This window comes from Aliiglaciecola litoralis (assembly GCF_039523355.1).
Taxonomy (GTDB): Bacteria; Pseudomonadota; Gammaproteobacteria; order Enterobacterales; family Alteromonadaceae; genus Aliiglaciecola; species Aliiglaciecola litoralis.
The window spans coordinates 1-100,275 of the sequence record NZ_BAAAFD010000012.1; the positions used below are offsets into that span (position 1 = coordinate 1).

Annotated in this window: 88 protein-coding genes, 1 tRNA gene and 1 pseudogene; 39 read left to right on the plus strand and 51 right to left on the minus strand. The window is 43.9% G+C overall.

Annotation, left to right across the window (positions count from 1 at the left end):
- The 10 genes from ABD036_RS16650 to rplK all read right to left on the minus strand — a co-directional run.
- A partial coding sequence (locus tag ABD036_RS16650) for a GTP-binding protein (protein ID WP_343861971.1) occupies positions 1 to 259 on the minus strand: 259 nt, incomplete at its 3' end.
- A 63-nt stretch (positions 260 to 322) separates the two neighbouring features.
- A complete protein-coding gene (gene fusA, locus ABD036_RS16655) occupies positions 323 to 2,425 on the minus strand; it encodes an elongation factor G (RefSeq protein ID WP_343861973.1) in 2,103 nt (700 codons plus the stop codon).
- A 24-nt stretch (positions 2,426 to 2,449) separates the two neighbouring features.
- A complete protein-coding gene (gene rpsG / locus ABD036_RS16660; RefSeq protein WP_343861974.1) occupies positions 2,450 to 2,920 on the minus strand; it encodes a 30S ribosomal protein S7 in 471 nt (156 codons plus the stop codon).
- 75 nt (positions 2,921 to 2,995) lie between these two features.
- On the minus strand, positions 2,996 to 3,370 hold the full coding sequence (gene rpsL, locus ABD036_RS16665; protein ID WP_343861975.1) for a 30S ribosomal protein S12: 375 nt from the start codon (positions 3,368 to 3,370) through the stop codon (positions 2,996 to 2,998).
- Between the two features lie 188 nt (positions 3,371 to 3,558).
- On the minus strand, positions 3,559 to 7,749 hold the full coding sequence (gene rpoC / locus ABD036_RS16670) for a DNA-directed RNA polymerase subunit beta' (protein ID WP_343861977.1): 4,191 nt from the start codon (positions 7,747 to 7,749) through the stop codon (positions 3,559 to 3,561).
- 83 nt (positions 7,750 to 7,832) lie between these two features.
- Positions 7,833 to 11,867 carry a DNA-directed RNA polymerase subunit beta gene (gene rpoB / locus ABD036_RS16675; protein WP_343861978.1) on the minus strand — a complete coding sequence of 1,345 codons (4,035 nt, stop codon included), beginning with the start codon at positions 11,865 to 11,867 and terminating at the stop codon, positions 7,833 to 7,835.
- Between the two features lie 297 nt (positions 11,868 to 12,164).
- A complete protein-coding gene (gene rplL / locus ABD036_RS16680) occupies positions 12,165 to 12,536 on the minus strand; it encodes a 50S ribosomal protein L7/L12 (protein ID WP_343861979.1) in 372 nt (123 codons plus the stop codon).
- 57 nt (positions 12,537 to 12,593) lie between these two features.
- On the minus strand, positions 12,594 to 13,112 hold the full coding sequence (gene rplJ, locus ABD036_RS16685) for a 50S ribosomal protein L10 (RefSeq protein WP_343861981.1): 519 nt from the start codon (positions 13,110 to 13,112) through the stop codon (positions 12,594 to 12,596).
- A gap of 354 nt (positions 13,113 to 13,466) precedes the next feature.
- Positions 13,467 to 14,165 (minus strand): 50S ribosomal protein L1, encoded by a 699-nt coding sequence (rplA, locus tag ABD036_RS16690; RefSeq protein WP_343861983.1) that lies wholly within the window; start codon positions 14,163 to 14,165, stop codon positions 13,467 to 13,469.
- A 3-nt stretch (positions 14,166 to 14,168) separates the two neighbouring features.
- Positions 14,169 to 14,597: a 50S ribosomal protein L11 gene (gene rplK / locus ABD036_RS16695; RefSeq protein WP_343861985.1), complete on the minus strand. Its 429-nt coding sequence runs from the start codon at positions 14,595 to 14,597 to the stop codon at positions 14,169 to 14,171.
- A 370-nt stretch (positions 14,598 to 14,967) separates the two neighbouring features.
- On the opposite strand from rplK, the gene dkgB reads away from it, so the two are divergent.
- Positions 14,968 to 15,774, plus strand: a complete 807-nt coding sequence (gene dkgB, locus ABD036_RS16700) for a 2,5-didehydrogluconate reductase DkgB (protein WP_343861987.1) — start codon at positions 14,968 to 14,970, stop codon at positions 15,772 to 15,774.
- Positions 15,775 to 16,211: 437 nt separating this feature from the next.
- On the opposite strand, the gene nusG is transcribed toward dkgB, so the two are convergent.
- The 6 genes from nusG to ABD036_RS16730 form a co-directional block, all read right to left on the minus strand.
- A complete protein-coding gene (nusG, locus tag ABD036_RS16705) occupies positions 16,212 to 16,748 on the minus strand; it encodes a transcription termination/antitermination protein NusG (protein WP_343861988.1) in 537 nt (178 codons plus the stop codon).
- A 3-nt stretch (positions 16,749 to 16,751) separates the two neighbouring features.
- Complete coding sequence (gene secE / locus ABD036_RS16710; protein ID WP_343861990.1) at positions 16,752 to 17,129, minus strand: preprotein translocase subunit SecE; 378 nt, start codon at positions 17,127 to 17,129, stop codon at positions 16,752 to 16,754.
- A 77-nt stretch (positions 17,130 to 17,206) separates the two neighbouring features.
- Positions 17,207 to 17,283 (minus strand) — tRNA-Trp (locus ABD036_RS16715).
- 265 nt (positions 17,284 to 17,548) lie between these two features.
- Positions 17,549 to 19,390 (minus strand): ABC transporter ATP-binding protein, encoded by a 1,842-nt coding sequence (locus ABD036_RS16720; protein WP_343861992.1) that lies wholly within the window; start codon positions 19,388 to 19,390, stop codon positions 17,549 to 17,551.
- A 68-nt stretch (positions 19,391 to 19,458) separates the two neighbouring features.
- Positions 19,459 to 20,070, minus strand: a complete 612-nt coding sequence (locus tag ABD036_RS16725) for an RraA family protein (protein WP_343861994.1) — start codon at positions 20,068 to 20,070, stop codon at positions 19,459 to 19,461.
- Between the two features lie 38 nt (positions 20,071 to 20,108).
- Positions 20,109 to 20,525, minus strand: a complete 417-nt coding sequence (locus tag ABD036_RS16730; RefSeq protein ID WP_343861996.1) for an MAPEG family protein — start codon at positions 20,523 to 20,525, stop codon at positions 20,109 to 20,111.
- Between the two features lie 548 nt (positions 20,526 to 21,073).
- Between ABD036_RS16730 and ABD036_RS16735 the strand changes: the two genes are divergently transcribed.
- The gene (locus tag ABD036_RS16735; protein WP_343862129.1) at positions 21,074 to 23,128 is read left to right on the plus strand and encodes a M13 family metallopeptidase; all 2,055 of its coding nucleotides are present in this window, start codon (positions 21,074 to 21,076) and stop codon (positions 23,126 to 23,128) included.
- Between the two features lie 81 nt (positions 23,129 to 23,209).
- Here the strand turns inward: ABD036_RS16735 and dbpA are convergent, their stop codons facing one another.
- From dbpA to pyrC, 5 genes are read right to left on the minus strand one after another with little or no spacing between them, the layout of a single operon-like run.
- Complete coding sequence (gene dbpA, locus ABD036_RS16740; protein WP_343861998.1) at positions 23,210 to 24,586, minus strand: ATP-dependent RNA helicase DbpA; 1,377 nt, start codon at positions 24,584 to 24,586, stop codon at positions 23,210 to 23,212.
- A 45-nt stretch (positions 24,587 to 24,631) separates the two neighbouring features.
- Positions 24,632 to 25,321 carry a crotonase/enoyl-CoA hydratase family protein gene (locus ABD036_RS16745; protein ID WP_343862000.1) on the minus strand — a complete coding sequence of 230 codons (690 nt, stop codon included), beginning with the start codon at positions 25,319 to 25,321 and terminating at the stop codon, positions 24,632 to 24,634.
- A 12-nt stretch (positions 25,322 to 25,333) separates the two neighbouring features.
- Positions 25,334 to 26,152, minus strand: coding sequence for a substrate-binding periplasmic protein (locus tag ABD036_RS16750; RefSeq protein ID WP_343862002.1), 819 nt, complete (start codon positions 26,150 to 26,152; stop codon positions 25,334 to 25,336).
- A complete protein-coding gene (locus ABD036_RS16755; protein WP_343862003.1) occupies positions 26,139 to 26,366 on the minus strand; it encodes a hypothetical protein in 228 nt (75 codons plus the stop codon). Before ABD036_RS16755 ends, ABD036_RS16750 begins: the two co-directional genes overlap by 14 nt.
- A 1-nt stretch (position 26,367) precedes the next feature.
- Positions 26,368 to 27,402, minus strand: coding sequence for a dihydroorotase (gene pyrC, locus ABD036_RS16760; RefSeq protein WP_343862004.1), 1,035 nt, complete (start codon positions 27,400 to 27,402; stop codon positions 26,368 to 26,370).
- Between the two features lie 232 nt (positions 27,403 to 27,634).
- Here pyrC and ABD036_RS16765 point away from each other — a divergent pair, with 232 nt between their 5' ends.
- The 6 genes from ABD036_RS16765 (at position 27,635) to ABD036_RS16790 (ending at position 32,389) form a co-directional block, all read left to right on the plus strand.
- Positions 27,635 to 29,386: a bifunctional lysophospholipid acyltransferase family protein/GNAT family N-acetyltransferase gene (locus ABD036_RS16765; protein WP_343862006.1), complete on the plus strand. Its 1,752-nt coding sequence runs from the start codon at positions 27,635 to 27,637 to the stop codon at positions 29,384 to 29,386.
- A gap of 148 nt (positions 29,387 to 29,534) precedes the next feature.
- Positions 29,535 to 29,867, plus strand: coding sequence for a metalloregulator ArsR/SmtB family transcription factor (locus tag ABD036_RS16770; RefSeq protein WP_343862008.1), 333 nt, complete (start codon positions 29,535 to 29,537; stop codon positions 29,865 to 29,867).
- A 15-nt stretch (positions 29,868 to 29,882) separates the two neighbouring features.
- Complete coding sequence (locus ABD036_RS16775) at positions 29,883 to 30,353, plus strand: arsenate reductase ArsC (protein WP_343862009.1); 471 nt, start codon at positions 29,883 to 29,885, stop codon at positions 30,351 to 30,353.
- Positions 30,353 to 31,066, plus strand: coding sequence for an arsenical resistance protein ArsH (gene arsH / locus ABD036_RS16780; protein WP_343862010.1), 714 nt, complete (start codon positions 30,353 to 30,355; stop codon positions 31,064 to 31,066). Before ABD036_RS16775 ends, arsH begins: the two co-directional genes overlap by 1 nt.
- 16 nt (positions 31,067 to 31,082) lie before the next feature.
- Positions 31,083 to 32,099 (plus strand): ACR3 family arsenite efflux transporter, encoded by a 1,017-nt coding sequence (gene arsB, locus ABD036_RS16785; RefSeq protein WP_343862012.1) that lies wholly within the window; start codon positions 31,083 to 31,085, stop codon positions 32,097 to 32,099.
- A 74-nt stretch (positions 32,100 to 32,173) separates the two neighbouring features.
- Positions 32,174 to 32,389 (plus strand): GDCCVxC domain-containing (seleno)protein, encoded by a 216-nt coding sequence (locus ABD036_RS16790; RefSeq protein ID WP_343862014.1) that lies wholly within the window; start codon positions 32,174 to 32,176, stop codon positions 32,387 to 32,389.
- Positions 32,390 to 32,419: 30 nt separating this feature from the next.
- Here the strand turns inward: ABD036_RS16790 and ABD036_RS16795 are convergent, their stop codons facing one another.
- Both ABD036_RS16795 and ABD036_RS16800 read right to left on the minus strand, forming a co-directional pair.
- Positions 32,420 to 36,331, minus strand: coding sequence for a hybrid sensor histidine kinase/response regulator (locus tag ABD036_RS16795; protein ID WP_343862016.1), 3,912 nt, complete (start codon positions 36,329 to 36,331; stop codon positions 32,420 to 32,422).
- A gap of 157 nt (positions 36,332 to 36,488) precedes the next feature.
- Positions 36,489 to 39,614 carry a TonB-dependent receptor gene (locus ABD036_RS16800; RefSeq protein ID WP_343862017.1) on the minus strand — a complete coding sequence of 1,042 codons (3,126 nt, stop codon included), beginning with the start codon at positions 39,612 to 39,614 and terminating at the stop codon, positions 36,489 to 36,491.
- 640 nt (positions 39,615 to 40,254) lie between these two features.
- On the opposite strand from ABD036_RS16800, the gene ABD036_RS16805 reads away from it, so the two are divergent.
- From ABD036_RS16805 to ABD036_RS16825, 5 genes are all read left to right on the plus strand, one after another.
- Positions 40,255 to 40,767, plus strand: coding sequence for a lipocalin family protein (locus ABD036_RS16805; RefSeq protein ID WP_343862019.1), 513 nt, complete (start codon positions 40,255 to 40,257; stop codon positions 40,765 to 40,767).
- Positions 40,768 to 40,866: 99 nt separating this feature from the next.
- The gene (locus ABD036_RS16810; protein ID WP_343862021.1) at positions 40,867 to 41,370 is read left to right on the plus strand and encodes a hypothetical protein; all 504 of its coding nucleotides are present in this window, start codon (positions 40,867 to 40,869) and stop codon (positions 41,368 to 41,370) included.
- A 100-nt stretch (positions 41,371 to 41,470) separates the two neighbouring features.
- On the plus strand, positions 41,471 to 42,034 hold the full coding sequence (locus ABD036_RS16815) for a PhnA domain-containing protein (RefSeq protein WP_343862131.1): 564 nt from the start codon (positions 41,471 to 41,473) through the stop codon (positions 42,032 to 42,034).
- A gap of 119 nt (positions 42,035 to 42,153) precedes the next feature.
- Entirely contained in the window at positions 42,154 to 42,795 is a 642-nt protein-coding gene (locus ABD036_RS16820) for a DUF6174 domain-containing protein (RefSeq protein ID WP_343862022.1), read from the plus strand.
- 86 nt (positions 42,796 to 42,881) lie between these two features.
- Complete coding sequence (locus tag ABD036_RS16825) at positions 42,882 to 43,319, plus strand: nuclear transport factor 2 family protein (RefSeq protein ID WP_343862024.1); 438 nt, start codon at positions 42,882 to 42,884, stop codon at positions 43,317 to 43,319.
- 56 nt (positions 43,320 to 43,375) lie between these two features.
- On the opposite strand, the gene hutG is transcribed toward ABD036_RS16825, so the two are convergent.
- Together hutG and hutI are read right to left on the minus strand one after the other, a co-directional pair.
- Entirely contained in the window at positions 43,376 to 44,329 is a 954-nt protein-coding gene (hutG, locus tag ABD036_RS16830) for a formimidoylglutamase (RefSeq protein ID WP_343862026.1), read from the minus strand.
- Positions 44,319 to 45,533 (minus strand): imidazolonepropionase, encoded by a 1,215-nt coding sequence (hutI, locus tag ABD036_RS16835; RefSeq protein WP_343862028.1) that lies wholly within the window; start codon positions 45,531 to 45,533, stop codon positions 44,319 to 44,321. The genes hutG and hutI overlap by 11 nt, the downstream gene beginning before the upstream one ends.
- A 102-nt stretch (positions 45,534 to 45,635) precedes the next feature.
- On the opposite strand from hutI, the gene hutC reads away from it, so the two are divergent.
- From hutC to hutH, 3 genes are read left to right on the plus strand one after another with little or no spacing between them, the layout of a single operon-like run.
- The gene (gene hutC / locus ABD036_RS16840) at positions 45,636 to 46,373 is read left to right on the plus strand and encodes a histidine utilization transcriptional repressor HutC (RefSeq protein ID WP_343862030.1); all 738 of its coding nucleotides are present in this window, start codon (positions 45,636 to 45,638) and stop codon (positions 46,371 to 46,373) included.
- Position 46,374: 1 nt separating this feature from the next.
- Positions 46,375 to 48,048: a urocanate hydratase gene (gene hutU, locus ABD036_RS16845; protein WP_343862133.1), complete on the plus strand. Its 1,674-nt coding sequence runs from the start codon at positions 46,375 to 46,377 to the stop codon at positions 48,046 to 48,048.
- Position 48,049: 1 nt separating this feature from the next.
- On the plus strand, positions 48,050 to 49,570 hold the full coding sequence (gene hutH, locus ABD036_RS16850) for a histidine ammonia-lyase (RefSeq protein ID WP_343862032.1): 1,521 nt from the start codon (positions 48,050 to 48,052) through the stop codon (positions 49,568 to 49,570).
- A gap of 102 nt (positions 49,571 to 49,672) precedes the next feature.
- Here the strand turns inward: hutH and ABD036_RS16855 are convergent, their stop codons facing one another.
- The 3 genes from ABD036_RS16855 to ABD036_RS16865 form a co-directional block, all read right to left on the minus strand.
- Entirely contained in the window at positions 49,673 to 50,038 is a 366-nt protein-coding gene (locus ABD036_RS16855; protein ID WP_343862034.1) for a SpoIIAA family protein, read from the minus strand.
- Between the two features lie 72 nt (positions 50,039 to 50,110).
- The gene (ybaK, locus tag ABD036_RS16860) at positions 50,111 to 50,578 is read right to left on the minus strand and encodes a Cys-tRNA(Pro) deacylase (RefSeq protein WP_343862036.1); all 468 of its coding nucleotides are present in this window, start codon (positions 50,576 to 50,578) and stop codon (positions 50,111 to 50,113) included.
- A 67-nt stretch (positions 50,579 to 50,645) separates the two neighbouring features.
- Positions 50,646 to 50,786, minus strand: coding sequence for a hypothetical protein (locus ABD036_RS16865; RefSeq protein ID WP_343862038.1), 141 nt, complete (start codon positions 50,784 to 50,786; stop codon positions 50,646 to 50,648).
- 199 nt (positions 50,787 to 50,985) lie between these two features.
- Between ABD036_RS16865 and ABD036_RS16870 the strand changes: the two genes are divergently transcribed.
- Complete coding sequence (locus ABD036_RS16870) at positions 50,986 to 52,029, plus strand: NAD(P)-dependent alcohol dehydrogenase (RefSeq protein ID WP_343862040.1); 1,044 nt, start codon at positions 50,986 to 50,988, stop codon at positions 52,027 to 52,029.
- Between the two features lie 170 nt (positions 52,030 to 52,199).
- Here ABD036_RS16870 and ABD036_RS16875 read toward each other — a convergent pair whose 3' ends face one another.
- Positions 52,200 to 52,448, minus strand: a complete 249-nt coding sequence (locus tag ABD036_RS16875) for a DUF6868 family protein (RefSeq protein WP_343862042.1) — start codon at positions 52,446 to 52,448, stop codon at positions 52,200 to 52,202.
- Between the two features lie 260 nt (positions 52,449 to 52,708).
- Here ABD036_RS16875 and ABD036_RS16880 point away from each other — a divergent pair, with 260 nt between their 5' ends.
- From ABD036_RS16880 to cydB, 3 genes are all read left to right on the plus strand, one after another.
- Positions 52,709 to 53,254: a GbsR/MarR family transcriptional regulator gene (locus ABD036_RS16880; protein ID WP_343862044.1), complete on the plus strand. Its 546-nt coding sequence runs from the start codon at positions 52,709 to 52,711 to the stop codon at positions 53,252 to 53,254.
- A gap of 111 nt (positions 53,255 to 53,365) precedes the next feature.
- Positions 53,366 to 54,730, plus strand: coding sequence for a cytochrome ubiquinol oxidase subunit I (locus ABD036_RS16885; protein WP_343862046.1), 1,365 nt, complete (start codon positions 53,366 to 53,368; stop codon positions 54,728 to 54,730).
- Positions 54,727 to 55,725, plus strand: coding sequence for a cytochrome d ubiquinol oxidase subunit II (cydB, locus tag ABD036_RS16890; RefSeq protein ID WP_343862048.1), 999 nt, complete (start codon positions 54,727 to 54,729; stop codon positions 55,723 to 55,725). The genes ABD036_RS16885 and cydB overlap by 4 nt, the downstream gene beginning before the upstream one ends.
- Positions 55,726 to 55,747: 22 nt before the next feature.
- Here the strand turns inward: cydB and ABD036_RS16895 are convergent, their stop codons facing one another.
- The gene (locus ABD036_RS16895) at positions 55,748 to 57,136 is read right to left on the minus strand and encodes an MFS transporter (RefSeq protein WP_343862050.1); all 1,389 of its coding nucleotides are present in this window, start codon (positions 57,134 to 57,136) and stop codon (positions 55,748 to 55,750) included.
- Between the two features lie 217 nt (positions 57,137 to 57,353).
- On the opposite strand from ABD036_RS16895, the gene ABD036_RS16900 reads away from it, so the two are divergent.
- The 4 genes from ABD036_RS16900 to ABD036_RS16915 are packed head-to-tail and all read left to right on the plus strand — an operon-like array spanning position 57,354 to position 61,566.
- The gene (locus ABD036_RS16900; RefSeq protein ID WP_343862052.1) at positions 57,354 to 58,325 is read left to right on the plus strand and encodes an aldo/keto reductase; all 972 of its coding nucleotides are present in this window, start codon (positions 57,354 to 57,356) and stop codon (positions 58,323 to 58,325) included.
- 19 nt (positions 58,326 to 58,344) lie between these two features.
- The gene (locus ABD036_RS16905) at positions 58,345 to 60,444 is read left to right on the plus strand and encodes an alpha-amylase family glycosyl hydrolase (RefSeq protein WP_343862054.1); all 2,100 of its coding nucleotides are present in this window, start codon (positions 58,345 to 58,347) and stop codon (positions 60,442 to 60,444) included.
- A 33-nt stretch (positions 60,445 to 60,477) separates the two neighbouring features.
- A complete protein-coding gene (gene gloA2, locus ABD036_RS16910; protein WP_343862056.1) occupies positions 60,478 to 60,867 on the plus strand; it encodes an SMU1112c/YaeR family gloxylase I-like metalloprotein in 390 nt (129 codons plus the stop codon).
- Positions 60,868 to 61,566, plus strand: coding sequence for an SGNH/GDSL hydrolase family protein (locus ABD036_RS16915; protein WP_343862058.1), 699 nt, complete (start codon positions 60,868 to 60,870; stop codon positions 61,564 to 61,566). It begins immediately after the preceding gene.
- On the opposite strand, the gene ABD036_RS16920 is transcribed toward ABD036_RS16915, so the two are convergent.
- The 3 genes from ABD036_RS16920 to ABD036_RS16930 all read right to left on the minus strand — a co-directional run bounded on the left by ABD036_RS16920 (position 61,560) and on the right by ABD036_RS16930 (position 64,499).
- On the minus strand, positions 61,560 to 62,660 hold the full coding sequence (locus ABD036_RS16920; protein ID WP_343862061.1) for a fatty acid desaturase family protein: 1,101 nt from the start codon (positions 62,658 to 62,660) through the stop codon (positions 61,560 to 61,562). The two genes, ABD036_RS16915 and ABD036_RS16920, sit on opposite strands and share 7 nt — an antisense overlap.
- An 18-nt stretch (positions 62,661 to 62,678) precedes the next feature.
- Positions 62,679 to 63,818 (minus strand): flavin reductase family protein, encoded by a 1,140-nt coding sequence (locus tag ABD036_RS16925; RefSeq protein WP_343862063.1) that lies wholly within the window; start codon positions 63,816 to 63,818, stop codon positions 62,679 to 62,681.
- A gap of 255 nt (positions 63,819 to 64,073) precedes the next feature.
- Positions 64,074 to 64,499: a VOC family protein gene (locus tag ABD036_RS16930; protein ID WP_343862065.1), complete on the minus strand. Its 426-nt coding sequence runs from the start codon at positions 64,497 to 64,499 to the stop codon at positions 64,074 to 64,076.
- 369 nt (positions 64,500 to 64,868) lie between these two features.
- Between ABD036_RS16930 and soxR the strand changes: the two genes are divergently transcribed.
- On the plus strand, positions 64,869 to 65,306 hold the full coding sequence (gene soxR / locus ABD036_RS16935) for a redox-sensitive transcriptional activator SoxR (RefSeq protein ID WP_343862067.1): 438 nt from the start codon (positions 64,869 to 64,871) through the stop codon (positions 65,304 to 65,306).
- A 192-nt stretch (positions 65,307 to 65,498) separates the two neighbouring features.
- Complete coding sequence (locus ABD036_RS16940; RefSeq protein ID WP_343862069.1) at positions 65,499 to 66,791, plus strand: NAD(P)/FAD-dependent oxidoreductase; 1,293 nt, start codon at positions 65,499 to 65,501, stop codon at positions 66,789 to 66,791.
- Positions 66,792 to 66,836: 45 nt separating this feature from the next.
- On the opposite strand, the gene ABD036_RS16945 is transcribed toward ABD036_RS16940, so the two are convergent.
- Together ABD036_RS16945 and ABD036_RS16950 are read right to left on the minus strand one after the other, a co-directional pair.
- The gene (locus ABD036_RS16945) at positions 66,837 to 67,178 is read right to left on the minus strand and encodes a hypothetical protein (protein ID WP_343862071.1); all 342 of its coding nucleotides are present in this window, start codon (positions 67,176 to 67,178) and stop codon (positions 66,837 to 66,839) included.
- 76 nt (positions 67,179 to 67,254) lie between these two features.
- A complete protein-coding gene (locus tag ABD036_RS16950; protein ID WP_343862135.1) occupies positions 67,255 to 67,890 on the minus strand; it encodes a LysE family translocator in 636 nt (211 codons plus the stop codon).
- Between the two features lie 212 nt (positions 67,891 to 68,102).
- Here ABD036_RS16950 and ABD036_RS16955 point away from each other — a divergent pair, with 212 nt between their 5' ends.
- Both ABD036_RS16955 and ABD036_RS16960 read left to right on the plus strand, forming a co-directional pair.
- On the plus strand, positions 68,103 to 68,288 hold the full coding sequence (locus ABD036_RS16955) for a hypothetical protein (protein ID WP_343862073.1): 186 nt from the start codon (positions 68,103 to 68,105) through the stop codon (positions 68,286 to 68,288).
- A gap of 40 nt (positions 68,289 to 68,328) precedes the next feature.
- Positions 68,329 to 68,685, plus strand: coding sequence for a hypothetical protein (locus ABD036_RS16960; RefSeq protein WP_343862075.1), 357 nt, complete (start codon positions 68,329 to 68,331; stop codon positions 68,683 to 68,685).
- A 36-nt stretch (positions 68,686 to 68,721) separates the two neighbouring features.
- On the opposite strand, the gene ABD036_RS16965 is transcribed toward ABD036_RS16960, so the two are convergent.
- The 3 genes from ABD036_RS16965 to folE form a co-directional block, all read right to left on the minus strand.
- Positions 68,722 to 69,918 carry a hypothetical protein gene (locus tag ABD036_RS16965; RefSeq protein ID WP_343862077.1) on the minus strand — a complete coding sequence of 399 codons (1,197 nt, stop codon included), beginning with the start codon at positions 69,916 to 69,918 and terminating at the stop codon, positions 68,722 to 68,724.
- Positions 69,919 to 69,948: 30 nt separating this feature from the next.
- Positions 69,949 to 70,698, minus strand: coding sequence for a ferredoxin--NADP reductase (locus ABD036_RS16970; protein WP_343862079.1), 750 nt, complete (start codon positions 70,696 to 70,698; stop codon positions 69,949 to 69,951).
- A gap of 315 nt (positions 70,699 to 71,013) precedes the next feature.
- Positions 71,014 to 71,688: a GTP cyclohydrolase I FolE gene (gene folE, locus ABD036_RS16975; RefSeq protein WP_343862081.1), complete on the minus strand. Its 675-nt coding sequence runs from the start codon at positions 71,686 to 71,688 to the stop codon at positions 71,014 to 71,016.
- Between the two features lie 195 nt (positions 71,689 to 71,883).
- Here folE and ABD036_RS16980 point away from each other — a divergent pair, with 195 nt between their 5' ends.
- From ABD036_RS16980 to ABD036_RS16995, 4 genes are all read left to right on the plus strand, one after another.
- Positions 71,884 to 73,905 carry a TonB-dependent receptor gene (locus tag ABD036_RS16980; protein WP_343862083.1) on the plus strand — a complete coding sequence of 674 codons (2,022 nt, stop codon included), beginning with the start codon at positions 71,884 to 71,886 and terminating at the stop codon, positions 73,903 to 73,905.
- A 58-nt stretch (positions 73,906 to 73,963) separates the two neighbouring features.
- Positions 73,964 to 75,019 (plus strand): agmatine deiminase family protein, encoded by a 1,056-nt coding sequence (locus ABD036_RS16985; protein WP_343862084.1) that lies wholly within the window; start codon positions 73,964 to 73,966, stop codon positions 75,017 to 75,019.
- A 9-nt stretch (positions 75,020 to 75,028) separates the two neighbouring features.
- Positions 75,029 to 75,922 (plus strand): carbon-nitrogen hydrolase, encoded by an 894-nt coding sequence (locus ABD036_RS16990; protein ID WP_343862086.1) that lies wholly within the window; start codon positions 75,029 to 75,031, stop codon positions 75,920 to 75,922.
- A gap of 67 nt (positions 75,923 to 75,989) precedes the next feature.
- On the plus strand, positions 75,990 to 76,925 hold the full coding sequence (locus ABD036_RS16995; RefSeq protein WP_343862088.1) for a type 2 periplasmic-binding domain-containing protein: 936 nt from the start codon (positions 75,990 to 75,992) through the stop codon (positions 76,923 to 76,925).
- Between the two features lie 50 nt (positions 76,926 to 76,975).
- Here the strand turns inward: ABD036_RS16995 and ABD036_RS17000 are convergent, their stop codons facing one another.
- Positions 76,976 to 77,584, minus strand: a complete 609-nt coding sequence (locus ABD036_RS17000; RefSeq protein ID WP_343862090.1) for a glutathione S-transferase family protein — start codon at positions 77,582 to 77,584, stop codon at positions 76,976 to 76,978.
- A 99-nt stretch (positions 77,585 to 77,683) separates the two neighbouring features.
- The gene (gene ubiG / locus ABD036_RS17005) at positions 77,684 to 78,424 is read right to left on the minus strand and encodes a bifunctional 2-polyprenyl-6-hydroxyphenol methylase/3-demethylubiquinol 3-O-methyltransferase UbiG (RefSeq protein WP_343862092.1); all 741 of its coding nucleotides are present in this window, start codon (positions 78,422 to 78,424) and stop codon (positions 77,684 to 77,686) included.
- A gap of 142 nt (positions 78,425 to 78,566) precedes the next feature.
- On the opposite strand from ubiG, the gene ABD036_RS17010 reads away from it, so the two are divergent.
- A complete protein-coding gene (locus ABD036_RS17010) occupies positions 78,567 to 78,926 on the plus strand; it encodes a DUF2237 family protein (RefSeq protein WP_343862094.1) in 360 nt (119 codons plus the stop codon).
- Positions 78,927 to 78,935: 9 nt separating this feature from the next.
- On the opposite strand, the gene ABD036_RS17015 is transcribed toward ABD036_RS17010, so the two are convergent.
- From ABD036_RS17015 to ABD036_RS17025, 3 genes are all read right to left on the minus strand, one after another.
- A complete protein-coding gene (locus tag ABD036_RS17015; protein WP_343862096.1) occupies positions 78,936 to 79,370 on the minus strand; it encodes a DUF4112 domain-containing protein in 435 nt (144 codons plus the stop codon).
- Positions 79,367 to 80,446, minus strand: coding sequence for a ferrochelatase (gene hemH / locus ABD036_RS17020; protein ID WP_343862098.1), 1,080 nt, complete (start codon positions 80,444 to 80,446; stop codon positions 79,367 to 79,369). Before hemH ends, ABD036_RS17015 begins: the two co-directional genes overlap by 4 nt.
- Before the next feature lie 111 nt (positions 80,447 to 80,557).
- Positions 80,558 to 82,153 (minus strand): AbgT family transporter, encoded by a 1,596-nt coding sequence (locus ABD036_RS17025; RefSeq protein WP_343862100.1) that lies wholly within the window; start codon positions 82,151 to 82,153, stop codon positions 80,558 to 80,560.
- 502 nt (positions 82,154 to 82,655) lie between these two features.
- Between ABD036_RS17025 and ABD036_RS17030 the strand changes: the two genes are divergently transcribed.
- The 4 genes from ABD036_RS17030 to ABD036_RS17045 are packed head-to-tail and all read left to right on the plus strand — an operon-like array spanning position 82,656 to position 87,631.
- Positions 82,656 to 83,192 (plus strand): hypothetical protein, encoded by a 537-nt coding sequence (locus ABD036_RS17030; RefSeq protein ID WP_343862102.1) that lies wholly within the window; start codon positions 82,656 to 82,658, stop codon positions 83,190 to 83,192.
- 10 nt (positions 83,193 to 83,202) lie between these two features.
- Positions 83,203 to 84,972 carry an OmpA family protein gene (locus ABD036_RS17035; RefSeq protein WP_343862104.1) on the plus strand — a complete coding sequence of 590 codons (1,770 nt, stop codon included), beginning with the start codon at positions 83,203 to 83,205 and terminating at the stop codon, positions 84,970 to 84,972.
- 20 nt (positions 84,973 to 84,992) lie between these two features.
- Entirely contained in the window at positions 84,993 to 85,484 is a 492-nt protein-coding gene (locus tag ABD036_RS17040) for a Rab family GTPase (protein WP_343862106.1), read from the plus strand.
- Between the two features lie 14 nt (positions 85,485 to 85,498).
- Complete coding sequence (locus ABD036_RS17045; RefSeq protein ID WP_343862108.1) at positions 85,499 to 87,631, plus strand: putative bifunctional diguanylate cyclase/phosphodiesterase; 2,133 nt, start codon at positions 85,499 to 85,501, stop codon at positions 87,629 to 87,631.
- Here ABD036_RS17045 and ABD036_RS17050 read toward each other — a convergent pair.
- From ABD036_RS17050 to ABD036_RS17080, 7 genes are all read right to left on the minus strand, one after another.
- Complete coding sequence (locus ABD036_RS17050; protein ID WP_343862111.1) at positions 87,628 to 89,859, minus strand: thiamine pyrophosphate-dependent enzyme; 2,232 nt, start codon at positions 89,857 to 89,859, stop codon at positions 87,628 to 87,630. The two genes, ABD036_RS17045 and ABD036_RS17050, sit on opposite strands and share 4 nt — an antisense overlap.
- A 48-nt stretch (positions 89,860 to 89,907) precedes the next feature.
- Positions 89,908 to 91,089 (minus strand): acyl-CoA dehydrogenase, encoded by a 1,182-nt coding sequence (locus ABD036_RS17055; protein ID WP_343862113.1) that lies wholly within the window; start codon positions 91,087 to 91,089, stop codon positions 89,908 to 89,910.
- 264 nt (positions 91,090 to 91,353) lie between these two features.
- Complete coding sequence (locus tag ABD036_RS17060) at positions 91,354 to 94,242, minus strand: TIR domain-containing protein (RefSeq protein ID WP_343862115.1); 2,889 nt, start codon at positions 94,240 to 94,242, stop codon at positions 91,354 to 91,356.
- 40 nt (positions 94,243 to 94,282) lie between these two features.
- Complete coding sequence (locus ABD036_RS17065) at positions 94,283 to 94,714, minus strand: type 2 periplasmic-binding domain-containing protein (RefSeq protein WP_343862117.1); 432 nt, start codon at positions 94,712 to 94,714, stop codon at positions 94,283 to 94,285.
- A 13-nt stretch (positions 94,715 to 94,727) separates the two neighbouring features.
- Entirely contained in the window at positions 94,728 to 95,954 is a 1,227-nt protein-coding gene (locus ABD036_RS17070) for a porin (RefSeq protein ID WP_343862119.1), read from the minus strand.
- Between the two features lie 852 nt (positions 95,955 to 96,806).
- On the minus strand, positions 96,807 to 97,244 hold the full coding sequence (locus tag ABD036_RS17075) for a hypothetical protein (protein ID WP_343862121.1): 438 nt from the start codon (positions 97,242 to 97,244) through the stop codon (positions 96,807 to 96,809).
- A gap of 9 nt (positions 97,245 to 97,253) precedes the next feature.
- Positions 97,254 to 98,384 carry a hypothetical protein gene (locus tag ABD036_RS17080; protein ID WP_343862123.1) on the minus strand — a complete coding sequence of 377 codons (1,131 nt, stop codon included), beginning with the start codon at positions 98,382 to 98,384 and terminating at the stop codon, positions 97,254 to 97,256.
- 208 nt (positions 98,385 to 98,592) lie between these two features.
- On the opposite strand from ABD036_RS17080, the gene ABD036_RS17085 reads away from it, so the two are divergent.
- Together ABD036_RS17085 and ABD036_RS17090 are read left to right on the plus strand one after the other, a co-directional pair.
- Complete coding sequence (locus tag ABD036_RS17085; protein ID WP_343862125.1) at positions 98,593 to 99,285, plus strand: hypothetical protein; 693 nt, start codon at positions 98,593 to 98,595, stop codon at positions 99,283 to 99,285.
- 383 nt (positions 99,286 to 99,668) lie between these two features.
- Positions 99,669 to 99,854, plus strand: a complete 186-nt coding sequence (locus ABD036_RS17090; protein ID WP_343862127.1) for a phage integrase N-terminal SAM-like domain-containing protein — start codon at positions 99,669 to 99,671, stop codon at positions 99,852 to 99,854.
- 209 nt (positions 99,855 to 100,063) lie between these two features.
- Here the strand turns inward: ABD036_RS17090 and ABD036_RS17095 are convergent.
- A pseudogene (locus tag ABD036_RS17095) lies at positions 100,064 to 100,275 on the minus strand (transposase); the annotation flags it as partial.

Consider the following 100,275-nt stretch of genomic DNA (forward strand, 5'->3'; position numbering starts at 1 on the left):
CGGCGTGTCCAGGACAATCTACGTGTGCGTAGTGACGGTTAGGTGTGTCATATTCAACGTGAGACGTTGAAATTGTGATACCACGCTCACGCTCTTCTGGAGCGTTATCGATTTGGTCAAACGCTGACGCAGAACCACCGTAGGTTTTTGCAAGAACAGTGGTGATTGCCGCTGTTAGCGTTGTTTTACCGTGGTCAACGTGGCCGATTGTACCGACGTTGACGTGGGTTTTAGTACGTTCAAACTTTTCTTTTGCCATTTTTCTCGTTTCCTAATTTAAAAGTCCGACCCAATGAAAGACCGGACCGAACCTTCATTTAGATTAATTTCTAGACTCAACTATCGCTTGCGTCACATTACTGGGCGCTTCGGAATAGTTAAAGAATTCCATTGAATATGAAGCTCGCCCCTGCGTTGCACTGCGCAAAGCGGTAGCATAGCCAAACATTTCAGAAAGCGGAACCTTCGCACGTACAATTTTAATACCCGCGACTCCTTCTTCCATACCATCTATTACGCCGCGACGACGGTTGAGGTCGCCAACGACATCACCCATCCAATCTTCTGGAGTGGTGACTTCGACTTTCATAGTCGGTTCGAGCAGCACTGGATTAGCCATCTCAGCACCGTTTCTAAAGCCCATTGAACCGGCTATCTTAAACGCCATTTCAGAAGAGTCAACATCATGGTATGACCCATCAAACAAAGTGACTTTAACATCCAGTACTGGGTAGCCAGCTAACACACCATTTTGGGTCTGTTCCTGAATACCTTTATCTACCGCAGGAATGAATTCTTTGGGAACTGTGCCCCCAACGATCTCATTCACAAACTCGTAGCCAGCACCTTCTTCATTAGGCTCTATTCTCAACCAGACATGACCATATTGACCACGACCGCCTGACTGACGCACAAACTTGCCTTCCACTTCCACAGATTTACGAATGGTTTCGCGGTATGCAACTTGCGGTTTACCCACGTTACATTCCACTTTGAATTCGCGCTTCATACGTTCAACCAGAATATCTAAATGCAACTCGCCCATTCCTGAGATAATTGTCTGTCCAGATTCTTCATCGGTCTTGACGCGGAAAGACGGATCTTCAGCAGCCAGTTTACCTAATGCGATGGCCATCTTATCTTGGTCAGCTTTGGAACGAGGCTCAACCGCAATAGAGATAACCGGTTCCGGAAACTCCATACGTTCAAGCGTGATCACATGATTCGGATCACACAAAGTGTCACCGGTAGTGACATCTTTCATTCCAATCGCCGCCGCAATATCGCCAGCGCGCACTTCTTTTAACTCTTCGCGGTCTTTAGCGTGCATTTGCACGATCCGACCAAAGCGTTCTTTTTTACCTTTTACTGCGTTATACACAGCATCACCCGTATTGACGACACCGGAATAACAGCGGAAGAAAGTCAATGTACCAACGAAAGGGTCTGTCGCAATCTTAAATGCCAGTGCAGAGAACGGTTCGCTGTCATCAGCATGACGTTCCGCTTCACTTTCATTTTTATCGCTAAGTACACCTTTAATAGCAGGGACATCACAAGGCGCGGGCAGATAATCTATGACAGAGTCAAGAACCGCTTGCACACCTTTGTTTTTAAATGCTGAACCACAAGTTGCGATAACAATCTCATTGCTGAGTGTGCGCGTTCTTAGGCCTGATTTAATTTCTTCCTCGGAAAGTTCTTCACCTTCCAGATATTTGTTCATCAGCTCATCAGAGGCTTCCGCTGCCGCTTCTACCATCTCGTTGCGCAATTCAGTTGCACGGTCGAGAAGATCTGCGGGAACGTCTTCGTAGGTAAAGGTCATTCCTTGATCAGCATCATTCCAGTTAATGGCTTTCATTTTGATCAGATCAATGACACCTTCGAAGGTCTCTTCAGCACCAATGTTCAATTGAATAGGCACACAAGTGGCACCTAAACGATTGCGGATTTGATTGACTACACGGTCGAAGTCAGCTCCTGCGCGGTCCATTTTGTTGACAAATACCATGCGCGGAACACGGTACTTGTCAGCTTGACGCCACACAGTTTCAGATTGAGGTTCGACACCCGATGAGCCACAAAACACCACTACGGCACCGTCGAGTACGCGCAGAGAACGCTCTACTTCAATAGTGAAGTCAACGTGTCCAGGCGTATCGATAATGTTGATTCTGTGCTGCTCATGCTGTTGTTGCATGCCAGACCAGAAACACGTGGTTGCCGCGGAAGTGATTGTAATACCACGTTCCTGCTCTTGTTCCATCCAGTCCATGGTGGCAGCGCCATCATGGACTTCACCGATCTTGTGAGACAAGCCGGTATAGAATAAAACACGCTCAGTCGTGGTCGTTTTACCCGCATCAACGTGTGCAACGATTCCAATGTTACGATAGCGATCGATTGGATGCTTACGAGCCATCTGTCCCTCTCAAAGAAGCTTTGACTACCAGCGGTAGTGTGCGAATGCTTTGTTCGCTTCAGCCATACGGTGAACGTCTTCACGTTTCTTAACCGCAGAACCTCTGTTTTCAGATGCATCAAGCATCTCGGCAGCTAAACGTTGTGCCATTGATTTCTCACCACGCTTACGCGCAGCATCAACCATCCAACGCATACCTAGCGCATTACGACGAATAGGACGAACTTCTACAGGAACTTGGTATGTAGAACCACCAACACGACGAGATTTAACCTCGACTGTAGGGCGGATGTTGTCCAATGCTTCTTCGAACACATCTAAGTGAGCTTTGCCAGTTTTTTCAGCAACGATTTCTAACGCACCGTATACGATTTTTTCAGCAGTAGATTTTTTACCATCCAACATGACAACGTTCATGAATTTGGCAAGTAATTGTGATCCGAACTTAGGATCTGGTAGGATTTTACGTTGACCTACGACTCGTCTTCTTGGCATCTTATTTCTCCGTGGGATTCAGGAATAACCCAAAACTCTAAAATTATTTAGTTTGGCCTTACTAACGGAGAACCGTTAAGACTTAGGCCTTTTAGCGCCGTACTTAGAACGGGCTTGTCTACGGTCGCTAACGCCTGAGCAGTCCAATGTACCGCGAACAGTGTGATAACGAACACCTGGTAAATCTTTAACACGACCACCACGAATAAGAACAACACTGTGCTCTTGTAAGTTGTGACCTTCACCACCGATATATGAAGAAACTTCAAAACCGTTGGTTAAACGAACACGGCATACTTTACGTAATGCTGAGTTCGGCTTCTTTGGCGTGGTGGTATATACACGTGTACATACTCCACGTTTTTGTGGGCAAGCCTGTAAGGCAGCGACGTTGCTTTTTTCAACGGGCTTCTTACGAGGAGAGCGCACTAACTGGTTAACTGTTGCCATTAACTAGCTCCTGGTTAATAAAAAAACTACTGTTGCCCGATTATTCGGGCGCTGAAAGCGAAAAATCCGCGAGCCGAAACTGGTATTACCAAATTTCGGGTCGCGGAATTCTATAGATCAATTATCAAACTGTCAAGAAATGTCTTAGGCTGCCAAGTAACAGCCTAAGTGGGTATTTCTTGTTGTTGCTACTCGTCAGCGGCAGAACTATTACCGGCTTCAGCATTCAATGCTTCAGTCAGTGCAAGTTCAGCATCAGAAGCAGAAACTGACGTTTCTTCTACCAATGCAGCTGCTTGAGCTTGTTTCATTTTCGCTCGATTCTGGTGGTATGAGAAACCGGTACCAGCTGGGATCAAACGTCCCACGATAACGTTTTCTTTCAAGCCACGTAACTCATCTTCTTTACCTTGCACTGCTGCTTCGGTAAGTACGCGAGTGGTTTCTTGGAAAGACGCCGCCGAGATGAATGATTCAGTTGATAGCGATGCTTTGGTGATACCAAGTAATTGCGTTTCATACTGAGCAGGGATTTTGCCCTGTTTTTCTTTCTCACGGTTAGCAACTCTCACGTTTGCCACTTCAACTTGCTCACCTTCAAGGAACTGCGTATCACCTGGATGAGTAATCAAACACTTACGCAACATCTGGCGGATTACCACTTCGATGTGCTTATCGTTAATTTTAACCCCTTGTAGGCGATAAACTTCCTGTACTTCGTTAACAATGTAGTTTGCTACTGCACTGATACCACGAAGGCGCAAGATGTCATGTGGAGACTCTGGTCCATCAGCGATAACTTCGCCTTTTTCAACAGATTCACCTTCAAACACGTTAAGTTGACGCCACTTAGGAATCATCTCTTCGTAATGATCACCTTCTTTAGGAGTGATGATCAAACGCTTCTTACCTTTGGTTTCTTTACCGAAACCAATGGTTCCTGAAACTTCCGCTAAGATAGCTGGCTCTTTTGGCTTACGTGCTTCGAACAAGTCAGCAACACGCGGTAGACCACCGGTGATGTCACGAGTTTTCGAACTTTCTTGAGGTATACGTGCTAACACGTCACCTTCACGAGCCATTTTGCCATCGGCTGCTTCGATAGTGGTAAAGCTTGGCAGGCGAATTTCTTGCAAGCCCACTTCGTCACTTTCTAGAATTAACTTAGGCTCTTTAGCATTCGCTTTAGTTAAATCTTTAACAACGATACGGGTCAAGCCAGTTAATTCGTCTTGTTGCATTTCGGTGTTCGAATCATCTACGTCAGCAAAGCTGATTTTCGCAGCGCGCTCAGTGATAATTGGATGCGAATGCGGATCCCAGTTAGCCACAACATCGCCAGCTTTAATAGCGGCGTTGTTGTCAACTGTTAGGATGGCACCGTAAGGCACTTTATAACGCTCTTTCTCACGACCTTGATCATCGATGATGGTCAGTTCGGTTGAACGTGAAACGATAACGACTTTGTCGTCAGCGTTGCGTACATATTTAGCATTATGGAACTTCAATGTACCGTTGGTTTTCACCTGAACGCTGTTTTCAGCTGATGCTCTAGATGCCGCACCACCGATGTGGAAGGTACGCATGGTAAGCTGTGTACCTGGCTCACCAATTGATTGAGCAGCGATAACACCCACTGACTCACCGTAACCAACCATGTGGCCACGAGCAAGGTCACGACCATAACATCTTGCACAAACACCAAAGTCATTATCACAAGTGATAACAGAGCGAACCAGCATTTGATCAACAGAGTTGGCTTCCAACATGTCTACCAAAGCTTCATCTAGTAACGTATTACGCTCAACTAGAATTTCATCCGTACCTGGCTTAACCACGTCTTCTGCAACAACACGTCCAAGTACACGTTCACGCAACGGTTCAACAACATCGCCACCTTCGATTAGCGGTGTCATTTTCACCCCTTCGAATGTGCCGCAATCTTCGTTATTGATAACCAAATCTTGTGCTACGTCTACCAAACGACGAGTCAAGTAACCCGAGTTTGCTGTTTTAAGTGCGGTATCGGCCAAACCTTTACGCGCTCCGTGAGTTGAGATGAAGTACTGAAGTACGTTCAAACCTTCACGGAAGTTAGCGGTAATTGGTGTCTCGATGATTGAACCATCTGGTTTCGCCATCAGACCACGCATACCTGCTAGCTGACGGATCTGCGCGGCACTACCACGAGCTCCAGAGTCAGCCATCATGAACACTGAGTTGAATGAGTCTTGCTCTTCCATCTCACCGTCACGATTTAACACGCTTTCTTTAGATAAGTTAGTCATCATCGCTTTAGCAACGTCTTCGTTAGCACGTGACCAAATATCGATAACTTTGTTGTAACGCTCACCCGCAGTAACCAAACCTGATTGGAACTGTTCTTGAATTTCGAACACTTCTTCTTCAGCAGCTTCAATGATGTCTTTCTTCGCGTCTGGAATAACCATGTCGTCGATACCAACAGAGGCACCAGCGATCATCGCGTAATGGAAACCAGAATACATGATTTGGTCAGCAGCGATTACGGTGTCTTTCAAACCAAGCACACGGTAGCAAGTGTTAAGCAACTTCGAAATTTGCTTCTTACCCATAGGCTGGTTAATGATTTCGAAAGGCAATCCTTTAGGCAAAATAAGTGAGAAAATAGCGCGACCAACAGTGGTGTCGGTTAGAGTTACTTTTTCAGTTTTGTTGCCATCAGCGTCAACATCGTATTCAGTAATACGTACTTTCACGCGAGCATGAAGTTCTGCATTACCCGTACGGTAAGCTTTTTCCGCTTCGTTAGGGCTGGTAAATACCATACCTTCACCTAGACCATTTACACGATCACGGGTTAGGTAATAAAGACCCAATACAACGTCCTGTGAAGGAACAATGATAGGCTCACCGTTCGCAGGAGAAAGGATGTTGTTAGTTGACATCATCAAAGAGCGAGCTTCAAGCTGTGCTTCGATGGTCAATGGAACGTGAACCGCCATTTGGTCACCATCGAAGTCAGCGTTGTACGCCGCACAAACCAATGGGTGCAATTGAATCGCTTTACCTTCAATTAGGGTAGGTTCAAATGCTTGAATACCCAAACGGTGAAGTGTTGGTGCACGGTTTAGCAATACCGGATGTTCACGGATAACGTCGTCTAATACGTCCCATACTTCCGGAGCTTCACGCTCGACTAATTTTTTAGCGGCTTTGATGGTTGTTGCTAAGCCACGCGCTTCCAATTTTCCGTAGATAAACGGCTTGAAAAGCTCCAATGCCATCTTCTTAGGAAGACCACACTGGTGAAGGCGAAGTGTAGGACCAACGGTAATTACTGAACGGCCTGAATAATCAACACGCTTACCTAGCAAGTTCTGACGGAAACGACCTTGCTTACCTTTGATCATATCTGCCAAAGATTTAAGAGGACGCTTGTTAGAGCCTGTGATTGCGCGGCCACGACGACCGTTATCAAGCAAGGCATCTACCGCTTCTTGTAACATACGTTTTTCGTTGCGCACGATGATATCAGGTGCAGCAAGGTCAAGAAGACGCTTCAAACGGTTGTTACGGTTGATTACTCGACGATATAAATCGTTCAAATCAGAAGTAGCAAAACGACCGCCATCTAGTGGTACCAACGGACGTAAGTCAGGTGGCAATACTGGAAGTACAGTCATGATCATCCACTCTGGCTTGTTGCCAGATTGTTGGAATGATTCAAGCAACTTCAAACGCTTAGTGATCTTCTTACGCTTCGTTTCAGAGTTGATACTCGGTAACTCTTCACGCATAGCAGCAACATCTGCATCTACGTCAAGCACTTTAAGTAGTTCGAAAACGGCTTCAGCACCCATTTTCGCTTCAAACTCATCACCGTGCTCTTCTAGCGCATCTAGATATTCTTCTTCGCCTAATAGCTGCGAACGCTCTAATGTCGTCATACCAGGTTCGGTGACAACATAAGATTCGAAATACAGCACACGCTCGATATCACGCAAAGTCATGTCCAACATCAAACCGATACGAGACGGTAATGATTTTAGGAACCAGATATGTGCAACAGGGCTGGCTAATTCGATGTGACCCATGCGCTCACGACGCACTTTAGTTAGGGTCACTTCTACGCCACATTTTTCACAAATAACACCGCGGTGTTTTAGGCGTTTGTATTTACCACACAAGCATTCGTAGTCTTTTACTGGTCCGAAAATACGGGCACAGAAAAGGCCGTCGCGCTCAGGTTTGAACGTACGGTAGTTGATGGTTTCAGGCTTTTTAACCTCACCAAAAGACCACGATCGGACCATGTCCGGAGAAGCAAGACCAATTCGAATATTATCGAATTCTTCGGTTTTGTTCTGTTGCTTAAGAAACTTTAATAAGTCTTTCACTATTCTCTCCCAGCGGAGTGGTGTAACTCAAGCCTGACTGGTTTACACCAGACAGGCTCGCTTCGTATTTCTATAAGAGCAGACTAGTCGTTCTGCTCTTCCAGCTCGATGTTGATACCCAGTGAACGGATTTCTTTCAGCAATACGTTGAAAGATTCCGGCATACCAGGTTCCATGCGGTGGTCGCCGTCTACGATGTTCTTATACATCTTAGTACGACCATTCACATCATCGGATTTCACAGTTAGCATTTCTTGCAAGGTGTAAGCGGCACCGTAAGCTTCTAGTGCCCACACTTCCATCTCACCGAAACGCTGACCACCGAACTGAGCTTTACCGCCCAACGGTTGCTGTGTAACCAAGCTGTAAGAACCAGTTGAACGCGCATGCATTTTGTCATCAACCAAGTGGTTAAGTTTCAGCATGTACATGTAACCTACAGTTACAGGACGCTCAAAAGAACGGCCAGTTCGACCATCAAACAACGTGATTTGTCCGCTTTCTGGAATGTCCGCTAACTTCAGCAAGTCTTTGATTTCTGCTTCAGTTGCACCATCGAAAACAGGTGTAGCAATAGGAACACCTTTGCGTAAATTTTCAGCTAGACGTCTAATCTCGTCATCGCTGAAGCTGTCTAAATCAACTTCTTGATGCGATTTGCCTGAACCGTAAATCTCTTTCATGAAGCTGCGCAACTTGGCCAGTTCTTCTTGCTCTTTGATCATACGGTCAATCTTCACACCCAATCCGTGAGCAGCCATGCCCAAGTGAGTTTCAAGGATTTGTCCGATGTTCATACGCGAAGGTACACCTAGCGGGTTAAGTACGATATCTACCGGGTTACCGTTTTCATCGTATGGCATATCTTCCACTGGTTGGATAGTCGAGATAACACCTTTGTTACCGTGACGACCGGCCATTTTATCACCAGGCTGGATATGACGTTTAACCGCCAAGTAAACTTTAACAATTTTCAACACGCCCGGCGCCAGATCATCACCTTGGGTGATCTTGCGACGTTTGATTTCGAATTTATTGTCGAAGTCGAGTTTAGTCTCGCTGTACTGTTCTGCTGTTTGATCAAGCTCAGTCTGCGCATCATCGTCTTTCAACGTGATATCAAACCATTTTTCGCGTGGCATACTGTCAAGTTTAGCTTGATCAATACCGTTACGAACTAGCAAGTTCTGAGCACGAGCAAAGATACCGTCTGCCAAGATACCGAATTCATCACCCAAGTCTTTCTTAACTTGACGTAATTGCATGTCTTCGATTTCTAGCGCACGCTTGTCTTTCTCAACACCGTCACGAGTAAAGACTTGAACGTCAATTACTGTACCGTGAACAGAGTTTGGCACACGAAGTGACGTATCTTTAACGTCAGACGCTTTCTCACCAAAAATAGCTCTTAACAGTTTTTCTTCTGGCGTAAGCTGGGTTTCACCTTTAGGAGTAACTTTACCCACTAAGATGTCGCCACCTTTGACTTCAGCACCGATGTAAACAACACCAGACTCATCCAATTTGCCTAAAGCAGACTCACCCACATTTGGGATGTCGCCACTGATTTCTTCAGGACCTAATTTTGTATCACGAGCGATACAGCTTAGTTCTTGGATATGAATAGTGGTGAATCGGTCTTCTTCAGCAACACGCTCAGAAATAAGGATTGAATCCTCAAAGTTATAACCATTCCAAGGCATAAATGCGATACGCATGTTTTGCCCTAGCGCCAACTCACCTAAATCGGTAGAAGGACCATCAGCCAAAACGTCACCTGTTACTATGGGGTCACCCACACTACAAGTTGGTCTTTGGTTGATACAAGTGTTTTGGTTTGAACGGGTGTACTTGGTTAGGTTGTAGATATCAATCCCTGCTTCACCAGCAGTCATTTCATCTTCATTTACCTTGATTACGATGCGACTTGCGTCGACGTAATCAACCACACCACCACGCTTGGCAATAATGGTAACACCAGAGTCAACCGCAACGGTTTTTTCCATACCCGTTCCAACAAGCGGCTTATCAGCTCGAAGGGTCGGTACGGCTTGACGTTGCATGTTTGCACCCATCAATGCACGGTTAGCATCATCGTGTTCAAGGAACGGGATAATACTTGCCGCAACAGAAACGATTTGCTGTGGTGAAACATCCATGTACTTGATGTCTTCAATTTGCATCAAGGTGGTTTCACCACGGTAACGACATGGGATCAAATCGTCGGTTAACTTGCCGTTGTCATCTAGCGCGATGTTAGCCTGTGCAATAGCAAACTGGCCTTCTTCAATCGCTGATAAATAATCGATTTCATCAGTAACGACACCATCAATAATCTTACGATAAGGCGTTTCGAGGAAACCAAAGTCATTGGTACGAGCAAAACTCGACAATGAATTGATCAAACCGATGTTTGGACCTTCAGGCGTTTCGATTGGGCATACTCGACCGTAGTGAGTCGGGTGTACGTCACGTACTTCAAATCCTGCACGTTCACGAGTCAAACCACCTGGACCTAATGCAGAAATACGACGCTTGTGCGTGACTTCTGATAGCGGGTTGTTTTGATCCATAAACTGAGAAAGTTGGCTTGAACCAAAGAACTCTTTTACTGCAGCTGAAATAGGTTTAGCGTTGATCAAATCTTGCGGCATGATGGCATCAAGGTCGCCTAAACTTAGACGTTCTTTAACAGCACGTTCAACACGTACTAAACCAACACGGAATTGGTTTTCGGCCATTTCACCAACCGAACGAATTCGACGGTTACCCAAGTGGTCGATGTCATCAACTTCATCTTTACCATCACGAATGGTAATAAGCTGCTTCATAACAGCGATGATGTCTTCTTTAGAAAGCGTACCTTCGCCAGTCAATTCTTCACGACCTAGACGACGGTTGAACTTCATGCGACCAACAGCAGATAGATCATAACGATCTTCTGAGAAGAAAAGGTTACCGAATAAGGTTTCAGCAGCATCTTTAGTTGGTGGCTCACCAGGGCGCATCATACGGTAAATTTCAACTAGCGCTTCAAGGCGGTTAGTTGAACTATCTATACGTAAGGTATCTGATACGTAAGCACCGTGATCAAGTTCATTGATATACAAAGTGTCGAATGCTTCTGACTCAGAAGCTAATAGCGCTTCCAGTGTCTCAAGCGTCAACTCATCATTTGCATTGATGATCACTTCGCCGGTTTCTTCATTGACGTGCGTTTTGGCAACAACACGACCAACCAAGAATTCAGCCGGTACTTCAAGCTGTTTCACTTTGGCTTTTTCTAGGGCACGTGTATGGCGAGCAGAAATACGACGACCAGTTTCAACTAGTACGTTTCCTTCACCATCCAAAATGTCAAACTGGGCGGTTTCGCCACGCAGACGTTCTGGTACGATATCCATCATGAATTTATTGTCTACCGTGCGGATTTGATCTTTTTCAAAGAACGTTTCCAAAATTTCTTCGGTCGACATTTCTAATGCACGTAAGATGATAGTCGCAGGAAGTTTACGACGACGGTCTATACGTACATATAAATTATCTTTCGGGTCAAATTCAAAGTCTAACCAGGAACCACGGTAAGGGATAACGCGCGCGTTATACAATACTTTACCAGATGAGTGAGTTTTACCTTTATCATGATCAAAGAAAACACCCGGTGAACGGTGAAGTTGAGACACGATTACGCGCTCAGTTCCATTGATCACAAAAGTTCCGTTCTCTGTCATGAGTGGAATTTCACCCATGTAGACTTCTTGCTCTTTGATATCTTTCACAGTACCTGGAGCTGCTTCTTTATCAAACAATACAAGACGCAGTTTCACCCTAAGTGGCGCTGAAAAAGTGACACCACGGATTTGACATTCTTTAACGTCAAACACCGGCTCACCTAAACGGTAGCTCACATATTGTAATTCAGAGTTGCCTGAATAACTTTTGATGGGGAAAACTGATCGAAATGCAGCTTCGAGTCCATACTGACCATCAACATCGATATCGATAAACTTCTTAAAAGAATCGAGTTGGATTGAAAGAAGGTAAGGTATCTCTAATACCTGTGGGCGTTTGCCAAAATCCTTACGGATACGTTTCTTTTCGCTATTGGAGTAAACCATGGGTTCCTCAGCATTCTGATTTTTGACCCAACTTGCTTAGTAAAGCGCTTTTACCAAACAAACTTCAAGCACCCTTTGCGTGGCGCGATTTCCAAGCATACACCAATTTTTTTACAATGTATTACAATTTCTAATACATAACTCGTTGGTTTTATTTCACTTTTCATCGCACTTGCGCTTATAAAAGTAGGATAGTTTTAAAGGGTATAAATGCCCTATCCTACAGCGCAAAAAGGCTGGTGATTAAATAATCACCAGCCCAAGCCTTTTCAGGCAAGTATTTTGTCAGACGACAAATTACTTAAGTTCCACTTCTGCGCCAGCTGCTTCAAGTTCAGCTTTAAGTGCTTCAGCTTCGTCTTTAGAAACGCCTTCTTTGATAGCTTTAGGAGCTGATTCAACAACTTCTTTAGCTTCTTTAAGACCAAGACCAGTTGCGCCACGTACTGCTTTGATAACAGCAACTTTGTTAGCGCCAAATGAAGTCATTACAACGTCAAACTCAGTTTGCTCTGCTGCTGCTTCAGTTGCTGCTGCAGGACCTGCAACCGCTACTGCTGCTGCTGCAGATACGTTGAATTTTTCTTCAGCTGCTTCAATTAACTCTACCAATTCCATAACTGGCATTTCAGCAATCGCGTTTAAAATATCATCTTTAGTTAGAGCCATTTTCTCTAAACTCCTGGGGGTTAGTTGTTAAAAAATTTTTAATGCCAAACACGAAAATTATTTTTCGTCTTTGATCGCCGCCAATACACGCACAAACTTGCCTGGAACTTCGTTGATTGTACGAACGAATTTCTCGGCCGGTGCTTTGAAGGTAGCAAGCAATCTTGCTAGTGCTTCGTCGCGGGTTGGAAGTGAAGCTACTGCGTCCAATTTTTCAGGACCCAACAAACCACTACCAATAGAAAGCGCTGTTACTTTCAACTTGTCGTTTTGCTTTCCGAAATCTTTGAATAGACGTGCTGCACCGCCAGGTGCGTCTATTGAAAATCCGTAAATCAAAGGACCAGTTAAAGCTTCATCCAGATCTGCAAACTTGCTATCTGCTAAACCACGTTTCGCTAGAGTGTTACGTACTACTTTCAAGTACACACCTTGCTCACGAGCTTTAACACGCAGGTCTGTCAGTTCTGAAACTTCCATACCACGGTATTCAGCGACGGCAACGGATAAAGCGCGAGACGCAACTTCAGATACTTCTGCTACGATCTCTTTTTTTGCTGCTAAACCTAGTGCCACTGAGTTCACCTTATGTTAACTGGAAAGTCATTCTTACGAAGTCATTCCCAGAGTTCCAGATTGATAAGGTCTCTATCATCTTTCGATTCAAAGTGCCTTACCGCTCTACGGTGTTCGTTTTCCCAGAGAGTCTGAGTCGAAACCACCGTCTGCGCAGGCGTTTCACAGAAACGTAAAACATTAAGTAAAACGTTGAATGTAAATGCTCTCTTACTTCATTTACCGTTTCACACCTGCGGTCTTGGACGGGAGCTATTTAAATGACAATGCCATTAATAGCTCCAACCCATAACCTACAGAGAGATAGACTTTCGTCTATAAGTGTTGTGATTACCTAAGCAATCAGCAACAAATTTATTTTAAGCCAAGGCTTACTGGATCAAGAGCCACGCCAGCACCCATAGTAGTGCTTAAGCTGATTTTCTTGAAGTAAGTACCTTTAGCAGAAGAAGGCTTAGCTTTCTTCAAGGCGTCAAGCAACGCATCAAGGTTTTCTTGAATTTGGTTTGCTTCAAAAGCAATTTTACCAATGCTTGCGTGAATGATGCCGTTTTTGTCATTTCTATAACGAACCTGGCCAGCTTTTGCATTCTTAACTGCAGTAGCAACGTCCGGTGTAACCGTACCCGTTTTAGGGTTAGGCATAAGACCACGTGGACCTAGGATTTGACCTAATTGACCAACAACGCGCATTGCATCAGGAGAAGCAACAACTACGTCAAAGTTCATTTCGCCTTTCTTCACTAGATCAGCAAGGTCTTCCATACCAACGATGTCAGCACCAGCTTCTTTCGCTGCTTCAGCGTTTGCGCCTTGAGTAAATACCGCTACGCGAACGTCTTTACCAGTACCGTTTGGTAGTACAGTTGCACCACGAACGTTTTGGTCAGATTTACGTGCATCAATACCAAGGTTTACTGAAACGTCTACACTTTCAGCAAATTTAGCTGTGGCAAGTTCTTTCAACAAAGCAACCGCTTCATTGATTTCGTATTCTTTATTTGCGTCGACTTTCTCGCGAATAGCGCGCATTTTCTTAGATAATTTAGCCATGTCTTAGCCCTCTACTACCAAACCCATGCTGCGTGCAGAGCCAGCGATGGTGTTAACAGCAGCTTCAAGATCGGCTGCAGTCAGATCAGGTTCTTTAGTCTTTGCAATTTCTTCTAATTGCGCGCGCGTCACTTTACCCACTTTTTCAGTGTTAGGACGACCAGAACCACTCTTGATGCCTGCTGCTTTCTTCAACAAGTAAGATGCAGGTGGAGTTTTGGTTTCAAAGGTAAATGAACGGTCTTCATATACTGTGATAACAACAGGTACTGGAGCACCTTTATCAAGGCTGTCTGTAGCGGCGTTAAACGCTTTACAGAATTCCATGATGTTAACACCTTTTTGACCTAGTGCAGGACCAACTGGTGGACTTGGGTTAGCAGAACCAGCTGCAACCTGTAGCTTAATAAAGCCAGTGATTTTCTTAGCCATTTTCTTCTCTCAAATTTGGGTCAAGCGCCTCGCAAAACACTGAGATTGTTTGCTCGATCGGCTTCCCATATAAATAAAGGGTCGCGAATTATAGATTAGCTCTTAGATATACGCAACCTAAATATTGAAAAGATCCAGTATTATTATCGTCATCACTTCAACTATCCCGCACAACGCAAGACAGAAAAGTTTACTTCTGCACAAAATATCAGATGAATAAAGAGTGAAAGAATTTCAAAAATCGTAAATTTTAGTTCCAATCATAAAATCCATATTGAGATTATTCTATAAAAATCAATTAAATAGGATTTGGCACGAGTATTTCATGGTATCAAACTCGCAATACTTATTTAATTATGAAGGAGAAACTATGTATCAGGTAACTCTACCCAGCCCTGGATTTGGTACTTTTCGATTAGAAGGCGAATCTCTAAAGCAAGCGATTACAGATGCCCTAGAAATTGGCTTTCGCCACATAGACACGGCGCAAATATACGGCAATGAAGAGACTGTTGGCGAAGCGATAGCCAACTCTTCAGTCAAACGTGACGACATTTTCCTTACTACAAAGGTGTGGTTCGATAACTTTAATGCTGAAAAGTTTGTCAGTAGTGTTGAGGAGAGTCTCGATAAATTACAAACCGACTATGTTGACTTACTATTAATTCACTGGCCTTCTCCAGATCGTAAGGTGCCAATAGAAAGCTATCTAAAATCACTGGTCGATTGCATGCATAAGGGCTATACCCGAGCGATCGGGTTGTCTAATTTCACCGCGCCACTGCTAGAAGAAGCCTTCTCAGTTATAGGTAAAGAAAATATTGCCTGTAATCAAGTAGAAGTGCATCCTTACTTCCAAAATACAGACTTAGTAAAATTTTGTCAGCGTCACGACATCACGGTTGTAGGTTACATGCCGCTGGGTAATGGTAAGATTATGGAAGACAAAGTGCTAAATGATATCGCCGATGAACACGGTGTCTCAGTTGCATCGGTTGCCCTTGCTTGGCAATTACAACAAGGGTTAGTGCCCATCCCAGCATCGACAAACAAAGCACATATCGAATCAAACTTTGCGGCAAAAGAGCTTCGGCTAACGCCAGATGAAATGGATCGCATTGCTAAGTTGGATACAGGTAAGCGGTTTATTGACCCAGATTTTTCGCCTGACTGGTAGTCTCGTGCTGCTTTAATAGTCATGCCAACAGATCCTCGACCAAGAGCACTTCGAGGATGACGGTTGAGGTGATTAATTAGTGACTGTTCTTTAGGATGACTAAACGCAAAAAGACGACCTAGTGTCGTCTCTTCGTGCACAAACAGTTGTCATTCGCAGCATACCATTGACAAATGCCACCCTGAGGCCACTTCGAAGTGTCATCCCCGCGACGCTCACCTACTTGTCATCCCCGCGACGCTCTTGGGCGGGGACCTTTTCAACACCGCACAGACGTATTGCTTAAATAGTAATGCCAACAGTTCCTCGACCAAGAGCACTTCGAAGATGACGGTTGAGGTGAGAATTAGTGACTGCTCTTTAGGATCTCCAAAAACAAAAAAGAGGTCTTAATTGACCTCTTTTTTTAATTTCTTCGACGCTAAAAACTACTAACTTTAGCCTTTCTCTACTTGTCCGAATTCTAGTTCTACCGGAGTAGAACGGCCGAAGATAAGTACAGATACTTTCAAGCGGCTCTTTTCGTAATCCACTTCTTCGACAACACCGTTGAAGTCGGCAAATGGACCATCGGTAACGCGTACCACTTCGCCTGGTTCGAACAAGGTTTTTGGTTTTGGCTTGTCCACACCTTCTTCAAGACGATTCAGAATATGGTCAGCTTCTTTTTTGCTGATAGGCATCGGGCGATCTGATGTACCACCAATAAAGCCCAATACTCTAGGTACACTTTTCACCAAGTGCCAAGAGTCTTCGTTCATTTCCATTTCTACCAGAACATAACCTGGGAAAAATTTACGCTCGCTTTTACGCTTCTGACCGGCGCGCATTTCAACAACTTCTTCAGTTGGTACCAAGATCTCACCGAAATAATCTTCCATCTCGTGCATCTTGATATGCTCTAGCAGGGTCTTTTGGACACGACCTTCGTAGCCTGAGAATGCTTGTACTACGTACCATTTTTTATCAGACATACTTTACGCTCCTATTCCGGTAACAAGGGAAACAAACCAAACTATTACGCCGTCAAGGCCCCACAACATAAGTGAAACAAATGCAGTTGCTGCAAGCACTATCATCGTTGTCTGAGTTGCTTCTTGGCGTGTTGGCCAAACAACTTTGCGTACTTCCGTGCGTGATTCTTTAGCGAAGTTAATGAAGGTGCTGCCTTTTACTGTGCTGCTAGCGATAAATCCAGCAATCACCACTAAGGCAACAGCTGCAAGTGCGCGATATAACACGGAAACTTCTTGATAATACGTATTGGCGGCAATTAATCCACCAAGCAACACAACTACAATCAACCATTTGAGCATATCCAATGAATTGGATGGGTTTTCTGTCTTTTCGCTCATATTCTTACTTCCGTTATGTATGTCGGGTTACTGAAAAACCGCCATAATTAAATTCAAATTAACCGCATTAGCGAGTTTGGCAGGGGTGGAGGGATTCGAACCCCCAACCATCGGTTTTGGAGACCGCTGTTCTACCAATTGGAACTACACCCCTAACAAATTTTAGTTACACCAGCCTTGTGAATTCGTGAAGTTCTGTTTGGAGAAGCAATAGTCACACAAGGAGGGACGCGTATTATACTCATAGATGATTACGATTCAAGGAAAAAACCATGGCAATCGAGATTATTTATTTGTGGCAAGCGAACAAAGGAATTACGACCTTTTCAAGCACCAATTAGAATCCAATCACATCTCGACGAATTATTATCAATTCGTGTTGAGATGTGATCCCATTGTTGCGGTGTGGTTTTGGCAAGCTAATCCACGCCAATAAAACCACCGGTTTGGTGTGCCCAAAGCTTGGCATAAATGCCGTTCAAGGATAACAGTTCACTGTGGCTGCCTGACTCAACGATTTGGCCATTTTCAAGCACTAACAAGCGGTCCATTTGCGCGATCGTTGATAATCGATGCGCGATTGCCAACACCGTTTTATTTGCCATCACCTTGTTAAGACACTGCTGAATTGCAGCTTCTACCTCTGAATCTAAGGCGGATGTCGCCTCATCGAGAATTAAAATAGGGGCATCTTTTAACATCACTCTTGCAATCGCTATGCGCTGCCGTTGCCCTCCTGAGAGTTTTACACCGCGCTCGCCTACTTGAGCTTGATATCCAACATTGCCATTTAAATCAGAAAGATTTTGGATAAAATCATGGGCTTCAGCTTGCTTCGCCGCCTCCGTCATCTGCTCGTCAGTCGCGTTTGATTTACCATAGACAATATTCTCGCGCACCGAGCGGTGTAACAGGGATGTGTCTTGGGTGACCATGCTAATATGTTCACGCAGGCTTTCCTGCTTAACCGCTTTGATGTCTTGGCCATCAATAATTATTTGGCCACTTTGCACATCGTAAAAACGCAATAGCAAGTTGACCAAGGTTGATTTACCAGCACCAGATCGTCCTACCAAACCCACCTTTTCACCCGGTTTGATGGTGAGGTTGAGTTGATTAAATACTTCAATCGGGCGCCCTTCTGGCCCAGCGTATCCAAAGTCAACATTACGAAATTGAATACCACCGCCTTTTACTTCAAGGTTTTTAGCATCAACCTTGTCTTTAACTGCCACTTCATTGGCCAGTGTATTGATACCATCTTGCACTGTACCAATATTTTCAAACAACGACGATACCTCCCACATTATCCATTGAGCCATACCGTTTAATCGTAAGCACAAACTGATTGCCACTGCCAGATCGCCAGGGCTTACCAACTGCTCAACCCACAGGTGAATAGACAGAGCGCTGATAGAAAAAACCAGCAGCGCATTGGAAAACCAAACACAGCCATATAGCAAGGTTACTAGACGCATTTGCGGGTGAACGGTGTCAAGAAATCCTTGCATGGCTTCTTTGGCATAAGAGGACTCTCGGCTGCTATGTGAAAACAACTTGACCGTCATTATGTTGGTGTAACTGTCAACTATCCTCCCGGTCATTAACGAGCGCGCATCGGCTTGTTTTTGCGATACTTTTTTTAACCGCGGTACAAAGGTACGAAGAATAACGACATACACTATAAGCCACACAAATAATGGCAGACTAAGTCGCCAATCTATGGCAAACATTAACGCCACAATACTTATAAAATAGACGCTCACATAGACCAAGATATCGAGCAGTTTCATTACTGCTTCTCGCACGGATAGAGCGGTTTGCATTACTTTGGTGGCAACCCGCCCGGCAAATTCGTCTTGGAAAAATCCGATAGACTGACCGATTAAATATCGATGTGCTTGCCAGCGAATCTTCATCGGATAGTTACCCAGCAGCGTTTGGTGAGTTAATAATGATTGTAAGATCACCAGCATGGGTAGGATTACTAAAATCACCGCCCCCATCATCAATAAGCTGCTGCTTTCTTGTTGAATAAAGGTTGCGCGGTCTCGTTCAGTTAGCCAGTCTACCAGTTGGCCTATATAGCCGAATAACGATACTTCCAATGCTGCGACAGACGCAGCCAATATTGAAACGGTTAAAATGGCTGGCCACATCCCCTTGGTATAATGACGACAAAATGCAATCAGCGTTGCCGGTGGCTGCGTTGGATGTTCTGCTGGAAAGGGGTTAGTTAGCCCTTCGAAAAATGAAAACATGATGATCCCGCTGGATTAAATAACCGTTGGCCCCTGAGACACGCACAGGGTTTCAACGACAAAAGAGTTTATTTGAACTTGGTTAGCAATTGGTCAATATTGGCTTTATGTGCATCTTGCCATTGTTGCAGCGAGGTCTGATTATCTTTGTCTGTGCGTGCTTTTGCAACCAGATAAACCGCCTCAATCTGTTGCTGAGGAATAATTGCGATACCTTCTTCGTCAGCAACAACAATATCCCCTGAATGCACTTGAACACCGCCACAGATAATGGGCTGATTCAACGGTGAATAACACTTTTTTGCCCCCGGCTTAGGTATCACACCACGGGCAAACACTGGGAACTGCAACTCCCTGACTTCGGCCAGATCGCGGATCACTCCATCGATTACGAAACCCAATATCCCACGACTTTTAGCAATTGCACAGACATTCCCGCCCGCTAATGCATAGTTGGAATCACCCTGCACGACAATGACATCACCTGGATTAGCCTGATAAATTGCAGCATGCAACATAAGGTGATCGCCAGGTTCGCACTTAACCGTAAAAGCGGGTCCAGAAATGCGCGGTGGCTGAGGCCACAAACAACCAATTTGATGATCTACAAATTGTTCTCTTGGTAAAGCATCCGCATATTCACAAGGCGATATTTGGTTGATTTCTTGGATGCTTGGCATGCCGTAACTCCTGAGTAAATAAAATAGTCGCTACAGCTTTAAGCAACAAACTTGGACCCTAAGTTGAATAGCCAATAAGCGCTGATCACCACTTGCACGACAAACAAAGCAAAACGAATTTGCACCGCCAGCACCGAGGTTGACAGCAAATGCATTATGGATTGACCTATGCGCGCACCAAGAAGCCACAGTGCCAACGGATCGGTTATTACCGAAGAATTGGTCGCCAATGCCAACAACATAACCCCACCAGTAAAGACAAAGCTCTCAGCACAGTTTAATTGAGCACGCGTTAAACGTTGTCCAAAGGCTGGGGAGTCTGATCCGTCCGCTTTAAATCCATTGGGCAAGCGTTCTTTTGTCAAGACTAACCTAGTACGATAAACCGCAATCACTACCAATAAAAAGACGGTCCAGCTAATATATCCTATAAGCGCAAGAATGGTGGCATTCATACTAAATCCTCAAGGTGGTTAACTACACTTTACGTTACGCAATGCCAGTCAAAATGAAAAGCTGAATTTTTCTGTTACAGTTTTTAATTCAATTTCTTGGCCTACCCTATTATCCTTTTCTATTAATCAACCTGAATTCGGGATAAGAAGTCTCGAGTAAGTAAAAACGAAACTTATTATCCCGAATTCAGGTTAGTTAGTCTTTGTTTGATAAAGACATAATTGTATTACGAATATAATAATGGCGGTTTAGGCACCGTGTTTTATAAGTAGTAGACAAACAACGTTTCGGGACGATACCTATTGACACAAGATTGCTACATAAATCAGTTAATTTCTAACTCCCGAAGCGAGTTTTTCGTTATTAAAACAGGCATACTAGGTTAGCAGCTAAAGCAGCTCCCTAGGTTAGCTTGCCTTTGCTTTAAGCCGCAAAGGCATATTCATGAATGAATTATTTGGTATTTGTTTTATCACAACATTGTGTTGCATTTACCAGTCAAAGTAACAAGCATGACAATCAAACCATGCTACAAATAGGTGTGTTAATGAAACGATATTTACTCCCCATCGCTGTCGCCGTCACTATGGCAGGCTGCTCGGAGCCTCAGCAAACAAGTGAAAAGCCAGCAGCAAAGGCGCAAACCCAACAGCTAGGCTCTGGGATCTCCTTGGATCATATTGACGAGTCGGTTAAACCCGGCGATGACTTTTTTCATTATGCGAATGGTAAGTGGTTAGATACAGTAAAAATACCAGACGATAAAGCCAGTTACGGTTCTTTTCAAATCCTGCGTGATGAAGCTCAAAAAGACGTCATGGACATTATTCGTAACTCTGCCGAAGGCGATTTTGCAGCAGGCAGTGACGAGCAAAAAGTCGGCGGGCTTTACAACGCCTATCTTAACATGGAACAACGTGACGAAATTGGTATTGCTCCTTTGCAGCCTGAGTTCGAAAAGATCGACAGCATCACCGACTATTCGCAATTGGCCAAACATTTCGCTTACGCTAACAAACACAGCTTTGGTGCACCGTTTGAAGTGGGTCAATATGTAGATTTTAAAGATCCTAATGCATATATGATTTTGACTTGGCAAGGCGGGATTGGCCTACCGGAGCGTGAATACTATTTCAAACAAGACGACACTTCTGTCGATATTCGTAAAAAATACGAAGCTCATATTGCCCGCATGTTTTCACTCGCAGGCTTGGAAAATGGCGAAAAGCACGCGAAAACTATCATGGATTTGGAAACTCAAATCGCGCAGCATCACATGAAGAAAGAGCAAACTCGTGACATGGTCGCGCTTTATAATAGCATTCCTGTATCTGAGCTTAGCGAGTTGATGCCTAACTTTGATTGGCCAACGATGCTTAAAGAAGCGCAGTTAGACGAAGTAGAAAATTTGGTTGTCACTCAACTGGACTTCATGAAAAACGTTGATCAGATCATTGCCAACACCGATCTTGAAACATGGAAAGTATATTTGAAATGGGGCCTGATCAACCGCGCATCGACCTTACTGACCAGTGAACTTGATCAAGCGAACTTCGATTTTTATAGCAAAGTCATTTATGGCGTAGAAGAGCAACGTCCGATGTGGCGCCGTGGGGTTAATCTGGTCAATCAACATTTAGGCGAAGTCATTGCAAAGGTGTATGTCAAAGAGCACTTTTCTCCTCAAGCTAAGGAACGCATGTTGGCGTTGGTGAATAATCTACTCAAAGCATACGAGATGAGTATTAAAGATTTAGATTGGATGTCTGAGGATACTAAAAAAGAAGCCTTGGATAAGCTCTCTAAATTCACGCCCAAAATTGGATATCCCGACCAATGGAAAGATTATTCTGGCTTAACCATTGTGGAAAACGACTTATTTGGCAACGTAAAGCGCTCTAATGAGTTGCAATATCAACAGATGCTAGATAAGCAGAAAGGTCCAGTACAAAAACACGAATGGGCGATGACGCCGCAAACGGTGAATGCATACTACAACCCTCCGATGAATGAGATTGTATTCCCAGCGGCAATATTACAACCGCCATTTTTCAACATGGACGCTGAAGACGCCGTAAATTATGGTGGTATTGGTGCTGTTATTGGTCACGAAATTGGACATGGTTTTGATGACGCAGGCAGTACCTTTGACGGTGACGGAGTTCTGCGTAATTGGTGGACTGACAAAGATAAAGCTGAGTTTACTAATCGAACCAAGCAACTGATCAGCCAGTATGACCAATTTGAAGCCCTAGAAGGCGTAAATGTGAATGGCGAATTCACCTTGGGTGAGAACATTGGTGATCTGGGCGGTATCAGTATTGCCCTGAAAGCCTATGAGCTGTCGCTAGAAGGCAAAGAATCACCTGTGTTAGATGGATTTACCGGTACTCAACGCGTATTCCTTGGCTTTGGCCAAGTATGGGCGAACAAATATCGCGAAGAAACGCTACGCAACCTGATTGATACAAATCCACACTCGCCGAGTCAATTCAGAGCGAATGGTTCGGTTAGAAATGTCCCAGAGTTTTATGAAGCATTCGATGTGAAAGAAACCGATGCCTTGTATTTGCCGCCGCAAGAGCGGGTAAAAATCTGGTAATTGTTTTAGTGATCAAAAAAGAGCGCTTAAGCGCTCTTTTTTTTGCTTTTAAAAACGCCGCTAAAACAGCTTTGTAATCATCTAAGGTAATCTACGAGCTCTAAATTTGCGCCCTTTCATCTTGCCCTCATTAAACTGCTTGAGACTGCGTTTAACGCTACGCAGCTTAACTGCCACATAACTATGGGTCGCGGTAACATTTATTTTGCCAATGTCTTCTGCGGGTACGTCAGCGTCTTTGGTTAGCGCGCCTAAGATGTCACCAGGTCGCAGTTTGGCTTTTTTGCCGCCATCGATGCAAATGGTTTGCACCGTAGGCTGAACAATGCGGTTAGCGTGAAAGCGCACCGACTGGATCCCTTTCCATTCAATTTTGCTTTGCTGGTAATCTTCAATCGCGTTAGCGCGAGCCATTTCATTAGGGGCACACAAGGTTAAAGCCAGACCTTCTGCATCAGCTCGACCGGTACGCCCAATACGATGAATATGTACTTCAGGGTCAGGCGTGATCTGGTAATTGATCACAGCGCCGATTTCTTTTACATCTAACCCACGGGAAGCGACATCGGTGGCGATCAATACTGAAATGCTTTTGTTGGCGAAAAGCACCAACACCTGATTACGGTCCCGCTGTTCCAAGTCGCCATGCAACGCAGACACTGAAAAACCCATTTCGGTCAAATCTTCCAACAATTCCTGACATGCAACTTTGGTATTGCAAAAAACGATTGCTGAATCGGGTTGATATTCGGTTAACAACGCCGCCGTTGCTTTACTGCGATGGGCTTCTTCTACTTCAAAAAACAGCTGCTTTATCTTAGTGGTATTGTGCGTGGCTTCAACGCTGACTTCGATAGGATTACGCTGCACTTTCAAGCTGACTTGCTTTATCTGATCAGGGTAAGTCGCCGAAAACAACAAAGTTTGTCGGTCGCTAGGAGAAGCTTTTATCACCGCCTCCATTTCATCTTCAAAACCCATATCTAACATGCGATCGGCTTCATCCAAGACGAGGGTGTTTACTTCGCGTAAGTTAAGTCGGCGCTTAAACAAATGATCCATAATTCGACCCGGCGTACCAACGATGATATGAGCACCATGGGATAAAGAACCAATTTGTGGCCCCATTGGTGTGCCGCCGCAAAGCGTCAACACTTTCATGTTATCAATCATCCGACCAACCCGACGAATTTCTTCGGCAACCTGTTCTGCCAGCTCACGAGTTGGGCACATTACCAATGCTTGGATACGAAAGCGATCGACGTCCAAGCGGTTGAGTAACCCCAATGCAAAGGCCACTGTTTTTCCGCTGCCGGTTTTTGCTTTTGCGAGGACGTCTTTACCCGCCAGAATTTTGGGTAAACTCTGCTCTTGGATTTCAGTCATGGATTCGAATCCCAGCGTTTCCAAGTTTTTTATCAGTTCAGGTTTTAACTGGAGTTCCGAAAATTGGCTCAATAGTTGTTCTCACTTATCAAAGTTTATATTGTTTATTTGGCGCTATTACAGCGAGCCGCCGCGGTCTTTTTGAATGCATTCATCTAAAGTATCCAATAACCCCTGACGCGCTTTTAATTTTGTCTGGCGGTGAGCCGTCATATTAAGTGATGACATGGCTTTGGCCACTTTATGCACGGTTTTTTCAAATTTCTTCGGTTTAACCACCAAATCTAAAAAGCCTGCATCAAGTGCATATTTCGGACTGAATATTTCTGCATTGATCACTGAGCGATTAAAGTACACAGATTGCAAGCGGCCTCTGGCCAATTCAATGCCGGCATTATGCATCGTCATACCTATTGCAACTTCGTTTAGTCCGATTTTAAATTCGCCTTTCAAGCCAATACGATAGTCCACGCTGAGCAGTAAAAAAGCGCCTTTAGCAACAGCGTGACCAGTACAAGCTGCGATAACAGGCGTTGGAAATGACAATAAACGTCGTGAAAGGGTTGAGCCTTTCTCCACAAGCTCCATTGCCGATTCCATACTGTTTTTCATTATTGACAAGTCATAGCCAGCGGAAAAAATCCCTTCTTTACCAGCCAACACGACGACTTTTTTATCTTCTTCAGCTTTATCTAAACACAAATTAAGTTGGTCAATCACCTCATGCGAAATGGCATTCGCTTTGCCATTGTCGATAGCGATAACGGCGTAAGCCTCTTTTGCTCGGTAAGAAACAAGTTTAGTCATTGTAGGTTCCAATTATTGTTGCCATAAGTTCATCACTCCATTGTCCATATGCATGGCAATGGGTTGTGATTGATAGATGTCTAGCCATTTCGCAACTGTGTCATTAAATTGCGACGACTGTTTAAATTCCTCAGCTGCCTTAGTCAAGGTGTCCACTAAAACCGGGTTAGATTCCACCTTTGACATAGTTAGGTAACTGACTATTTTTCGGTACATAAACACGCGTTTCAATGCGTTGCAATCTTTGCCAAGGGTTGTGCAAAAATAGCTCATACCTGGGTCAGAAAAAAATATCGCCGCACTTTTACCACTGGTGACACTTTCAATCGCTTGGCTCCAAGTCGCAAATGCGTGGATTGCAGGATACTTTGCTTGTATTAAAATTTTATGACGTGCGTCATTTTCTAACACTGCGATGCTAGGTAAAGCGGATAGTTGACTCAAGCCAGAGAATTGGTCTTTTTCACCAATAGCTGAAAACACTGAGTAAACGTTCGCCGTTAATGGCGTGATCCAGTGGTATCTGTCTTCTCGTTCAGGTGTGCGAGCCAACGCGAATGCCAAAACATTGGATTTGCTTCGCGCCTCTAATTCTACCCTCTGCCAAGGTGCCGCTAAAATACGCTGATTGATACCAGCAACATGCGTTATACCGTAAATCACATCTATCAGATAACCGTCCATCTGCCGTTTATCATTGACCATCACAAAAGGCGGTTCTGGATTCGTTAAAATCCAAAAATCTTCAGCGTCTTGGGCATGTGTATATGTGCTAACTGTTACCAGGTAAAGCCAAACAGCGGCGCGAAACAGTAGACTACTTTTTAACATAATGCGCTCTAACGTTTAGTGATGCATTTGCGCCATCATAGCTGTTTTGGCGAGTGAGCAACATAGTTAACCACACCATCGATACTGAAAAGACATGAACACAGTCTAGAATAGTGTCGATAAAGATCAATAAAGCCATTGTTAACCCTCGACCAGGCCGATTAAAAAGCTCAAGCGGACCAACTCGAAGATAGAGTAGCTTAGCTGCAGACATTTTAGTCTGCAATTTTCCAATGCACGGCTTGACCGGCATAAAAAGGAACAATAGGTTTGCCATTGGATAACTGAATAGATTCAGGCACTGTCCATGTCTGCTTTACAAGCGTGACTTGGGTATTATTGCGTGGCAGACCATAAAAATCCGCACCATGGAAACTAGCAAAGCCTTCTAATTTGTCCAAGGCGCCAAGCTCCTCGAACACGTGAGTATAGAGTTCAAGTGCACTCCAAGCACTATAACAACCGGCACAACCGCACGCAGACTCTTTGCGTTCTTGCTCATGTGGTGCAGAGTCAGTACCTAAAAAGAACTTACTCGAACCACTCGCCACAGCCTGACGTAACGCTTGTTGATGTGTGCTGCGTTTTAACACTGGCAAGCAATAGTTGTGCGGACGTATCCCACCGACCAAGAGATCATTGCGATTCAGTAATAAATGTTGCGGAGTAATAGTAGCCGCGACATGCTCTGCACTGCCGGTTACAAAGTCGGCCGCATCCTTTGTGGTAATGTGCTCGAAGACGATTTTTAAATCCGTAAAGGTTTGCACTATTTTACTCAAGAATCTGTCTATGAAGGCTTTTTCACGATCAAATATATCGATGTGGGCTTCAGTCACCTCACCATGGATTAACAGCAACATGCCTTGCTTCGACATTTCTTCAAAAACAGGATACAAACCTTCAATTCCCTCGACTGCCGCGTCAGAGTTTGTTGTAGCTCCTGCAGGGTAAAGCTTGGCGGCAATTACGCCAGCCGCTTTTGCATCAATAATATCTTGTTTACTGGTAGTGTTGGTTAAGTACAACACCATCAATGGCTCAAAATCACTGTCTTGCGGTCTGGCTGCTAGAATTCTGGCCTTGTAATCCATTGCCATTTTCGCCGTAGTCACTGGGGGCACCAAATTTGGCATCACGATGGCGCGCTTAAAACAACGAGCCGTTGCCGGAACCGTTTCATTTAGCATGTCATGATCGCGAAAATGTAAATGCCAATCGTCGGGCGCGGTGATTGTGATTGTTTTCATTTGGAGCCTTTATGTCTTGTTAGTAATAAAAATGCTGTTAACGCGGTCTAGTCCTAAGATTCTCATGTAAACGCAAAAATTCAATTGAAGGTGCAGCACAATATTCCTGCACTTTACCAAGGAATAGACGCTATTATGCCTTAATTCCTATCAAAATGATGTTTTGCTTTCTAATAATAGTGCTTGTTCAGAGTGATTTTAATTTAAATTTGTGAGGTTAACATCGCCGTCTATGTCGTCTTCCATCAGTCTTGTTAATCTGCTGCCCACGGAGAAACGATCTCCTCACTTGAAATTAGCCTTGCGATTACTTGATCGCATCCTTGGCGTCGCCAAGATGGACCAAATCTATCGCCGTCATGATATGCAAGGATTGAGTAAAGAGAAATTTGCTCGCACGTTGCTCGATGTGATGAACATTGAAGTTATAGGCGACACAGAGCTTAAACAAAAAATCCCAGCAAACGGACCTATCGTCATCGCCAGCAATCATCCCTATGGTGGTATTGAGGGTGTGATATTGTGTTTATTGATTGGGGAAATCAGATCCGATTTAAAAGTGTTGGCGAATCAAGGCCTTAAATTATTTCCCGAATTAAATGACTACTTTATCTTCACCAACCCGCTGTCTGAAAAAGATCCGAAAAACACCCCATCCATCCGCGCTAGTTTGCAGCACGTGAAACAAGGTGGTGCGATACTGTTGTTTCCCGCAGGGCGGGTATCTTACTATCAACAGGACAAACAGCGGATCAGCGAGCACGATTGGAATCGCCTCGTAGGTAGATTGATAAGTACTGCGAGCGCACAGTTCATTCCCGTATTTATCAGCGGCAAAAACAGTCCATTGTTCTATACCATGGGCAGACTTTATTATCGATTACGCCTGTTTATGCTGGCCAGAGAACTACTCAATAAGCGAGATACTGAAGTACGCATATCCTGTGGCACGCCGGTGCTATCGAATAATTATACGGTCTTTGACTCTCAGCATCATGCGGCCCTTTGTAGAGTGCAGAGTTATTGTCAAGATCCTGCTTGGCAACGTCATTGGCCTGCAACGCCTAAGCAACACCCTAGCGCCATAGCAGATCGACCCGATTGGCAAGATATTCAACAAGAGTTAGAGGCCCTACCCGCTAAGCAATGCTTATTAGTGCATAAAGATTTCAAGGTATACTACGGCTATCAACAGCAACTACCGACCACGGTTTTCGAAATTGCACGACTTCGAGAGTGTGTATTTCGACAACACGATGAAGGCAGTGGACAGGCCGTAGATACCGATGGATTTGACGCCAGTTATACCCAATTATTCGTTGTGAATACCAAACAACAGCAAATTATTGGTGCATATCGAATGGGCCGCACCGATATTCTGGTGAAAGACGGGGATCTGTCGCAACTTTACCTTGCTCGTATGTTCAAATTTGGCGCGCAGTTTCTCAATCAAACACAACCGTGCCTAGAAATGGGCCGTTCATTTTTGATCCCCGAATATCAACGAAGTTATCAAGGCCTGTATCTACTTTGGCGTGGTATCGGCGCTTTTGTATGCCAATTTCCTCATTATCGCACCCTTTACGGAACAGTGTCGTTAAGCAAGTTATACACGCCCCTGAGTGTCGCTCTGATAAAACACGCCTTAGTCACACCGACCCAAAGCGTCCTTCCTTATACCGAATTTGATTTTGCCTTACATCCTGAGCTTGAGGACTATGCTAAACAATTTGGTTTAGCAGGCGATTTGTCCGCCTTGCTGGCCTGTGTCGAAGCAGATGGTAAAGATATTCCTATACTAGCCAAGCATTATCAAAAGCTCGGTGCTCAATTCCACGCTCTGGGCATTGACACAAATTTCAACGATACGCCAGGATTGCTGCTCAGCGTTGATTTGCCAAAAGCATCAGAAAGATTGCTGAAATTGTACTTAGGAGACGGCTACCGAGATTATATCCAAGGCGATGAAAACAGCATAAGTTGAATAAACTTTGCTCCATTTGTAAGTAAACTGAACTGAAGGATAATAAGCGCCCCTCAAGAACACTATGAAGTAGCTATGTAAAATTTGATTGACCTTTTCACTATTACATGCGAAATTTCACATATGTTTTATTTCACATGTGATGATTATGGATCCTTGTACTTTTTTTAAATGTTTAGCGGATGATACGCGTCTTAAATCATTGCTATTGATTGCTAAAACGGATGAAGCCTGTGTTTGTGATCTGATGCAAGCACTGGAGCTTGATCAGCCTAAAACGTCTCGTCACTTAGCGCAATTACGCAAATGTGACATTCTCATCGATGAACGGCGTGGAAAATGGGTTTTTTACAAGCTTAATCCCGCCCTTCCTCAGTGGGCCAAAGATGTGATAGTCAAGGCTGCCGAGAATAACAGTGAATATTTCCGTCCTGCATTACAAAAATTGATCAAGTCCCGATCATCACTCTCTTGTTGCTAAAAAAGGCCTCAAAGCATGAAAATTCTTTATATATGTACACATAACAGATGCCGAAGTATTTTATCTGAAGCCATCACCAACCAAATTGCTAGCGGTATCATAGAGGCTAGAAGCGCGGGTAGCCAACCTGCTGGTGTGGTTCACCCGCTGTCTCTTAAGTATCTGGAGCAATGCGGATATGCAATTCAAGGTTTGCAAAGTCAGTCTTGGGATGACTTCGCAAACTTTCATCCCGATGTCGTGGTTACAGTCTGTGATTCTGCCGCCGGTGAGACATGCCCCCTGTACTTCAACGACAGCTTAACAGTACATTGGGGCTTAAAAGACCCATCCAAAGTAGATGGTAGTGAGGCGCAAATCGAGCAAGCATTTTTGGCCTGCATTAGCGAAATAGTAAGTCGAGTAGAGCAACTAAAGAGCCTTGCAGCAAAAGACTTAGACCGAGCAGACCTCAAAGTTGCGTTAGCCGCAATTGGAGCCCATTGATGGACAATCACCAGTTAAACCTCCCTAATGTCGAGGGCGATTGTTTACAGCTACCAAGTGCTCAGCACATGACGCTTTCAACGTCAGCACACAAACCACGTATTTTGTTGTTATACGGTTCGTTAAGAGAGCGCTCTTTCAGTCGTCTAGCAATTGAAGAAAGCGCACGTTTGTTGAATGCCTTTGGCGCTGAAACCCGGATATTCAATCCACAAGGTTTACCACAACCTGATACTGAAGATGAATGTCATCCAAAAGTAAAAGAACTGCGAGAACTGATGATTTGGTCTGAAGGCCAAGTATGGTGTTCACCTGAACGTCATGGTGCCATGACCAGTATTCTTAAAAGCCAAATTGACTGGGTGCCCTTAAACTTAGGTGGTGTGCGCCCAACTCAAGGAAAAACATTGGCCATTATGCAAGTTTGTGGTGGCTCTCAGTCTTTCAATGCGGTCAATCAAATGCGTATCTTAGGCCGCTGGATGAGAATGGTGACTATTCCAAATCAGTCGTCGGTTGCCAAAGCATTTTTAGAATTTGATGAGGATGGTCGCATGAAGCCGTCCCCTTATTACAATCGTATCGTTGATGTGATGGAAGAGTTGATGAAATTCACATTGTTGTTGCGTGATAATAAAGACTATTTCGTTGACCGTTATTCTGAGCGAGTTGAGAGTGCGGAACAGGTCAGTCTTCGAGTAAATCAAAAGTAATATTAAGGAAACGATTATGGGGTTGTTTGAACGTTATCTTTCGGTTTGGGTGGGGCTTGCCATTATTATCGGGATCATTGCTGGCACATTACTACCGGATGCATTTAGCATGATTGCGCAGCTGGAATTTGCACACGTCAATATTGTTATAGCTGTCCTCATTTGGCTGATGATTTACCCAATGATGGTACAAATCGATTTTTCATCGATAAAAGATGTGGGTAAAAAGCCTAAAGGATTAGCCTTAACTTTAGTAATTAATTGGTTAGTTAAGCCTTTCACCATGGCATTTTTAGGCTGGCTATTTTTTAAAATATTGTTTGCCGATTGGGTAGATCCAGAAACAGCCACAGAATATATCGCCGGCATGATCTTACTCGGCGTGGCGCCTTGTACTGCGATGGTCTTTGTCTGGAGTCAATTAACCAAAGGCGATGCCAACTATACTTTGGTCCAAGTCTCTATTAATGACGTGATCATGGTGTTTGCATTTGCCCCGATTGCTGGACTTCTACTTGGTATTACGGATATCACAGTACCTTGGGATACCTTGTTATTGTCGGTAGTATTGTACGTACTGGTCCCCCTATTAGCAGGTGCAATAACCCGTAAAAAGCTCGACAACGGAAATGACCACTCAAAAATAGATGCATTTCTTGGCGCTATGAAGCCATGGTCAATAATTGGATTACTTGCCACTGTTGCCCTGTTATTTGGCTTTCAAGCCGACACCATTTTATCTAAACCCGAAGCGATTGTGCTTATTGCGATCCCGTTGCTGATCCAAACTTACGGTATTTTTGCCATTGCTTATTGGTTGGCGAAGCGGATGAAACTACCCCACAATGTAGCCGCGCCAGCTTGCATGATTGGCACATCTAACTTTTTTGAGTTAGCGGTTGCGGTAGCAATTTCGCTATTTGGTTTACACTCAGGTGCGGCCCTGGCGACCGTCGTTGGGGTGTTAGTGGAAGTGCCTGTCATGCTGTCTTTGGTGTGGTTTGCTAATCGCACAAGACATTGGTTTGCATAGGCTTCAGCAGGTTATTGATGCGCAGCCGTGTTAGCTGCGTATCAATAATCAAAAAAGCCTAAGGTGTAAATCGCATGTCAAACGTTGAACTTACTTCGTCCATTACCTGTCCGCTTTGCCAACACAGTCAGTTAGAAACGATGCCCACCAATGCCTGCCAATTTTTCTATCAGTGCAGTTCATGTAAAGCGCTGCTTAAACCTCAGCAAGGTGATTGCTGTGTATATTGCTCATATGGCACGGTAAAATGCCCACCAATCCAACAAGGTAATAGCTGTTGCAGTGATTAACGTCTTCATTAAGCGTGAAGATGAAAGAGATTAACCTGCTGCCTTGATTAGTTCATCCAGTAGCGCTTGAGTCAAGGCATTGAGTTGCTCAAGATCTTCGTTCTTAATGCAGTTTTCTAATTTAGTGGCTGCATCGGCAAGTGTTGGAAAATGAAATAATTGTGAAGCACCAATGAGTCTATGGGCCTGGGTTGCCATTTTTTCCAGATCTCGATTTTGCTCATTGACGACAAATTGTTGGTACTCAGTGGATAAACTGTTTTTAAATTCCAACACCAAATCTGACATATCCACATTGCCAAGGGCATTGCTAGCTTTAGCTTTGGCATCAGATGTCTGGGTAGTAAAGTATTTTGCAATTGTGGTGACCAGTTCTTGTCGGTTCAGTGGCTTTTTAAGAATTCCGTCAAACCCTAAACTGTCATAATGTTCAACGTCATGGGACATAGCATTCGCCGTCAGAGCGATAATAGGTTGTTGGCAACCTTGCGCTCGCAATGACTTATAGGCTTGAATACCATCAACTTTAGGCATCTGAATATCGAGTAAGACAAGATCGGGATTATGCTGTAAATACAATTCAATAGCTTCTAATCCATCTCCAGCAGTGAGCACCTTGAGACCTAGTTTTTTCAGTAACCTTGCAATAAGACGACGGTTTTCAAAATGATCTTCAGCTAATAATATGCTGCCATTGAACAGGTGCTCTGGTGTCGAAAAATCATAGCCAGTATTTTGTGTGGTTAGGTTGATAGCATCAGATAAATTTGGCACAGGCATGGAAAACGTAAACACGCTACCGCGCCCAAATTCGCTTTCTACGGTGATCTTGCCATCCATTAGTCTGGCAAGTTCGTTAGACAATGATAAACCTAGACCAGAGCCTCCAAAACGCCTGCTTATACTGGCATCTGCTTGAGTAAAGTTTTCAAAAATCTGCTGCGTTTGTTCCTCATGCATACCAATCCCGGTATCTGAAATGGTGAAAACCAACTCATTGTTGTTAAGCGCAACATTGAATCTAACCTCGCCTTGCTGAGTAAATTTGATGGCATTTGAGCATAGATTGATCAAAATTTGTTTAACCCGCAAGCCGTCGATATCAACAAATAACGGCACTGGAAGTTGTTTAGTAGTATGAAATGACAGCCCTTTACTTTGAGCCTCTATAGAAAACATCCGGTGTATATTTTCCAATAGATCATGCAAATCTTGGGTTTGCAACTCTAGCTCAAACTTGTTTTCTTCTATTTTGGTTAGATCAAGAATATCGTTAAGTAAAGCCAGTAAGTGCAAGCCATTGTCGTGGATCACTTCCACTTCTCGGTAAATATCTTGACTTTCAATGTCTCGACAAATAATGGCTTCAGCCTGTCCTATTACGGTGGTCAACGGTGTTCTTATTTCATGACTCATGTTAGCCAAAAACTGTGATTTTACTTTGTTGGCCGCCTCTAGCTTGTCTGACTTATGCGCAATAGACGCCGTCTTTTCTGCCACTTGCCTTTCTAGTTTTAGTACCGATTGTTTTTGTCGATGAATATAATAGTAAATACCCAACGCTATAAAGCAGACATACACAATATACATCCACCATTGCAACCAAAATGGCGTCGCAATATGTACATTGACCGCAAGCTCATCGTCATACCAGAGATCTTCCTTAAACTTTGCTTTTACCCTAAACGTATAATCGCCGCCATCTAAATTGGTATAGACAGCCGTGTTGTTGCTGCCATTTTCAATCCAGTCAGAATCAAATCCCTCAAGCATATAGCTGTATTTAATTTGTCTGGCTCGCAGGAAATCCAGTGTCGCAAATTCAAATTTCAAATAATTCTGATCGTAAGCTAAGTCTATATCGCTAGTATCTATATTAGTCTTATGACGATCCTTTGGGGAACCCAACACTTCGAAGTTGGTTAATAGAATTTCGGAGTTAAGCTGACGTTCGGGAATAGCGCTAGGGTCGAAGTAATGTATGCCGTCTCGGCTGGAAACAAAAATAGTGCCATCTGAGGCTTGGGTGACCAGATCAATAAAATAACGACTACCAGACAAACCATCGGTTTTATCAAAGTGCTGAATTTGGCCATTATCTGGATTTAACCTGCTGCCCCCTAGAGGTGTAAACAACCATAAGCGCCCTAGATTGTCTTCTTTTATAAAACGTATGCCTAAATTTTGTTCTTCCGAGAAATAGTCAGAGTAGAGAGAAAATGTTCCAGACTCTTTATCAAATAGATACAAGCCGGCCATGGTGCTGACCCAAAATCGTTGTTCTTTATCTTGAAAGGTGATGTAAATAAAATTATTTGGTCGGGTTGAAATGTTTTGCGGATCATGAATGTAATAAGTCTTTAACTCTTTCGTGCGACTATTCCATAGTTTCAACCCACTCAATGTGCCAATCCATATTTGGTTATTCGCAATATAATCCAAACTCGTAACATGGTTGCTCATTCTTGCAATAGATCTTTGATCTTCAAGAGCAATGTATTCAAAATCTGTGGCTAAATCATTCATCGCAAACAAGCCATGAGCCGTTCCCAGCCAGATAGTATCGTCCGAGTCGACAATAATCTCTTTGAAATCATCGAACAACTCAAGTTTCGGCATAGCACTTGGGGCAAATATTTGATGCCTTTTGCCATCACTATCCATTTTATATACGTTGTGATTATTAACAAACCAAATATCCCCATTGGAAGTTTGCGCCATTTTTCTCACTTCAGGTTGGCTTTCTTGGTCAGCGTTGGCATTAAGTGCGATGAGTTGATTGGTAGAAGGACTCCACTTATAAATCCCCTTATCAGCGGTACCAATTAACACATTGTCTGTTTCGGTAGCTAATAGAGAATAGGCGGATTTAACAATAGGGTTGGTATACAGTAAGAAAGTGTTTTTCTTGATTACTTTATATACTCCAACCCCTTCACAGGTTAACCATATTATTCCTTGCCTATCTTGAAATAATGTCTGGCTGCACTGGTCATCAAACCCCAGCGGTACTTTTTTCAAGGTTAAATTATCCTCTGAAAAAGAAAAAACGCCACGATTACTGGTGACCCAATATTGATTAAAATTGGTTTTTATTAATGAATATATAGGGCCGATGCTAGTATGGTTTTCTATTTCCAGTACAGTAAATGCCTGGGTTTGCTGATCAAAAGATAACACACCGTCATCCGTGCCTAAAAAAAGCGTATTACCTCGACCTTCGATAATATGCCTTATCTTATTGTGCCCGAGAATCGCAACATCGGGGTTTGGGATAAAGGAAGTAAATGTTTCGGTCGTCTTATTGAAACTGGTCAAGCCTCGATTGGTGCCAGTCCAGAGCATATCAGCAGATGTTTGGGCGATATCCCATATTCGACCGTCAGCGGTCCCACTCGGTACTGGGGTTTCATGAGGACCGCCGTATGAGTAGCGAGTGAAACTTTGCTGTTCAGGGTTAAATTTATTTAAACCATAATCACCCGATCCCAACCATATATCACCATCTACATCTTCAAAAATATTCTGAATTTTTCTTGAACTTATACTTTGCGGATCACTGACATCATACTGGTATTGTGTAAACTTATCAGTTGATTGTTCGTATTTAAAAGCACCGCCTCCCCAACTGCCAATCCAAAGATTGCCTTCGCTATCAAGAGTTAGGTTGCCAGCATTATTGTGAGGAAGAGAAAAAGGATCATTAGGATCATGCTGGAATCTTTGCACGTTTTTACCGTCATAGCGCATCAAGCCATCGTAACCAGTACCAAACCACAAGTAGCCGTTTTTATCTTGGACGATTGAGAAAATAATAGAAGATGCAAAGCCATTGTTTTCATCCAGCAACTCAACATTATATTCGGAAGCAAATACAACTCCCCAAGATAAATTGAAGATGGTCATCACGGACAAACAATATCTAGATAGAGTATTCAGCAAGACAATTCCTTTGCGTTACGCGTTGCGATATTACTGTTGCGATATTGCTTAAGCAATACATTGGCCATTTTCACCTGTTAACCATTGCTGAAAGTTGTTGCTTCAAGCAAGGTATGCTCGCGGCGCACACACCTTAAGTATCGCCAAAATAATTTGGTTAAAATTGGTATTTAACCCCAACTTTTACACTCCAAGCCGAGGGCTCAACCCTAAATTGATTAAAGTTATTTGTATCAGTCCCACCACGAGCTTCTTGCAGCACATATTGCCCGTTCTCATTGATATCAACGTCGAACAATATTTGTTGTCTCGACGAAATTCCATATGACTTACCCCAATCATCATTAATTAAATTGGCAAGATTGTCGATGATAAAATACAACTGACCTTTATGGTCCTTTGCCAATCCGGGCAGTTCTTGAGTAATGGCTAAGTCCATGGTGGTTTGCCAAGGTTGTGTGCCTACATATTTGGGAATATAAGCACCTGCATATTGGGCAACGCCTGCGTCTTGTGCAATAGCCATAATTTGCTGATAACTCAACGCTGAAAAGTCAAACGCCGGGTCATCTGCACTTTGCGGTAAATATGGCAGGTAAACTTTTGTGTTGGAACGTTGATCGCCAAAATCTGTTCGTGCTTCACGTCCTAGAGTCCAAGAGAATGGACGTCCAGAACGGCGTTCAAAAAACAGGTTGAATGACGTGTTGTAGCCCTCGATAAACTCTTTTTCATAGCCAAGGTTAACCACAAGGCGATGCTCGATTTCATAAAAAGCACGCCCTTTCAATGGCGAGTTTCGATTAATTATAACTTCATCAAAATAACTAGACTCTGCGGTCGAAGTGTTACCTGGATTAACTTCGCTAATATCTTGATAAGTATAAGACATGTTTAACAACACACCACTATCCCAGCGCTTATTAAGGCCAGTGGTCAGTATTGTACTTTCACCACTGTCTTTACTATTGGTTAGTTGAATATCCCAACGATTTTCTGCGCCGTGAATGTTCCCCCAAATAGTACGTCCTTCAACAGTTTCATCGACTTTATAACGAGATTGATCAACCCAAAAAGCACCGTCATGCCGTTCCACATAAAGTAATTCCGTGGACCATAAAAAGTCATCACCCACACCCGTAATATCAAAAGTAACGTCGGCCGCTAATTGATAACGCCAATCCGACGGCATAGTGAAATCTTTCGCAATGGTATTGGTTGAACCATCGCCTTGTGACAACGAGTTTTGTAACGTTAACGGAACTGAGTCAAACATGACATTTGCTGGGTCTCCAATGGTCTGAGCCACTGCATCAGCAGTAGCACTGGTTTTAGTCACGCCATCATTGGTATAGGCATTGGAAAACCAAACCAAAGGTGTACCGCCACTAAAACGACCGAGCCCACCTCGCAAAGTAAGTTGGTCAGAATAATGCCAATTAAAACTAAAACGAGGCTGCAAGATATCAATACCGTCAAAATTATTGGTGTTCGTTTGACCATAGGTAGCGAAATAATTAGCGTTGTACTTTGGGGCACTATCCACTGATAGCACCTCATACCTTAGGCCACCACTAACAGTAAAGTCATCAAACAGTTCCGTGCTGGCTTCTGCGTAAAAAGCATAATTAGTAGACTCAATAGTGGCGGTTAAATCCTGCATATTATTGGTGTAGGCATTGGAATAAATCACGGTGCGCGGGGCTTTGCTTTCAAACTCCGCTATCGAATCAAAAAACCATCGCCCTGCGGCACTGCGCGCATAGAGATCGGAATTTTTAATATCTTCTATCTCTATTCCAAATTGATAATCGACTGCATCTTTTAGATATAAACCATGAAACGCCAATGTGGTTGTTTGGTTAGATTTAACATTACCATGTCGATTTTTGTCTTGGCCTGCAATAATACTACCACTGGCCGTATTAATGTTTATTTCGCCCCAACTAGAACGCGTGTTTGCAGCTTGTTCATGATCTTTAAAAGACAGGTTGATTTCGGTAGAAAAATTGTCAGTCCAATCTGAAAAAAGATGAGTAGTGAAAATGGTGGTGTCAGCATCCTGAGAATATTGATTAGATGCAAAATTTACTCTACGACTTGAATTAGTGTAATTTAGAGAAGCACTATTTTTCTGATGACTGTAGGTAAAATCCGCCCGGTGTGCGTCGTTGATATTCCAGTCAAATTTGACTAACCATTTTTTGTCACTATCTGCAGGCGGCTCTGTGCCGATAGAATCGGTTAATCCATACACGCCTTCTAAGATAGAAAGTACCTGTTGGGTTTCTTCTATTGTGACTCTGTGTCCAGCAAGACTGCCTAAGTCGTAGTTAAAAATAATTTCATCTGACCACTCCTCAAATGAAGTAAAGAAGAACAAGGTATCTTTTACTAATGGGCCACTTAATGCTGCGCCATAGGTCACTTCATTGTTGTCAAATTCATACTTAGTCGGCTGACCTTGATTATCAAGGTTCAATTTGTCATCAATGGCAGTGCCGTTGACAGGGATCCACTCATAGAAAACCTCACCATCAAAATCATTGGTACCTGACTTGGTGACGACATTAATCGTACCGCCAGTAAAATTGCTAGCGCGCAAATTAAAGGGGGCATAGTCGATGGAAATCTGACTAATCGCATTGATAGAAATCGGTGGGCGTTGCGCAGGATAACCGTTAGCGTTCAACCCAAAGGTGTCACTCACTGCTACGCCATCTAGAGTCAAAGAGTTATATTTTGGATTGCTTCCTGCGATACTTAATTCAGTGCCAGTTGCATCGACAACAGCCAACGGATTACTGCGCACAACATCTTTGATATCACGATTTACCAGTGTTGATTGTTCGATACTCTTTCCGGCAAAAATACTGCTTGAACCTCGTTGGCTTATCGTTGGCACAGACCCAATGACGTCAACCCTTTCCATTTTCGATTTTGGCGTAAGTGTTGCGGATAGATTGAAACTATCATCCAACTGTAAATAGACATTATTAAACTCTTTCGTTTCATAGTCATCAGATGCCATGATTACAGTATAGGGTCCCCCCACGCGCAACCCTCTAGCGCGGAATTCGCCCGCATTGTTGGTGGTGATTCTTTTTACGGTTGCGGATGGAAGATGACGAATTTCAATGATGACATTGGGTAACTTAGATCCTGATTCAGATTGAATTGAACCGGAGATAGTGGATGAGGTGTCAGCGGCCAGAAGTGGCTTGATATAAATCGTTAAGACTAAAGTCACAAATAAAATGCGACCAAACCACGAGTACTGCATGATTTTCCCTAAAAAGTGGATGATGTAAGTATAAATCCCTATTATTTTTAACGCTCTTCCGTGACAGATAAGTGTATTGAAATGAAGCTCAAATTCAAGAGATTTCATCAGTTTAATGAGCGTAAGAACTATATAAACAGCGCATTCAGGAGTGTTTTTTACACTAACGAGTCAGCAAATCCATTTACCGCCAATTTTACACTTGTTCGCTAGGGTTATTTTGAGAAAAAGTTCAGTTAATCTCCACCAAAGGTGATGTCCTAATTCATCTAATCTCGGCTAAATGTAAAAGCGGTATTTGGGTGGACGGTATTTAGGTGGACAGGCATGCTTAAGTGACATCGAAATAAGGTGGAAATAAGGTGGACAGGCATGCTTAAACGCTAAGTAACAAACGATTGGGAATATGATCATTTCAAAAAAAAGTGGGTGTCCTCGTTAAACATCAAAAAAAGTGGGTGTCCATATAAAAAACATTAGAGTGGGTGTCCATGTAAAAAATAGATTAAAGTTTGTTTTTACGGTGGGTGTCCTCTTAATACTCTTAATAAAGCGCCTTGATGCCAATGCGAGATGATACAAAATTAACTTTTATACGTTTATAACCTGTAACAATTAACCTGTGAATGGATAGCCAAAAATGAAAAGAGTGTTAGCGATAGGCCTGTGTTTGTTATTGCAAGGATGCACGTCCACTCCCGATGGGATTGAGCCGGTCAAGGGGTTTGAATTACAGCGATATTTAGGCACTTGGTATGAAATTGCTCGTTTAGATCATCGTTTTGAACGAGGACTTGAACAAGTCAGTGCCGAATATGCAATGCGTGACGATGGCGGTATTAACGTAACGAATCGGGGGTTTAACCCTGATACGGGTGAATGGGATGAAGCAATCGGTAAAGCATACTTTGTATCCGCTGCCAGCACTGGTCATCTTAAGGTGTCGTTTTTTGGTCCCTTTTATGCCAGCTACGTTATCTTTCATCTAGATAAAAACGAGTACCAATACGCATTAATTACTGGTCCTGATCGAGACTACTTTTGGCTATTAAGTAGACAAAAAAACCTACCTGACGCAATATTAAACGAGTTATTAGAAAAAGCCGAAGCCGCAGGTTTTAATCCTAAAGACTTTATTTACGTTAATCAGTAACAAGGATTTGAACTGGGCATGAAAGATTTTGTCGCCAAGAGTGGTCTGTTGGGTATGGCTGCTAGCCAAACCTCAAGATAAAAACAAGAAAGGAAGATAATGCTCGAAAGTCAGCTGCAAGTTGTGCAGCAAGCAAAACAATTTCTCGCCGATATCAAACAGCCAGAGTACAGCACGGTAGTTGAGCCGCATTTTTCCGGTAGCGCCGGTGTACACATGCGCCATGTGTTAGATCACTATAGAGCATTGTTGTCAGGTGTTGAGCATGGATCTGTTGATTACAACAAGCGAACTCGTTTTTCTGATCTCGAAAACTGTCCACAAACAGCCTTTAAAGCGTGGGAGGAAATCGAATTACAGTTGAGCGCCTTGTGTAACATGCCTATGGACACGCCTTTGCAGATTGTGAGCGAAGTCAGTGTAACGCAAACTCAATTTGAACAAGTCCCCTCGACGTTGGCCCGAGAACTGGTGTTTGTATCCAGTCATGCCATTCACCACTTTTCGTTATTAGCCGTGATGCGTTCATTGCAAGGACAGTCGATTCCAGCGGGTTTTGGTATCGCCCCCGCTACAGCGACCTTTCAACGTCAACAAGCCTGATACATACCAACGACAATACTAGCCATGGATTATCCCTAGTAAAGAAAGGGATAATATGGATAATAGCGCCGCCATCTCACTCAAATTTACAGGCGTAATTATGTCGATAGAACAGTCTTTACTCGCCCGCAGCAACCGCGCTTGTGAGTTGTGCACATCATCCGAATCGTTAAGTGTCTATGAAGTGCCACCAGCAGAAAATCATGCAGACAAATGCATTATGGTGTGTAGCACTTGTGCTGCCCAACTTAATGGTGAAGCGGAGATTGACGCAAATCATTGGCGCTGCCTGAATGACAGCATGTGGAGTACCACACCGGCAGTGCAAATTGTCGCTTGGCGTATGCTTAAAAAACTGTCCAGCGAAGGCTGGCCGCAAGATCTTCTCGATATGATGTATCTTGATGAAGATATGCAAAAATGGGCCGAAGTTGGCATGGTTGATACGAGCAATGAGCCTACCTTAGATTGCAACGGTGTAGCCTTGCAAACTGGTGATACAGTCACTTTGGTCAAAGACTTGAACGTAAAAGGTGCAAACTTCACCGCCAAGCGCGGTACCCCTGTGCGTGGCATTAGTTTAAGCAGCAATCCGGAGCATATTGAAGGTAAAGTAAACGGCCAGCGCATCGTAATCATAAGTGCTTACACTAAGAAGTCGTAACGATTTTTTAGTTGTACCTGTCCATGTTAAACATCCTTGTTATACACTTTTAGTTGTAGTTCGATTGAAAAAATACTAGTTTTGGCATTATCTTTATAATTTGTTGAAAAGTTTTTCTGTTGAAAAATCAATTTCCGATCATCAATTTTTATTCTCTGCATTTCATCATAGTAGCAGCTGCATCCTGTGTTCTTGTAGCGGTGGTACTTATTGGTGAGTGGATGCTACGAGCAGATAAAACTACTAGCATAGAAAGTAGTATATTATCTTCACAAGCTGACATTTGGAAAAGCAAACAACTCAAACACTACAGTTTTTTATTAGATTCAACTTGCCATGATGCTAAAAATCTAAGAGTAGAGGTAAGAGACAACATTCAAGTATGGCCAAAAACCCAAAGCTACCCAACAATTGAAGAGCTATTTCAGTTTATAGAAAAAGCAAAAGTCAAAGCAGACTATGTAGCAGACCATTACGATCCTCAAGGCTTTCCAAGGTTTGTCAGAATTAATTGGAATAAAGACTACTTTGACTTCATGTGCGGATTTGACGTGACTAACGTGCAAAAATTAAGCGGTTTAATTCCACTTCCAACAATACAAACCAGAGTGCGCGTAAAAGAACCGCGCTTTCGCGATCCTGATATGTTTCCATATGACTTAAGTTTTTCTCTTGGCAGGCTATATTCGCAGGAGGAAATAAAAGAGCAAGCAAAAAGTTATGCAAGACCAGAATCGATAATTCAGAAATCGTTGCTGTGATTTATCCATTTTAATGTGCGAAACAAGGTATCAATGTTCATTTTTCGCTTTTCGCTTTTCGCTTGGACAACACTAAAGGAACAGAAATGAAACACACATTCGCATTCACCATAGTTGCTGTTAGTGTTTTATTGCTTTCAGCCTGCGCAAAATTACCTTCCTCCCATGGGCATCCAATCATCGAGGCTTATTCTGAGTCATGGAACGAAAAGAATGTGCAGAAAATGGCGGCATTGATGCATCCGCAGATCCAATGGTTGAGTGTTAAAGGCAACACTATTAATGTCGAAATCTCGGGTAAGTCAGAGTTGGTTGAGGCGATGCAAAAATGGTTTGAAGACGCTGATTTACCGGCTGGCTCATTACGCGATTGGAGCCTAAATGGCAATTTCGTTGCCGTTACTGAAACCGCAACCTGGATAGATGACTCTGGCGCCACTCAGTCACAAAGTTCGCTAACGGTGTATGAGCTGGAAGATGATCTTATCCGCCGAGTTTATTACTATCCCAGTGTAAAACACTAGGGTTTTATGGCTCTATCCTCAAGTACCGTACCGCAACGCTCGCTCAAACTTCAAACTCACAGCATGCGAGTGGTTTCATAAATCAAACGAGCTGCCAGTTTTGCAGTGCGATTATCGATATCAAACTGCGGATTCATTTCTGCAATATCCATCACTCGCCAGCAGTAGTTCATCTGTGCTTGTTGTTGCCACAACCAGCGCAGCATATCGATAACAAATTGTCGGTCTACTCCCAATGAGGCTGGGGCACTTACGCCCGGTGCTATGTCTGCGCTGAACACATCCAAACACACAGTCACATAAAGCTCGTCGATGTCAGTTAACATAGGCGCAAGCTTGGCTTGCGCGTTTTCAACTGTACAGTGTTGATCACGCAGATAAACCACGTCTAGCCCATCGGCGCGATCAAATAGAGCCTGCGTGTTAGCCGGTTCAGCTACGCCAAGGCAGGCATAATGGAAAGGCCGAGCGTTCGATTCACAATGTTTTGCGACTTGATAAAAAGGCGTTCCACTACTGGGATTAGGTGCCGGTTTACGCAAATCAAAATGAGCATCGAAGTTGATAATCGCTATTTTTTTCGCCGGCTGTTGCTGCGTAAGATAGCTATACAGTCCTTGATAGGTTCCCCACGCTATTTCGTGTCCACCGCCAAGGGCAATGACCAGTCGATGTTTTTGTAACGCGTCGGTTAGGTGGCTCGCATAGCTTTGCTGTGAGGTTTCCAGTGGCGCATTGGCAATCAGATTACCATGGTCGTAAACACTCGCTTGACCATGATAAGCAAAATTTGCCAAGGCACTGCGAATTGCGTCGGGCCCCTCTTTGGCCCCTACCCGACCTTTGTTTTCCGCTACGCCTAAATCGCAACTAAACCCAAGTAATCCGATGTCAGTGTCTGGCGTGCTATTGGCGAGCACGTGATGCCAACGTTTGCCCTGCTGGCCATCTTCAACATCATCACGGCCTTGCCATTTAAAGTCTCGGTTAAGTTCTGTTTTAGTCAACACGTTTCCCTCCAACCCATTTAGCACTTGGCAGATAATGATTAATGGCATAAACCAATTGCGCTGGATATTGAATATCCCATAAGCATAAATCGGCTCTTTGCTGCGGTGCTATGGTGCCTCTGTCTGTCAGTTTCAACGCCTTGGCGGCGTTTACCGTTATTCCTTTAAGGGCTTCTTCTGGCGTGAGCTTAAACATAACGCAGGCCATATTGGCACAAGTTAACAATGATGCAATGGGCGAACTGCCGGGGTTTAGGTCAGTGGCTACGGCCATTGGTACCTGATGTTCACGCAGTGCATCTATGGGCGGTTTTTTAGTTTCATTAAGATAATAAAACGCACCGGGCAACAGTACAGCTACCGTATTGTGTTGGTTAAGTCGCGGCACATCTTCAACACTTAAGTATTCGATGTGATCAACTGAAATGGCGGCCATGGAAGCGGCAAGGCGTGCCCCTTTAAGATCACTGAGTTGCTCGACATGTCCTTTGATATTTAAGTCGTGCGACTTAGCTGCAGTAAACACGCGCTCACATTGAGCAGGTGAAAAGCCAATCCCTTCACAAAAAACATCTACTGTTGAGGCAAGTTGATGCTTAGCAACATAAGGAATACAAGTATCACAGAGATAATCAATGTAACCATCGGCATCACCTTTGTATTCATCTGGCAACGCATGGGCACCCAGAAAAGTGGTTTCTATCTGCACTGGTAAATACGACTCTAGTTGCTTAGCCACTTCCAGCATTTTCACTTCAGTTTCAAGATTAAGTCCATAGCCGGATTTAACTTCAATAGTGGTAACCCCCTCACGGGCAAGCTGTCTTGCGCGCGCTTTCGCGGAACTCAACAAGCTTTGCGCAGAGGCTTCACGTGTTGCTTTTACGGTACTTTTAATACCACCGCCTTGCTCTGCAATTTGCTGATAAGTTAGACCATTGAGGCGTTTTTCAAACTCATCGGCGCGGTCTCCGCCAAAGACTAAATGGGTGTGACAATCGACAAAACCAGGCAGTAACCATTGCCCGTCTGCATCAACGGTTTCAGCTGCACTACCAGAATACTCGTTTCGCTTACCCGCGAAGGTGATCACGTCATCACAGATCGCCACACAGGCGTCTAACACAACACCATAATCGGCGCCATTGTCTGCCATGGTTGCCAAGTTCACATTGTGGATCAGCAGGTCATCATTCACTTTCATAACACATCTTTGTCATTATTGATTATTTACCAAGTGTACTTGCACCAACTTGTATATACAAGTAACCTAGCCGCAAATAAACACTGAGATTGGATAACCGTTTTGCAACTGAGATATGTGCGGATTAAATCTGCTTTGTTGGCCAGAATTGAAGCCGGCGAAATGGTGCCTGGTGCACAAGTGCCCTCGGAAAACCAATTATCAGAAGAGTTTCAAGTTAGCCGTATGACTGCAAGACGAGCTCTGACTGAATTAGTTGATGAAGGCATACTGATCCGATCGCAAGGCTTAGGCACTTTTGTGTCTGATCACCGCCCGATGAGTTCAATGTTGGAAATCACCAGCATCGACAAAGAAGTACTTTCTCGTGGGCATATATATTCCAACAAAGTCATACATCAAAGTACGGTTGTAGCCGATGCCAGTCAAAGCGCGCTTTTTTCCCTTGCCGCTGGCGATGAACTGTTTCATACGCAAATCATTCATTATGAGTCAGGCGTTGCCATTCAATTGGAAAAGCGCTGGGTTAATCCGGTGCAAGCGCCAGCCTATTTACAACAAGATTTTAGTAAAACCACGGCTAACCAATACCTAAATAAGGTCGCTCCGCTAACGCAGGCCGATCATGTTATTGAAGCCTTATTACCTGATGACGAGATCGCTAACTATTTGAACATCGCTCAATTGCAGCCCTGTTTAATGATCTCCCGTCGAACCTATTCGGCTAAGGGCATTGTTAGCTATGCCCGTTTATACCACCCCGGAAATCGTTATCGATTAGGTGGACATTTAGATTTTAATAGTCAAAACAGGAGTTTTGTTAACCATGAAACAAATTGATCTGCAACGAGATGATCCGCAGCGCAACATTCGCGCGCCACGAGGTAACCAACTAAATGCCTTGAGTTGGCAGACAGAAGCGCCGCTAAGGATGTTGATGAACAACCTAGATCCTGAGGTGGCTGAGCACCCGAACAGTCTAGTGGTGTATGGTGGTATCGGTCGAGCTGCCAGAGACTGGCCCAGTTATGACAAAATTGTTGAAGTGCTTAAACGCTTAAAAGACGATGAAACCTTATTAATACAAAGCGGTAAGCCGGTAGGCGTCTTCCCTACCCACGAAAATGCACCTCGAGTGCTGATCGCCAACTCAAATTTAGTTCCGCATTGGGCTAATTGGGAACACTTTAATGAGCTCGATAAAGCCGGATTGATGATGTATGGGCAAATGACCGCCGGCTCATGGATCTACATTGGTTCACAGGGCATTGTTCAGGGCACGTATGAAACCTTTGTCAGTGTTGCAAAAACCCACTTTGACGGCGACTCAACTGGTAAGTGGGTACTTACTGGCGGTTTAGGTGGCATGGGTGGGGCGCAACCTTTAGCGGCTACCATGGCTGGGTTTTCAATGTTAGCTGTGGATGTGGACGAAAGTCGTATCGATTTTAGATTAAAAACCCGCTATTTAGATAAAAAAGCCAAGGATCTAGACGAAGCCTTAGCGATGCTTGAAGAGGCTCGCGAACAATCAAAAGCCATTTCAGTAGGTTTGTTGGGCAACGCCGCTGACGTGTTTACCGATTTAGTAAAACGCAATATCACCCCGGATGTAGTAACCGACCAAACCAGTGCCCACGATCCACTAAACGGCTATTTGCCGCAAAACTGGACTCTGCAACAGGCAGCTGAAATGCGTAGCAAAGACGAAGCCGCAGTGGTAAAAGCGGCCAAAGCGTCTATGGCTGTGCAAGTCAATGCCATGTTAGAGCTGCAAAGCCGTGGTGCAGCGACCTTGGATTATGGCAACAATATTCGTCAAATGGCCTTTGAAGAAGGCGTTAAGAATGCCTTTGATTTCCCTGGGTTTGTGCCGGCTTATATTCGCCCGTTATTTTGCCAAGGTATAGGTCCATTTAGATGGGTAGCCCTATCCGGCGATCCTGAAGACATTTACAAAACTGATCAAAAAGTAAAAGAACTTATTCCCGATAACCCGCACCTACACAATTGGTTAGACATGGCCCGTGAGCGTATTCAATTCCAAGGCCTGCCAGCACGAATTTGCTGGGTGGGGCTAGGTGAACGACAAAAACTGGGGTTAGCTTTTAACGAAATGGTCAGAAACGGCGAACTTAAAGCACCAGTCGTGATTGGCCGTGACCATTTAGACTCCGGCTCGGTGGCATCGCCAAATCGCGAAACCGAGAGCATGCTAGACGGATCGGATGCAGTGTCAGATTGGCCACTATTGAATGCGCTGCTTAACACTGCCGGCGGCGCAACTTGGGTGAGCTTGCACCATGGTGGAGGTGTCGGAATGGGATTCAGCCAACATTCTGGTGTCGTGATCCTGTGTGATGGCAGTGAAGATGCGGATAAGCGCATTGCTCGCGTATTACACAACGACCCCGCCACAGGAGTGATGCGCCATGCTGACGCTGGATACGACATCGCCAAACAGTGTGCAATCGACAAAGGCCTAGACTTACCCATGCTAGATGAGAACAAATAAGATGAAAACATTAACTATCGAACCTGGCAAATTAAGTATCGACGATCTGCGCTGTATAACTAGACAACATGTGCCAATCGCTCTTAGCAAAGATGCCGAACTAGCTATTAATGCCGCGGCAGACACCGTGCAAAACGTGCTCAACCAAGGCCGCACTGTGTATGGTATTAATACTGGTTTTGGTCTGTTAGCCAACACCAAAATCAAAACCGAAGAGCTTGAGACACTGCAACGCAGTATTGTGTTATCACATGCAGCAGGCACCGGAGACTTCATGCCCGAAGACACTGTAAGACTGCTGTTGGTGTTGAAGATAAACTCCTTAGCAAGAGGCTATTCTGGTATTCGACTCAGCGTCATTGAGGCGCTGATCACACTTTACAACGCGCAAGTCTATCCGGCGATACCTGAAAAGGGCTCAGTAGGAGCATCTGGCGATTTAGCGCCTTTGGCACACATGAGCGCAGTGTTGTTAGGTGAAGGTGAGGCCTTTTATCAAGACCAAAGGATCAGCGCAAAAGAGGCGTTAGCCATTGCCAAACTTGAGCCCATCTCGTTGGCCCCCAAAGAAGGTTTGGCACTGTTAAACGGTACCCAAGCGTCAACCGCTTTTGCACTGCAAGGTCTTTTCTACGCTGAAAACGCGCTCTACACTGGCATTGCCGTAGGTGCACTTTCGGTGGATGCTGCACAAGGCTCCCGCGTACCTTTTGATGAACGTATTCATGCCGTACGTGGCCATCCAGCTCAGTGTGATATTGCTACCGCTTTCAGAGATTTGCTAGGGGACTCCAGCATTGCCCAGTCCCATCAAAACTGTGAAAAAGTGCAAGACCCCTACTCGCTTCGATGCCAGCCACAGGTAATGGGTGCCTGCCTGACGCAAATTCGTCATGCTGCACAAACTCTCATCATTGAAGCGAACGGTGTGTCAGACAATCCATTGGTGTTTGCCGATTCGGGCGATATTCTATCAGGCGGTAATTTTCATGCCGAAACCGTTGCCATCACCTCTGATATTCTGGCCATTGCCTTATCGGAGATTGGGTCTTTGTCGGAGCGTCGGATGGCACTGCTGATCGATTCACATTTGAGTGGTTTGCCGGCATTCCTAGTCAATAACGGTGGTGTCAACTCCGGCTTTATGATTGCTCAGGTAACTTGCGCAGCGCTAGCCAGCGAGAACAAAACGCTGTGCCACCCAGCCTCGATAGACTCGTTACCTACCTCGGCAAATCAAGAAGATCATGTTTCCATGGCCACCTTCGCTGGCCGCCGGTTACGTGATATTTTTGATAATGTGGCAGGCATTTTGGCAATCGAATGGTTGGCAGCAAGCCAAGGAATAGATTTCCGTAACCCGCTAAAAACCAGTGACAAACTCGAAGAGGTCAAAGCACTACTGCGCAGCCAAGTACCGTTTTACGATAAAGACCGTTACTTTGCACCCGATATTGAAAAGTCTAAGCAGTTAATCAAGCAAAACAAACTGGCAGATTTAACCGCTTTCAACTTGCTGTAATAGCGCACTTAAAACAGGGGCGAGGGAATGAAACCAATATTCTTCTCGCTCCTACACTCAGGCGCTACGGCATTGACAACAACGTGATAAATTGCCGCGAATTTAACGCTCTACTATCCACGCTTTGGCGGTTGCCAATTCGTTATAGGTAAACCGTTTTATTTCGGCATGCACAAAGTGACTAGCAATATTTCCCGCCAAATTCCCAAGAGTTGAGTCTGTTACAAAAGCGACTCGAGATACTTTTTTATGGTGATCCCTTACAAATTTTAAATGTGCCGTCAGCGCTGAAAATGAGTCCCATCCGGGAAAATACTTCACATGAATGATGATCCCATGCAGTTGACCAACGTGTTCTATATGCTGATCAATAATCTTTGCCACCGAGATAAAATCGCTTTCAGACAACTCTCCATTGGGCTCTAGAATCGCGATTCCATCCGCTTCGTCTAACTCAAGCATTAACATGGTCCATTTCCTCACAAGAAGGGACGAGTTGAGTTAGCGGATTGTTCAAACGCTCTTCACTACTCGCCCTTGTTAAACGCAGATATCTGCGATTACGGCACGGGTCACTTTTGACAGGTCAGCGGGGCTCAACTCTAGCTCCAGCCCTCTTCGTCCTGCGCTAATATAAAGCGTAGCATGCTTCTTGGCAGAGCTATCAATAATCGTCTTCAAACGCTTTTTCTGTCCAAGCGGACTGACACCACCTAGGACATATCCAGTGGCACGCTCAACTTCCAACTTATCAGCCATGGCGGCCTTTTTTCCACCAGCAACTTTGGCTATTAGCTTCATGCTCAGCATAGCAGTAACAGGGATAACACCGACAACTAACGTTTTGTTATCAATCACCACAACTAGGGTTTTAAAGACCTGCTCTGCTGGTACTTCCATTTTTTCTGCTGCTTCAATTCCATAAGCCTCATTGGTTCCATCATGCACAAATTCATGGATACGGTGCGGGATGTTATATTTCTTAGCAACATTGATCGCTGGTGTCATGTTAAGCCTCTAAAGCCTGCGATAAACAACGGAAATGAGTTGGTGGTCACTTTTGCGAACGCTAATTTCATTTATTATTTTGGTATTTTAAGGCTTCAATTTCTAATTTTTTCATTGCTTTTACATGGTTCAGATAAATAACAACGATCGCAAAAACCACGCCTAATATTGTACCTATTGTTAAGAAAAACCAAAGATTTACAGTCATGTTGAACTCCCCTTTTCATGTCGTTCTAACGAATCCGTAAATTTAACGCAATCATCAGCTCAATGCGTTTAATCTAGCAGCAAGTTTTAGTGTTAAATTCTAATCGTGGCTATTTGATGAAGATTATTAAACTTATAGAACCAATATGCATTAACTTACGTAGCAATTACACCGGTTTTAAATAGAAGGATTAAATGTAATGTCAGATATCTCCGCTTATGCGGCTAAATCGAACAACGGACATATGGAACCGCATAAAATTACTCGCCGAGAGCCTGGTGAGAATGATGTGCAGATTGAAATTGAGTATTGCGGCGTCTGCCACAGTGACCTCCATGCGGTGAAAAATGACTGGGGAAACTCAGAGTATCCATTGGTTCCAGGTCACGAAATCATAGGGTCAGTAAGCGCGGTTGGAAGCAATGTTGACGAGTTTTCGGTTGGTGACAGTGTCGGCGTAGGCTGCTTAGTGGATTCATGCCAGTCTTGTGAAGCCTGTGATATCGATTTAGAGCAACACTGCTTAAACGGCGCGGTGATGACCTACAACAGCAAGACCGACGACCCAGGCGGACGTACTTATGGTGGTTATTCAAAGCGAATTGTTGTCCAAAAAGATTTTGTTCTGCGCATTCCACAGAACTTAAACAAAGCGGGCGCAGCGCCATTGTTGTGCGCAGGTATTACAACTTACTCGCCTCTTCATCAATATGGCGTTAAAAAAGGCATGACTGTTGGGATCATTGGACTAGGCGGTTTAGGTCATATGGGTATCAAGTTGGCTTCTGCTATGGGGGCTCACACTGTTATGATCACAACATCACAAGACAAAGCCAAAGATGCCAAAAGACTGGGTGCAGATGATGTTCTTATCTCGACAAATAAGGACGAAATGAAAAAGTGGCGAGGCAAGTTTGATTTTTTACTGAATACCATTCCGGTTGGTCACGATATTAATCCGTATGTTGTTCTATTAAAGTTCGACAGTACCATGTGCCTCGTTGGCGCAATTGAACCTTTGGAGTCGGTTAACGGCGCACAGCTTATCTCTGGCCGCAAAGTCGTTGCGGGATCGCTCATCGGTGGCCTCAAGGAAACCCAGGAAATGTTGGATTTTTGCGGCCAACATAATGTCGTCTCTGACATCGAAAAAATAGACATGAGCGACATCAATGACGCGTTTGAACGTATGCAAGCGAACGACGTACGATATCGATTTGTGATAGACATGGAAACCTTGTAACCGCCAACCACACTTGTCGCTTTCAAAGACATTCTGACCATGACATTGGCTTCAAAAGGTTCAACGTAATTAAGTTACGTTGAACCTTTTTTTGTTGCCTAACCTTAATCGGCAAGTTACAGACTCAACAACCAGTAGATACCGCATGCGCCCAGCCACTTAACTAGTTTTTAGACCATCAGTTTCAAAGCAAAATACGGCACAATATTCAATACAATGATGGCTAGTTTATACGTCCCAATATAGTGAAAATATAACGTGGGTAATTCGCTTGGATTAACTCCGGTTAATTTACTGTGGATGCTGATGATAAAATTTCGAAACACTGAAATAGCCATGAAAGTAAAAAGTAACAGTCCAATATTGAGTATGGAGCACCAGCCTAAAAATGTAGACAGTGTATCAATGCTGATCATCATGCGGTTCGCCTCAGTTGCAAGAATTTAGTGTCAAGGTTCCAGTATAGATAACATACTCGAAATAACGCTGAGACAAGACAAGTATAGAATTGATTATTCCAATAATTCACCGTCTTTACTCAACATGTCTGAAATGAGCAGCTCTCTCACTCCCCTCAAAAACTGCTCATTATCAACTTTTTCGTACGAAATAAATTGATCTACATCAATTAACGTATATACTTTCAGAAATTACTGAAACTTCAGAAATCGAGAAATTTATGAACATGACGCCAATGATCGAATCCTTTGTAATGCACTTTGGTGAAATGGGCAGTCGTTGGGGGTTTAATCGCACAGTAGGTCAAATGTATGCCTTGCTGGTCGTTTGTGAAGAACCCCTCAGTGCAAACGAAATTGCTGAAGCATTAAATATCTCGCGAGGAAACGTGAGTATGGGCTTGAAAGAACTTCAATCTTGGCGATTGGTCCAGATGCATCACGTTCCTGGCGATCGTAAAGATTACTTTAAAGCCTTGGGCAGTATTTGGGATATGGCTAACAAAGTATTTGAACAGCGTCGCAAGCGAGAGATGGATCCAACGCTAAGCTTACTCAGAGACATACTGTTGGACAAACCTGCAAATGAGCAAGAAAAATACGCCCAAAGTAGATTGCAAGAAATCCATGATTTACTTGAAAACATCACGCAGTGGAGCGAAGAGTTACAGCGCTTAAGCCCTGAAAAAATGGCGGCCTTGATGAAACTTGGCTCTGGCGTAGGTAAGGTGCTCGACATGAAAGACAAGTTTTTAAAAAGTAGTTAAACAAACCAGAAAGACCGGGTTTAAGCCCGCTTACTTTTCCTATTTTTGCTAGTACATACGCTAGACTAAAAATGTGAAAGGTAAACAGACTTTAACTTTTAGAGGTGTATCATGGCAGACGTAATGCTGCTTTCCCGTATTCAATTTGCGGCTAACATTAGTTTTCACATCTTATTTCCCACCATCACCATCGCCCTATGCTGGTTGTTGTTTTATTTTAAAGTTCGGTTTCACATCTCAGACCATCCAGTGTGGATGCGTATTTACCGTTTTTGGGTAAAGGTCTTTGCGTTAACTTTTGCATTGGGAGTGGTAAGCGGTATTACCATGTCATTTCAGTTTGGCACCAATTGGCCCGGCTTTATGGAAAAAGTTGGCAACATTGCTGGGCCACTGCTGGCATATGAAGTGCTTACCGCCTTTTTCTTAGAAGCGACCTTTTTAGGCATCATGTTATTTGGCATTAATCGCGTGCCGCGATGGGTACATACCTTGGCGACCTTTATTGTCGCAGTTGGTACTTCATTGTCGGCGTTTTGGATTTTGTCACTTAATTCATGGATGCACACCCCGGCGGGGTTTGAAATGCGCGAAGGGGTAGCTCACGCTGTTGATTGGTTTGCGATTGTGTTCAACCCATCGTTCCCTTATCGATTTGGTCACATGCTGCTGGCGTCAGGCTTAACCGCGTGCTTTTTGATAGTCGGGATATCAGCCTACCGCATACTAAGAGGTGACAATAAAAAAGCCCCTAATGTTGCTCTGCGTACAGGGTTATTTATCGCGGCAATTCTTGCCCCGCTACAAATTGTCATGGGTGATCTACATGGGTTAAATACCTTTGAACATCAACCGCAAAAAGTCGCGGCTATGGAGGGTATTTGGGAAACAACTCAAGGTGCGCCCTTATTATTGTTTGCCATCCCAGATGAAGCCCAGCGTGCCAATCATTACGAAGTCGCCATTCCCAAAATGGCGAGTGTAATCCTCACTCATGACTCCGAAGGCACCATTCGCGGTTTGAACGAATTTGCAGGCGAGCATCCACCAGTAAAACCGGTGTTCTTTGCATTTAGGATCATGGTCGGATTAGGCATGCTGATGTTGCTCAGCGCCTGGCTTGCCAGCATCACTTTATGGCGACACAAACGCTTACCCAAATTCGCCCTTAAATTCTTTGTGGCCATGACATTTTCCGGTTGGATAGCCACATTGGCGGGTTGGTATGTCACTGAAATTGGACGCCAACCCTACTTGGTCAGTGGCGTATTAACCGTGGCTGATGCGGTGACAGATATCCCCTCGGGTAACGTGGTGATGAGTTTGACCATGTACTTAACCGTCTATGCCTTGCTGTTAATAGCCTACATAAAAACCTTGTTTTACATGGCTCGCCAGTCGGTAGAAATAGAAGAATACGAGTTCGCCAAGGCATCAAAGGCTCACCCCTTTAATCAACAGGAGGCTTCCGCATGATCTTAGATAGTCAACTTCCCATCATCTTTGCTGGGCTAATGGCCTTCTCCGTGCTTGTCTATGCCATATTGGATGGTTATGACTTAGGCGTCGGTTTGCTACTGCCAATGGACAACGAAACACAACGAGACAAAATGATTGCGTCAATTGGGCCTTTTTGGGATGCCAATGAAACCTGGCTGGTACTGGCTATTGGTCTGCTGTTAGTGGCGTTTCCAAGCGCCCATAACGTGATATTCAAAGCGCTATATTTGCCTGCGGCAATCTTGTTAATCGGCTTGATCCTCAGAGGCGTGTCTTTTGATTTTCGCGCAAAAGTGATTGCTCATCATAAAAACCGCTGGGACCGACTATTCAAAATAGGGTCCCTTATTTCGGCGGCATCACAAGGGTACATGCTAGGCATGTTTGTAATGGGATTTGAGACAACACCAATAGCCGTCGCTTTTAGTCTGCTTAGCGCCTTTGGTGTCACTATGGCCTATGGCTTGATTGGTGCTTGCTGGTTGATTATGAAAGCCGAAGATGACTTGCAAATGCGCGCCATAGGCTGGGCACGTAAGGCTGGCTTAATCAGTTTTATCGGTATCCTTGCCGTGTGTTTGATCAATCCATTGATCAATGACGCTGTATTTGCCCGTTGGACACAACTGCCCTGGGCCTATTTGTTTGCACTTATACCGCTGTTAAGCTTGGCGTTCTTTGTGATTGGTTACCACACCTTAAAACGTTTACCTTTGAAAGACGACTTAGGTTGCTGGCTGCCCTTTGTGTTGTGCACAGGTATCTTTACCTTCAGTTTTGCCGGTCTTGCTCTGAGCTTTTATCCCTACGTGGTGCCCGGTGAGCTAACGATTTGGCAGGCGGCAAGTGCGCCTGAGTCATTGCGAATTATCTTATACGGCGCAATGGTAGTCATTCCCTGTATCTTCGCCTATACCCTATTTTCATATCGCGTGTTTTGGGGCAAAGTCAGAAATTTGGAATACTACTAGCCTGCACATTTTTAATTCGCGACTATTGTTGAGGTAACGATTTGCGGCGTTGGCGTAATTCTTTTTCGATGCGGACTAACAGCGTTTTATCAATTTTATAAAACAGCATCAGTAGCCCACCTAAAGCAAAAAGTGCAGCTGGTAGCAATGTAGCCATCATGCGGATCCCGTCCATAGTGGCATCACTGAGTGCTTCGTTGGCAACAAAACCGACATAACCAAGAATAAAGCCGGGGATCGCTCCGCCTAACGCGGAGCCAAATTTCAGCGCGAACATCGAGGCTGACACCGTTAAACCAGAGGTACGTTTTCCGGTTTGCCACTCGCCATATTCAGCACAATCGGTAAACATGGCAAACAATAGAGTTATCACCACGCCAAAGGTGGTGATGCCTAAACAGTTCAGCAATACGGCGGTCCAAAACATATCTGGCGCAACAAAATAGCCGATGATAAGCAATACGGTATGCAACAGACACATGATGAGGACCAAATGGTGCTTGCTAAAGAACTTGGTCAAATAAGGCGTAATGAAGGCGCCCACTATTTGTCCCGCCAAACCAATAGCAGAGAACAATGCCACTCGATCAAAAATCAAAAATACCGCTTCACCATCATCATGCATATAGTATTTTACGTAGAAAATAATCGACGAGAATCGTGCTATCAATCCCACTACAATTAGCACGCAGGAAATGGCAAGCAATACCCATGAGGTATTTTTAAAAAGTAATTTCAAGTCTTTGCGAGCCGATGAATCATGAGGAGGTAGCTTGATTCTTTCTTTAGTAGAGGCAAAGGTGATCCAAAAAAGGCCGACTGATAACACCGCAAAAATCGCCATGGTTAATCGAAAACCTAATACATCATCGCCACCCCCTAACCAACTGACTAAGGGGGTAGCAAACGCAGCGATAAGGATCCCACCAGCGCCGGCACCGATAAAACGATAAGTCGTCGCTTTGGTGCGCTCTTCCGCCAGTGGCGAAATGACTGCGAGCAGTGCAGAGTAAGGCACATTTACCGCGGTAAAAGCAAGCATCACCCCGATATAGGTGACATAGGCATAAATCAGTTTTCCAGTATCCGAGAAATTAGGGCCAAAAAATATCGCAAAACCTAACAGGCCATAGGGGATCGCCGCCCACAATAAATAAGGCCGGTATTTTCCCCAGCGCGATTCCGTCCTGTCGGCAACTAGCCCCATTACCGGATCGCTGACGGCATCAATGATTTTAGATACGAGTAGCATCACTCCAACTGCAGCGGGCGCTAGCCCGTAGACGTCAGTGTAATAATAAAGCAAGTACAGACCAAAAAATCCCAAGTAAAAATTTGATGCCATATCGCCTAAGCCGTAACCTAGTTTTTCTTTGAACGATAATGGCGCGCTGTTCGCTTGATGTGACATGTCGTGTCCTGAGATTGTTTTGCTGCTGACTATAGTTTTTAACGCACGAGCTTAGCCGCGCATTTACATTTTGTTAACTTAAACCATTAAGTAGCTGGGATCAATATTATTAGTCAGTAAAGAAAACGGGGTTTCCAATACAACATACGTATTCAATGAAATCTTATTCTAAAATCACTAGAATGATTTATTCCATGCTGAAAACTATGAGCTGATGATGAATAGACTTCCATTGCATTCGCACTTTCCAGGAGCCAGACCCATTGCCTATGGTTGCATGGGATTGGGAGGGTCTTGGAGTGAGGAACCTTATCAACAAAACCACGTTGATCAAGCCCATCAAATAATCGATGCTGCCTTAGACGCGGGAATTAATTTTTTCGATCATGCCGACATCTACACCAAGGGCAAAGCAGAGCAGGTATTTGGCCAGGTTCTCAAGTCTAGGCCTGAATTACGCAGCCAACTTATTCTGCAATCCAAATGCGGAATCATCTTTGAAGATGATAAAGGTCCCAAACGTTTCGATTTTTCCAAACAACACATTCTGCAATCAGTGGATGGCATTCTTAGTCGATTAAATAGCGACTATATTGACATATTATTGTTACATCGACCTGATCCGTTAATGCAACCTGAAGAAGTTGCTGATGCTTTTTCGACACTCAAAGACAGCGGCAAAGTCAGGCACTTTGGAATGTCTAATCAAAACCAACAGCAACTGCATTTTTTGCAGCACTATCTGGATATGCCGTTAATTGTCAACCAAATTGAAATGCACTTGATGCATCTTGGCTTTTTAGATGATGTTACTGTGGCCAATGATAACCAAGGCAAAGATCTTAGCTTTGGTACTGGCACCATCGAATACTGTCGCATGCATGACATTCAAATTCAGGCTTGGGGTAGTTTGTGCCAAGGCTTGCTGACGGGAAGAGACTTAAACGGTCATCCCGAGCACCTCAGACACACAGCACAGTTAGTTAGTAAATTGGCGGCAGAATACCAAACCACAGGCGAAGCCATCTTAATTGCATTTTTAATGCGTCATCCGGCCGGCATTCAACCCATCATTGGTACCACCAACCCTGCAAGAATTGCCGCTAGCGTCAAAGCGTTGGACATAGAACTCAGTAGGGAGCATTGGTACGCATTATATGTCAGTGCGCGCGGACACGAATTACCTTAACAACAGGCGAACAAAAATAATGATACATAGAACGATTTTTATCGCACTTGGCGCAACTTTGTTTTTGTCAGGTTGCTCTGAACCTCAACCCGATCAATCTGACATTGCGGCCGCGGCTCCAGTTACCAAACAACTTAACTTTCCCGCCATCTATAATGATTATTTGCATCGCGATATTCGTGACGATATTTTTTACTTTGTGATGCCTGATCGTTTCTACAACGCCAATCCTGAAAACGATAATGGCGCAAAAGATCTTGAAATATCTCAAGGTGGCTATGTTATCGATAGTAAGTGGGGATTTCATGGTGGAGATATCGCCGGCGTTGAAGCCAAACTCGATTATCTGAAAGGTCTGGGCGTGAGTGCAATTTGGATGACACCCATTCTAAGAAACAAAGCAATACAATGGGGTGGTTATGCACATCACGGCTATTGGATAGTGGATTTTACCCAAATAGATCCACACTTTGGAAGTAATCAAGATTTGCAAAATCTCATCAATGCCGCACATAAAAAAGGCATTAAAATATTTTTCGATATCATCACTAATCACACTGCCGATGTGATCCGCTTTGAAGAATGTCACACCCCTGACGGCAGTTTTAAAGATGACGAGACCTGCCAATATAAGTCTATGGCGCAAGTAGCTAAAGGCGATAAATACACGCCCTTTATTCCCAAAGGTCAAGATCAAGTAAAAGTCCCTGCGTGGTTAAATGATCCCAAATATTACAATAATCAAGGCGATAGCTTTTGGGAGGGCGAAAGTGCCGTGAACGGTGATTTCGTCGGTTTAGATGATCTCAATACCCGAGATCCAGATGTCATTACAGGGATGATTGAGATATACAAAAATATTATCTCTGAGTTCAAACCAGATGGCTTCCGCATCGATACCGTGAAACATGTTGATATGGTGTTTTGGGAGCAGTTTAGTCCCGCGATCCTAGACCACGCCAAATCGCTTGGCATTCCCAACTTCCATATTTTCGGTGAAGTCTACAGTGGCGACCCCGTTGTATTGAGTAACTACACCACCACAGGCAAAATGCCATCGGTGCTGGATTTTGGCTTCCAGCAAGCAGCCGCTGACGTTTTCTACCGTAAAAAATCACCGCAAGCAGTGGCGCAATTGTACGAAAATGATGATTACTACAATGATCAAGATAGCCAAGCCGACTTACTGATGAACTTCTTAGGCAATCACGACATGGGCCGCAGCGGATTTTTCATTGAAGATGCGCTCAAAGACATTGATGAGGCAGAGAAGCTACAACGCAGCATTTTGTCTCATGCCTTTATGTATACTTCTCGCGGTGTACCCGTGATCTATTATGGCGATGAGCAAGGATTTACCGGTGATGGTGGGGATGTTGGCGCGCGCGAAGATATGTTTGCCTCACTAGTTGAAGAATACAACGATAATAATCTGCTAGGCACAGATGCCAGTACCGCCGAACAAAACTTTGACCCAAGTCACCCTATTTATCAGGCACTGCAAGATTTAGCACAATTGCGTATGGATCACCCTACATTACGCTACGGAGTAACCTTTAATCGTTATTTTGATAAACGCAGAAACGCGTTTGCTATCTCCAGAGTAGATAAAAGCGAGCAAGTTGAGTATCTGATTGCCTTTAATGCTGGCAATGAACAGCAAATCATTACCGTGGACGCCACCAGCAAAGGCTATTCAAGTCTTCACGGTAGCGACACGTTTCGAGTAGATAAGGGCAAAGTGGAAATTGTGTTACCCGCGCTTAGTTACAGTGTTTTGAAGGCAGACACACCTATTATGCAAACGGCGTTGCTGGAACTGGATTTTGCCGGAACAGAGACTCAACAAGACAGAATTCGATTTAATTATGTCATTGAGCAGTTAGTTGATATTCCGGTACCTATGTTTGAAGTGACCACCGAGTTTGTAGATGCGCAAGGTCACTCTCAGAAAGTTGCTAGCGACAACACGCCGCCCTATACTGCTATTGTAACTCAATCATTATATCAACAGCTCCAACCGCAAAGTATTCGCGTAACCATGAGTGATTGGCAAGGTAATACCATGTCCCAGACATTTTCTTTGAGTCAGCATGAACAAGGAGTTACCTCCAATTAAATTGACCTATGGTTAACTAGGAAACACGTGACTATGCCTCAATTAAAAGGCTTCCATCACATCGCTATCATTTGCTCAGACTATGCGCGCTCAAAGGCGTTTTACACTGAGATCCTTGGTTTTGCAGTGCTTGCCGAAACCTATCGTAAACAGCGCCTATCCTATAAGTTGGATTTGGCGCTACCCGATGGTAGCCAAATCGAATTATTTTCCTTTCCTAATCCTCCGCCTAGACCATCTAAGCCTGAGGCGCTAGGACTTCGCCATTTGGCCTTTAAAGTGGAATCCGTAGCGGATTACGTTGAATACTTAACCTCTAAAGACATTGCAGTAGAGCCCATTCGAATCGATCAGCACAGCGGAAAGGCCTTTACCTTTTTCACTGATCCAGATGCTCTTCCTATTGAAATTTATCAGATCTAAATGTTGAAACTATCCAAAATTTTGCTCGCACCGATTTTACTTTGGCAAGGCAAACGTGTGCGCGCGTCTATCATTAAACTGCCAGAGCCAGCCGGAGATAGAGCTGGTCATCAAGGTCATGGAAAGCCGTTGCGTTTGCTTATTTTGGGCGATTCGGCAGGTGCCGGAGTTGGCGTCGATGAGCAAGGGTTAGGACTCAGTGGCCAACTGGTAAACTGCTTGTCTAACCATTTTACAGTGCAATGGCAGCTAGTGGCGCGTACTGGAGAAAGCACATGCTCTGTTCTAGAGCTTTTACAACATTTAACACCCCAGCCCTTTGACGTTATTGTCACCTCCTTAGGGGTGAATGACGTCACATCAGGAAAGTCAGGCAAACAGTTTTATCGAGATTTACAATCACTGCATCTGCAACTTATGCAGCGTTATACACCGCAACATATTATTTTTAGCGGCATGCCCCCAATGGGTGAATTTCCAGCGCTCCCCAATCCTCTACGTTGGTACTTGGGCGAACGCGCAGCGCGTTTTGATCGTGTTATGCATCAGTTTGCTCACCACAACCATTGCCAATATTACGCGCTACCTAGCATGATGGACTCACAAGAAATGGCCAGTGATGGATTTCATCCTGGTCCGCAGGTTTATACCCAGTGGGGAAAAGGTTTGGCGGAACATATAATCGAGCTATGCTACTGAGACTTTTGCGATAACTCAAAATTACTCGGCGTTTTGATAGGAAACGAGTATTTAACGATGCGTTTCAGCACTGTCCAATATTGGCTTGCAAAGCTGCCGCTATTGTAAGGAATAGCGTACTTTTCGGCGATTTTCTGTACTCGCTTGCCAATTGCCGGATAATGACGAGCCGGTATATCGGGAAACAGGTGGTGTTCAATCTGACAACTTAGATGCCCAGTTAGAATATGCATTGCTTTGCTACCAGTGAAGTTTGAAGAGCCTAGCATCTGACGATAGTACCATTGCCCTTGCGATTCATTCTCACATTCGGCTTGTGAAAAAGTCTGGGCGTCTTCGGTAAAATGCCCGCAAAAGATCACTGTAGACGTCCACAAATTGCGGATCAAATTCGCCAACAGGTTGCCAGTAAATACCCAAATAAACATAGGGCCGGAAATCAAAGGGAAAAATAAATAATCTTTAAATAGCTGTCGTGCACCTTTACTAAAAAACGCTTTTTTAAGCTGAGCATCCGAGATTTGGGTATGGCGCTGTTTGTTTTTGCGACCAAAGAAGACCCTTTGCCCAGCAAGTTCATGATAGGAAATTCCCCATTGAAATAACGTACTGAGCACAACGTAGGTAACAGTTTGCCACAGATTTCTGATCCGCCAACGAAAGTCGTTACTCAATCGCAACAAGCCATATCCAAAATCTCTGTCTTTACCGATTATATTTGTATAAGTGTGGTGCTCATAGTTATGGGTGCGCTGCCATGATTTAGCATCGCAGGCAATATCCCACTCATAACGTTGAGAATGCAACACAGGATCGTTCATCCAATCGTATTGACCATGCAAAACGTTATGACCAATTTCCATATTGTCGAGAATTTTAGCGAGCGCTAACAAAAGTACGCCGACGGCCCATAACCACGGAGTGATAAAGCCAAGTACTAACAAAATGCGCCCTGATATTTCACTGATGCGCTGCCAAAAAAGCACCTTACGAATATAGCTAGCGTCTTTGGCACCTATTTGGTTTTTGACTCCCTGTTTCACAGCATCTAAATCTGCTGCTAGCGCCTGATATTGGGATTGTTCTAATTTCATAATTTTCTTTTACTCTACTTAATATTCGAAGGTGACATCGCTCACCGGAGCACTGACACATAACTGTATTTGCTCTTGACCCAAACCACTTAACTCACCCGTTCGCAGATCTTTAACTTGGCCCGAGAGTTTGTTGCACACACATTGGAAGCACACCCCCATGCGACAGCCAAATGTTGGCTCGACACCGCCTTGCAAAGCACTATCAAGCAAACTAGCGTTCGCGCTAGCCGCAACCTCATGTTGTCTGCCCGCTTTATAAAATCCGGCCTGAAAATAAGCCGCTGGATCTGTGTCATTAGTCAGTGTCGAATCCGCAAATTGATGTATTAGACTCGGTCCGAAGTGCTCTTGGTGGATTTGCGCTGCAGCAATCCCTTGGCTTTTCAAACTGGTAATGACAGATTGCATAAATTGCAATGGGCCACACACATAGTAGTCATTATGATTAATTCCTATCTCTGTCAGTTGGGTACTAAGCTTCTGGCTTTGCAAACTGTCTGACTCAATCAATCTGAAGCTATTGTGAGTTTCTTGCAAATCCCTAAATTCAGTTAAAAAAGCCGCGTGTTCCGCGCCGCGGTAGCGATAAAGCAAAGTTACATTGGGAAAAGGCAGTTGCGCATGTTGACTCAAGTCAGCAAGACTCTGTAAGTAGGCACGCATTGGGGTTATGCCTGAGCCAGCACAGAGAAGTATCACATCCGCGCTTCTCTTTGGCAGTACAAACTGTCCTTGAGCAGCAGATAGGAAAAGCGTTTCCCCTGCGTTGAGCGAATTCAGTGAAGAGGTGAGTTCGCCGTTCGATTTGACCTTGCAGCTAATCTGAATCTGACGTTGTGAAGACCACAAAAATTCACTAGAGCTAATACTAAAGGGTCGGGAAACATACTTTCCGTCAAGCATGTGGGTCAGCATGACATGCTGCCCTGCTTCAAAACCACCCCAATTTCGGGGCACATTGAGCGTAATCGTTAACATGTCGCAGGTTACATTGTTAAGTGCAACGACGTTACCCCTAAACAGTTCACTGTGGTAACTACCATAAAGTGTCTGCAATATTGGCTCAAGGTATTTGCCTAAGCTGGGTTGATTGCCCAACATATTACAAAATGCACGATAAAGGGTGCGCCAAAACGATTTCTTAAAAAACAACATAAACTTAATATAACCTGCATCACAATTTGAGCGCACACTTGTACACCGAAATAGACACACAGTAAACACACTAAACACCAACAAATCATAAAGCACTGTTATTAATAGCTATTATTATTATGCTATTTCAATAAAAGTTACACATGTAACTTTTATTGATTATTTCCGCTCTATTTTGCTACTTGAGTTTTATCGGAATTTATTGAGTACCCTTGATGCACTAAGCTGTTTATTCACTTAAAGGATCCGAAAAGGTTAGTCGACATCACTGCTATTTCGCTGTTCAGGTAAATCCGATAAATACTCGACGAACTCGATTTCGAGACCATTTGGGTCAAAAAAATAGATGTTTGTGCGAAACTCATTTTGCGCACCATAATGATGGGGTTCAAAACCAGCAGTTTTCATCCGCTTAATGAGCGCATCTAAGTTTTTCACTTCAAATGCGAAGTGGGCTAAACCGAGCTGATTAGAAGTGCGATCTCGCACCTTTCCTTCACCAGCCTCATTCAACGTTAGGTAGTTGTAGTCATCGCCGAAATGCAACCAATTACGCTCAACGCCATACCAATCATTGATGCCCTGTTGGCGAACACGCCAATGGGGCATAGCGGCTTGATAGAATTTCATCGAACTTGGCAATGATTTGACGACTAAATTAAGGTGCTCTAAGCGGATCATAATCCCTCCTCATTTATTTCTATTGTTTGGGTTTTCTCGATAATTTTGTTTCTTAGCTTTGGTTTAGTATCGTTTTTGCTACTTGTAATACATGGTCTGATTAACAAGGGAAAAATAACACTTCAACCATTTAGCAATGCCTCTCGATTGAGTTTGCTTTTGGTTAGTGCAATCTTTAGTGAGCTCATATTTGTTTGTTGTGGGCATCGTAATGTTCATATCTATCTCCTTGGGTCATGCCATGTTTAAATTTCAGAACCAGCTTAAAACCTCAACCTAACTTGAGGTAAAGTGTTTTTTTGACTATTCTCAAAAATAATTTGAACGCTGGCCTAAACGCCATTGCTCCAGCTAATAACAAGGACAGACATGGATAACAAAACATTAAGTGTCGGATTCGTTGCCAAACGATGTGGTGTAAACGTATCCACTTTGCACTTCTACGAACAAAAAGGCTTGATCCAAAGTTGGAGAAATGCAGGTAATCAACGTCAATACAAAGCCGACGTGTTAAGGCGAGTAGCGGTTATTAAGGCGGCACAAAAACTAGGAGTCAGTTTACAAGAAATTAAGTTGACCTTAGCGACATTGCCTAAAGAGCGAACACCGGATAAAGCAGATTGGGCCAAATTGTCAAAAACCTGGCAAGCTGCTTTGGATACGCGCATTCAACAATTAACCAAATTGCGAGACTCGTTAACTGGGTGTATTGGCTGTGGATGTTTATCGCTTAAATCTTGCCCTATTTACAATCCACAAGATCAATTGGCGGATCAGGGTCCAGGTCCGGTTATCCTTGATAGATAAGCGCATGAACCGACCTAAAAATGATGGACTAACAGGCCTATTTTAGGCATGATAAAACTATCGCTAGAACAGCAAAAGCCGCGCCCTCTGCTATGTTTATGAGTTTGAACATCATTCCCTCTTTTGGCTTTTGCATAATCATTCATCTTCTTGTTCTTGCCCGCATATTTGAAATTAAAATTAGGAAGTCATATGTTAAAAATAGTCGTTGTTGGCGGAGGCGCGGGTGGACTTGAACTAGTCAGTAAGTTAAGTAAAAAGCTAGTGAAAAAAGGTCTTGCTCAAGTAACACTTGTGGATAGAAGCCGAACACACGTTTGGAAACCCTTGCTGCACGAAGTGGCTGCCGGTGTGATTGATAAGAACTCAGATGGAGTTGATTATCGTATTCATGCTGCTCGCTTTGGTTATCAATTTCAGTTGGGCACCATGAGTCATGTGGATCATCTCAATAAAACTATCAGCTTAGATCCCTTGTATGACGAAGATGGTCAGATATTACTGGAAAAGCGAACCCTTAATTACGACTACCTAGTGCTGGCTATTGGTAGCGTCAGTAACGATTTTGGCACACCGGGGGTAGCCGAGCACAGTTTCTTTCTCGATTCTTTGAGCCAAGCTGAGCGTTTTCATAAAGCGTTACTGAATCAGCTATTGCGCATCAATCAGCAATCTTCAACTCAATCAACACTGCAAATTGCCATAGTAGGCGGTGGTGCCACGGGTACCGAATTGGCGGCTGAATTACATCATGTAGCAAACTTGGCAAAGCATTATGGCATGCCAGAGATGTCAGCCTCACGACTATCAATAACCATTATTGAAGCAGGAGAGCGAATATTACCTGCGTTACCCGAGAGAATTGCCAATTCCGCTCGTTCAGCCTTGGCAAAACTAGGCGTAAATGTGCTGGAGAATACCAAAGTTGCCAGCGCGCAAAAAGGCGCCTTTGTCACCGAGGACGGACGTCAAATAGAAGCCGATTTACTTGTCTGGGCTGCGGGGGTAAAAGCGCCCGATTTCATTCAGAAAATGGCCATTTTTGAAACCAATCGAGCCCAGCAAATCTTAGTCAATCCGCACCTTCAAAGTACATTGAGTGAGTCTATTTTCGTCATAGGAGATTGTTGTGGATTCAAACAACAAGATGGTAAATGGGTTCCTCCACGCGCGCAATCCGCTCATCAGATGGCGGCCACTGCAGCCAGCAATTTAATTAATTTGGTACATGCTAAGCCCTTAAAAACATACCGTTATGTTGATTACGGTTCATTAGTACATTTAAGTAAATACAGTACTGTAGGTAGTCTTATGGGAAGCCTTGCAAGTAGCAGTATGTTTATTGAGGGACGTCTTGCGCGTTTGGTCTATATTTCATTGTACAACATGCATCAATTCGCTATCCACGGCTGGTTTAAAGGCATATTGGTATTGCTTAGTCGCAAAGTCAGCAACATTGTGGGATCGAAATTAAAACTACACTAAAAATAGTGTAGCTAGGCAAAGATGAGCATAGGTAGTGACAACAATCTATGACTCATCACTGTTGATCTTGCGCCAGCCACTGCCTAATTCAATGGCAATCTGAGAAGCAGATTCAAGCCTTTGTAATCTTTGTAATTGGGTGACGGGCAACTCTAAGGTAGCGCCTTGTCCAAATAAACTATAAACCTCACCTGTGCGTGTGTGCACAAGATTGCCAGGGGATCGAAGCACTGCATCCGTGCAGATTTTATCCCCCGGCACATGGCTATGTTTACCGTCTAGCAGCACTTCGCCGGTGACCACACGCCCCCAACGCTGGTGCATTTGGCTGCCATCTGGCAAACCAAACAAGTACACCATCGACCAATTTTTTAGCACAGTGACCAATAGGTTCTCCGTTTAACCACGTATTAACTAACTTGAACTCTGGTTAACTAAGGACAGATCACAAGGCCTTAATATTTCAAAGATCGATTTCTTGCATGGCGATAAAAGTGCCAAGTCCAATCAATATTGATCCTGATACCCTGTCCTGCCAAACCGGAAACGCAGGATGGGTAGACAACCATCGACCCAGTTTATGTGACATAAACACCATCAATAAATCGCTACTAAACGCAATCACAGCATATAACAGCCCAAGAATAATCAACTGCAACACTAGATTGCCTGCGGCAGGGTCTGCAAACTGAGGCAAGAATGCCATAAAAAATAGTGCAGTCTTTGGATTGGTTAGCTCAACCACAATACTCTGATTAAACACCTGCTTACGGCTCATGGATTTTAATTTAGGTTTAGTAGTCGCCGATTCAGCTTCATGCCAAAATGCGCTCGCCCCCAAATAGATCAAATACGCCGCACCAGTTAGTTTTAATACGATGTAGGACGTTGGATACAAGCTAAATACCGCAGCCAATCCAAACGCAGTTGCCAACACATATAGCATCGACCCTATTGCCATGCCACTGGCTGCGGCAATACCAGATGTATGGCCACTACTCATGGTTCTGGCCATTATGTATAAGTTTGATGGGCCCGGTGACAAACTTAAAAGCGTTGCCGCAACGGCAAAGGTCAATAAGGTTTCTATGGGTAGCATCAATTAGAACTCGTGCAGGTGTTCAGAATATTGCGCACCTTAGCACACCTAGCGCATTTTTCAGCTCACCGCAATGAGTATAACCCACCAAATTTCACGTATTTCAAGCTAAAAACCTTGCATCTTGTCAAAAAACAGTCAAAATATCGGTCCATTGTATTTCGTCGTTAGGAATTAAAAACACATCACAATGGACGACAAAAGGATCTGTCATGCTTAAAACACCAACGTTAGAATGTTTATGCCCACATTGTTTAACCACAACGGCTTTGCCTGAATCATCGAATAATAATCAAAACGCATCAATACGCTTACGCTGTAAAACCTGTTTCTCACAGTTCGAAGCGATTATTGCTGATGGTAAAGAAGATACCAAAAATGTTATTGTGATTGAGTGAAACTCCCCCTATTCAACAAATTGCGCTGCTCGGAGAAAGTATGATTTATGTTTTCCATGCTAGTGAAATCTTGTTAAAGCAGCTCTATGCAGTTGAAAATGAACGTGAATTAGTCACCTTAGTGATGCTCAACTTAGCCAATTACCAGCTTGCCGGCAGAGTAAAAAATGATGAACTAGATATCGCTTTTGCTGCCACTGGAGGCCCAAGTACGTGGTTAAATACGGATAATCTATCAATTGATGTTACCCCTGAGCCTGAGCGGGACAGTCGGTTTGGCGATATTCTGGTTGAGGTCTTTAGCGGTTATGTAAACTTGTCTACCCCCGCAGGCTTTATTCCGTTAGTCGATGCAGTAGAACAAAATGGTGAGCTGTCTCGTAAACAGCTCAACTAACACCATATAAATACTTACGTCAGCGACAATGAGCGGTTATGAATCTGATTCTTTGGCACTGAGCACTTTGAGTTTGGCTTGATATAGATACTCATCATTAGGTGTAAACGCCAGTTCCGAGGCTTTTTTCATCATATCTGCAGCCTGCTCTAACATGCCTATTTGATAGTAGGTTTTCGCCAACCCGAAATACCCTTCATGCAAATAAGGCGCGACTTCGATCGAGCGTTTATAGTACTTAAGTGCAATGGCAAAATTTTGTTTTGAAAATTGTCGGTTGGCAACGTCATACCATCGATAAGGGTTGTCATCCTCTACCTCGGTTAATCTATCTTGCAACGCTTGCCATTCCTTTGTGCGCCCCTGCTCTTCAAGCAGTATCGCATAGTTGCTCAGCAGGTTAACTGAGCTGGCGTTTTCAGCCAATGCATATTGATAAATTCTCTCGGCAACCTGTTGAGCTCCCCGTGACTTGTGTAACACCGCTAAGGTGTTAAGCGTCTCAGAATTATTTGGGTCAATTTTCATTGCAGCGCTCAAATTGGCATAGGCCGTTGCGTGGTCATTTTTGACCATCGCATCTCCTGCCATATTTTGATAATACATCGACAAAAAATCATGCGCTTCAATGAAGTCGCCACTGACATTGGTATTCTCGGGAAAATAATCAATGACAAGTTTTGCGCGCACGATCACAATCTCATTTGGCGCACTAGGTATTTTAGGCTGATACAAATGCGTTCGAACATGTGATGACAACGTCATGACATTGTTAAATCGCTGATAAATCGGCGCTGAATTAACCCGTTGATAACGCACATCTAAGCCTACTAACTTAGCCAAGGCACTCGTGACTATTGCCAAGGACATACAGTTGCCATTTTGGTCCTCAAGCGCGTTACGGGCAATTAAGGTATCACCTCGATAATCAAATCCGCTTAGAATACTTTCCAAGTAATTAAACAGACGTTTGTGTTCTGCTACCGTTTGATTCTCAGGGGCGTAATAGTAATTTAAGAAGTGCTGTTGTTGCTCGCGTGAAAGCGCAAAAATATCGTCAACACTGTGAACTGGCATTTTTGGCAACTCTGGAATCTGCCAATTAAGTGTCGCTTTGGGTTGTGTTGGCTCACTAGTTGTTAATGGCTGATTCGATGATTGACAACCACTCAACAGGATAATGAATAATAAAACACAACGGGATAATGACAGGTGGTTAATTTCTTTTTGCATAAAACGTCTTTCTCTACTTCGTAATGCGCGTTACCAATAACGCTCTAAACTGATTTGCCCAGGAGAACGACGTAAATGCTTCTTCAGGCCAAATGTTTCTAATACTTGAATACTATCTTGGATCATCGCAGGATTACCACACAACATGACTTGACTGGTCGAGACGTCGATCATGTGTCCACTGTGTTGTTGTATCTGATTATCGGCAATGAGCTGCGGTATTCGTCCGTGCAATGCGCCACTGATTTTCTCTCGACTAACAATGGGCACAAACGAAAATTGGGAAGGATACTGTTTTAGCCACTGCTCAATTTTATCTTGATACGCCAGATCAGCAGACCAACGAACACCGTAAACTAAAACAACATTAGAATAGCTTGTCCATGCCTGTTGCGTCTCCAATATTGATAAAAAAGGACCCACACCTGTCCCGGTAGCGATGAGAAACAGGGTATCACTTTTAGGCACTTCATCTAAAATTAAAAAGCCCGTTGCCGGAGACATAATTTTGACCGAATCACCCACGGCTAAATGATGTAATTTGGGAGATAAACTGCCTTCTTCCACAGGTACCGCTATTATCTCCAGTATCTCACTATCAGGGCCATTGACTAATGAATAGGGGCGAGAAAGCACTTTACCGTCCGCTTGTTCAATGCCCACTTTAGTGAATTGTCCTGCTTTGATTTTGGGAAAGTCGAGGCAACTAAATTGCAAACTGAATAGATGGTCATTCCAATCAATTCGGTTGACCACTTGTGCATCATGCCATTGCGCCATTTATCATCTCCGTTTGCGAACCAAACCACCTTGAGGATGTTAAGTTAGCACGATATTTCCAGCCAAGTAAACACGGGCTCTACTTAACTTGCACTGTAGGATAAGATGAGTCGGGCAATTAAATATTACATAATGATTTCAAAGTGTTAGTAGGGATTAGTAAAAACGAAAACTCAAAATACACATCAATGATGCAATTTTTGTGATTAGCAAGGCGAGTTTTCGTACGTAATAGCTAGCCTATTGCAGAAAACTCAACCCAGATAAGCGTAAAAAGGGCATTATTGACGGTCACTTATTATCCTACAGCTCAGGTTATCTAGCAAAAAACTCCGCTCTTAATGCAGGCTCATGTTTGAAAGCACCACCCAAAGCGCTGGTCTGGGTGTAAGAGGTCTTGTCTCGGATCCCTCGGGCTTTTACACAATAATGCGTGGCATTAATGGTGATGGCGACGTCATCAGTACCCACTATAGTTTGCAGTGCCACCAGCACTTGTTGGGTGAGTCGCTCTTGTACTTGAGGCCGTTGGGCAAAGAAGTCGACCAGTCGATTTATCTTTGACAGACCCAAGACTTGGTCCTTTGGAATATACGCAACCGTGGCGGTGCCGTCGATGGTCACAAAGTGATGTTCGCAAGTGCTGGTCACGCTTATCTCACTGACCTTGACCATTTCTTCAGATTGCATTTTATTGGCAATGGCGGTGATCTTGGGAAAACGGCGATAATCCAATCCGGAAAATATTTCATCGACGTACATTTTAGCGATGCGCTTAGGTGTATCACAAAGACTATCGTCGGATAAATCGAGGCCTAAGGTTTCCATGATGTCACACATCGCAGCTTGAATTTTATTGCGCTTTTCAATGTCGTTAAGGCCATTGTCGACCATTGGCGTCTCTAATCCTGCTGCGATTAACGCCTCTTGAACTGCCACCGCCTGTTCTGAAAGAGGCTGATGAACTGAAACCATCTGTGTTTGTAACATAGCGTGTTCCTTTAATTTTTATGTCTATACGTAGCAACAGAAGCCAAAGGTTTAATTTTAATGCTATTTTTATTCAATTATTTCCAAGAAAATTATTATATATCCTACCGTTCAGGTTATTTCCCCCCGTTTGTGTTCCGGTTTGCCAATATGTACGTATAATCCGCGACGACAGCCATATGAAAGGAAAAAAGTGTGCGTATATTGATTGTTACCTTATGTATATTGACCTCGTGCTCAGTAGCGGCCGACTCAACGAATATTGAGCAAATCACCGTAACGGCGACCCGATCGAATAGTCAATTGAACCAATTAAGCTCAAACCTGAGCGCGGTAGACAATCAATCCATCCGTTCAATACAAGCAGAACACATTAACCAAGTGATGAATCGCGTGCCTGGCGCTTGGATAAGCAGAGGCAATGGCCAAGAGCATTTAACCGCCATCCGTTCTCCGGTTTTAACCGGAGCCGGAGGCTGCGGAGCGTTTTTTATGGCGCAAGACGGTATCGCTATTCGGGCACCCGGTTTTTGTAATGCCAACCAGCTGTTTGACATAAATACCGAGCAAAGCGCACGCATTGAGGTAGTCAGAGGGCCATCGAGTGTGCTGTATGGATCTAATGCGGTACATGGCGTGGTCAACGTATTAACACCTGAAGCATCGTCTGTAGCACCACTGCAGTTGTCGCTAGAAAAAGGCCAAAATGACTACTATCGCGCCAAAGTTACAGCCGCCAAAAGCTTTGATAACCATAGTTTTGCTGTACTTGGAAACGGTACTCACGATGGTGGATATAAACAGCAAAGTGGTTATGACCAACAAAAACTGACGGTATTACACGCTTTCTCTAACGACCAGTTAAGCATTAAAAACGTGGTCGCATTGTCCAATCTGAATCAGGAAACAGCGGGGTTTATTCGGGGCTTTGATAGTTTCAGAGATCCACAGTTGAAGCAGCTAAATCCTAACCCAGAAGCATTTCGTGATAATCAATCTGCTCGCCTGTATAGCCAAATTACTATTCACGGTGGTGATGGCTCAAGTGTCACTTTGACGCCCTATTTTCGCTGGGCCAGTATGACCTTTTTGCAGCATTATTTACCTTGGCAAGCAACCGAAACAAATAGTCAACGTAGTGTCGGCATTCAAGCGCAATTTCAAAAAGAGTACGAGCGCATCTCATTGCAAACCGGTTTTGATCTTGATCTGACTCGCGGCAAGTTAAATGAAACCCAAGAAAACGATTTTTCTGACACTATTCCAGCCGGTGCTCACTATGACTACCAAGTGGACACGCAAAACTACTCCCCTTTTGCAACAGCGAGATGGCATGTCAGTAGCGACTTAAAACTCGATGCTGGGCTGCGATTTGAAAAAACCCGCTACGATTACGATAACCAGTTGGCATCAGGTAGTGCCTGCGAAGTTGGCATAGGAAACTGCCGCTTTAGCCGTCCGGCCGATCAAGTCAACGAGTACGACGAATGGTCGTTTCAACTTGGCTTTAACTACCAAATCACTGGCCAACAATTTTTATATGGCAAAGCCTCCAATGGCTACCGTGCTCCGCAAGCAACTGAACTGTACCGCTTGCAAGCGGGCCAAGAGGTTACCGATTTGAAAGCTGAAGTAATTAACGCCGTCGAGTTAGGTTGGCGAGCTAACTTCACCAATGTGTTTGTTGATCTGACGCTCTTTGATATGCAAAAAGACAATTTTATTTTCCAAGATACCGAGCGCCAAAACATTAGCAATGGCAGTACCGAGCATACTGGCATTGAGCTTCAAACGAGAATTAATTTATCCAGAAACTGGTACGCAGCAATGAATGCAACCTTGGCTAAACATCGTTATAAGAGCAATTTAACCCTTAGCCGAACAGCAATTCGGGGCAATGAAATTGACACAGCACCAGAACACATGGCCAGCGCTCAAATTGGCTGGCTTGGAGATCAAGGTAGCAGCTTCGAAGTGGAATGGGTGCATCAAGGTAATTACTTCTTGGATCCGCAAAATACCGCTTCCTATCGTGGTCACAATTTATTAAATTTGCGCGCTCAATATCAAGCAACGTTGAATTGGCGATTTGGACTGCGTATTCTGAATCTAACCAACGTCGATTATGCCGAGCGAGCCGATTACGCTTTTGGTGATTACCGTTATTTTGTCGGCGAACCAAGAACCGTTTATCTGACGATGGGATATCAGCTTTAACACGTCAGATTAACAGCCGTTTAAGCAAACAATTTTTTGCAAAGAAGCACAAATTTTTATGATGAAGCAACCTAAAATGCTTGCCGAATGGCATGAACAAGAAGCCATTATTCTGGCTTGGCCAGACCAACAAACAGACTGGCGTCCTTGGCTTGACTCCGTTAGGCAAACCTATAAGCAGTTGATACGAGCAATTTCAGAAAGTGGCACTGGCGTAATTTTATTAGTCAGAGCAACGGATATCGAACAGCTTAAAAGCCAGTTTGAAGGATATCACAACTTACTGTTAGTAAGTGCTGACTATAACGATACGTGGTGCAGAGACTATGCCTTTTTGACATGCTGGGATGGGGAAAACATGATCCCAGTCGAATTTACCTTCAATGGTTGGGGTAATAAATTTGATGCCAGCAAAGACAATCAAATCAACCAAAAAGTACTCGCTGCACTGTGTGCCAACAAGTTACAAACATCTTCAATGGTTGTAGAGGGTGGCGCATTAGAGATTGACCAGAACGGTCATTTATTATCCACCGCCATGTGCTTAGCTAATCCACAACGTAATGGCGAGATGTCACTGCAAGAATATGAGCAAACCTTCAAATCTGTGTTGGGAGCAACCAAAGTGACCTGTTTAGAGCACGGTCACTTAGAAGGTGATGACACTGATGGTCACATTGATACCTTAGTGCGATATACGCCAAGCCAAGGGTTAGTAATTCAGTCGTGTTACAACCGACCAACTGACTCGCATTTTGCCGGATTAAGTAGTCTGGTTGAGGAATGTAGAGCCGCGTTACCTGAACACCGTATTTTTGAGCTTCCTTTACCCTACTTGGAAAACGATGAAGGCGAACGCTTGCCTGCGTCTTATGCAAATTACCTTATCAATAATGAGCAAATTCTATGCCCCACATACCGTGTTCCAGAGGACGACATTGCCCTGCAGATCATCGGCCGCGCCTATCCGGATAAGAAAATTGTGGCGATTGACAGCTTTCCCTTAGTCCAGCAATTTGGTAGCGTCCACTGTATTAGTATGCAAGTACCCAAGCAAACCTTGAAACCTGAGGTAGTCGCAGCGTTTAAACAACATGTGACAGTTTGGCAATAAGGAATTGTGATGAAAAAGAACAAATTAAAAGTCGGACTCGTACAACAGTCTGTCGATAGCAATGATAAACAGATTAATTGGCAAAAAAGTGCTGAGCAAGTTGCAAAGTTAGCTGAGCAAGGGTGTGAACTTGTGATGTTGCAAGAGCTTCACAGTACCTTGTACTTTTGTCAGCAAGAAGATACCAATAACTTCGATTTAGCTGAACCTATTCCAGGACCAGCAACGGCGTTTTTTGCCGATGTCGCAGCCAAACACGATATCGTGTTGATTACGTCGTTGTTTGAAAAACGCGGCTCTGGACTCTATCACAATACCGCTGTGGTTTTTGATAAACAGCAAGGTATGGTGGGCAAATACCGTAAAATGCACATCCCTGACGACCCTGGGTTTTACGAGAAGTTTTACTTCACCCCTGGCGATATGGGCTTTACCCCGATTCAAACTAGCGTGGGTAAACTTGGCGTCTTAGTGTGTTGGGATCAGTGGTATCCTGAAGCGGCTCGCTTAATGGCCATGGCCGGTGCTGAGATGTTGTTTTATCCCACCGCAATAGGATGGGATAAGAACGATAGTAAAGAAGAACAATCACGCCAATTCAACGCATGGCAAACCATTCAGCGCTCTCACGCAGTGGCTAACTCATTGCCTGTAATAGTCGCCAATCGCACCGGTTTTGAACCCTCTCCAGTAGCCGGAGACCCTGGCATCCAATTTTGGGGGCAAAGCTTTATCGCGGGTCCACAAGGAGAGATATTGGCGCAGGCCAGTGTGGATGAAGAGCAAGTGCTCAGCGTGGAGTTAGATTTAGCTCGTACTGAAAGCATAAAACGTATTTGGCCGTATTTCCGAGACCGCCGAATTGATGAATACCAAGAATTAACGAAGCGCTGGCGCGATTAGCTTTTGGGTATTTGAAACGCCAAGCCACTAAGTGAGATCGGTTGATTATTTCTAGGCGTATTAGTCTATGCTTAACATACGATTTCACTTGCGGTTAAAAGAGAAGATGTTGAACGCTTCATTTTTTGTCAACGCTATTGCAACGGGTAACCGCTATCTCAGCGTTTTGCTGCTTATTTTGCTGTTTTCAAACGGTGCCAGAAGCGAGCAAATTAAATACATCGATCCCACTGACTCGGTCGATAAACACGGAGTCTATTTCGTAAACGTACTAAAACTCGCCTTGGAAAAATCCAAAGGTCAATTTGGCGATTATGAATTAGAAGCAGTGCCCGTCACTATGCGCCAGCAAAGGTCGTTTAAAAGTCTAGAGTCGGGTTTGATAAATCTGATGTGGACTGTCACCTCTAAACAGCGCGAACAACAAGCCTACGCAATTAAAGTTCCATTGCTCAAAGGATTAATAGGACATCGTGTTCTGGTAATAAGAAAAACCGATGCCGCTATATTTGCCGCTATCAAAAGTTTACAAGACTTAGCTAAATTTACCGCGGTTCAGGGGCATGACTGGCCTGATTCGGAAATATTGGAACACGCAGGTCTAAGGGTCGAAAAAATCATTTTGCACAACTCCATGTACAAGCTTGTAACCAGTGGTATCGTTGATTATTTCCCGCGCTCAGTGTTAGAAGTGACTGAAGAGTTAGAACGGTTTGAAAACGACAATCTCATCATTGAGCCGAATCATTTAATTCTGTATCCCAGCGCCATTTACTTTTTTGTTTCTCACAGCAATACCTTGTTGGCGAATCGGTTGGAAGTAGGACTAAAAATAGCGCTCGAAGATGGCTCTTTTGATCGTGAATTTTATGACTTCCCCGGTCATAAAAAAGCGCTGCAAAACGTGTCTTTGAAAAATCGAGTTGTACACCGAATTGACAACCCGCTAATGCCCGATACCCTTCCTTTGGAAAATAAGGCCCTGTGGTTCAACGTTCAATAACCATCGAACAACGCAATACATGAGGGCTTCAACCCAACACTTTAGTCAATCTAGGCTTTGGCGCTAGGTCGTTGACTGACCGAGTCATACCAGCGTTGCAAATTGGTATGTTGGTCAGAAATTTTAATTTTTACGACTCTGGCGAAGTCGATTGCACACAGTGCAGTAATATCAGCAATACTGAAAGTATCGCCAGCGATAAATTCTGACTGTGCCAATTGCTTTTCTAAAACATGCAAATACTTACTCGCCGTTTTACCGGCTAATTCGCCATATTCTGCAATGGGAGTCATACGGTCTTTAAAGTAGCCCGTACTGTGCTGAAAACACATGCCCACTTGCATAAAGAGTCCAAATTCCACTTGGCGCTGCCACATCTCGATTTTCGCCTGTTGCAACGCGGTTTCGCCCATTAATAGCGGCTCAGGATGCAAGACTTCAAAATAACGACAAATTGCCACCGATTCGCCAATACAGGTGCCATCATCCAACTCTAACACTGGTACTTTGCCAATCGGATTTTTAGCACGCATCTCAGGTGTCATATTTTCACCTTTTTGCAGGTCAAGCTGAACGTATTCCATTGCAATGCCTTTCTCGGCCAAGAATATGCGAACACGTCTAGGTGTGGGAGCGGTATGAGTGTCGTAAATTTTCATCGATAATAAACCAATTGAAGTGAGATTGAGCACTAAGCATAGACTGTGCAAGGTGCTTGATTCAACTCATCTTATTCAGTAAATAAGAATAACGTGGGTTTATTCGCGACTAAGACTCAACACGTAATTGACCGCCAGGTTTTGATTCAATGACCATTTTTTTGACAACGGATTAAGTGACAACCCTGTGCTTTGGCGCACACAAAAGCCATGCTCAGACGTCCAAGCTATCAGCTCATCAGGTTTGACAAATTTATCCCAACTATGAGTACCTTTGGGTAAGTAGCCCATTACGTATTCTGCTCCGACTATAGCAATCAACCAAGATTTAACGGTCCGATTCAAGGTAGCTAAGATCAGTAATCCGCCCGGTTTCACCAGTTTGGCACATTGATTGATGAGTAGCTGTTGGTCAGGTACATGTTCAACAACCTCGGCATTGATCACCACATCAAATTGTTTTTTTTGCGGATCCAAATCACTTGCAAGACCATGAATATAATTGACTTCTATTGACGATCTTAAGGCATGTTGTTTTGCCACTTGGACACTGACACTGCTGGGGTCAATACCGGTAACCTGATATCCTGCTTTGGCCAAAGGTTCACTGATCAATCCGCCACCACTGCCTACGTCTAACACACTGACGGTGTTTGAATTCGATGCAAAGTGTTGTTGGATTTGCGCCTTAATAAAGCTCAAACGTGCGGCATTGAACGACAATGCGGTTTGGTATTTTCCTTGCGGATCCCACCATTGGTCGGCAAGTCGGTCGAATTTTGCGATCTCATCCTTTGACAGATTGGTCAAAGGAGCGTCTACCTCACTCTTGTCTAACATGGTTTAATTCACCTGTAACATCGATATGTTTGTCATGCTTCTTTAAACGGAACTTTGGCTAAGTGTAAGGTTTATACTTGTTATTAGGCTAAACAGTTTTATGCTAGTCGTTCAACTGGTCAGTTATCAAGGCAAATAGATTATGGCAAACGCGCAAAATGTGCTGGGTACACGACTGCAATTATGCTGTGGGAATACGGGATACACGCGAGAAGGGTTTTGTTATGTTCCAGCTGGAGACAAAGGTAACCACAGCATTTGTGCAGTGGTAACAGACGAATTTTTATCGTTTTCTAAGAAAATGGGTAACGATCTCTCCACACCTCGTCCTGAGTATGGCTTTGACGGATTACAAGCCGGTGATAAATGGTGTCTTTGCGCGATGCGTTGGGAGCAGGCTAGGAAAGCGGGAGTGGCGCCTAAGGTGGTTCTGGCGGCGACCAACAAAGCATGTTTAGCTGAAGTGCAGTTAGCTGACTTACAAGCCCACGCGGTAGACTAAAATCGGCCACTACAGGTTTTTTCGTTCCCAATCTTCAAGTTGCTGCTGAGCATTGGCGTCAAGGTGAGCCTTATTTTGCACCACCCACCATTTTTCCATGATCCGAACATTAGCCAGATTGGCTTTATAAAAGATATCAACGATATCACCTAAAATCGGAATTAGACCAAGTAGAAAGTCGAAAATACTGTTGCGGATCATTTTGATGAGTAATGCGCGAGGCAGTCCCATCGATTTGCCCATCACAATGATACTCGCTGAGACACCCAGCATGACAGTGTCTCCCACTCCGGGAATCAAACCGATCAATGAATCTAGACCGAGCTTGATGTTGGTAAAGGGAATGCGCACCGCGGTGTCAGTTAGATTAGCAATCTTCTGCGCCAACAGTAACTGATTGGGAACGCTAATTTTTCCGGAAGTCGTTGCAACCTGTTTATTCATTTTTGAGCCCCAAGATCTTTGGCCAATTGCTCTCTTAAGCGATTGTCAGACTGCCCTTGCCAACCGTGTAAATTATCGTTTATCAAACTTGCAATCAGCTCAATATGAGCAGCGTCACTGTTAAGCGCAGGAATATATTCGTAGCGCTCCCCGCCCGCTTGCATAAAGTATTGATAATTCTCTTCGCCAATCTCTTCGATGGTCTCAAGGCAATCTGCAGAAAACCCTGGGCAAACAATTTGAACCGATTTAACCCCTTGTTCAGGAAGTGCTTTTAAAGTGTGATCGGTATAAGGTTTGAGCCACTCTTCGCGGCCAAAGCGACTTTGAAAGGTAGTCAGGTATTCGCTGCTGGATAAGCCAAGATTTTCCGCGATTAAACGCGTGGTTTTGTAGCATTGGCAATGGTATGGGTCTCCGTTTAACAAATATCGTTTGGGAATACCGTGGTAGGAAAAAATTAATTTGTCAGCTCGAGTATGTTGCTGCCAATGTTGACGGATCTTATCAGCCATTGCTTGAATGAACATGGGATTGTCACAATACTGGGTGACAAAGCGTAATTCGGGGATCCAGCGACGAGTTTGAAAATCAGCTGCCACAGCGTCAAACGTAGATCCGGTAGTCGATGCACAATACTGTGGGTACAACGGAAGCACCACTAATTTGCGCACACCTTGTTGCAACATTTGCTCAATAGTATCGGAAATAGCAGGTTGCCCGTAGCGCATAGCAAACTCAACCACAATATTATCACCCCATTGCTGTTGCAGTTTCTCACGTACAGCATTGGCTTGATTTTGAGTATGCACGAGTAGCGGCGAGCCTTTTTCATCCCACACAGTGGCGTAGGCTTTAGCTGATCGCTTAGGGCGAATATTGAGGATCACTAAATTGAGGATCATCCACCATAATAGTCTCGGTATTTCAACCACCCTCGGATCCGATAAAAACTCCTTAAGATAAGGACGTAACGCCTGCTTAGTGGGTGCATTTGGGGTTCCTAAGTTCGTGATCAGCACCCCCACTTTATCAGCTTGTTTGTGGGTAAAGTTTGGACTACTTGTGTATTTCATTGATTCGCTTATTTGATTGTAATTACATGTTTACGCAGCAACCAATAATTCGGACTACACCTGTTTAGAACTAACTTACATTGCTTAACAGGTGTAGTTTCGATCCTGCACTTAGGGCGTGTAGTAAGTTGCCGCGCCTGGTCCAACCGGCATGCCGAATACGAACACCCATAGATAGAACAGCAGGGTCCAACCGACAATAAAGGTCAGGGTGTAAGGCAACATGGTCGCAATCAGTGTGCCCATTCCTAAATCTTTCTTGTAACGTGCTGCTATGGCTAATATCAAGCCAAAGTAACTCATCATAGGAGAAATGACATTAGTTACTGAATCGCCGATCCGATAAGCCGCTTGGATCACCTCTGGTGCATAACCGATTAACATAAGCATAGGTACAAAAATAGGTGCCGTTACTGCCCACTGAGCGGATGCACTGCCTAACGACAGATTAACCAAGCCACACATAATGATAAACAAAATAAACACTTCGGGGCCATTTAAACCCAGTGCAATCAAGAAAGAAGCGCCCTTAACCGCCAATACCGTGCCTAAATTCGTCCATTTAAAAAACGCCACGAACTGCGCAGCGAAAAATACCAAGGTAATATACAAACCCATCGATCCCATGCTTTTCGACATGGCATTAATGATGTCTTTGTCATTTTTCATGGTGCCGGCAATGCGTCCATAGACGAAGCCTGGTATGGCAAAGGTGATAAAAATAAACGCTACTATCCCTTTCAGAAAGGGCGAACCAGCGACGGCGCCTGTTTCTGGATGACGCAAAATTCCGCCCTCAGGGACTATGGTTAGTGCTAACACACCGCACACAAGCACAAATGCTAAACCAGCCATTTTCAGGGCCTTTTTCTCTTGTGCGGTTGGCGCAGACATCGATTGCGTTTCAAGCTCTACCGAAGCTTCACTGGGATCATAAACACCCAGTCGAGGTTCAACAATTTTTTCGGTCACGAATGCGCCCATTCCAGCGACAGCAAAGGTACTGATAAACATAAAGTACCAATTCACTTCTGGACCAACGACATAGTCCGGCGAAATCATGTGCGCTGCGGCTTCAGTAATACCAGACAGTAAGGGATCGACTGTACCAAGTAGCAAGTTAGCACTGTAGCCTCCTGACACACCCGCAAAGGCCGCAGCAAGCCCGGCTAACGGATGCCGACCGAGGGAGTGAAAGATCATCGCCGCTAAGGGGATCAATACCACATAACCCAATTCTGACGCGGTATTTGAGAGTATTCCGGCCAACACTATGGTTATCGTCACCATTCGTTTTGAGGCATTCATAACCATGGCACGCATAGCAGTAGAAAGCAGTCCAGAGTGCTCAGCCACCGACACGCCTAACAACGCAACTAATACGGTGCCCAAAGGCGCAAAACCAGTAAAATTGGTGACCAAACCAGTCACTATGCGTTGTAAGCCTTCGGCATTCATTAGTGAAATGACTTCGATCATGCCATCCGGGTCACGACCTTTAGCCCCTAAAGGCCGAGGATCGGCAACCGCAATATCAAAGTATCCTAAGATACCGCTTAGCAACACGATAAAGAGTGCTAAAAGTGCGAATAGTGTTATCGGATGGGGGAGTAGATTTCCTAGCCACTCTACGGTAGCAAGAAATCGGGAAAACCACCCCGAATTCTGCTCACCAGGCGACTGCTTGCCTGTTTGATTTGCCAACAAAACGGTTCCTCTGTCGTAGTTAATCGTTATTATTTTTTGCGCTATAATAGCGAATTAAACAGCCAAAGGGCAGCGTCTAAATAAAATTGTCCGTTGGTGGCCCAGTTCAGTATTATTTACCCCATGATTATAAGGCCGTCGTCGCACAAACTAGTGTCACAGTCCTGTTATGAAATAGCGCCAATTTCCGCCTAAAGTTTGTCCGTAAAGCCAGCAAAGTGCAAAGCCCAAAGTGCAATTATAGTGTAATGACATGACCGTCAGTATGTTCATAGATAGTCTAATCGGCACTTGTGTTTACTCTAGTACCACACAAAAAGCCTATAATTTTCATGCATATCCTGTGCTATTTATGGTTTTTATAGTCTATGATAGTGAAGCCTGCCGAATAATTGAGCATGTACTCTGGTTTTTCAAGAACTTGCCATTTCTGCATTTTAATCGAATGCTTCTAAAATAATACACGCAGGCATTCTTCAACGAGTTAGGTAAGGATCCCGATATGGCCGATAAGAAAATGAACAGAGGTGACAGTAGCGACATACAGGACACCCCTTCAGATCTAACAACTCTTAGACAGATTATATATGGTGCAGCCAAGGAGGAATTAGAAAAGCGCGTTGCAGAATTAGAAAGACGCATGGAAGATAGCTTCCAGCGAGCAGAGGCCACGGTCAATAAGCAAGTCCAAGAACTTACCAGCGCCATGAAAAAAGGCTTAGAGGTTCTGACTGAGAAAGTTGACTCTGTCGACAAACATCACGACGACAAGAATACCGAATTATTCACTTACGCTGATAAATTATCTTCTGAAATGGAGATGTCTGACACTAATAGTCGTCAAGATGTCGACCAATTGCACACTCGCCTTGACTCAGAAGTGGCGCAATTAACCGAAAAGTATGATGCTCGCTTCGCCGAAGCATTAGATAGATTAGATCAAGTCACACGAGAACTGAGCTCCACTAAAACGGATCGCAAGACCTTGGCTAGATTACTAGCGACCATGGCCGTTAACTTAGAATCTGACGAAGACTAGCCAAGCAATCATGGCTGATAATAACAAGGATGCTGATCACCTAAGTGATGAAGCACAAATGCAACAAATACGTGACCTTATAGTAGGGTCAGACGCGTCTCGTATCAAACAAGTGATGCAAGACAACGCTCGCGAACTGGTCAGCGACGTCGTCATTGAGGCCATTCACGATCGACAGAAACAAGACGATGCCTTTGATCACGTCTTGGTCCCATTAGTTGAAAAATCCGTACAAAAGTCAGTCAAGGAACACAGCGAACAGTTTGTGGGTTATCTTTATCCACTGGTAGGCCGTTTAGTGCGTAAATCTGTCACCGCTTTTTTAGCCGAATTTTTAGAAAAAACCAATGATTTGATCGAAAACAGCTTGACCCTCAAAGGCCTTGGTTGGCGCTTCAGAGCGTGGCAATCGGGCGTCAGCTTTTCTCAATACGTGGCCAGCCAAACCTTTGTTTTTCGCGTCGAACAAGTGTTGCTTATCCACCGTCAAACGGGCATTTTACTCAACTCTGTATCACAGGCAGGGGATAACTCTGCTGACGCAGACTTGGTATCGAGCATGCTCACCGCGATCAATGATTTTGTCTCTGACTCCTTCCATACAACACAGCAAGACCATGAGCAAAATCTCAAAATCATCAAGACCGAAGACTTTTCCCTAGTCATAAAACGCGGACCGCAATTGTTACTCGTTGCCGCCGTCACAGGCAACATATCTCAAGATATATCGACTAAATTTCAAATAACTATCGAACATATCCACAAACTATTTAGCAAAGAAATTAGCCAGTTTGAAGGTGACACTCTGCCTTTTGAGGCAACAACTCAGCCTCTCAAAGAATGCTTGCTGGCAGAGTTAAAACCCGAAGCTGAAAAACGCAGCAAGAAGCGTCCCATATTAGCAATTATATTAGTGTGTATAGTTTTCATGGCAATCGGCTATTGGGGGCTGTTGAGTTTCAAGCAGAATCAATTACTACATCAAGTCAGTGAAATTGGCGAGCAGCCGGGTATTTTAGTACATAGTGCTAAAACCACAGGTTGGCAGAATGTCGCTATATCGGTGTTGCGTGATCCAAGTGCAATTAGTGTCGAGCAATGGTTAGAAGAGCGACAGATAGATCCACAGCGAGTACAATTTCAAGAAAGTGGCTATTTATCCTTAGAACCAAAACTGGTCAATACGCGCTTAGAAAACACGCTAAATCGTTATCCGCGAGTGACCCTTTCATGGCATCAGGGGAAGCCGGTATTAACTGGCACGGTCGCCAATGCACAACGACAAATGTTAGCCAGAGACTTGTTCGCTATCCCAGGTCTTAGTGATGCGAATGAACTGATCAAGGGAGTGTCTGTAGAAGAATTAGCCACCGTAGATGACGACAGCCCAGAGATATTGCGCGCGTTATTTGAAATTACCCGCGCCAAGATAGACAGTGCTCAGATTGAGTTTGAGCAGGGCCAAAGTTCGCTTAACGAGGCTGCCAAGGATCAGCTAACGGCCCTTGCAAGCTACTTAAAAACCGCTATTGAATTATCCAAAAAGCTGGAGTTAAATGTTGGATTGATTATTATGGGAGCGAGCGACTCAAGTGGTTCAAAACAATTTAATCAAGCACTTAGCCGCAAAAGAGCACAAGCCGCCCAGCAATTTTTAGTTGATCAGGGGATTGATGCTGGATATTTAAATGCCATAGGCTTGGGTGTTGTTGAATTAACAGCGACCGGTTCAGGTGCGCGAAAAGTGATTTTCAATATCATAAACTTCAAGGCTGAATAACACATGGTACCAAAGACCACATGATCCAGAAGAAGATCTGCCTACTTGGCGCTTCAGGGGTCGGCAAAACCAGCTTGGTGAGACAATTTGTCGAAGGTATTTTTTCAGATAAATACCTCACCACCATAGGCGTCAAAATCGATAAGAAAGTCGTTGAGTTGGCCATTGGGCAAGTGCAGCTAATGATTTGGGATATCGAAGGCATCGACCGCTATAGCGGATTTCAATCAAAGTATTTAAGAGGCGCTTCTGCTTACGCCATAGTCACCGACCAAACACGCTCACAAAGCCTGATAGAAGGTATGGAAATACACCTCATGGCCAGAGCTGCAACAAATGCACCCGCCATAATGATCATTAACAAGAGTGATTTGGACGTTGCTTGGCATTGGACTCAGAACGAGTTAAATGGCTATAGCAAGGAGTTCGTAAGTTGTTTTTCCACCAGCGCAAAAACAGGCGCAGGTGTCGAAGACATGTTTAAGTTCATAGCCCAACTGTCGCTAAAATAACCAGGGACTCACCTATGCAGCAATCACTCATTCAAGCACTAGGTATCATTAACTGCACCATTTTAAAGCGACTCCATGATCACTCATTTGAAGTCATGCATTGCAACCAAGATTGGTTTTATTCCTTAGCTCCGGAGGCTGTCGGCAATACGTTGTTCGAGCTTTCTGACAACTCCCCCTTCCTAAATGACTTTTTGATCGACGCAGAAGATTTTTGGCAAATCGGCAATGACGGCCAAATTCAATCCGGTATTTGGACTGAGCAGTCCGCCGACAAATTACTGCGATTAGAGGCAATTGCCGCCGTAGCCAAAGGCGAATGCTATTTGGTCATCAATAATCTCGAAGTGGAATACAAACGCCAACAAAAAACACTGCAAGTCGCCAGAGAACTACTGATTTCAAATGATAAAGTACTTGCCCAACACGAATACATTCATGCGCGTTTAGACGAAGTTTTGCGCATTAACCAAGACTTACAATCACTGCAAGAACCGATCAAAAAAGTGATTGAAAATGCCGAATTCGGGGTGTTTATTTGCGATCCTAAATTGCGGGTGATTAACCAAAACCCCTTTGCATTTTCGTTATTTGAGATAGATAAAGACACATCAGATGCTGATCCTTTTAGTATTTTTATGGCATTGTTTGAAAAGCAATGTCAGGAATACCAACGGGTAATTGAAACCGCCAGTCATTGGTACGGTGAGTTATTTTGGCATAAGCCCCCCTATACCAGTAAATGGCTACAAGTGGCCATCTATCCAGTAAAAAATGACAATGGACTGCTCAAAAATTGGGTATTCATTGTCAGTGATGTCAGCCGCGTCAAATACCTGATGCAGAAAAACGAAGAACTCAGCTTATATGACAACGTTACTAACCTGCCTAATCGCCAATTTTTTTGGCAAGCGCTGGAAAAGTCACTACAAAAGAGTGCGGCTTTTTTCGTCTTTTACATTGATGTTAAACACTTCAAACGGATCAACGAACTGCACGGTCATGGGGCCGGAGATCATTTATTGGTGGATATATCGGAACGATTAATTTCACTATTACAGAAAGACGATTTATGCGCTCGAATCGGGGGTAACGAATTTGGCGTCATGTTATTTAGCGAACAAGATCAGCAACAGTGTAATCAGTTTGCAAAGCGAATAATCGAAGCAATTGAATCGCCTTTCTACACTGAATCACATCAAAAAATACAGGTAGGCGTAAATATCGGTGTTGCCCATTATCCCACCGATACCGCAGATGCAGAAGAATTAATGAAATTTGCTGATTTGGCGATGTTTGCGGCAAAACGTACGGCTAAAAGTTCAGTTCAATTTTATTCAACAGCACTACGAGAAGCCTCTCAAAAACGTATGGAGATGGAAGCTTCGCTACGACATGCCATTGAGCAAGGTCATTTTGAATTGTATCTGCAACCAATACTGGAGCTGGAATCTGGCCAAATCACTAAAGCCGAAGCCTTGATTCGTTGGCGATTAGAGGATGGTAGCTTGGTGGCGCCCGATGACTTTATTCCCCTTGCAGAGCAAACAGGATTAATCGTTCCTTTAGGAAAGTGGGTAATAAACCGCGCTGGTGAAATGTTGAAAACCATTATTCAACATAAACCCTCACTGAAAGTATCAGTCAATTTGTCGCCCCGCCAATTTTCCGATAAAAACTTGGTTTCCTTTTTGAAATCTGTTGTAGATCACTGTGGTATCCCAGCGCAAAACCTGGAATTAGAGCTGACTGAAGGTGTACTGATAGATAACTTTGACAAAGTTCAGCAATTACTCAACGATGTTAGAAAGATGGGTATTTCGGTGTCTATTGATGACTTTGGCACAGGTTATAGTTCACTCGCTTATCTACAAAAACTGCCGATAGATCACCTTAAAATAGATCGATCATTTGTACGTGATTTAGATACCAATGATAGTGACAGAGCCATTGTACTTGCGGTCATCGCTATGGCCCACAGTCTTAAACTCGGCGTAATTGCCGAAGGTGTTGAGAACCGGCAACAGCGGCAGTTTCTGCTGGATAATCAATGTGATACAGCACAGGGTTACTTATTCAGTAAACCTGTGCCTTTTGACGACTTTTGTCAGCAATTAATTGTAGAGAGCTCGCAAAATAAGCATTAGGTTGAGTGTAACTGCTGAGCTGCAGCAACGATTTGCTCGGTGCTGGGTAATACCGCGTAAGATGCGCTACCCAATGGGATAAAGCTATCGTGAGCGGTAACCCTTGCTACCGACTGATTACTGCGCTCCTTGCCTTGTTCGTGAATAAGACTCAATAACGCCTCGCTGATTGAGCCGGTTTTACGACATTCATCGACAATCAGTACTTTGTCACATTGATTGACCTGCTCAATAATGGCTTGCTCGTTTAGCGGCGCTAACCATCTTAAATCAACCACTCTAGAAGGTATTCCTTGTTGGGCTAATAACGCTTGGGCCTGACATGACAAGTAGAAACCATTGCCATAACTGACAATACACAACTCAGTAGCATCACCACGAACGCCTAAGTCTCCTAACGCCATGGCAGTAGAGCTAGAGGCTGGCTGATACTCATGACACCAGAGCTGGTCTCCATCTTGGTGTAAGTCTTTTTTCATGTACAAAGCGATGGGTTCAATAAAGATCACCACACGCTTTTGCGTTTGCGCCAAATTGACACAAGTGCGCAGCATTTCCACTGCATCAGCCCCATTGGAGGGACAGGCAATAATAATCCCTGGAATGTCGCGAAATACCGCAAAGGAATTATCGTTATGAAAATGTCCTCCGAAACCTTTTTGGTAGGCCAGACCGGCAATTCGAATCACCATTGGATTGGTAAATTGGCCATTTGAAAAGAACGATAACGTTGCTGCTTCACCGCGTATCTGATCTTCGGCATTGTGCACATAAGCAAGAAACTGAATTTCCGGAATGGGTAAATAGCCATTGTGTGCTAGGCCAATGGCAGCACCGAGAATCGACTGTTCATCGAGTAAGGTATTGACCACACGACTCGGCCCAAAGCGTTCATGAAGTTTGGCGGTAACATTATACACACCGCCTTTTTGACCAACGTCTTCACCAAATACCAAGGTATTGTCATAGCTACCTAGGATCTCAAGCAGCGCCCAGTTGAGCAGCTTGGCCATATGCTGCTTTTTGCCCAGATTATGTTTTTCATGAGCGAATAATGCCGCTCGCTTATCTTGGCTAAGTGGCTTAAAGCAAGACTGGCAATCCACCTTTGGTGCAATGCTTTGTTTGATCTGCTCCGCATCGGTTAGTCTTGGTCTGTTTGCTGCTTTTTCACTGAGCTTGGTAATCTCACTGTCGATGTCTTTGTAGCGCGTAATTATCTGCTGAGAGGTCATCACATCATTATCGAGTAATAGCCTCGCAGTGTGTAACAAGGGGTCCTGAGCTTCGGTCTGAGCAATGGATTGTTCACTACGATAAGCAAACTCTGAATCCGATCCTGCATGCCCTAAAAGTCTGACCGTATGCACATGCAAAAACACCGGTTTATGCAGTTGCCGCGCTATCTGCGCAGCCTGTTGGGCATTGCGATACGTATCCAATACATTAAGGCCATTGCATTCCAAGTAATGAATACCCGGCCTGTTCTGGAAGTTTGCTTTAATCCAACCTTTAGGCGTGGCAGTGGAGATACCGATGTCATTGTCTTCACAGACAAACACTATCGGCAGCGGAACGGATTGATAAGCCGCCCAAGCGGCGGTATTAAACGCCCCTTGTGCTGTGGAGTGGTTAACCGATGCATCACCAAAACTACAGATAATAACGCTGTCATCAGGTAATACGGTTTCAACACTGTCTTTGCCACTGCGGTGGTTACGATGTGACAAAGCTAAACTAAATGCCGCACCCACGGCCTTCGGTAAATGAGACGCAATGGTGCTGGTTTGCGGCGGAATATACAGAGAATGGCTACCCAGTACTTTATGCCGACCACCGGAGATGGGATCTTCGGATGAGGCACAAAAGCTCAACAACATGTCATACAGTGGATTTTGATTCGGTTCATGCTTTGCACGCTGTAACATGAACGCGCCACTGCGATAATGCAAAAAAGCCATGTCGGTAGTGCGAAAGGCCAGCGCAATAGCGGCATTTCCTTCATGTCCTGCGCTGCCGATGGTGTAAAAACTCTGGCCATTTTTTTGTAACTCGCGAGAGCATAAGTCTAAATGACGACTCATCACTTGAGTTTCAAATAGGTCTTCCAGTTGCTGTGCAGACAATCCCGCAGCCTCCAAAGTCAAATTGACTTTGTTTTCTGGAAATTGCCGCTCTGTGACAGCATCAATAAATTTTTGCTTAAATATTTGATTACGATCTTGCATCACTCAACCTCATTATTATTCTTTTTAGGGTTTGGCTAAAACACTGTTTTAGCCTGTGAATGCCTGTAATCCAGTCTGTGCTCGGCCTAGTATCAGCGCATGAATGTCATGGGTGCCTTCATAGGTATTTACCGCCTCTAAATTCATCACATGCCGAATAACATGAAATTCATCTGCGATGCCGTTACCACCATGCATATCTCGGGCTGTGCGCGCAATGTCTAATGCTTTGCCGCAGGAATTACGTTTGATCAAGGAAATCGCCTCGGGTGGCAATTGCTGTTGGTCCATCAATCGTCCAGCTTGCAAACAGGTTAACAATCCGGTGGTAATTTCAGTTTGCATGTCGGCCAATTTCTTCTGAATTAACTGCGTGGCAGCGAGCGGTCGACCAAATTGGGTTCTATCCAAACAATATTGTCGAGCAGCATGCCAGCAAAATTCAGCCGCGCCTAACGCTCCCCATGCGATCCCATAGCGGGCTTTATTAAGGCAACCAAAAGGTCCTTTTAAGCCTGAAACATTGGGCAGTAAATTCTCTTCTGGGACCATCACGTTATCCATCACTATCTCGCCAGTAATCGAAGCCCGTAATGAGAACTTGCCTTCAATCTTAGGCGCAGATAAACCGGTCATGCCTTTGTCTAATATGAAGCCTCGGATCACGCCGTCTAGTTTCCCCCAAACCACAAACACATCCGCTATGGGTGAGTTTGTGATCCACATTTTTGTTCCATTGATGACATAACCACCGTCGACTTTTTTCGCATGGGTACTCATGCTGGCAGGATCAGAGCCCGAGTTGGGCTCGGTCAAACCAAAACATCCAATCCATTCTCCAGTAGCCAGTTTAGGCAGATACTTTTGTCGCTGCGCTTCGCTACCGTAAGTATAAATTGGATGCATCACCAGTGACGATTGAACGCTCATGGCACTGCGATAACCACTGTCGACCCGCTCCACTTCACGAGCAATCAAACCGTAAGCGACATAACTGACTTCAGAGCAGCCATACTCACTAGGCAAGGTTGCACCCAATAAACCCAATTCGCCCATTTCTTTCATAATTTCTGGGTCAAAATGTTCTTCACGATTGGCTTTTAGCACACGAGTCATTAACCGGTCTTGGCAAAATTGGTGCACACTGTCGCGCAGCATTCGCTCTTCTTCGCTAAGCATAGAATCAAGATTTAGGGGGTCTTGCCAGTTAAACGTCTGACGTTCGGACATGTTATCTCCAACAGGTAATTAAGCTTCAATGTATAGTCAGTAAGCTATCATGTTAAAAATAAGTTAACTATCCATGACGAAAAAAAAAGTGTGGTTTGGTGTGTAAACTTAATATTCACCTTTGCTTTATTAGGTTTTTCTGCTGGTTTGGGGCAATGCGGTGAGTAATTCGATTCAGTTCACTTTTTGTCGGGGCTTTTATCGGGTTAAAAGCCTGTAGCCATCGTTATCTTCGGTATATACATCATCGAGATTGAACATTATTTAGGGTGATTCAGCTGGCGTTTCATTACACTCGTTCTGGTAAGGGATAATGTCCCCTACGTGAAGGTCCCATTCAATATGGGTCAATTTGCGCACAACTTTTTTACAAATATTCTCTTTCCAGTTTTCGATATCTAAATCCCAGAATAGTATTGTGCCATCAGCACTCCCGCTGGCAAGCATGTAGGAATTTGGTGAAAACTCTAAGACGGTAATTTGATCGGCGTGCGCTGACAACTTTGAGCCTATTTGTTTAAGCGATTGGGTTTCTCTAATTGATATGAGCATATCGCTGCCGCCAGTCGCCACAAGCGCGCCATTCATACTGAAGGAAAGCGCGTTAATGGAGCCATCATGAACGGTAATCGGCAGCCCAATAGGTTCTGCCTTGGTCGTATTCCAAAAGGTTAGGATCCCATCTTCGCTTCCTGAAGCGAGTATATGGTTTGAGTTTGGCTGAAATGCAATTGCAGTGACTGGAAAAAAATTACCACCCAATATGGCTAACTGCGTGACATCTGTATCCTTGACATCCCACAAAAAGATCTGTGAATCCTCGGAGGCAGATGCCAGCGTTTTGCTGTCGGAACTGAAATCGAGATCTAGAATCGGGCCCTCGTGGCCTGTTAACGTTTTTACTAACTGGGCAGATTCAACTTGCCACACATGAATGTTTGAGTTTCTATCTCCGATCGCTAAAAATCGGTTATCTGGGCTATAGGCCAAGCTGGTAATTACATTCGGAGAAAGATCTATCGTATCTGCCAACGGTGTCAGTGTTTTAGGATCATACTGATTGATCTCATGCTCGTTGTTGATGATAGCCAAGCGGCTACCATTTTGATTATAAGCCAGCGATTTAATTATATTTTTAGTAATATGGTGGGGTTCTGTCTTACCGGTCAGACTGCACAAAATCAAATCAGCATTTGTGCTGGCAATTGCAAGCACAGTGCCGCTCGGGTTGAATTCTATACTGTTAATCCGGCTGGTACGGCTGCAATGATGTCGTTTAAATGGATAGTTAATGCGCGTGTCCCAGATAATGATTGAGCCGTCATGACCTGCAGAGGCAAAAGTGTCACCGCTTGGATTGATATCCACACTTGTAACCTGCTCTGAATGGCCATTGAATGGTTCAATGTGCATCGCGCCCGAATCCACGTTCCAAATGTTGACCTTGCGGTCCCAACCACCAGTGATAAGTGTCTGATCGTCATGACTGAAAGTGACCGAGGTCAATCCAAGGCCAGGTTCATCTGGTACGAAATGACGCAATGTTCTTGTCTCCATATCCCACGTTATTGCGGTCCCGTCGCTACTCGCACTGGCTAAATATTTACTGTTATTACTGAAGCTTAAATCGGTAACCCAGTCTTTGTGGCCTAACAATATCTCGTTGGATAATTTAACTGAATTTACATCCCATATTTCAACAGAGCCATCTTCACGTCCAATAGCCAGCCAGTTTCCGTCAGGGCTAAATTCAACGCTCGAGGCCCACCCACTTTGAGTTAATGGCAACTCCGTGGATGGTGTGAGTGATGAGTTGTTCCAAATGATAACCTTGCCATCCCAGCTCGAGGTCACAAAGGATTCTCCATCAGGCGCAAAATCAACATCTACCACCCAGTCATTGTGAGCGTCTAGAGACTTAAAGGTTGGACGGGTTTTTGGCTGGCCGAGGTTTAAATCCCAGACAATCACTTTTTCATCCACGCCTGTGGAAACAAGTGATGTCTCGTCCGGGCTGAAAGTAATCTTTAGTATGCTACCGTCATGACCTACGAGCGGTTCATAAACAAGTAACATTGTGGCGAGATCCCAAATAAATATTTGGCCGTTATCGGTAGCAGCGGCAAGATATTTACCATTTTTGCTATACGCGATATTCATCACCGCAGATTCTGTGGCGAGAATAGTTTTTATTGATTTAGTTGCAAACACGGTCTTAAAAGTGGCACTGATAGCTTCATTTGTGGGGGCAAAACCATGCGCATGAACACCGGCAAGCAACATATTGACCCTCAAACTCTGGTCACTATCAAAGAGACTATTTGCATGAGTTGACAGTTGTCGCGATAGCGCTACCAACGACAATTCTTCGGCTTTTTTCTGCGCTACCCATGCTTTGAATGCGATGCCTGCGAACGCAGTTACCAACACCAACATCATCACTGCGAGCAACTTGAGTCGATTGATACGCCTTTGATGTTGTCGCTGAGTTAATTGAAACAAATCAACTTTCAGGATCCCGGCAATCAATTTGGATAGTGCCAAGCTCTTACCATCTTTACCTTCACGGACATCAGCAGCAACAGGTTCGGCGCGCACTGGTAAAATTTGTCGGTCAGCACCGACCTCATAACGCACCGCCGGGGGGAAACACTCTTCGGCCGCCATTTTGATATTCGAGTTTGAATTTGTCGACTCGCTTGAAGTTTGCGCTATCGCGTTTCCTTGCACGTCTATAGCGCGCCGTAAAGGATGGGATGATTTCCCCTGAAATTGATTTAAATTATCACTGGCAAAAGGTTCGCCATCGATGATTAGACACAAAATCCGATCGCCGCGCCCCAGCGATTTGAAAATGGCAATCTCTTCATTAACCCATTTAGATCGAGCCGCCTTTGGCGAACAAATGACAATGAGATAGCGAGAAGCTTCGAGTGCATCAGTTATCCGATCTTCAAGTGCAGATGAAGTTGGTAATTCTTCCCGATCTTTGAAAATGGGATAAAAACTATTTGGTAGGGCACGATTCTCTTCATTTCTGAGAGCCTTAGGGATGGTAAACTTCTCGAGAGAACGGTGTAACCAGTCCGCCCATTCAGCGTCGGCGTGGCAATAGCTGATGAAGGCGGTATATTTGAAACTGTCAGGATTCATGATTTACAGTTTTTATGGTGCTGCGCAAAGCAAAAGGCTTTCAAGGTACTTCAAGAATAACTTTTACATCTTTATCGACAGACACTTCGTTCACATATCCGATTAATTTTTTATCTTCAGCCACCATCGTTTTCACCGCAGCCTCGTCTACAATTCGTTTAGGTGGGCGTCCCTTGCCAGTAAATACTAATCGAGACCAGTGAGCTCTGAGTTGAGCGGGCGTTTTTTTCACAACTTTTTTGTAGAAATCAGACGTGATCTCAAGATCTTTTGGTAAATCTAGCGGTTCTACAAGTTCACCTGTTGGAAAGCGTTTTTTGCGCCCCAGATAAATGTCACCCACTAAATCACTTGATAGTGAATCAGATTGATTATTTTTATTCACTATGACCACCACACTCCCCGCTTTGACGGTCGCAGAAAATCCCAGTTGTAGAATAAATATTGTCAGTAACAATGATCGACGCAACATCACAAATCCTTAATTAATAAACGAAGCTCAGGGCAAGGCTAGCCAAATTTACACTTTCTGGAACGGGCTGCCCTTCCTTCTTTAAAAACAATTGAGCACCAACATTAATTCGTTCAAACTGCGCTTTGATGGCAAGGTTTTCCAAAAAATCATAACGTAGCCCGATACCTTTAGTGTTTCCGTCACCCAGAAGTGGTGAAAAAAACTCACCTAATGCAAAGGTGATTGGTGCCGCCGGTCCTTCAGTTGGGTATGAGCTCAGAGGGATTTTACTTTTGTTTTTGCTGTTTGAGTAAAATGCATAAGGTGTCCATTTGCCAATATGATAGCCCCCCATCAAATAATAGGCGTCATTATCAGAGACATTCAAATTAATATCCCAGCGACGTTGAACATATTCACTTGAAAAAGTCACTCTATAGCTGCTGTACTGAATTCCAAACGAACTAAAGCGTATTTCCCCTTCGCTGGATAAGCCGTTTGCCAAGCTGGAAAAAACGGGGAAAATATTCGTCACAGACTTTAAAAACACCGCCAGCTCTTGCACTTCAGGTACATCAACTTTCATGTCTCCTTTAAGGTACCCAGCACTCACGGACCAATTACCATGTCTCAGAGTAGCTCTCAGGCTATGCGTATTTTCCAACTCATAGTCTGTCTCTCCGATACCCCCATCATTAAAAATCTCGAAATCCCGTTGCGCGATCAGCCCCTGAAATTGCAGGTAGGTTTCACCGATATTGGTATCGTATATGAAGTCAATTCCATCTACGCCCTGAAAGGGTATTAGTGAATAAACGTCCTGCGGCAAGCGGACAGGCAAATATGTGAAGCTTACACTTGAGTAGTCTGAGGCTATAAAGGTTGGGAATACGGTTCTTCCCACTCGGATCTTCAGGTTTTCGTTAGGACTGTAGGTGAGGTATGCCCATTCAATTAATGGACCGTAGTCATCACTCTCGTTTAATTGCGCAAGAGCTAGAATAGTGGCGGAAAATTTCTCAGACGGTTCATAAGTAAGCTGGATCCCAAGGTTTGAATCGTTATGAAATGACCAGCTATTATCAATGCCTTCTGGCAAGGTAGTTCTGCTGCGAAAGTAAAAATCATTGTTATTACTTTTTGCTACCCCTAATGTACCAAAAACAGAGGTACTGATTGGAGACTCTTCGTCAGCAACGGCGTGGAATGCTAAAAATGAAAATCCAAGCGCTGCTAAGCAAGTATGTTTGACTGGCATCCAATAAATTCCACGTCATAAAACTCCACATTAATAACCTTCTTTGATAAGAGTCTGGTTGAAAAGACACTTACGACATATCCCATCACCTGTTGTATTATGCGACTAAGCCACAAGTGACGAACTCTACGCTGCCTTAGAAGGCAGTAGAAATGCTTTCATACAAGCTAATTGATAAAATAATTTAAAGTTTTAAAAACTTTGCTATGGAACCAAATTAGATGGTTTTTGTTTATTTTTCAATCAATTCTTCAGTAATGGCTGAAAAAGTCGGGGCTTTCGCGTTGATTTTTTTGTCAGGTTGTTGCTTGTCTCGGCAAAATTTCTCGATAAATGTTGGGACATGACTTCTTGGTCTGACTTACCATTTTTATGCGAATGTGATGCCCCCTCCGAGCACATTACCGACTATGAGGTGAGGTAAGGTAAGGTAAGGTAAGGTAAAAAGAGTAAGCTTTTATTTATCTGATTAAGTCAAAGCCACTACAAATAAACAAGTTAACACCAAGCGATTTTGTTCAATTGCTCCTGTGTGCCAAGAGGCGACATTACTCATAATGACAGCAGGTGCGGCATTGCTAACGTAAACAGAATCGATTTTCGACGCCATTTTGAGCGAGGTATATTCTTTCAATCTTAATTATCTACACTTAGATTGTTTAGGTTATGTGCTCGTTGCATGAGAATATTGAGAGATGTTTATTTGATGATTTCCGCTTTTCTTTCGATGTATTGAGTCACTTTGCTCGCAACGTATACTAAGGGAGAACAGATGCCAAACTTGCAACCACAGACTTACAGAATAATCTGAAGTCGGATATCCGAATAAAATTTTCCTTGCCTCCCAACTTCTTAACTGAGTTCGCTTTTTGGTTTAACAAAATAGGCACCTAAAATTCCAGCAACAACTCCTTGCAAAGGCGCAATCCAAAGTTGTGAAGATTGCAATATTTCTAAAGCGCTTCTTTCACCCTCTATAAATGGCGATAAAAACACTACTAAATAGAGTACGCCCATATAAATAATGGAGCTGACGATGGCCATTCGATAAAGAAACTGGTCACCCATTTTTCCACTATCTGGGCTACTCAACTCAGTAATTAAAACGGCAGTAATTAAAGAAATCGTTGGCATGATGGCTGGTAATAACCAATTCCAAGCCAATTCCGTGTCATCACCGTATTTTCCTAACATACTTTGCAATATGAAAATGAAAAACAAAATACCCGCGCCAACATACCAAATCAATGCAATCCTTTTTTGTGCAGTACGAGTTGCTATATTTGCCATGAATAATCCCTATAACTCAAATTTTTGATTGATCGCAGTACTCGTTAAGTGATGTTCTACGGTGTACCGACCAGGCTTTTTATTCTCGATCGTTTGGGTATTTTCGTCGTGCTCAAATTCGTAAACCAATGCGGTGCACAGCATATTTTCATCAAAATTTCGCGTTTCGATCTTCTCCGGAAGTCTGTTACTTCCTTCGTTAATAACTTCCATCAATGTTTGCTTATCGGTATGTTCCCTAAATTTAATCGGCTTGTCATTAATGATAAATACTAGCACCCTGAAGTATCCTTTGTCGGCAAAAAATAGTGCCTTAAAAAAAGAGTCTAAATCAAACACTTTTGACTGCTCAACCCTGCTGACCCAGCGACTGTCCCCAAGAGGATTCGCTTGGCTGTCCGTTTGCTCTAAGGGCGTGGCGATGGCAAAGCCGTTGCCGAAACTATAATAACTAAGTTCTTCATAGCCGCCTGCGCTCAGGGCTTGTCTAACTTTTTCTTCTGCGTCGCTCAGTTTTAACTTCCCTGAATGAATTTGCTCTGGGGTAAATAAACTAATATTAGATCTTTTAGACGGTGTTGGAACAGGCGACGGAAATGTTGGAAATGCTGATAACATTTCCCCATCACCGTCGATTGGGAGGTCGCGCAAGTACTCAAGTGATTTATTATCACCTACGGGATCTCCTAATACATAATTATCATTGGGATCATCGAAATCTGTAAAATTTTCATTTGGACTCAATATATCTATATTTAATTCAGTGACATACATGGATAAAGGTCGAATAAAATAAGTTGTCATTCCATCAGCAGCCAAGTATTTTTTCAATTGGCCAATAATCTTTATATCGCGTTGAATTATCTTTCGTTTAATCAATTCGCCAAACTGTTGAGGGATAAAAAACCTAGGGACATATACAACTGAAAGTTGTTTGCCTGGCAGAGTGTCGGTGGCACACAGCACTTGGTCGGTATAAAACGCGAAAAACTGCTCTTTTCCCCCTTTGTCAGTGATGCTAAGGCGACCTTCTAAGTTAACCTCATCATCAAATGGCACGCAAATAGCCTGACTTTTCCCTGCGAAAAGTATTAGCAAAAGACCGCTGATGAATAGTCCTTTAAATTTGCTTCTGTTCATTTTAATCAGTTGATTTTTAATGTTTTACAAGGTAAATATGATTCTAATTTAATAAACTGCAATTAGCGAGTTGGTTAACGTGGCACCGTACCGTTTAGGCAATATTCGATTTATGGTTTTGATGTTGCTATGTATTCAGTTTTTTAGTGGATGCGGCAGCACTAGTAACAAAGGTACGACTTTAAACTTTGAAAGTAATTCTTATTTGATGCCCGTAACAACGGATTTTTCGTCGCTACCTTTAAAGCTTGTTGAACAGCAAAAATTAAATAGTAATAAAGACGCGCTGAGTGCAGCTCGACTCATCTATTCCTATCGTTTAACCAATGAGACGTGCGTTATAGAAAATGAATCCCTTAAATTTTTGGTGCAGTCACAACAACACATTAGGGGTAAGGTAAATGCTGGATTGGCATCAAGTATCAGTTTGCATCTGGCGGATCTAAACGTGTTAACCGCGCAGCAAGCTAGTAATCAATGTATGGCCAGATTAGAACTTATCAGAACCTTATCTAAAATAAAAAATATTCCTTTGCGTGAGGAAAGTGAATCATTTCCCCCTACATACGAACTCTTATCTTTGCAAGATGCGAAACAAAAATTTTCTGCTTCGACCGATAACTGGAAGGCACTGGAATGGCCTGTTACGAAATTGATTAGCCTGTGGAACAGCAAATTGTCGCTTAACGATTTACTTTCGACTCAATTAATTCTGCATACTAAATTATACACTGACACTCTAGATAGTTTTAACCAAGGCAGAACTACTACTGCAAAATTAGTTTCTGTGCAAAAAATGATCGCTGATGTCGAAAGAAAGCTGACTCAAAACCGCTTCGAGTTAGCCATGCATTTTGCAGAAATCAAGTACTTACTTGATATGCCGATTGAATCTTTTTAGCTTTAATGGATACATAGTTGAACCCGGAGACTAGCTTGAGGATTTTTAGAGGCGCTGAACCAGCTAAAATGATTCCAATACCCAAGTCTTCGCAAGCCCTTTGCATTTGAGAGAAGTTATAGCGCTCTAGCCCACCGAATATACCCGCTCTGTCCACGAAACATGCAGGGGCAAAACATGCAGGGGCAGAGTCGATGAAATGGTTTCTTCGGTTCTGATAACCAATTAAGATAACATCCTTGAATGTTCGTTTAGTGCCATTGGACTAAACCGCTACCCACGGTAGGGTTGCCGCATTGACTCCGTAAAATTCCCACCATTACCGACCCGCTTCTAAGCTTAGTAAAGGGCATTTCGCCCTGAACTTACTTAGGAGAATTATCATGACTCAGTTCCCTGAAACCGTTAGTCCTCTTCGTAAACGCATGATAGATGAGATGAACATGCGTAAACTCAGCCCTAAAACCCAGATTGGTTACCTTCGCGCAGTAACGAAGCTTTCCAAGTACCTCAAACATTCACCTGCACACGCCACAGCAGAGGAGGTGCGGCAATTTCAAATTGCATAAAAAACAAAGACACTCATCTTTAAAAATATATTTAAAGACAACTTAGCTGTATAAAAATTCATGACGTTTCTTAGCCTTAAGTAGCATTTAGATGAGCTGTTTTCATATTTTGTGTGAAGTGACACCAAAATTTTGATTATTTTTGAGGTAGCGGGTAGCCGGATTTGTAACATTGAGTTGATGGGGGGTTATTTTGGATTGGATTGTTTCTAGGCGTGTTGCAATAAGGCTCTGGCCTTTGCCATCCCTCGTATGCGTTGATGCTTTGTGTGCTGTTTGAATTGTTGAAGCATGTGTTCATTGCCTACAGCGGTGTAAAAGTGTTGTTCAAACTCGGTCGTTAGGGTTAACCACTGCTCTGCATTAAGACCAAGACTGTTTAGAATGGAGCTGTGTTGCGGCTTGATATGACCTGCTTTAT

Bases quoted from the DNA above. Each gene is read 5' to 3' on its own strand.
- fusA (WP_343861973.1), bottom strand. From the start codon at position 2,425: ATGGCTCGTAAGCATCCAATCGATCGCTATCGTAACATTGGAATCGTT.
- rpsG (WP_343861974.1), bottom strand. From the start codon at position 2,920: ATGCCAAGAAGACGAGTCGTAGGTCAACGTAAAATCCTACCAGATCCT.
- rpsL (WP_343861975.1), bottom strand. From the start codon at position 3,370: ATGGCAACAGTTAACCAGTTAGTGCGCTCTCCTCGTAAGAAGCCCGTT.
- rpoB (WP_343861978.1), bottom strand. From the start codon at position 11,867: ATGGTTTACTCCAATAGCGAAAAGAAACGTATCCGTAAGGATTTTGGC.
- rplL (WP_343861979.1), bottom strand. From the start codon at position 12,536: ATGGCTCTAACTAAAGATGATATTTTAAACGCGATTGCTGAAATGCCA.
- rplA (WP_343861983.1), bottom strand. From the start codon at position 14,165: ATGGCTAAATTATCTAAGAAAATGCGCGCTATTCGCGAGAAAGTCGAC.
- rplK (WP_343861985.1), bottom strand. From the start codon at position 14,597: ATGGCTAAGAAAATCACTGGCTTTATTAAGCTACAGGTTGCAGCTGGT.
- dkgB (WP_343861987.1), top strand. From the start codon at position 14,968: ATGTATCAGGTAACTCTACCCAGCCCTGGATTTGGTACTTTTCGATTA.
- nusG (WP_343861988.1), bottom strand. From the start codon at position 16,748: ATGTCTGATAAAAAATGGTACGTAGTACAAGCATTCTCAGGCTACGAA.
- secE (WP_343861990.1), bottom strand. From the start codon at position 17,129: ATGAGCGAAAAGACAGAAAACCCATCCAATTCATTGGATATGCTCAAA.
- ABD036_RS16720 (WP_343861992.1), bottom strand. From the start codon at position 19,390: ATGTTTTCATTTTTCGAAGGGCTAACTAACCCCTTTCCAGCAGAACAT.
- ABD036_RS16725 (WP_343861994.1), bottom strand. From the start codon at position 20,070: ATGCCAAGCATCCAAGAAATCAACCAAATATCGCCTTGTGAATATGCG.
- ABD036_RS16730 (WP_343861996.1), bottom strand. From the start codon at position 20,525: ATGAATGCCACCATTCTTGCGCTTATAGGATATATTAGCTGGACCGTC.
- ABD036_RS16735 (WP_343862129.1), top strand. From the start codon at position 21,074: ATGAAACGATATTTACTCCCCATCGCTGTCGCCGTCACTATGGCAGGC.
- ABD036_RS16745 (WP_343862000.1), bottom strand. From the start codon at position 25,321: ATGACTAAACTTGTTTCTTACCGAGCAAAAGAGGCTTACGCCGTTATC.
- ABD036_RS16750 (WP_343862002.1), bottom strand. From the start codon at position 26,152: ATGTTAAAAAGTAGTCTACTGTTTCGCGCCGCTGTTTGGCTTTACCTG.
- ABD036_RS16755 (WP_343862003.1), bottom strand. From the start codon at position 26,366: ATGTCTGCAGCTAAGCTACTCTATCTTCGAGTTGGTCCGCTTGAGCTT.
- pyrC (WP_343862004.1), bottom strand. From the start codon at position 27,402: ATGAAAACAATCACAATCACCGCGCCCGACGATTGGCATTTACATTTT.
- ABD036_RS16765 (WP_343862006.1), top strand. From the start codon at position 27,635: ATGTCGTCTTCCATCAGTCTTGTTAATCTGCTGCCCACGGAGAAACGA.
- ABD036_RS16770 (WP_343862008.1), top strand. From the start codon at position 29,535: ATGGATCCTTGTACTTTTTTTAAATGTTTAGCGGATGATACGCGTCTT.
- ABD036_RS16775 (WP_343862009.1), top strand. From the start codon at position 29,883: ATGAAAATTCTTTATATATGTACACATAACAGATGCCGAAGTATTTTA.
- arsH (WP_343862010.1), top strand. From the start codon at position 30,353: ATGGACAATCACCAGTTAAACCTCCCTAATGTCGAGGGCGATTGTTTA.
- arsB (WP_343862012.1), top strand. From the start codon at position 31,083: ATGGGGTTGTTTGAACGTTATCTTTCGGTTTGGGTGGGGCTTGCCATT.
- ABD036_RS16790 (WP_343862014.1), top strand. From the start codon at position 32,174: ATGTCAAACGTTGAACTTACTTCGTCCATTACCTGTCCGCTTTGCCAA.
- ABD036_RS16800 (WP_343862017.1), bottom strand. From the start codon at position 39,614: ATGCAGTACTCGTGGTTTGGTCGCATTTTATTTGTGACTTTAGTCTTA.
- ABD036_RS16805 (WP_343862019.1), top strand. From the start codon at position 40,255: ATGAAAAGAGTGTTAGCGATAGGCCTGTGTTTGTTATTGCAAGGATGC.
- ABD036_RS16810 (WP_343862021.1), top strand. From the start codon at position 40,867: ATGCTCGAAAGTCAGCTGCAAGTTGTGCAGCAAGCAAAACAATTTCTC.
- ABD036_RS16815 (WP_343862131.1), top strand. From the start codon at position 41,471: ATGTCGATAGAACAGTCTTTACTCGCCCGCAGCAACCGCGCTTGTGAG.
- ABD036_RS16825 (WP_343862024.1), top strand. From the start codon at position 42,882: ATGAAACACACATTCGCATTCACCATAGTTGCTGTTAGTGTTTTATTG.
- hutI (WP_343862028.1), bottom strand. From the start codon at position 45,533: ATGAAAGTGAATGATGACCTGCTGATCCACAATGTGAACTTGGCAACC.
- hutH (WP_343862032.1), top strand. From the start codon at position 48,050: ATGAAAACATTAACTATCGAACCTGGCAAATTAAGTATCGACGATCTG.
- ABD036_RS16855 (WP_343862034.1), bottom strand. From the start codon at position 50,038: ATGTTAATGCTTGAGTTAGACGAAGCGGATGGAATCGCGATTCTAGAG.
- ybaK (WP_343862036.1), bottom strand. From the start codon at position 50,578: ATGACACCAGCGATCAATGTTGCTAAGAAATATAACATCCCGCACCGT.
- ABD036_RS16865 (WP_343862038.1), bottom strand. From the start codon at position 50,786: ATGACTGTAAATCTTTGGTTTTTCTTAACAATAGGTACAATATTAGGC.
- ABD036_RS16870 (WP_343862040.1), top strand. From the start codon at position 50,986: ATGTCAGATATCTCCGCTTATGCGGCTAAATCGAACAACGGACATATG.
- ABD036_RS16875 (WP_343862042.1), bottom strand. From the start codon at position 52,448: ATGATGATCAGCATTGATACACTGTCTACATTTTTAGGCTGGTGCTCC.
- ABD036_RS16880 (WP_343862044.1), top strand. From the start codon at position 52,709: ATGAACATGACGCCAATGATCGAATCCTTTGTAATGCACTTTGGTGAA.
- ABD036_RS16885 (WP_343862046.1), top strand. From the start codon at position 53,366: ATGGCAGACGTAATGCTGCTTTCCCGTATTCAATTTGCGGCTAACATT.
- cydB (WP_343862048.1), top strand. From the start codon at position 54,727: ATGATCTTAGATAGTCAACTTCCCATCATCTTTGCTGGGCTAATGGCC.
- ABD036_RS16895 (WP_343862050.1), bottom strand. From the start codon at position 57,136: ATGTCACATCAAGCGAACAGCGCGCCATTATCGTTCAAAGAAAAACTA.
- ABD036_RS16900 (WP_343862052.1), top strand. From the start codon at position 57,354: ATGAATAGACTTCCATTGCATTCGCACTTTCCAGGAGCCAGACCCATT.
- ABD036_RS16905 (WP_343862054.1), top strand. From the start codon at position 58,345: ATGATACATAGAACGATTTTTATCGCACTTGGCGCAACTTTGTTTTTG.
- gloA2 (WP_343862056.1), top strand. From the start codon at position 60,478: ATGCCTCAATTAAAAGGCTTCCATCACATCGCTATCATTTGCTCAGAC.
- ABD036_RS16915 (WP_343862058.1), top strand. From the start codon at position 60,868: ATGTTGAAACTATCCAAAATTTTGCTCGCACCGATTTTACTTTGGCAA.
- ABD036_RS16920 (WP_343862061.1), bottom strand. From the start codon at position 62,660: ATGAAATTAGAACAATCCCAATATCAGGCGCTAGCAGCAGATTTAGAT.
- ABD036_RS16925 (WP_343862063.1), bottom strand. From the start codon at position 63,818: ATGTTGTTTTTTAAGAAATCGTTTTGGCGCACCCTTTATCGTGCATTT.
- ABD036_RS16930 (WP_343862065.1), bottom strand. From the start codon at position 64,499: ATGATCCGCTTAGAGCACCTTAATTTAGTCGTCAAATCATTGCCAAGT.
- soxR (WP_343862067.1), top strand. From the start codon at position 64,869: ATGGATAACAAAACATTAAGTGTCGGATTCGTTGCCAAACGATGTGGT.
- ABD036_RS16940 (WP_343862069.1), top strand. From the start codon at position 65,499: ATGTTAAAAATAGTCGTTGTTGGCGGAGGCGCGGGTGGACTTGAACTA.
- ABD036_RS16950 (WP_343862135.1), bottom strand. From the start codon at position 67,890: ATGCTACCCATAGAAACCTTATTGACCTTTGCCGTTGCGGCAACGCTT.
- ABD036_RS16955 (WP_343862073.1), top strand. From the start codon at position 68,103: ATGCTTAAAACACCAACGTTAGAATGTTTATGCCCACATTGTTTAACC.
- ABD036_RS16960 (WP_343862075.1), top strand. From the start codon at position 68,329: ATGATTTATGTTTTCCATGCTAGTGAAATCTTGTTAAAGCAGCTCTAT.
- ABD036_RS16965 (WP_343862077.1), bottom strand. From the start codon at position 69,918: ATGCAAAAAGAAATTAACCACCTGTCATTATCCCGTTGTGTTTTATTA.
- ABD036_RS16970 (WP_343862079.1), bottom strand. From the start codon at position 70,698: ATGGCGCAATGGCATGATGCACAAGTGGTCAACCGAATTGATTGGAAT.
- folE (WP_343862081.1), bottom strand. From the start codon at position 71,688: ATGTTACAAACACAGATGGTTTCAGTTCATCAGCCTCTTTCAGAACAG.
- ABD036_RS16985 (WP_343862084.1), top strand. From the start codon at position 73,964: ATGATGAAGCAACCTAAAATGCTTGCCGAATGGCATGAACAAGAAGCC.
- ABD036_RS16990 (WP_343862086.1), top strand. From the start codon at position 75,029: ATGAAAAAGAACAAATTAAAAGTCGGACTCGTACAACAGTCTGTCGAT.
- ABD036_RS16995 (WP_343862088.1), top strand. From the start codon at position 75,990: ATGCTTAACATACGATTTCACTTGCGGTTAAAAGAGAAGATGTTGAAC.
- ABD036_RS17000 (WP_343862090.1), bottom strand. From the start codon at position 77,584: ATGAAAATTTACGACACTCATACCGCTCCCACACCTAGACGTGTTCGC.
- ubiG (WP_343862092.1), bottom strand. From the start codon at position 78,424: ATGTTAGACAAGAGTGAGGTAGACGCTCCTTTGACCAATCTGTCAAAG.
- ABD036_RS17010 (WP_343862094.1), top strand. From the start codon at position 78,567: ATGGCAAACGCGCAAAATGTGCTGGGTACACGACTGCAATTATGCTGT.
- ABD036_RS17015 (WP_343862096.1), bottom strand. From the start codon at position 79,370: ATGAATAAACAGGTTGCAACGACTTCCGGAAAAATTAGCGTTCCCAAT.
- hemH (WP_343862098.1), bottom strand. From the start codon at position 80,446: ATGAAATACACAAGTAGTCCAAACTTTACCCACAAACAAGCTGATAAA.
- ABD036_RS17030 (WP_343862102.1), top strand. From the start codon at position 82,656: ATGGCCGATAAGAAAATGAACAGAGGTGACAGTAGCGACATACAGGAC.
- ABD036_RS17035 (WP_343862104.1), top strand. From the start codon at position 83,203: ATGGCTGATAATAACAAGGATGCTGATCACCTAAGTGATGAAGCACAA.
- ABD036_RS17040 (WP_343862106.1), top strand. From the start codon at position 84,993: ATGATCCAGAAGAAGATCTGCCTACTTGGCGCTTCAGGGGTCGGCAAA.
- ABD036_RS17045 (WP_343862108.1), top strand. From the start codon at position 85,499: ATGCAGCAATCACTCATTCAAGCACTAGGTATCATTAACTGCACCATT.
- ABD036_RS17050 (WP_343862111.1), bottom strand. From the start codon at position 89,859: ATGCAAGATCGTAATCAAATATTTAAGCAAAAATTTATTGATGCTGTC.
- ABD036_RS17055 (WP_343862113.1), bottom strand. From the start codon at position 91,089: ATGTCCGAACGTCAGACGTTTAACTGGCAAGACCCCCTAAATCTTGAT.
- ABD036_RS17060 (WP_343862115.1), bottom strand. From the start codon at position 94,242: ATGAATCCTGACAGTTTCAAATATACCGCCTTCATCAGCTATTGCCAC.
- ABD036_RS17065 (WP_343862117.1), bottom strand. From the start codon at position 94,714: ATGTTGCGTCGATCATTGTTACTGACAATATTTATTCTACAACTGGGA.
- ABD036_RS17070 (WP_343862119.1), bottom strand. From the start codon at position 95,954: ATGCCAGTCAAACATACTTGCTTAGCAGCGCTTGGATTTTCATTTTTA.
- ABD036_RS17075 (WP_343862121.1), bottom strand. From the start codon at position 97,244: ATGGCAAATATAGCAACTCGTACTGCACAAAAAAGGATTGCATTGATT.
- ABD036_RS17080 (WP_343862123.1), bottom strand. From the start codon at position 98,384: ATGAACAGAAGCAAATTTAAAGGACTATTCATCAGCGGTCTTTTGCTA.
- ABD036_RS17085 (WP_343862125.1), top strand. From the start codon at position 98,593: ATGCCCGTAACAACGGATTTTTCGTCGCTACCTTTAAAGCTTGTTGAA.
- ABD036_RS17090 (WP_343862127.1), top strand. From the start codon at position 99,669: ATGACTCAGTTCCCTGAAACCGTTAGTCCTCTTCGTAAACGCATGATA.